The sequence below is a fragment of the Campylobacter sp. CH278 genome (assembly GCF_004378845.1).
In the GTDB taxonomy this organism is placed as follows: domain Bacteria; phylum Campylobacterota; class Campylobacteria; order Campylobacterales; family Campylobacteraceae; genus Campylobacter_D; species Campylobacter_D jejuni.
On the sequence record NZ_RYXZ01000001.1, the window covers coordinates 115343 to 230685 of the forward strand.

Consider the following 115343-nt stretch of genomic DNA (forward strand, 5'->3'; position numbering starts at 1 on the left):
ATTTCTTGCCAGTGTCTAATCCTTAAATCCTTAGCGCTTTTTAAAAGCTCCTCTTTTGAACTTTGGTTTTTAAAGTATTTTTCAATAGCAAATTTTAATTCTCTATTTGCACCTATTCTTGGATAAGAAATGATTGAATTTTTCATATTTGTTCTCCTTAAAATGTAGGGATTAAAGCACCCTGATATTTTTCTTCTATAAATTTTTTAACTTCATCGCTTTGCAAAGCCTTTACTAGGGCTTTGATTTTAGGAAGGTTTTCATTACCTTCTTTAACGGCGATGATATTGCCATATTCACTATACTTACTTTCTGTATAAAGCCCATCTTTTACAGGGTTTAAACCTACTAAAATAGCAAAATTGCTATTAATAAGAGAATAATCTACATCATCTAAACTTCTTGTAAGTTGAGCGTCTTTTAACTCTACAAATTTAAGCTTCTTAGGATTTTTAGTGATATCTAAAGGAGTGATGAGCTCATTATCCTTAACTTCTATAAGTCCTTTGCTTGCTATAATGCGTAAAGCACGGCTTTCATTTGTAGGATTATTGGGTATAGAAATGCTTTGTCCTTCCTTGGGGTTAAATTTTTTATGTTTTTTAGAATACACCGCCATAGGTTCTATATGGATGCTAGCAACTTTTACAAGATGGGTGCCTTGCCTTTGATTGAATTCTTTTAAATAGGGTTCATGCTGAAAATAATTAGCATCTAACTCACCATTTTCAACCATTACATTAGGGATTACTCCATCATTGAATTCATAAATTTTTAAATCATAACCTTGTTTTTGAAGTGCTGATTTTATAAATCTTAAAATATCTGCATGAGGTGTTATAGAAGAGCCAACTTTAAGTTCTTCATTTGCCCATGCAAAACCGGTAAAAAGAGTAGCGACGCAAAAAGCTTTAGTAAATAAAGTCATTTTTTCTCCTTTACGCAAAACTAAATTTTTCTATCAAGTCACTATGATAAATGCTTGCTACATCAGGATGAGAGCGTATCATTCTTTTAAAATAATTACTTGCAACATTTCTTAAAAGTGGATTTTTAGGATCAGTATCCACACCTTTGCTTTCTTTAGCAAGCTCTGGATTTAACTTAAAAATAGGTATATCCTTATCAAGTTGCACTCCAAGAAAATAAGCTATGCTAAAGCGTTCTTTTGGGCTTAAATTCACGCGGTGAATAGTAGCTTTTAAATAGCCATTGGTAGCTAGTTCTAAAAATTCTCCTATATTAACTACAACGCTATTTTCAAGTGGGGGTATACTAAGCCATTTACCATCTATAAAAGCTTCAAGTCCGCTTTGTTTTTCTTGAAAAACAAAAGTGATAAGCCCACCATCTTTATGTGAACCTACGCCTTGAGTGATATTTTTTGAGCTTTTTGGATAATGTATGATTTTACAATGTTCGTAAGAATTTTCTCCATAAAGTTTATCAAAAGCATTGCTAGGTAGATCAAGAGCTTGAGCAAAGGCTTTTAAAAGCTTTAAACAAGCTTTTTTGGTTTGTTTGTGCCAAGTTAAGAAAGTTTTTTTAAGTTCTGGAATTTCACTAGGCCAAAGATTAGGACCTTCTAGTCTTTGCCATAAGGGTGAGTTTAAATTCCAGTTTAAAGCATCTCTTTCTGTGCCTATATCCAGTTGTTCTCTATAATCCTTAGATCCTGCTGTGTATTCAAAACCTTCGCTAGTATAACCTCTAAATTGAGGAGAATGTACCATAGAAATAAGCTCTTTCGAACTTCTAGAAAGATTAAAAAATTCTTTGCCAAGTTTGAATAATTTCTCGTTTAAATTTTTATCTATACCAGTATTGATAAGATAAAAAAAACCTATTTTAGAAGCAATTTCTCTTAAATTTTTAAGAAAAGTGCTTTTATCTTTTTCATAAGCTTGTAAATCAAGTATAGGTAAATTCATTTTTACTCCTTAAATTAAAATTAAGGATAAGAAGATATTTTGAATTAAATTTTATTAGAGAAATTTTTGTAAGTTAAGATTTTAAATGAGTATTTTGAAAAAATAAACTTTTTTGACTTTCTTACACATTATATCTCCTTATCCACTTTTTGGACCTTTGGAAACATAATGTTAAGCCAAAGGACGCACTAGATACTACACATCTCGCACATCAGTTTCATTTTTTCTCCTTTTAAAATAATAAAATTTCAAAATCATATATAAAAATATATTAATTAAAGCTTAATCGTTTAAAAAATAAAGATTCTTTTTAAGCATTCTCGAGTTTTAATTCTTTGTTATTCATTATGCTAATACCTAGATTTAAAACCTTTTGGGCAATTTGTTTGGCTTCATCTAAAGAATGCATGGCACAAGTTCCGCATTGATAGATATTAAGTTCAGGAATTTTGCTTTGATCGCTTACGCTTAAAACATCTTTCATAGCTTCTTCCCAAGCTTTTGCAATACTTTTCTCATCAGGTGTTCCAATTAAACTCATATAAAAACCCGTGCGACAACCCATAGGTGAAATATCAATAATTTCAACTGAATTTGAATTTAAATGATCTCTCATAAATCCTGCAAATAAATGTTCTAAGGTATGAGTGCCTTTTTCGCTCATAATGTCTTTATTTGGTATGCAAAAACGCAAATCAAATACACTAATATCATCACCCTTAGGTGTTTTCATAACTTTAGCTAAACGCACAGCAGGAGCTGGCATTTTAGTATGGTCAACTTTAAAGCTGTCTAATAATGGCATTTTAACTCCTTAAATATAAATTGCCTAAGGATTATAGCATTTAAAGTTAATATTTAAAGCCTTTCTAAAAGAAAAAAAGATAAAATAAAACATTTAAAAATTCAAGGAAATTTTATGTTTGAAGTAGTTATAGGTCTTGAAGTTCATACTCAGTTAAATACAAAAACAAAAATCTTTTGCTCATGCGCAACTTCTTTTGGAGAAGCTCCAAATACTAATGTTTGTCCCACTTGTTTGGCCTTACCAGGAGCTTTGCCTGTTTTAAATGAAGAGGCTGTAAAAAAAGCTATAGCTTTTGGAAAAGCTGTCAATGCAACAATTAATAAAAAAAGTGTTTTTAATCGTAAGAATTATTTTTATCCAGATTTACCTAAGGCTTATCAAATTTCACAATTTGATATCCCTATAGTAGAAAAGGGTGAGCTTTTTATCAATGTAAATGGTGAAAATAAACGCATAGGTATTACAAGAGCACATTTGGAAGAAGATGCAGGTAAAAATATCCATGAAAGTAATTTTTCTAAAGTGGATTTAAATCGTGCAGGAACTCCTTTGCTTGAGATTGTCAGTGAGCCTGAGCTTAGAAGTAGTGATGAGGCGGTGGCTTATCTTAAAAAACTTCATTCTATTATACGCTTTTTAGACATTTCAGATGCAAATATGCAAGAAGGAAGTTTTAGATGCGATGCAAATGTTAGTATAAGACCTAAGGGCGATACAAAACTTTATACTAGAGTAGAGATTAAAAATCTTAATTCTTTTCGTTTTATCCAAAAAGCTATAGAATATGAGGTAAAAAGACAAAGTGAGGCTTGGGAAGATGGAACTTACGAACAAGAAGTAGTTCAAGAAACCAGACTTTTTGATACAACAAATTTAGTTACAAGAAGTATGCGTGGCAAAGAAGAAGCGGCAGAATATCGCTATTTTCCTGATCCTGATTTATTGCCTGTTTTATTAAAAGATGAGTTTTTGGATATTAAAATCCCTGAACTTCCTGATGAGAAGAAAGCACGCTTTATAGACGAGCTTGGTATAAAAGAAAGTGATGCTGAGGTTTTAATCAGTTCTTTAGAAATGAGTCGTTTTTTTGAAAGTCTTATTTCTCAAAATTTAAATCCTAAACTTTGTGTAAATTGGTTAAATACCGAACTTATGGGACTTTTAAAAGGAGAATTGACTATAGAAAATTCTCCTGTAGATGCTCAAAAACTTGGAGTTTTAATTAAACGCATAGAAGATGGCACTATCAGTGCAAAAGCGGCTAAAGATGTCTTAGCTTTTGTATTTGAAAATACTAGTGTGGAAATTGATGAAGCTATAGAAAAGCTAGGACTTAAGCAAGTAAGTGATGACTCAGCCATAGAAGCGGTGATTGAAAAAATTTTAAATGCAAATGCCGATAAGGTTGCAGAGTATAAAAGTGGTAAAGACAAGCTTTTTGGATTTTTTGTGGGTCAAACAATGAAAGAGGGTAAAGGAGCTTTTAATCCTGCAAAAGTGAATGAAATTTTAAAAACAAAGCTTGGTTGATGGGTATAGCGGTTATTGGTGCGGGAAAATGGGGCAGTGCTTTACATCTAGCCTTAAAAGAAAATTACAATTGTTTTATCAGTTCTTTGCATCAGCGTGATTTAGAAGATTTTGTTAGTATAAAAGAAGCTTTAGAATGTGAATATCTTGTTTTTGCTTTAAGTTCTCAAGGGATGCGTGCTTGGCTTAAAGAAAATTTCATCAACAAGGGACAAAAAATTTTAATTGCTTCAAAAGGCATAGAAGATCAAAGTTGTCAATTTTTAGATGAAATTTTCTTAGATTTTGTACCAAAAGAAAATTTTTGTGTTTTAAGTGGCCCTTCTTTTGCTGCTGAAGTGATGCAAAAACTTCCTACAGCCTTGATGATTAGCGGGATAAAACAAGAGCTTTGTAAAAAATTTGCAAGTTTTTTCCCTGATTTTATTAAAACTTATATTGATAATGATGTTCGTGGTGCTGAAATTTGTGGTGCTTATAAGAATGTTTTAGCAATTGCAAGTGGGATTAGTGATGGGTTAAAACTTGGCAATAATGCAAGAGCGGCACTGATTTCAAGAGGGCTTATAGAAATGCATCGTTTTGGTAAATTTTTTGGTGCTAAAGAAGAAACTTTTTTAGGGTTAAGTGGGGCAGGGGATTTGTTTTTAACTGCAACGAGTGTTTTATCAAGAAATTATAGAGTAGGTTTAAAACTGGCGCAAAATCAAAAATTAGATAGTATTTTAGCTGAACTTAATGAAGTAGCAGAAGGTGTAAAAACTGCTTATGCTATAGAAAAATTAGCAAAAATGAAAGGAATTTATACACCTATTGTAAATGAAGTAGTGGCAATTTTTAAGGGTAAAAGTGTGCAAGAAGCAACGCAGAATTTATTAAAGCAAAATGATTAAGGAAAGATCATGATAATTAAAAATGCAAAAATTTATGGAGATTCTTTACAAGATATAGAGATTAAAGAAGGAAAAATTACCAATATTGGTTCTAATTTACAAGGTGAAGAAATTTTAGATGCTAAAGGTATGACTTTACTTCCATCTTTTGTGGATTTGTGTGTGAGTTTAAAAAACGATAAATTTTCTTTAGCTAATTTAGAACTTTTAGAAAATGAGTGCCTAAAAGGAGGAATTTCTAGTATAGTTTTGCGTGATTGTATGGATTTTGATGAAGAAAGTTTTGCTTTATTTTTACAAAATTTAGCTCAAAGAAAGATGCAAATTTTTTCAAGCGTGCGGGTTAAGGATGCAAACGGCAAGCTTAAAAATTTAGCCACTCTTTTAAATAAAGGTGCTTGTGCTTTAGAGCTTGACAGCTCTTTAGATGCAAATACTTTAAAAGTAAGTTCACAATATGCTTTTATGAAAGACTCTCCAATTTTTGTGCGTTGTTATGATAAGGATTTTGATGATAATGGAGTGATGAATGATTGTGAAATGAGTTTTGAGCTAGGGCTTATAGGCATGAGTAAAATCGCTGAAACTAGCCAGATAGCTAAAATGAAAGAATTGGCTAAATTTTATAAAAATAAGGTCATTTTTGATCTTTTAAGTTTGAAAGATTCTTTAGTATTATTAGATGAAAAGGATTTAAAACTTGTAAGCATTCATCACCTTATCAAAGATGATAGTGCTTGTGAAGATTTTAATACCGCTGCGAAACTTATGCCACCTTTAAGAAGCAAAGAAGACGTTTTGGCTTTAAGAGAGGCTTTAAAAGAAGGAAAAATTAGCTTTTTAACTTCCTTACATAGTGCAAAATCAATTTCTTTAAAAGATTTGGCTTTTGATGAAGCGGCCTTTGGAATCCATAGCGTATGCGAATTTATAAGTCTTTGCTATACTTTTTTAATCAAAGAGGGATTTTTAAATTGGCAAGAGCTTTGTCAATTTACAAGTAAAAATCCTAGTGAATTTTTGGGTTTAAATAGTGGAGTTATAGAAGTTGGCAAAGAAGCTAATCTAGTTCTTTTTGACGAGAATGAAGAAATTTTTGCTCCAAAAAGTTCTCTTTATTTTAAGGATAAACTTTTTGGAAAAATTAAAATGCATATACTTAGAGGAAAAACATTTTAGAAAAATAAGCTTTGCTTAAATTCCTAAAGATAGTTTAAATCCTAAAAATATAAGTGCTGCCATAATACCAGCGGCTGGTAAAGTGATAATCCAAGCCAATCCTATAGGTTTCATCATAATCCAATTTGCATTTTTATTATACACTCCTATACCCAAGATAGCACCTATGAGTATATGAGTGGAGCTAACAGGAATTCCAAATTGTGTAGCTAAGAGTATAACAACGCTTGCACCAAGTTCTGCGGAAAATCCAGTAGTAGGGCGTATAGTTGCAAGTTTTGAACCTACTGTGGTAATTACTTCTTTACCTAAAAACCAAAGTCCGACAACTAAGGCTATTCCAAACATAGCCAAAGCAGCAAAAGGTACTGGCGAATTTGCATTTATAGTTCCATTCCTTAAGACATCTAAGATGGCTGCAAAAGGACCTATGGCATTGGCTATATCATTAGCTCCGTGTGAAAATGCAAAGCTAGAGGCTGTAAATATTTGAAACCACGAGAAAATTCTATCAGTAGTTTTATTAAGCTCTGTTTTTTTAACGATTTTGACTATAGCAAATGTTACAACATAACTTATAGTTCCGATAATTCCGATAATCCAAAAGTTTTGCAAAATATCTAAAGTGCTAACATTATTTAAGCCTTTAAATAAAAACATTGCTGAAATGATAGCAGCAGCAATACAAGCAATGATCGGCATATGGGTTTTTAAAATAGAGTAAATATCTATATCTTTTTCTTGTTCTTTAAATTCCTTCATTTTATTTCTGTAGAAATTATTTTCCTGTTCTTCTTCATCTAAAGCTATAGCGGAAAGTTCTTTGATTTGTTCTTCTTGGGATTTTGTTTTTAAATTTAAAAAATACTTTTCTTTGAATTTTTTTCTTTCTTTTTTGATATTTTTCAAATCATCATTTAGTTTTTCTGATGGTTTTAAAATTTTCTTATCAATATATGAATAAATAATATAGGCTACAATACCTCCTAGAAGAGGCGAAATTACCCAAGAAATAGCTATTTTTACAATTTCACTCCATTTAACCATAGAGAGTGTTTGAATTCCATCAAATTTTAAAAGCCCCATCATAATACTAGCACCTACAATCCCACCAACTATACTATGTGTGGTTGATACAGGTAAGCCTTTTTTGGTTGCAATAAAAATCCAAACTCCAGAGCTTAAAAGTGCAGCAAGCATAATGATAACAAAAAGCATAGGATCTAAAGAATTTGGAAAAACAACAATACCGCTACGTATGGTCTTAGTAACTTCTGCACCTGCAAAGATTGCTCCACTTAGCTCAAAAACAGCCGCTATAATTAAAGCTTGTTTAATGGTGACTGTTTTTGCACCAACGCTTGTTCCAAAAGAATTGGCTACGTCATTTCCACCTATATTAAATGCCATAAAAATGCCAAATACAGAAGCAAGAATAAAAAGAATCAGTTGATGTTGTGAAATATAACCAAATCCCCAAATAATAAATGCAATAGCACTGATAATAAAAATAACAAAAGCTATGAGGTTGTCTTTTTGCATTAATAACCCTCTTTTTTATTTTAATTATACACTTATTTACTTTAAATTTGCTAATTTTATTTTTAGTCTTTGTGTAATTTTTATTTATATTATTTTTTTATAATAAATACTCAAATCAAGAAATAATAAGGAATATAAGAATAATGAGGGGTATTTTTTATATAATAACATTATTTTCTTTACTCAATGCCGATGAACTTGCAAAGGCTTTAGCAAAAAATAATAATCAAAATTCTTGGGAACACTTTGATTATAAAAATATCAAAGAAGCTCCAAAAATTCAAGAAGAGAATGTGGATTTAAAAAGCACTTTTGATAGCTTACTTTCAAAAACTTTAGAAAATAATAATGGTATAGATAAAACAGATGGGAATTTGGATTTTCAAAATGAAAACGCACAGGTTAAAAATTTAAGCTCTCTTTATGAGGGAGAAAATAATTCTTTGCTTTTTCAAAAAGAACTTTTTGTAGCTCAAGATAATTATAATTATTCAGGAGGTTTGATCAATCGTTATGAAAAAGATGATTTTTTGTTTGGAGTTAATGGTTTTATTGATAAACAAAAAGAACAAAAAGATACTAAAAGCTTTGGTACGGAGTTTGGTTATAGTAAATTTATAAAGGCTTATAGTAATTATTATATACCCAATGATGCAGAAAAAAATTTACAGCTTGGGGTAAGTTTTGCAATTCCAACTTATACTGCTTTTGCTTTTGATATTAGTAAGGATAATGATAAAACTAATTATCAAGTATCTTACTCTCCTTATAGTGTATTTAGTTTAAATTTATTGCGTCGTGATTATAGTGCAAGAGAGACTGTTGATGATACTGTTGTTCAAGTTGGATTTAGTTTTAATTTTAATGAAAGTTTTTTAAAGCAATTTAGAAAAAAAGATAATACTTTAGAGGAGGTTAATCGATATGATTTCCTCCAAAGAACTCATTAGTTCATTCCAGCATTATGGAATTTTTCTGGATTGTCCATAGCGTAGCGGAATTTTTCCCAATCAATTTGTTTATCCCAGATAGCAACGATTAAGGCTGCTACTGAATTTCCACAAAGATTTCCAACCGCTCTCATTTCAGACATAAATTTATCAACACCTAAAAGAACACCTATAGCAGCTACTGGCAGAACTTGTGCTAAGGTTGCATTTGCTTCAGAAATTTCCATATTTCCTAGAGCTGCAAGCGTACTTCCAAGCACTATAAAACCTGATCCAGTTACACCTACTGCACCTTTTGAAGCTATCATTAATACTATTAAAATACTGATTTCGTGTGCTAAACTTAAATTTACATTGAAGGCTTGTGCTAGAAAGATTAAGCTCATGGCTAGATAAATATTTGTACAATCAAGATTAAAACTATATCCCGTTGGTAAAACAAGTCCGACTGTTGCTTTAGAGAGTCCTGCTTTTTCTAGTTTTCTCATTAAAGGAGCAAGTGCAGACTCGCTTGAGCTAGTTGCAAAAACGATCAATACTTCTCTTGAGATAAATCTCATAAATTTGAAGATATTTACTTTTGCAAAATAGCAAATCAAACCTAAGATTCCAAATATAAAAACAAGACATGAAATCAGCATTACTAAAAGTAAATATGCTAAGTTAATCAAAGAGCTAATTCCGTATTGAGCTATGAGTACAGCCATTGCTGAAAAGGCGGCAATAGGACTAAAATACATAATAATTTGTAAAATTTTAAAAACAAAATTTTGCACCACTTCAAAAACTCTTTGAATTGCCTGTTTATCTTCTGTTCTCATTAAAGAAATAATCAAAGCAGTAATGACAGCAATAACTAAAACTTGTATGGTTTTTCCTTCTGTAAAAGGTGTGATGATATCAGTAGGCATAGCATCTTTTAAAATATGCATAATCTCAGAGCTCGCACTTACTTCTGTGGTTTGAGAAATGTATTTTTGAACGCTTTTTGTATCAAGTTGACTTGGATCAAGATTCATTCCATGGCCTGGTTGCATAACATTTGCCATAAAAATACCTATAGCAAGTGCTAAAGTACTTACAACTTCAAAGTAAATAACCGCTTTAGCACCAATGCTACCTACTTTTTTTAAACTTTCAAGACTAATGATGCCTAAAACCAAAGTAACAAAAATAATAGGGCCTATAAGAACCTTTAAAGCACCTATAAAATAATCAACTCCTGGTTTGCTAGCAATGGCTAATTCTTTATCTATATAGCCAAGTACAATACCTGCAATAATGCCTATAATCACCCAAAATCCAAGACTTTTGATAATACGTTTATATAAAGGCGGTTTTCTTTCAGCTAAAGTTTGACTTAAAGTTTCCAAGTTTATTCACTCCTTTTGATCTTTGTAAAATATAATTTTAACAATGTGTATCGTAAATTTTAACAAAAAAACAAATCTAGAAATACTTTCTTTTATATGATATGATAATTTTTTATATAAATGTTACAAAATTTCTCATTATTTGCATATTATAAAATTTAAAATATTTTTGAAAATTTTATAATTTTGTAATTCAGTTTGCTTTTTGTTATTTATTATTGGTAATAATTCTATTTTTGATTTATTTGTTTTATTGGGATGTTTTAAATTATGAAAGAAATAGTTTTGTCTGAAAATGCTTTAATTACTTCTAAAACAGATCTTAAGGGGAATATCATTTATGCCAATAATGACTTTTTAAAATACGCAGGTTATAAAGTTGGTGAGCTTTTGTATAAACCTCATAATATAGTAAGACATGAAGATATGCCACGTACTGTATTTAAATGTCTTTGGGATTATATTCAAAAAGGAGAAGAAATTTTTGCATTTGTTAAAAATAAAGCTAAGGATGGTAGTTTTTACTGGGTTTTTGCAAATGTAAGTGCTTCATTTGATACTAATGGAGATATCATCAATTATTATTCTGTTCGTCGTGCACCCAATAGAAAATCTCTTTCTATAATTGAAGAAGTTTATAAAATTTTACTTGAAAAAGAGAAAAAATCAGGTATTAATGCTGGAGTTTCAGCTTTAATGGATATTGTAAGTTCTTATAAAATGACTTATAATGAACTTATTTTTAAGTTACAAGAAAATAATTAAATAAGATATATTTAATCTTTTTTATTGTATAATTTTCACCTAGAAATTAAAGTAATATATTGTTAAAGTATTGTTTTGATTTATGATTTCAAAAAATTTTCAATAAAAAGGGTAAATTTATGGTGAAAAATGGATTATTATTAACTATTTTTCTAAGTATTATCGGTGTTTTAGGTGTCATTTTTATTCATATTTTTGTTGGAGCGATAATTTTTGTTTTAATCGCTGTTTTAATGGTTTATTTGCTTAGACAACACAAAGATGAGCAAATAATGATAGATAAACTTTTGGTTCTTTGTAGAGAGTTAAAAGAAGGAAATTTTGACAATAGAATCATCTATGTAAAAACAAAAAGCAAAAAATTAGCCGAAATAGCAGATAATCTTAACAATACTATTGATGGGTTAGAAGCTTACTTAAGGGAAATTAATACTTCTATTTCTTGTTCTCAAAAAGGTGAATTTTATCGCAAGGCTTTGCCTGAAGGTTTAAAAGGAATTTTTGCTCATAATATCGAATTTATAAATAAAGCTTTAGCAAACATAGAAGTGACAGCAAGATCTACTTTTAAAAATGCTTTATCAAGAACTTTAATGGATTTAAGCCTTGGAAATCAAAATAAAGATATGTCTCAAATTTCTAGCTCATTAAATCAAGATATTAGCATGATGAAAAATGTATATGATACAGTGGATGCCATTTCTCATACAGCTACAGAAAATGGCTCAGAGGTGGATTCTTTGCAAAGTGCTATGGGTTCTTTAATGGATGTTGTAAATTCAAGCAAGGAAACAGTGCAAACTTTTGTGGCTAATTCCCAAAATATTACTTCAGTGGTTGAAGTAATACGCGATATAGCCGATCAAACCAATCTTCTAGCTTTAAATGCTGCTATTGAAGCTGCGCGTGCAGGAGAGCATGGTAGGGGCTTTGCGGTTGTGGCTGATGAAGTTAGAAAGTTAGCAGAAAGAACTCAAAGATCTACAAGCGAAATTTCTATTGCAATTCAGACTATGCAACAAGATTTTGTAAATATCCAAAGTGGCAGTGAGCAAGTTTTTAACATTGTTAGTGAATCTGAAGAAAGAATTAATAAATTTTCTCAAGCTTTTAAACGTCTAGAAGAAAATAGTAGTGCTCTTGGTGTTAATTTTGGATCCTTTGCAAAGAGATTGATTTTGTCTGTAGTTAAAATCGATCATATTCTTTATAAATCAAATATATATTTAAATTTAAATGGGGCTCAAAATTTTAATCTTGAAAGTGTAGATCCAATTTCTAATCTTTGCCAAGATGAGAGAGCTCAAGGTGTTATTAATGAGCTTAGTTCTGAAACTGAGTTAAATTTAGCTAAAGAATTTATAAAAGATAACGCTAAAAAAGCAATAGAAGAATCAAGTCAAGATTATATCGATCAAAAAGCTTATGATGCGATTGTAAATGATATTAAATCACTAGAGCAAAGAAGTGCTGAAATCTTAGCAAAATTAAAAATATAAATTAAGAGGGTGGGAAAATGTCAAGAGAAATTTTTTTACAAGAAGATAGTTTAATTACTTCTAAAACAGATTTAAAAGGTAAAATAGTTTATGCAAATGATGATTTTTTAAAGTATGCAGGTTATACCATGGGTGAAGTTTTAAATAAACCTCATAACATAGTAAGACATGAAGAGATGCCAAAAACTGTTTTTAAATATTTATGGGATTATATGAAAGAAGGCAAAGAAATTTTTGCTTACGTAAAAAATAAAACCAAAGATAACAATTACTACTGGGTTTTTGCAAATGTAACTCCATCAATAGATATTAATAATAATATCATAGGCTATTATTCCGTTCGTCGTATGCCAAATAAAAGCGCTATTTCTACAATAGAAAGCCTTTATAGCGATCTTTTAAGAGTAGAACAGCAACAAGGCTTAAATAAGGGTGTTGAGATGCTTAAAAATTTCTGCAAAGATGCAGATAAAACTTATAATGAGTTAATTTTCTCTCTTCAAGAAGCTAAATAAATTTTTGTTAGACTTAAAACGAGTTTGTTTTAAGTCTAAATATTATATAATCTTTCTTTTAAAAATTCACATTTTTCAAGGCAAAATATGTTTGATGTCATTGTTATAGGTGGTGGACATGCGGGTGTTGAAGCAAGTGCTGCTGCTGCTAGAATGGGTAAAAAAACCTTACTTTTAACTACATTGATTGAGCAAATAGGAGCAGCAAGTTGTAATCCAGCCATAGGAGGGCTTGCTAAAGGGCATTTGGTAAAAGAACTTGATGCCATGGGTGGTCTTATGGGTGAAATCACCGATGAAGCAGGGATACAATTTCGCATTTTAAATGAAAGTAAGGGTGTAGCCGTTCAAGCAAGTAGGGCACAAATTGATATGGATAAATACCGTATCATTGCGCGTAATAAACTTTTAAAACTTCCAAATTTAGAAATCTCTCAAGAACAAGCGAGTGTTTTAATCGTAGAAAATAATAAAGTTAAAGGCGTAAAAACAAATTTAGAAAATACATATTTTGCCAAAAAAGTGATCCTAACAACAGGAACTTTTTTAAATGGACTTATTCATGTAGGTGAAAATAAACTTCAAGCAGGAAGGGTAGGGGAGCTTGCTTCGGTAAATTTAGGAAATTATCTACAAACTTTGGGTTTGAAAATGGGGCGTTTAAAAACAGGAACTTGCCCAAGAGTGGATGCAAAAAGCATTGATTTTAGCATGCTTGAAATTCAAGATGGTGATGTAAATCCTAAAGCTTTTAGTTTTCGTTCAAAAAATTTCAATCCTACTCAACTTCCTTGTTATATCGCACGCACTAATACAACTACACATGAGATTATTAAGAATAATTTTTATCGTGCTCCACTTTTTACAGGACAGATTGAAGGTGTAGGGCCAAGGTATTGTCCTTCTATAGAAGATAAAATCAATCGTTTTAGCGACAAAGAAAGTCATCATCTTTTTATAGAACCTCAAACTATCGATGCGACGGAGTATTATATCAATGGTTTTTCTACTTCTTTACCTTATGAAGTACAAACTCAAATGCTGCGTTCTGTAAAGGGTTTTGAAAATGCTAAAATAACCCGTTTTGGTTATGCTATAGAATATGACTATATAGAGCCAACTGAACTTAAGCATACTTTAGAACTTAAAAAGATTAAAAATCTTTATTGTGCAGGACAGATTAATGGAACTACAGGTTATGAAGAGGCTGCAGCACAAGGCTTTATGGCAGGAATCAATGCAAGTTTAAGCATAGATATGAAAGAGCCTTTGATTTTAAGGCGTGATGAAGCTTATATAGGAGTTTTAATCGATGATTTAGTAGTAAAAGGCACAAAAGAACCTTATAGAATGTTTACTTCAAGAGCGGAATTTAGACTGCTTTTAAGGGAAGAAAATGCTATACTAAGACTTGGAAAATATGGCTATGATTTAGGACTTTTAAGCGAGCAAGATTTTACTTATATACAAAATATTGCAAACAATCTTCAAAAAGGACTTGAATTTTTACTTTCTAAAGAATTTACGCCTAACAACCAAAATAATGCTTTTTTAGAGAGTTTAGGAGAAGATAAAATTTCTTCTATAGTCAATCTTCAAAAAATTGTTGCAAGAGCAAGTTTTGATATAGAAAAATTAAAAAAACTTGATTCTATGTTTGAAACTATGGATCATTACTCTTTAAGAGAAATTTTAAACGAGGCAAAATATTATCATTATATCAGCATGCAAAAAGCTCAAGTAGAAAAAATGAAAAATCTTAGCGAGCTTAAAATTCCTGAAAATTTTGATTTTAAAAGTGTAAGCGGTTTAAGTAATGAGGTTGTAGAAAAGCTTAATCATCATAAACCTCCAACCATTTTTGCCGCAAGTCAAATCAGTGGAATCACTCCTGCAGCGTTAGATATTTTACAAATTTACATCAAAATGCAAAAGAAAAAAGCTTAAATGCTTGCTTTTTTCATTTTTTTATCTACTTTAGTTTTGCTTTTTTGGCGTCCATGGAATTTACCTATTTGGGTATTTTCTAGCTTGGGGGCTTTTTTTGTTTTTATTTTTCAATTGGTAGACTTTAAAGATGCTTATTTTGTTTTTTCTTTGGTTTGGGATAGTTCTTTAACTTTGGTTGGGTTGATTGTCCTTTCTTTTAGCTTGGAAGCTTTGGGATTTTTTGATTTTATTGCGAGTAAAATTTTGCATTTTTCTAGAGAGAAAAATCAAGGCAAAATTTATATTAGCACAAAAAAATTGATGTTATTTTTGTTAATTTTTGTATTTTTTCTTTCTGTATTTTTTGCTAACGATGGAGCGATTTTAATCATTACACCTATTATTATAGCTTTATTTTCAACTCTTAAAGATTGTAAAAATCATGCTTTTATTTTAAGTTCTTTTTTACTTAGTCTTTCTTTTTTATGTGATGCAAGTTCAAATGCTTTGGTTATTTCAAATTTAACCAATATCATTACAGCAAATTATTTTAAGATAGAATTTTTAGAATTTGCTAAAAATATGTTTTTGCCAAATTTTTTTGTTTTGCTTTCTGCTATAGTTATGGTTTTTGTGCTTTATGTGAGAGTTTTACCTAAAAGGCTTGAATTTAAATTAGTCAAAAAAGAGCAAATTTCATTGAAGTTGTTTTTTCTTTGCGTAGTGTTTTTATTTCTTTTTGTGATCAGTTTTTTTATAGGTGAAATTTTTAATATTAAAATAAGTTTTTTTGCTTTGCTTTGGGCGGGAATTTTTTGGCTTATTGTTTTAAAAATTCAAGGTAAAAAAAGTATTAAAATTCTTTTTGAAGCACCTTATGGAGTTTTGCTTTTTAGTTTTGGGCTTTATATGGTAGTTTTTGCTTTACATAAAATAGGTGTGAGTGAAATTTTGGTTAAAAGTTATGCTTTTTTGATGCAAGGTAAGAGTGGAATTTTTGGTGTGGCTTTGATTTCAGCTTTTGGATCTTCTGTGTTTAATAATTTGCCTATGGTTTTAATCGGAGATTTGGCATTAAAAGAATATTTTGAGAATTTTTCTTTTGATTCTTTGATGATTTATGCACATCTTTTGGGGGTAAATATAGGCCCAAAACTTACGCCAATAGGTTCTTTAGCAACTTTGCTTTGGCTTGGAGTTTTGGCTAGAAAAGGCATTAATATTTCTTTTTGGCAATATTGTAAATTTGGTTTTTTGATAACTTTACCTGTGCTTGTTTTTTCTCTTTTTGCTCTTATTGTCTAAATATCAAAACTTGTTAAACAAAGAAAAAATTTATTTTAATTTCGATAAACTTTTAACTTGGTTAAAAAATAAAATCGAAAGGACAAGTTATGGCTACATCTGAGAGTAGACGAAGCTTTATGGGTTTTGCATTTGGAAGCGTAACTGCTGTAGGTGGTGTTTTCTCGCTTGTTGCGATGAAAAAAACTTGGGACCCGCTTCCAAGTGTTAAAGCTGCAGGTTTTACTACAGTGGATTTATCAGGAATGCAAGATGGAGAGCTTAGAACTATAGAATGGCGTAAAAAGCCTATTTTTATATTAAAAAAAGATGCGAGTATGCCAAAAGATGCAAAACGCGATGTTGTGGTAGATAACGCAGCTTATACTGTGGTTATAGGACTTTGTACGCATTTAGGTTGTATACCTGCTTACCAACCAAGTGAGCAATTGTTTAAATGTGCCTGTCATGGTGGAGAATTTGATACAAGTGGAAAAAATGTTTTTGGACCTCCTCCAAAGCCTCTTGAAATTCCTCCTTTTAAAATTGATGGAACCAAACTTGTTTTAGGCGAAGAGGGTCCTGAATATAAAAAAATGATAGCGGAGGCTTAAGATGGCGCAAATTAGAAAAGCTAATGGCCTTGTAGATTGGCTTGATCAAAGACTTGCAGTGCATAAACTGCTTGATGTTTTAATGGTAAAGTATTGGATACCAAAGCAAATTAACTTTCTTTGGGCAATGGGGGTTATTTTAACCACTCTTTTTGCAGTGCTTTTTATTACAGGACTTTTACTTGTGATGTATTATAAACCAGATACTGCGCTTGCTTTTGATAGTGTGAATAAGACTATTATGCAAGAGGTGGATTATGGATGGCTTTGGCGTCACATGCATGGTGTTGCCGCTTCTGTTGTATTTTTGATTATATACATACATATGCTAACAGGAATTTATTACGGTTCTTATAAAAAAGGTCGTGAGATGATTTGGGTTAGCGGTATGCTTTTGTTTGTTGTATTTTCTGCTGAAGCTTTTAGTGGGTATATGCTTCCTTGGGGACAAATGAGTTATTGGGCAGCTCAAGTAATCACTAATCTTTTTGGAGGGATACCATTTATTGGCCCTGAGCTTGTGATTTGGATTCGTGGGGATTATGCGGTTTCTGATCCAACTTTAACAAGATTTTTTATGCTTCATGTGTGCTTGCTTCCTATAGTTATCATTGCTATTATAGCATTTCACTTCTATTCTTTAAGAATTCCTCATGTTAATAATGAAATTTCTGAAGAACTTGACTTTGATTTAGAGGCTGAAAAATACATGGCAGGTGACACAAAGGGTTCTAAAGTGATTCCTTTTTGGCCAGGATTTTTATCAAAAGATTTTATGTATATAAGCTTTTTTATGATTTTCTTCTTTTATTTGGTCTGTTTTAAATTTGAATTTGCAATGGATCCAATTAATTTTGATCCAGCTAATGCGCTTAAAACACCAGCTCATATTTATCCTGAGTGGTATTTCTTATGGAGTTATGAAGTTTTAAGAGGATTTTTCTTTGATATTGCAGGTATTAAAGCTTTTGATATAGGTTTGGCTGCATTTGGTATTGCTCAAGTGATTTTCTTCTTGCTTCCTTGGCTTGATAGAAGTGATGTTGTAAAACCAGCTCATGAAAGACCTTTATTTTTCATTTGGTTTTGGATATTGCTTATTGATTTAATTGTTTTAACAGTTTATGGAAAATTACCTCCAACAGGTGTAAATGCTTGGGTAGGATTTTACGCTTCTATAGTATTTTTGCTTTTACTTATTGTAGTTTTACCGGTTATTACTATTATGGAGAGAAAAGGAGCTAAACAATGAGAGAAATAAAAATATTTTTAGTTGTAGTAGTTTTTACTGCACTTGTATATTGGGGGGTAGAGCCTTATGCTCATTCAGTGATGAAGCCTCATGTTGCTCCTGCAAATTTTGATTTTGCTGTTGAAGATACTACTTTTGCAAAAGGTATAGTTGAAGCTAAAGAATTAGCTCTAAAAGATGCACAAGCTTCAGGAGATGCTAAAAGAATAGAGAGTGCAAACAAAGAACTTGAAAAAGCAAAAGAAGAATTAAGCAAGGTTGAAACACTTTGGGCAGATGTTGCAAAGATCGATTTTGCTAAGGGTGATGCAAAAAAAGGTAAAGAATTTTTTGAAAATAACTGTTTTGCATGTCATGGTGTAAAAGAAGATGGAATAGCAGCTAATATTACTGATTCTTCTATGGGAGTAATACCGCCTGATCTTAGTGCAGCTGGTGCTATTTTTGATGAAAAATTTTTAGCAGCTTTGATTATGCATCCTGCGCTTGCTTTAAAAGTAGATCATAAATTTGGTGATGCTTTTATTATGACAGCTTACAATAAAGATACTTCAGGAGAAAGTGAAGAAGCTACAAATGCAAATATAGCCAATGTAATTGCTTATCTTAAAGATGTGAGTGTTAAATTTGAAGCCAATGAAGATGCTACTATTAAGAAAGATGTTGAGGCAAAATATGCTAAAATGGAAAATAGTGCTCAAAAAGCGGCTTTAATGGAAAAAGATATAAAATTTGCTAAAGATAAAGCAACTTTTATTGAGGCTTGCGGACGTTGTCATGATATGAAATACGATAGCTTTTTTACTCCATCAAATCAAAATGATTTAAAAACTTATTTAGGTTCTGTTCCGCCTGATCTTTCTATGATGATAAGATCTCGTGGTGAGCAATATTTACATGATTTTATCAATAACACTCAAAAACTTCTTCCAGGAACCGCTATGCCAAGAGTAGGTTTAACAGAAGCTGCACAGGCTAAGGTTGTATCTTATATTGATCAAGTGGGTGATAGCAAAAAAGAAGAAAGAAAAACTACAGGAATTTATGTAATGATATTCTTTGTAATTTTAAGTATTTTTGCTATAGGTTGGAAGCGTTCTGTTTGGTCTAAATTACATTAATATTACATTTTTTGCCATTATTTAATGATAATGGCAAAAATCTTATTTTTTCTTCATTTTTATTAATTTTTAATATTTAAAGAGAGATACTTCAAAATATAATTATTTTAGAATTTAGGAGTATTTTATGTTAGAAAAAACTTTAATCAAATCTATTTTAAAAAAATGGGATTATGGGGATTTTAGAGTTATTTTTTGGGATAAAGAAGAATTTTTTATCGGAAACAAACCTGCTAAATTTTCTTTAGTTTTTAAAGAAAAAATTCCTTTTTTGGAGTTATTTGGTGATACAAGTTTGGTTTTTGCAAGACATTATATGCAGGCAAAACTTGACATAGAGGGCGATTATGATGAAATGGCTAGGGTATTATATTATTTTTCTAATCAGCAATTTTTTAAAACCAAAAAAGATGTATTGAGTAAAATAACTCAAAAGCAAGAAAGTAAAAATATCAAAAGTCATTATGATATAGGTAATGATTTTTATAAGCTTTGGCTTGATGATACTATGAGCTATTCTTGCGCTTATTTTAAAGAGCCTAACAATACTCTTTATGAAGCTCAAATTAATAAAATAGAACATACCCTTAAAAAACTTGATTTAAAAGAAGGAGAAAAGCTTTTAGATATAGGTTGTGGTTGGGGTTGGCTTTCTATTATGGCGGCTCAAAAGTATGGAGTTAAGGTTGTTGGAATTACTATTTCAGAGGAGCAGTGTAAAAAAGCTAAGGAAAGAGTAAAAGAACTTGATCTTGAAGATAAAATAGAAATAAGACTTCAAAATTATCAAGATTTAGAATTTGAAAATTATTTTGATAAAGTTGTTTCTGTGGGTATGTTTGAACATGTAGGTAAAGAGAATTTAGGACTTTATTTCATGAAAGTAAAACAAGTGTTAAAACCTGGAGGTTCTATGCTTTTACATTCTATTTTAGCCATGTTTGAAGGAAAAACAAATGCTTGGATAGATAAATATATTTTTCCAGGAGGATATTTACCTTCTTTAAGAGAGGTTGTAAGTGCTATGAGCGAGTGGGATTTTCATCTTCTTTTAGCAGAAAGTTTAAGAATGCACTATGCAAAAACTTTAGATTTATGGGATGAAAATTTTAACAAAGTATTAGACAAGGTAAGGGAAAAATATGATGAAGAATTTATAAGAATGTGGGATTTGTACCTTCGTTCTTGTGCCTCTGCTTTTCGTGTTGGAAGCGTGGATTTGTTTCAATTTTTAATCACAAAAGAAATCAATAATAATCTAAGCCTTACCAAGGACTACATATATAAGTAAAAACTAAACTTAAATTTGATAAAATCTTAGCTTCATTTCACACACATCAATCCTTTTTAGCTTGTGTAAATTAAGGGATGTGGAGGAATAAAGCTAAATTTATAAGGAGAAACTCATGGTTAGTATGAGAGATTTATTAGAATGCGGTGTGCATTTTGGACACCAAACAAGACGCTGGAATCCAAAGATGAAAAAATTCATTTTTGGCGAGAGAAAAGGTATTTATGTAATTGATTTACAAAAAACTTTAAGATATTTTAGATATACCTATAATATCGTTCGTGACGCTGCTGCCGAAGGAAAAACTATACTTTTTGTTGGGACAAAAAAACAAGCAGGTGGAGCGATTAAAGAATACGCTGAAAAATGCGGTATGCCTTATGTAAATCATAGATGGCTTGGCGGTATGATGACAAATTTTGGTACTATTCGCCAATCAATTAGAAAATTAGAAGTAATTGAAAAAATGGAAGAAGATGGAAGTATTAAACTTTTAACTAAAAAAGAAGCTTTAATGCTTACAAGAAAAAAAGAAAAATTATTAGCTTATTTAGGTGGAATTCGTTATATGAAAACTCAACCTGATATGATTTTTGTTATTGACACAGTAAAAGAAAAAATTGCTGTTCAAGAAGCAAATAGATTAAGAATTCCTGTTGTAGCTCCACTAGATACAAACTGCGATCCTGACTTGGTAACTTATCCTATTCCAGGAAATGATGATGCAATTCGTTCAGTGCAACTTTTCTGCCAAGAAATGGCTGAAGCGATTAATGAAGGAAAAGCTTTAAGAGAACAAGATGGCGAAGCTTTAGCAAATGAAGAAAAAGAAATCACCGATGAAGAGAAAAAAGAAGTTTTAGATGAAGCGATGAGCGAAGAAGACTTCGGTGAGGAGCAAGAATAATGGCTGAAATTACTGCTGCAATGGTGAAAGAACTCCGCGAAAGTACAGGCGCGGGGATGATGGATTGTAAAAATGCTTTGAGTGAAACTAATGGAGATTTTGATAAAGCAGTACAACTTTTAAGAGAAAAAGGTTTAGGTAAGGCTGCTAAAAAAGCAGATAGACTTGCTGCAGAAGGTTTAGTAAGTGTAAAAGTAAGTGATGATTTTACAAGTGCAACTGTAAGTGAGATTAATTCCGAAACAGATTTTGTGGCAAAAAATGATCAGTTTATCGCTTTAACAAAAGATACTACAGCTCATATTCAAAGCAATAGCTTGCAAAGTGTGGAAGAACTTCATTCAAGCACAATCAATGGTGTAAAATTTGAAGAATATTTAAAAAGTCAAATTGCAACTATAGGAGAAAACTTAGTTGTAAGAAGATTTGCAACTTTAAAAGCAGGTGTTAATGGCGTTGTAAATGGTTATATCCATACAAATGGCCGTGTTGGTGTTGTGATTGCTGCAGCTTGCGATAGCGCTGAAGTGGCTTCAAAATCAAGAGATTTGTTAAGACAAATTTGTATGCATATTGCAGCAATGAGACCAAGTTATTTAAGTTATGAAGATTTGGATATGACTTTTGTTGAAAATGAATACAAAGCTTTGGTTGCTGAACTTGAAAAAGAAAATGAAGAAAGACGCAGACTTAAAGATCCAAATAAACCTGAACATAAAATTCCTCAATTTGCAAGTCGCAAACAATTAAGCGATGCAATTTTAAAAGAAGCTGAAGAAAAAATCAAAGAAGAGCTTAAAGCTCAAGGTAAACCTGAAAAAATTTGGGACAATATTATCCCGGGTAAAATGAATAGTTTTATAGCTGATAATTCTCAACTCGATAGCAAACTTACTTTAATGGGTCAGTTTTATGTAATGGATGATAAAAAAACTGTAGAACAAGTGATCGCTGAAAAAGAAAAAGAATTTGGCGGAAAAATTAAAATTGTTGAATTTATTTGCTTTGAAGTTGGCGAAGGTTTAGAAAAGAAAACTGAAGATTTTGCGGCTGAAGTTGCTGCACAACTTTAAAAATGGTTAAAAATGGAACTCTTAAGAGCGGAAAATTTAAGCCATAGTTTTGATTATCCGCTTTTTGAGGGTTTAAATCTTACTTTAAATACCAAAGATTGCATTGCTATTCAAGGGAGTAGCGGTTGTGGTAAATCTACTCTTTTGCATATACTTTCTTCTTTATTGATTCCAAAAAAAGGTGAAGTTTTTTTTAAAGGTTCTAGTCTTTATCAGATAGATGAAAACGAAAGATTAAAAATTCGCCGTTATGATTTTGGTATTATTTTTCAGACACATTATCTTTTTAAAGGTTTTTCAGCTTTAGAAAATATCGAACTTGCTAGTGTTTTATCGGGTCAAGATTTAGATGAGAAAATTTTAAAAAGGTTAGGTATTGATACGCTTTTACATCAAAAAATAGGAAAGCTTAGCGGCGGACAACAACAGCGTGTGAGTATCGCACGTGTGCTTTGTAAAAAACCAAAGATTATTTTTGCTGATGAAGCAACTGGAAATTTGGATTTTGATAATGCTAAAAATGTTATCGAGCTTTTAATTTCCTATGTTAAAGAAAATGATGCAGCTTTATTTTTTGTAACTCACGATAGCAAGCTTGCAAGTTTTTGTGATAAAACTTATACTATAAACGCTAATGGAATTTGTTAATTATTTAGGCGATAAAAATGTTGTAACTTTTATGTTGCTTCTTGCTAGAATGAGTGGTCTTATAGTTTTTTTTCCTTTTTTTTCACATAATTCTATTCCTATGGTGATAAAAAGTACTATAGTTTTATTTTTGACTATGTATTTATATCCTTTGGCTAGATTAGAATCTTTGCATTTAGATAGTTTTTTTGTTTTACAGCTTATTAGTGAAGTGATTTTTGGAATGATAGCAGGATTAATGCTTCAAATTATTTTTGCTATTATTATGATGGCAGGTGAGCAGATTGCTTTTACTATGGGATTTACTATGGCAAGTATATTAGATCCAAGTTCTGGAACGAGCATGCCTATCACATCTCAAATTTTAAATTTACTTGCTTTGATGTTTTTTCTTGCTTTTGATGGTCATCATTTAATGCTTTTGTTTTTAAGTCATTCTTTAGGTTATATTAGCTTAGGTGGATTTTATCCGCATGAGAATTTAATGCATTATTTAAATATGGGTATGTTTAATATTTTCATCATAGGTTTTACTATGAGCTTTCCTATACTTGGAATTTCACTTTTAGCCGATGTTATTTTTGGACTTTTGATGAAAACAATGCCACAATTTAATCTTTTAGTTATTGGTTATCCTATAAAGATAGCCCTAGGTTTTGTAGTTTTGATCGCTATTTTATTAGTTATGATGCAATATTTTAAAAATTTAATTTTAGAACTTTTTACTCATATGCAAACTCTTTTTTTCTCCTAAGGAAAGGATAAATGAAATTATCGTAAAATAGCGATTATTTTTTAAGGATTAAAGTGATGAAAATTTTACTTTTAAATGAAAACCCTGTAGTTTCAAGACTTGTAAGCCTTAGTGCTAAAAAAATGTCTTATGATTTTGAAGAACTTAATGCTTATAGTGAAAATTTGGGTAATTATGATGTGATTGTTGTAGATAGCGATACTCCAGCACCTTTAAAAATTCTTAAAGAAAAATGTGATAGATTGATTTTTTTAGCTCCGCGAAACCAAAATGTAGAAGATATAGATGCGCAAATTTTACAAAAACCTTTTTTACCTACAGATTTTTTAAATTTACTGAATAATAAAGATATAAACAAACATACGCCTATTGATTTGCCAATGTTAAGCAATGATGAAAATCCTTATGCTGATATAAGCTTGGATTTAGATAATTTAAATTTAGATGATTTACCTGATGAAAATTCTTTAGATATAAATTCAGATGGAATGGAAGATTTGAGTTTTGATGATGATGCGCAAGATGATAATGCAAACGAAACTTTAGAAACTCAAAATTTAGAAGATGAAAATTTAGAACAAGAAGCAACTAAAGAACAGACTCAAGAAGACATTCAAACTGATTTAGATTTAACTTTAGAAGATGGCGAAAGCGAAAAAGAAGACTTAAGCCAAGAACATACAGCTTTGGATACTGAGCTTAGTTTAGATGAGCTAGATGATAAAAATGATGAAGATTTAGAAGATAATAAAGAATTACAAGCTAATATAAGCGACTTTGATGATCTTCCTGTGGTTGAAGAGCAAGAAAAAGAAATGGATTTTGATGATCTTCCTGAGGATGCTGAATTTTTAGGTCAGGCAAAAGATAATGAAGAATCAGAGGAAGTTTTAGAGGAGTTTGTTCCTGTTGTGGAAGAAGATGTTCAAGATGAAATGGATGATTTTACTTCAAATTTGAGTACTCAAGATCAAATCAAAGAAGAACTAGCTCAACTTGATGAGCTTGATTATGGTATTGATAGTGACAATAGTAGCAAGGTTTTAGAAGATTTTAAAGATGAACCAATTTTAGACGATAAAGAATTAGGAACAAATGAAGAGGAAGTGGTTGTGCCAAATTTAAATATAAGTGATTTTGATGCATTGAAAGAAAGTGATATACAAGAAGCTCTTGGAGAGGAAATCTTAGAAAAAAATGAAGAGCCTATAGTAAGTGATGCAACTAAAGATGATAATAGCGAAGAGATAGTTAATGAGCTTAGCCAAAGCATAGCAGGAGCGATCACTTCAAGTATTAAAGATGATACCTTAAAAGCTGCTCTTAAGGGTATGAATATGAATATAAATATAAACATTAGTTTTAAAGAGGATTGAAATTGCAAGGTTTTGTTTTGTTGATTTCAGGTCCTAGTGGTGCTGGAAAATCAACTCTTTTAAAAAAACTTTTTGATGAATTTGAAGATGAGCTTTATTTTTCTATTTCTTCAACAACTCGCAAACCAAGAGAGGGTGAAAAAAATGGAATACATTATCATTTTATATCCCATGAAGAATTTCAAAAAGGTATAGATAGTGATCATTTTTTAGAATGGGCTAGAGTGCATGAAAATTTTTATGGTACTTCTTTAAAGCACACTCAAAATGCTTTAGATAATGGAAAAATAGTTGTTTTTGATATTGATGTGCAAGGATTTAGAATAGCCAGAAAAAAAATGGCTGATAAGATTGTTTCTGTTTTTATTACTACAAAAAATAAAGATGAGTTAAAAAAAAGACTTATTAAGCGAAATGCTGATACAATAATACAACTAGAAAAAAGATTACAAAACGCTAGTGATGAAATGAAAGAGCTTAGCGAGTATGATTATCTTATCATTAACGATGAGTTAAAGCAAAGTTATGAAGCATTGCGAGCGATTTTAATCGCCCATAAATTTAGAACCAAAGGGCAGAATCTAGGACAAATTCAGAATATTTGGAATGAAGGAGAATAAAATGGGTGGTTGGTCAAGTCCAAGTCATTGGTTGATTATTTTATTGATTGTTGTATTGCTTTTTGGAGCAAAAAAAATTCCAGAACTTGCAAAGGGTTTAGGCAAAGGTATTAAAACTTTTAAAGACGAAATGAATAATGATGATGAAGTAGCAAAAAATACTCAAAAAATAGAAGAAAACAAAAACACAACTAATAATACAAATGCTGATGCAAGTATAGACGAAACAAAAAAAGCTTAAGGTTTAGTCTTTTGAAAAGTATTATTTTTAATGAAATTAAAAAGATTTTAGAGTGTGATTTTGCGCTTGAAAATCCAAAGGATAAAAATTTAGCACATTTTGCTACCCCTTTGGCTTTTTCACTGGCTAAGGAATTAAAAAAATCCCCTATGTTGATCGCTAGCGACTTAGCGAGCAAATTTCAAAATCATGATTGTTTTGAATCAGTTGAAGCTGTGAATGGGTATTTAAATTTTAGAATTTCCAAAACTTTTTTAAATGAACTTGCAAATCAGGCTCTAGCAAATCCAAATGATTTTACCAAAGGAGAAAAAAAACAAGAAAGTTTTTTGCTTGAATATGTGAGCGCAAATCCTACTGGGCCTTTACACATAGGACATGCAAGAGGCGCTGTTTTTGGAGACACCTTAACAAGACTTGCAAGACATTTGGGTTATAAATTTGATACAGAATACTATGTCAATGATGCGGGTAATCAAATTTATTTACTAGGGCTTTCTATTTTACTAAGCGTGAAAGAAAATATACTTCATGAAAATGTTGAATATCCAGAGCAATATTACAAAGGCGAGTATATAGCAGATTTAGCAAAAGAAGCTTTTGAAAAATTTGGTAAAGAATTTTTTAGCCAAGAAAATATCCCTAGTTTGGCTGATTGGGCAAAAGATAAAATGCTTGTTTTGATTAAACAAAATTTAGAACAAGCAAAGATTAAAATAGACAGCTATGTAAGCGAAAGATCATATTATGATGCTTTAAGTGCAACTTTAGAATCTTTAAAAGAACATAAAGGAATTTACGAGCAAGAAGGCAAAATTTGGCTTGCTTCTTCGCAAAAAGGCGATGAAAAAGATCGTGTAATTATCCGTGAAGATGGACGCGGGACTTATTTGGCAGCAGATATTGTTTATCATAAAGATAAAATGAGTCGTGGTTATGGAAAGTGTATTAATATCTGGGGGGCAGATCATCATGGTTATATCCCTAGAATGAAAGCTGCGATGGAGTTTTTGGGATTTGACTCTAATAATCTTGAGATTATTTTAGCACAAATGGTTTCCTTGCTTAAAGATGGAGAGCCTTATAAAATGAGTAAAAGAGCAGGAAATTTTATCTTGATGAGCGATGTAGTTGATGAGATAGGAAGTGATGCTTTACGTTATATCTTTTTGAGTAAAAAGTGTGATACTCATTTGGAATTTGATATTAGTGATTTGCAAAAAGAAGATAGCTCTAATCCTGTGTATTATATCAACTATGCACACGCTAGAATTCATCAAGTGTTTGCTAAAGCTGGTAAAAAAACCGATGATGTAATGAAGGCTGATTTGCAAAGTTTAAATCAAGATGGCGTAAATTTGCTTTTTGAAGCTTTGAATTTAAAGGCTATTTTAAACGATGCTTTTGAGGCTAGAGCTTTGCAAAAAATTCCTGATTATCTTAAAAATTTAGCTGCAAATTTTCATAAATTCTATAATGAAAATAAAGTTGTAGGCTCTGCAAATGAAAATGATTTGCTTAAATTATTTTCTTTGGTTGCTCTTAGTATTAAAACTGCATTTTCTTTAATGGGTATTGAAGCGAAAAACAAAATGGAACATTAAAACAGCATTTTGCTGTTTTAATAATTTAGCAAAAATACTGCTATTATTACGATAATGATACCTAAAATTCCTATTTTGTTTAATTTTTCTTTATATAAAATCCATCCACCAAGACAAGTTCCTATGATGCCTATAGCACCCCAAGTTGAGTAAGCTATACTTAAAGGAACATATTTTAAAGAAAAAGAAAGTAGAAAAAAAGCAAGTATAGCATTGACAATCGCAGCCAAGCCCCAAATTTTATGCTTAAAACCATCTGATTTTTTTAGTAATAAATTTGCTACGATATCTAACAATGCCGATAGAACAATGATAAAAATATACATTATTCTTTAACCTCGCCTATATTAATCATGATAATTCCAACGATAGAAAGAATAATGCCTAGAATTTGAGTTAAGGTTAAACTCTCTTTAAAAACTATAAAAGAAACTAAAAGTATAAGAATAATCCCTAAAAGTTCCCATACAGCATAGGCTATACCTACTTGAATTTTTTTAATCGCCTTGCCCATAAAAAAATAAGAAAAAGCTATAAATAAAGCCATAAATATATAGCCTAAAATTTGATTTTCCATTTTTAAAAAACTAGTACCTAAAACTTCAAATACAATAGCAGTAATCAAGAAAAACCAAGCAACAAAAAGTTCTTTTTTTGCGATATTCAAAAAGCTTCTCCCCAAAAATAAATGGTAAAATCATACCATTTAAAGCTTTAATTAGCCTTTTTAGTTTATACTTTTAAGTTTAAAAATCTTTAAAGAAAGTGAGAATTTATGGGACGAGCGTTTGAATACCGAAGAGCTTCTAAAGAGGCTAGATGGGATAAAATGAGTAAGCTTTTTCCTAAGCTTGCTAAAGCCATACAAGTAGCCGCTAAAGAAGGTGGCACCGATCCTGATATGAATCCAAAATTAAGAAGTGCTATAGCTACAGCAAAAGCAAATAATATGCCAAAAGATAATATAGATGCGGCTATTAAGCGTGCGAGCGGAAAAGATAGCGCAGATATTAAAAACATTCATTATGAAGGAAAAGCTGCACATGGAGCTTTGGTTATAGTTGAATGTATGAGCGATAACCCTACACGCACCGTGGCTAATGTAAAAGCTATTTTTAGCAAAAATGGTGGAGAAGTTTTACAAAATGGATCTTTAGGCTTTATGTTTACTAGAAAAGCGGTTTTTCATCTTGAAAAATTTGCAGGAGATTTAGAAGAATTAGAACTTGATTTGATTGATGCAGGACTTGAAGAATTAGAACAAAATGAAGAAGAGTTAGTAATTAGCGGTGATTATACTGCCTTTGGTGAGCTAAGTTCTGCTATAGAAGCTAAGGGTTTAGTTCTTAAAAAAGCAGGGCTTGAGTATATACCAAACAATCCTGTAAGCTTTAGCGAAGAACAGCTTAGCGATATAGAAAAACTTTTAGATAAGTTAGAAGACGATGATGATGTTCAAGCTGTTTATACAAATATAGATTAAGGAGAAATAATGATAAAGACAATTGACACAAGCAAAGTAAACGAATACAAATTTGCTCTTATAGAAACTGAAAAAGGCACAATGAAACTAAAACTTTTTGGCGATGAGGCTCCACAAACGGTTTGTAATTTTGCTACTTTGGCTAATGAAGGGTTTTATAAAGATTTAAATTTTCATCGTGTGATCCCAAATTTTGTCATACAAGGAGGTTGTCCGCACGGCAATGGCATAGGTGGGCCTGGATATGAAATCATTTGCGAATGTGATGATCAAGAACATAAGCATGAGCGTGGAACCTTATCTATGGCACACGCAGGACGCGATACGGGTGGCTCTCAATTTTTTATTTGTCACAGCCCTCAAGCTCATTTGGATGGGGTTCATACTGTTTTTGGGCAAATTGATCCAAAAGATGAAGAAAGTTTAGAAGTTTTAGATTCTATACGCCAAGGAGATAAAATTTTAGACATCAAAATTTGCGATAAAATTTAAAAATTTAAAATTTTAAAACTTTTTTGAAACTACAATATTTACAAAGCTAGTCATAAGTTTGACTAGCTAAAAATGATTAATGTATAATTTTTTTTTAAACTTTTTTTTCTATAATCACAATTTTAATTTACTAAATGTAACAAAATTATAAGGAGTTATGATTATGAAAACTAAGTTTTCACTTATTTTAAGTGCTTGTCTTCTTTCATCTTCACTTTTTGCTAAAAATACAGATGATGAGATAACCAAGCTTCAAAAACAGCTTGCACAAATTCAAGCTGAACTTGCAGAAATCAGAAAAGAAAGGGAAGTTCAAGCTAAGCAAAATGAAGCTGTAAAAGCTGAACTTGCCGATCTTAATGATAGAGCCAATGAAACAGAATTTCAAGCTGCTTTGAGCAAGGTTAAATTTGGACTTGAGTTTTCAACAGCGGTTTCAAATACAAACTATAAAGTTAGCGGACAAGATTATAGTGCTAACAACAAATGGATGAATGAGCTTCATTTAAATATGAATGCTGATATTAATGATAAAACCAAATTCTATGGTCGTTTATCTATGGCTAAAAACTGGTCTCAAATGGGTTGGAGTGGAAGCCCTTATGACTTAGATTCAGGAAGAAACACAAGATCAAGTGGGCCTGTACTTTATGTAGATAGAGCTTATCTTGACTACTATATCACACCTGAGTGGATTGCAACCGTAGGAAGACAGCCAGGAACCGATGGTCCAGGAAGTAATCTTAGAAACAATGCTTTAAGACAATCAACTTATCCAGCCTTAGCAATCAACGCTTTAGGTGATGCAGCAGTGATCACTTATAAGCCTGAAAGTTTGCAAGATCATAAGGTAGCTATCCGTGCAGCTTATGGTAAAACTTATCAATGGGATGAAGAAGGTAAGGTAAGAGACTGGATGAGCGATCAAAAAGATGCTGATGCAAATCTTTACTATGCTGCAGTAGAAGGAGAGCTTCCTATAGAAGGTATGGGAGATAATTTAATATTATTTAATATTGCATATTTAAGTGATTTTGCTTTACCACTTAACAATGGTCCAATTGGTTTATCTAGTAATGGTGCTACTACTATTCTTGATGATGATGGTGTGGTAAATTTAGGAGATTTAACTATAGCAAATCTTCATTTTGAAAATTATAAAGCTTTTGGAACGAATTTTAATTATTTTCTATCTTTAGGTTATTCTCACGGGAACAACAATCAATTAAGCTCTACATTAAGTGGAATTCTTCAAAAACAAGGTTATGGTAATGGTAAATTTAATGAAGAGGACGGCTATGCTGTACATGTAGGCGGACGCTATGATTTTACCAAAGCTTTAAAAGTAGGATATGAGTTCTTCTGGGGAAGTAGATACTGGTATACTATGAGCCGTCCAAGTATCAACGATCCGCTTAATATAAGAATGACAAGAGGAACAGCACATGATTTTTATGTGATTTATCAACTTGATAGATATCAATTCTTACGCTTAAGTTATACTAATATCCAAAATATTTGGGGTAATCGTGGCTTACCATTTGGTGGAGCGAAAAAAGATAAAGCAAGAGCTGATAATATCATGTTAATGTATAATGTAAAATTCTAAGGAGCAAAAGATGAGAAAAATACTTTTTGCAAGTTTATTACCTATCATTGCTTTGGCTGATTGTGCAAGTTTGATGGCAAAATACGAAGCTCCAGAGCCAGAGTCAAAAACAATGAAACAAGTTGAACGCTGGATTAATAAAAAAGTTAGCGATCCAGCTGATGCTGCTGTTTTAAAAGAGTGCATGATCGCTCGTGCAGCAGACAATCCAAATCAAGTTTCAGTTGCAGGTAAATAAAAAAAGCGGTGTAAAACCGCTTTTTACTGTTTAATCTTTTAAGCTACAATTTTTTAAAATTTTCTTCAAATAAGGCTAATATGCAAGAAATCATTTCTTTTATTGTTGAGACGGCTGGTGCTTGGGGGTATTTGGGTATTATTATCTTAATGACCTTAGAGAGTTGTTTTATACCTTTTCCAAGTGAAGTTGTTATGATACCTGCTGGATATTTGGCACATAAAGGCGAACTTGATATCACTCTTTGTATACTTAGCGGGACTTTAGGTTCTGTTTTAGGGGCTTTGATTAATTATTATATTTGTTTTTTTTGGGGTAAAAATTTTGTATTAAAATGGGGTAAGTGTTTTGGTATAAACGAAGCCAAATTTGCCAAATTTGAAGAATTTTTCAACAAACACGGGGAATTTTCAACCTTTACTTGTCGTCTTTTACCAGGAATTCGTCAGTACATCTCTATGCCTGCAGGTTTGGTAAAAATGAAACTTGTAAATTTTATACTTTTTACTGCACTTGGTAGTGCTATTTGGATGGCTATACTTGTATTTTTGGGTTATTATATAGGACAAAATGAAGAGTTGATTAAAACTTATTTAACTCAAATTTTAATCATTATAATTGTTTTTGTGATTTTAGCAAGTTTAATTTATATCAAAATCAAAAAGCCTTTTAAAAAGGCTTAAATTTTATCTTTTACGCTTTGTATGGCGTTTTTGATTTGTTGTTTTGAATTTTCTAATTTTGTTTTTTCTTTTTCATTGAATTTTAATTCAAAAACCTTTTCTATACCATCTTTTCCTATGATAGCGGGCATTGAAAAAGCTATATCATCAAAAACCACACTTACAGGATGTAAACTTTTTCTATCTTCTAGGATGGCTTTGGCTAAATTTGCACAAGAAGTTCCTATGCCAAATTCTGTCCTTCCTTTGCGTTCATAGATGAAATATCCCTCGCTAATCACGGCTTTTTCGAGTTCTTGTATGTCTAAATCTTTGCCTAATTTTTGCTTATAAAAATCTAATAAATTTTGTCCTAAAACGCTTGCATTAGAAAGTGCTGCAAACTGAGAATCTCCATGTTCACCAATCATACAAGCAAAAATATCTTTTGAATTTATGTTTAAATCTTTGGCTAACAATTTCTTAAGTCTTGAACTATCTAAATTTGTTCCACTACCAAAAACATGATTTTTAGGTAATTGGCTTAATACTTGAGTGTAGTAAGTTATGGTGTCATTTGGATTTGTTGCGACAATGTATTTGCCTTTAAAATTAGCATTTTTTAAGGTTAAGACAATGTCTTTAAGTTCGAGGGTATTGTTTTTAAGTTCTACTAAGCGACTAGGTAATTCTTTTAAGCTTTCTTTTCTAAAAGCTAAAATGATAATATCGCAAGAAGCTAAATTTTCTAAATTTGGCACATGAAAAATTTTTGTATAAGAAAAATGAATGGCTGACACATCTTCCAAATCTCTTGCATGAGCTAGAGCTAAATCTTGTTTTATATCATATAAGTAAAGTTCTGAACAAATTCCTTGAGTAACTATGCTATAAGCACTAGCAGCTCCTACATAACCTAAACCAACTATACCGATTTTTGCCATTTTTTCTCCTTATTTATTTTAAAATTTGCTATAATTATAACAAATTCAATCAAAGATTATTAAAATATGGAAAAACCTGATATACAAAGATTAACTAATTTTTTAATCGTATATACTAAAACTTTGCTAGGTGCTGGAACTTATACAGCTAGGGTGGCAAAATGCGTAGGAAGAATAGCTGAGGTTTATGGCTATGAGATAAATATCAATTTCTTTTTTCATCATATTACTTTAAATGTTGTAGATATGGATGATAACTCCATTCAAAGAACTTATGTTATACCCAATCATCATGCCCATGTTAATTTTAAACTTATTTTTGATTTAAGTGCTTTAAGCTGGGCTATATATGATCACAAATACGATCTTGAAAAAGCGAAAGTCGTTTTTGAGCAAATTTCTCAACAAAAAAAGCATTCTTATTTGCTTAATCTTTTATTTGTTTCTATGGCAAATTCAGCTTTTTGTAGACTTTTTGGTGGTGATTTTGGTGCTGGAAATTTAGTATTTTTTGCAACTTTTGTGGGATTGTTGTTAAGATATATTTTAACTAAAGCAAAGATTGATTTAAGAATTCAATACATCCTTTGTTCTTTTATCTCATCGTGGTTTGTATTTTTTGGACTGGATATGGGATATACCAATACTTCTGATGTGGCTTTGGGTTCTAGTATCTTGTATCTTATACCAGGGGTATTTTTTATAAATTCTGTGATTGATATATTAAAAGATCATATTTTAATGGGACTTAGTCGTATTATCAGCGTGGCTATTTTGATTTGTTGTATAGCGCTTGGAATTTACATGACGCTTAGTATTTCGGATTTTGGGATTTTAAGATGATTGAATTTATTTTAAGAGATATGTTTTTTGCTGCTGTGGCGGGATTTGGCTTTGCTTATGCTTGCAATCCACCTTTAAAAACCCTTATTTTATCTGCTCTTTTAGCAGCAATTGCACATGGGCTTCGTTTTACTTTGGTGGAATATTTTCATTTTCAAACTTTAGCAATCGCAACTTTTGTTGCTTCATTTTGCATAGGATGTTTAGGAATTGCTTTAGCAAAAATCATCAAAACCCCTGCTGAAATTATCGCTTTTCCTGCTCTTATTCCTATGATACCTGGAATTTATGCTTATAAAGCGATTTTGTATCTTATTTCTTTTATACGCAGTGATGATTTGAAGGCTAAGTCTGAATTTTTGGTTCAATTTTTTGATTATTTTTTTACAACTGTTTCTGTGACTTTGGCTCTAGCTATAGGAGTGAGTGTTACTTTGCTTATATTTTTTGAACAAAGTTTTATGATGACTAGACATGCAAAAAAACATTAAAACTTGTTGTAAATTTGTTTAATATTTCTTTTTATAATTTTAAATCAAAAATTTAAAAAAAGGTATTGTATGTTATGTCCAGTTTGTAATGTAGATTTGGTTATGAGTGATAGGAGTGGAGTTGAGATTGATTATTGTCCAAAGTGTCGTGGCGTTTGGCTTGATCGTGGAGAACTTGACAAAATCATAGAACGCAGTGTCCCTAATACAGCAAATTTTAACCAAGCTCCAAGACAAGAGTCAAGATATAATGACTCAGCTTATCATCAGCACAATGACTACTATAAAAAGAAAAAGAAAGAAAGTTGGCTAGGCGAGCTTTTTGACTTTTAATTTTTATAAAAATAACAAATATTTATATCCTTTTTAGCTTAATATCTTAAAATGTCAAGCAAAAAGGATATAAGATGTATAAATTTTTATCACACGAGCCTTTAGCTAACAAATCTTGTCATCATAATCACGAAGAACATTCTCATGAACATCATCATTCCCATGCTGATGCAAGGAGTATGGATAAAAAGATTTTAAAAATTTCTCTTTTAATGACTTTTTCTATGATGCTTGTGCAATTTATTTATTCAATCCTTTCAAATTCTTTGGCACTTTTAAGCGATACTTTGCATATGTTTTCTGATGTTTTTGCCTTAGCTCTTAGTTTTTTAGCCATTATAGCTGTAGAAAAATGGCAAGATCATCAAAAGACCTTTGGGTATTTTCGTCTTGAAGTTTTAGTGGCTTTTATCAATGCTCTAACCATTATTTTATCGGCTTTATTTATCATTTATGAGGCTATAGAAAAATTTATTAATCCAAAGGAAATTGACGCTAAAACCATGATAATTGTAGCTATTTTGGGCTTTTTGGTAAATGGGGTTAATGCTTTGATGATGTTTAAGGGTGCAAATTTAGAAAATGTCAATATGAAGTCCGCTTTTTTGCATATGATGAGCGATTTATTGGGTTCTTTAGCGGTTATTATAGGTGGGATTGTGGTGTATTTTAGCGGTATTGTTTATATAGATACGGTTTTAGCTATTGTATTATCAATCTTGCTTTTAAGATGGGCGATTATCTTGCTTAAACAAAGCGCTAATGTCTTGCTTGAAAGTTCTCCTGTGGATATAGAAAAAGTAAGACAAGTTTTGCTTTTAAATCCTAGTGTGGATGAGGTGGTGGATTTGCATATTACTCAAATTACCAATAAAATGCTAGTAGCTTCTATGCATTTAAAAGTGAAAGTTTGCAATCTAAAGGAATTTGAAAAACTATCTCAAGATTTATCCCATAAATTACTACATGAATTTGAAATCGGGCACATTACTATACAACCTATAAGGAGCGAAAATGAAATTTAAAGTGAAAAATGTTAATTGCATGAATTGTGTAAATTTGATCAAAAATTCTCTCGAAGATGAATTTGGAAATATAGAAGTGGATTTGGATCAAAAAATTTTAAGTTTAAATTTAGAAGAAAATCAAGTATCAAATTTTACAAAAGAATTTCAAGATTTAGGTTTTGAGATCGTAGAGCGTTTATAATGGAAGAATTGCGTATAAAAATAGGCAAAATGACTTGCGTTAATTGTTCTAATGCCATAGAAAGAGCTTGTAAAAAAATTGATGGTGTTAAAGATGCTAGTGTTTCTTATGTGAATTCTAGCGGGGTTTTTTTACTTGAAAATCAAGAAAAACGTAAAGATATCATCGCAAAAATTCAAAATTTAGGCTTTGAAATTTTAGAAGATGAGCAAAGCTTGAACGCATATAAGGCAAAAAAACACTTAGAATTAAGAAAAAATTTGCTCTTAAGTATAGTTTTGAGTGTGATTATTATGTATTTTGAAATGTTTGTTAAAAGTTCTTTTTCGCAAAATATCCAAATGGCTTTGAGTTTTTTTGGGATATTTTATTGTGGGAGAGACTTTTTTTCCCATGCTTTTTTAGGACTTAAAAGTAAAAATTTAGATATGAATACCCTTGTAGCTTTGGGGACTTTGAGTGCTTTTGTGTATTCTTTTTTGGTGTATTTGCAAATTTTTAAAGAAGAAGATTTGTATTTTAGCGGTGCAATGATGATTATTTCCTTTGTGCTTTTAGGAAAATATCTTGAAAGCAAGGCTAAATTTAAGGCACAAGATTATCAAAGAATTTTAGAAAATATAGATACAAAAAAGACAAAAATTTTGCTTGAAGATGAAAGTATTAAAGAAATTTCAAGTTCTTTTGTCAAAAGTGGCGATGTGCTTTTGGTAAAAGAAGGAGAAAGCATTATCGCAGATGGAGTAGTGCTTTTAGGGAGTGCAGAGCTTGATATGAGTTTTTTAAATGGAGAGTTTTTGCCTGTTTTAAAAAAAGAAGGCGATGAAGTTCAAGCAGGAGCAGTAGTTTTAAATGGTGCTTTAAGGATCAAAGCAAATAAAAAGGCTATGGATAGTACTTTAGAACAAATCAAAAATCTAGTTTTTGAAGCAGGAAATATCAAAAGTCCTTTGGCAAATTTAGCAGATCAAATTTCTAAATACTTTGTAGGGGGTATAATATTTTTTGCTTTTTTAGTTTTTGTTTTTTGGGCGCTAAAAGCAGATTTAAATACAGCTTTTTTACACTCTTGTGCTGTGCTTTTGATCTCTTGTCCTTGTGCTTTAGGGCTTGCAACACCTATAGCTTTGGTTGTGGCAAGTGCAAATGCGGCAAAAAATTTCATTCTTGTTAAAAATCCTGCTGCTTTAGAAAAATTAGCCTTAGTTAAGTATGCTTTTTTTGATAAAACAGGTACATTGACAAAGGAAAATTTGAGTATTTTTAAGCACAATCTTTCTAAAGATGATTTTGATAAATTATGTCAAATTGAAAGTTTAAGCTCTCATCCTATAGCTAAGGCTTTGCATAAAGATCAAATTTTTGATTTAAAGGGCGAGGGAAGAGTGATTGTGGGTTCTGGTATAAAATACAAAGAAGATAATGATATTTATCTCGTAGGCAATGCGAAGTTTTTGCACGAAAATGAAATTGACACAAAAGAAAGTGATATCTTTTTTGATTCTTTTAAAGAATATGTTAGGGTGTATTTTGCTAAGAATAAAAAGTGTTTAGGCGGTGTTTTGTTAAGCAATGCTTTAAAAGATGGGGCTAAAGAGCTTGTGTTAAATTTAAAAAAGCAAAATCTTAAAACTTTTATTTTAAGTGGTGATCATGTAAAAAATGTAGAAAAAATAGCCAAAGAATTACAAATAGACGAATTTCACGCTCAACTTAAGAGTGAAGAAAAACTACAAATCATTCAAAAATTTGAAAAAACTCTTTTTGTAGGAGATGGGATCAATGATGCGGCGGCTTTATCTGCTGCAAGCGTGAGTATGAGTTTTTCAAAAGCAAATGAACTTGCTAAAAAAACAGGAGATTTTATCTTGATAAAAGATGATTTATCAGCGATTTTTAAATGCTTTAAACTTGCTAAAAAAACACGCGGTATTATTAAGCTAAATCTTTTTTGGGCTTTTATTTATAATGTACTTTGCATTCCTATTGCGGCAGGATTTATACCTTTTATCACTTTAAGTCCTCATATAGCAGCACTTGCAATGTGTTTTAGCTCTATTACCGTGGTGCTTAATTCTTTAAGACTTAAAAGAATTTAAAAATTTAATTTTTATTAAGAATATATTATATATAATTAATATTACCAAAATATATTATTAAAGGAGTATAAATGCAACAAAAATGTTTTTGCATAAGCAAAATGATTAGATTTTCAAAAATTATTATTTTGCTTACCGTTGCATCGTTAGCAGGTATAGTGGTTTTTGGAAATGTGACAGATTACAATTCTAATTTCCAATTTGTTTCGCATGTGATGAGTATGGATACAAAGCCTGATTATTTGGGTAATGCTATAGTTTATAGGGCTATTACTTCTCCTGTGATTCATCATATAGGCTATATAGCAATTATTCTTTTTGAAACTTTTATTACCTTAACAGCTCTAAAAGGTGCTTATGATATGTTTAAAGCTAGAAATTTAGATGCCCAAAGCTTTCATAATGCTAAGATTTTTGGGATTATTTCTTTAACTTGTTGTTGTATTTTATGGTTTTTTGCCTTCCAAGTAGTTGCTGCAGAATGGTTTGGAATGTGGATGAGCAAGGTTTGGAACGGTTTAGCTGATGCTACAAGATTGGTAACTTATATGTTTTTAGCTTTGATTTTCATCTCTCTTAAAAATGATGATTAATTTTCTATACTAGGCTCTCCAAAACAATCTTTAAGAGCCTCTTTAAGATCTTCTTGTGGGTCAAATTTTTTGGCTCCTTCTTTAAGCATATTAATAGAACTTTGAATATCTATGTTTTTATTTTCATTGTTTGGTAATTCTTGAGTTAAGGATTGAAGCTTATTTTCATCAATTGTTAGTGCTTTTTGCACATTAATTTTAGCATTTTCTCCAAATTTAGCTTTAAAAAGTTCTTGTATGAGTTTAAAGCCTTTATTGAGTGTATCGCGATTTTGTCCTTGTGCATTTGAGCTTATATTTAAGGTATTGTTTTCAAAACTAATAAATTTCGTGCTTTGTTTAAAGCATTCTGCAAGATCAAAATCCCTATCATAAATACTATCAAGCAAGATTTCATAAGCATTTTTTTCTATTTTTTTCTCAAGATTAGGTATGATAGGAGAAGGTGTGATCCTAGGTGTAATATTTGTTGTATTTTCTTGTTTGATTTCTTGGATTTGTGCATCAATTTCTTTTAAATGGCTTGCTTCCATCATCATAAAAGCCATAACACAAATCGTAAAGCCATCATCATCGCAAAGCATATTTTTAGCTTTTGATAAAATACGGAAAAATCTTTCATAAATTAAAGTAGAAAATTCTGTACTTTTTGCAAAAAAACTTTCTTTTAAATAAAAAAGCATTTCATCGATCACGCTTGAGGCTTCATAGTCTTGTAATTCTTCTAAGTATGCAAAAACTTTTTCCTTGTCTTTTGTTAAGATAGCCTGATAAAAGGCTTTGATTTTTTGAGGATCTAAAAAGCCTAACATATCGGTAATCTTGCTAATGCTGATTTCATTTTGACAAAAAATAATGGCTTGGTCAAGCAAGGTTAAAGTATCTCTTAAAGATCCGTTGCCACTTCTTGCTATAAATTTTAAAGCTTCTTCTTCAAATTTAACATTTTCTTTAAGTAAAATTTCTTTAAGATGGTTTAAAATTTCACTCTGTGGAATTTGTTTAAAGCGAAAATGTTGCGTTCTTGAAAGCACAGTAGCTGGGAGTTTTAAAGGATCAGTGGTTGCAAGTATAAATTTAACATAACTTGGGGGTTCTTCTAAGGTTTTTAAAAGTGCATTTGCAGCCTGTGGGGTAAGCATATGTACTTCATCAATGATGAAAATTTTAAATCTTGCCATAGAAGGGGTGTATTTGGTTTGTTCGATTAAGGCTTGTATGTCTTCAAGCCCACGGTTGCTTGCAGCATCCATTTCTATAATGTCTATATGTTTGCCTTCAAGTGCTGCAAAACAGTGTTTGCAAGTACCACATGGAGTATCACTTGGTCCTTGTTCGCAAACTAAAGCACGAGAAAAAATTCTAGCACTTGAAGTTTTTCCACTTCCTCTAAGTCCTGAAAAAAGATAAGCATGAGCTAAGCGATTATGATTTAGGGCGTATTTTAAACTTACGCTAACTGTTTTTTGTCCTATGAGTTCATCAAAAGTTTTTGGTCTGTATTTAATCGCTAAAGCTTGAAGCATTTTTTACTCGTTCATTATAGATAAAAGTTCTACATTGTCTTTGGTTTTAAGCATTTTAGAATATAAAAATTTCAACGCCTCAACATCATCCATTTGAGAAATCGCTGAACGGATTGCCCAAATTTTTTGAAGATTTGCTACGCCTTGGAGTAATTCTTCTTTTCTTGTTCCTGATTTGATGATATTAATCGCAGGATAAATTCTTCTATCAGCGATATTTCTATCAAGAACTATTTCGCTATTTCCTGTGCCTTTAAATTCTTCAAAAATCACATCATCCATTCTTGAACCTGTGTCAATTAAAGCTGTAGCAACTATGGTTAAAGAGCCTCCATTTTCTATATTTCTAGCTGCACCAAAGAAGCGTTTTGGTTTGTGCAGAGCATTAGCATCTACCCCACCGCTTAGGACTTTTCCACTGCTTGGAGTTGCGGTGTTATAAGCACGCGCCAGTCTTGTGATGCTATCAAGTAAGATAATAACATCTTTACCTGTTTCTACCATTCTTTTGGCTTTTTCTATCACGAGTTCAGCTACACGCACGTGATTATAAGCAGGTAAATCAAAAGTAGAACTAAAAACTTCGCCTTTTACACATCTTTGCATATCGGTAACTTCTTCAGGTCTTTCATCAACTAAAAGCACGATTAAATGCATTTCAGGATGGTTTTTTGCAATGGCAGTAGCAAGTTCTTTCATAAGTTCTGTTTTACCTGTGCGTGGTGGAGCAACGATGAGTCCGCGTTGTCCTTTTCCTATAGGGGTAAAAAGATCTAAAACACGGCCTGTAAGCTTCATCGCATCGTATTCGAGTTTGATTTTTTCTGTTGGAAAAATAGGGGTTAAGTTATCAAACAAAGGTCTTTCTTTGGCTTCTTGCAAAGGCAGATAATTGATCGCTTCGATTTTTAAAAGAGCGTAGTATTTTTCTTGATCTTTTGGTTCTCTAACTTGTCCTGTAACGATGTCGCCTACACGCAGAGCAAATTTTCTAATTTGTGAATTTGAAACATAAGCGTCATTAACACTATCGCTAAGATTAGAGTCCATGCCTCTTAAAAAGCCATAACCTTCAGAAGAAATTTCTAAAATCCCTGTAAAAAGTATGAAACCGCCTTTTTTTGTTTGTGCTTTTAAAATTTCAAAAATAAGTTCTTGGCGGCGAAATTCTCTTGGATTTTCGATTTCACATTCATTAGCGATTTTAACTAGATTTTCTAAATCTAATAATTTTAATTCTTCGATTTTATAACCTTCCACTGGAACGTGGGTTCTTTGATGTTGTTTTTTTTCTTTTTCCATAAGTCCTCGTAAGATTTAGCAGAATAATTTTTGTAAAATGTGATTTTAATAAAAAAATGCACTTTTTGTCAAATTTGTTTATAATTATAAAAAATATTTTTTTAAAGAATGATTATGAAATGTGAACATTGCAAACTTGATTATAAACAAGCCCAAATGATAGAGTATAAGGGTAAATTTTTTTGTTGTAAAGGTTGTGAGAGCGTTTGGGAAATTTTGCATGAAAGTGGATTAGATGAGTTTTATGAAAAGCTTGGAAATCAAACTTTAAGCCCTGTAAATTTTCAAAATGAAATGAAAAATTATGATGAGTTTATCACTAAAACCAAAGAAGGATTTAGTGAAATTTATCTCATGATACACGGTATAGAATGTGCAGCTTGTGTGTGGCTTAATGAGAAAATTTTAACCAAACAAGAAGGAATTTTAGAACTTGATATTAATCATTTAAACCATAAAGCACGCATTGTTTTTGATGAGCAAAGTATTTCTTTGGTGCAAATTTTAAGACTTATTGAAAGCATAGGCTATAAAGCGAGTGCTTATGATGCGAGCAAGGCTTCAAAAAAAGCGGATTTACTAAAAAGGGAATTTTATTCTAAGCTTGTTGTGGCTATAGCTTGTGTGATGAATATCATGTGGATAGCAGTGGCAAAATACGCAGGATTTTTTAGCGGTATGGATAAGGACACTAAGGATATTTTAAATTTTGCTGAATTTATCCTTTGTTCTCCTGTGCTTTTTTATACGGGATCTCATTTTTATAAAAGTGCTTTTAAAACTTTAAAAATGCATAGTTTAAATATGGATGTATTGGTGATTAGCGGAGCGAGTTTGGCTTATGTTTATTCTTTATGGGCCATGTTTTTTAGGGTAGGGGAAGTGTATTTTGACTCTGTGGCGATGATAATTTGCTTTGTTTTTATAGGTAAATATCTTGAGATGTTTAGCAAAAAGCGTGCATTAGATACCATAGATGGGCTTAATGATTTTTTACAAAATGAAGTTTTAGTTTTCAATGGTAAAGAATTTGCTCCTAAAGAAGTGCAAAAGGTTTGTTTAGGGGATAGAATTTTGCTTAAAACTGGAGATAAAATTTTAATCGATGGGATTTGTAAAAGTGGTGAAATGAGCGTGGATACCTCTTCTTTAAATGGAGAAAATATCCCAAAACTCATACAAAAAGAAGATGAAATTTTTTCAGCTTGTATAGTGCTTGATGGAAGTGTGGAGTATGAAGCAACAAAGCTTTACAAAGATTCAAAACTCAGTCAAATTATCCAGCTTTTAGAACTTGCAAGTTCTAAAAAAGCAAAACTTGAAAGTTTGGTTAATAGTCTTTCGGTTTATTTTTCCAGAACGGTTTTATTGATTGCTTTTATTTGTTTTGCTTTTTGGTTTTTTTACAAGGAAGCGAGTTTTGAAATTTCTTTAGTCAATGCGATTGCGGTTTTGATTATCGCTTGTCCTTGTGCTTTGGCTTTAGCAACGCCCGTGAGCAATCTTGTAGCTTTAGGTAGAGCTTTGAAAAAACATATTTTATTTAAAAGTTCTAGCGTGATAGAAGATTTAAGTAAATGTGATTGCGTGGTATTTGATAAAACGGGTATTTTAACTAAAATAGAGCTTGAACTTAAAGAGGTTTTTTTAGATAAAGCGCTTGATTTAAATGAGCTTTATAATTTTGTAAAACTTTCTAAACATCCTATCTCTCAAAATATTGCGTCGTATTTAAAGCAAAAAGGAGCTAAGGATTTAAATTTGGATTTTAAAAAACTTTCAAGCATTCAAGCTAAAGGTTTAAGTGCTGAGTTAAACGAAGGGTTGCTTTTAGGCGGAAGTTCTAAATTTTTGCAAGAAAAGGGTATTGCAACTAAAGAATTTGATAATACACATTTTATTTTTGCCAAGGAAGGTAAAATTTTAGCTTTTTTTGAGTTTGATAGTGTTTTAAGAGAAGGTGCAAAAGAGCTTATTGCTTATCTTAAAAAAGAAAAAAAAGAATTAATAATACTTAGTGGTGATCATCAAAAAGCAGTGGAAAAAATAGCTAGAAAATTAGAAATTCAAAATTATCAAGCTTCTTGTTTGCCTGAAGATAAGATGAAAACTATAGAAAATTTAAGCAAAAATTACAAAGTTTTATTTGTAGGTGATGGGGTAAATGACGCACTAGCTTTAAAATACGCAAGTGTTTCGATGACTTTAAGAGAAGGAAGTGATCTAGCTATAGAAAGTAGTGATGTTTTACTTTTGAAAAATGACTTGCTTTCTTTAAAAAAAGCCATCAAATTATCTAAAAATACCTTTAAAATTATCAAGCAAAATCTTGCTTTTTCTTTGTTTTATAATGCTTGTACCATACCTTTGGCTTTTTTGGGTATGATAAATCCTTTATTTGCTGCTATTTCTATGTCTTTTAGTAGTATAATAGTCGTTTTAAATGCTTTAAGGATCAAAGAATGAATAGTATAATCATGATGATGATAGGAGTTTCTATCTTAGCGTTTTTTATCATTTTGGCAACTTTACTTTGGGGGATTAAAAATAAGCAATTTGATGATGATTATAAATTTACTACTTTAAATGATGATGAGAATTCTTTGCGTGATGCTATAGAATTAGAAAGGCGTAAAAAAGAAGCTTTGGATAAAAAAAGGCTTTCTTAAAAAGGAAAGCCTTTTTTAGAAATTATTTTAAAGTTTCAATATGAGCTTCGATAGCTTTAAAATCTTCTTCAGTTAAACCTTTAAGGTTAAGTTTCATGATCGCACCTTGACCATAAGCATTTCTTTTGCCTTCTGAATATTCTTTCATGTATTGAAGTCTTTCAGCAGAAGAAAGAGTTTTTAAAGCTGGAACTTTGTTTAAGTAAACTTTGTCAGCATTTGCACCATGACATACTGCACATTTTTTAAAAAGTGTAGCACCATCTGCAGCAAAAGCAGAAACGCCAAGACATGCCAAAGCAGAAACTACTAATAATTTTTTCATTTGTTTTCTCCTTAGTAAAAATTAGATTGCTAGGTATTATATATCTTTATTTTTAATAAAAATCTTAAGAAATTAAAGATAATGTTTATTTTCTTTTTAAAAAAGCTATATTATAATGTTTTTATGAAAACAAAAGCATTATTTTTAGATAGAGACGGTGTGATTAATATAGATAAAAAATATGTCTATAAAATAGAAGATTTCGAATTTTGTGATGGAATTTTTGAACTTTGTAGATATTTTTTGGCTAGAAATTATTTGCTTTTTATAGCGACAAACCAATCAGGCATTGCAAGAGGATATTATAAAGAAAGTGATTTTTTTAAGCTTTGTGATTATATGCTTAAAGAATTTGCTAAACAAGGTATAAAAATTGATAAAATTTATCATTGTCCGCATTTAGAAGGTTGTGAATGTCGCAAACCTAAAGCAGGAATGCTTTTAAAAGCAAAAGATGAGTTTAATTTAGATATGAAAAATTCTATTTTTATCGGAGATAATCTAAGCGATATGCAAGCAGGGTTAAATGCTGATATTGGCACTTTGATTTTAGTAAATGAAGAAAAAAAAGAAGGCGATTTTTTTAAGCAATGCAAAAATTTAAAAGAAATTTTGAGCTTTTTTAAAGAAAAGGACATTTAAATGAAAATAGCAATTACAGGTGGTGCAGGATTTATAGGCTCGCAACTGGCTTTAAATTTGCAAGAAAAACATGAAATTTTAATCATCGATAAAATGCGTAGTAGTGCGACTTTTGAAAATGGAAATTTACAAAGTTTTGGGCATTTTAAAAATTTACTTGAATTTGATGGAGAACTTTTTACAGGTGATATTAACGATGAAAAAGTTTTAAAAAAGATTAAAGATTTTAAGCCAGAGATTATTTTTCATCAAGCGGCAATTTCAGATACTACAGTTTTTGATCAAACCAAGGTTATACAAACTAATTTAAATACTTTTAAAGATTTTATAGAACTTAGCATAGATCTTAATGCAAAGCTTATTTATGCAAGTTCAGCTTCGGTTTATGGTGATGCAAAAAGTCCACAAACTGTAGGTAAAGATGAAGAACCAAAAAATCCTTATGCTTTTTCAAAATTGATGATGGATAAGCTAGCGAAAAAATACTACGATAAAGCTCATTTGGTAGGACTTAGATATTTTAATGTTTATGGAAAAGGCGAATTTTATAAAAACAAAACCGCTTCTATGGTTTTACAATTTGGTCATCAAATTTTAGCAGGAAAAAATCCACGCTTGTTTGAAGGAAGTGATCAAATTTATAGAGATTTTACTTATATTAAAGATGTTATTAATGCCAATTTCATTGCCCTTGATTCAAAATGTGGAGTTTATAATGTAGGCAGTGGTAAAGCAAGGACTTTTCAAGATATAGTTGATATTTTGCAAAAAGAGTTAAAGACTGATTTGCCTTGCGAATATATCCCAAATCCTTATGTAAAATCTTATCAGTTTCATACTGAAGCAAAGTTAGATCAAACTTGGGATTATTGGCCAAATTTTAGCCTTGAAGAGGGTATAAAAGATTATTTAGGCGAGATAAAAAGACTTTTTGAAAAGGAAGTAAATGCTTGAGTTTTTAAGCCAGCAAAAACCTAAAATTTTGATTATAGGGGATTTTATGGTGGATAATTACACTTGGTGTGATTGTTCGCGTATCAGCCCTGAAGCCCCTGTTTTAATAGCTAAAACTCTTAAAGAAGATAAAAGATTAGGCGGGGCTGCGAATGTTTATGCAAATTTGAAAAGTTTAGGTGCTGATGTTTTTGCACTTGGTGTTGTGGGCGATGATGAGAGTGGGAAATTTTTACAAGAAAATTTAAAAGGAGAATTTTTGATCCAAAAAGGACGCAAAACTCCTTTTAAAAATCGTATTATGGCGCATAATCAGCAGGTTTTAAGACTGGATGAAGAAGATATAAGTGAGATTTTGCTTGAAAATGAGCTTATAGCTTTGTTTGATGAAAAGATTAAAGACTTTAAGGCTGTGGTTTTAAGCGATTATGCCAAAGGTGTTTTAACCCCTAAAGTTTGTAAGGCTGTGATAGAAAAGGCTAAGGTTTTAAATATCCCTGTTTTGGTTGATCCTAAGGGGAGTGATTTTAACAAATACAGTGGTGCAACTTTACTTACACCTAATAAAAAAGAAGCTTTAGAGGCTTTGAAATTTGAAAATTTAGAGGGTGAAAATTTAGAAAAAGGCATCAAAAAATTAAAAGAAGATTTTTCTTTGCGTTATTCTATCATCACTCTTTCAGAAGCTGGAATTGCACTTTTTGATGAGGGTTTGAAAATCGCACCTGCTAAAGCCTTAGAGGTTTATGATGTAACAGGAGCGGGCGATAGTGTAATCGCAGTTTTGGCTTTTTGTTTGGCAAATGAAATTGAAATTTTTAAAGCTTGCGAACTTGCCAATGAAGCTGCAGCTGTTGTGGTAAGTAAAATAGGTAGCGTGAGTGTGAGTTTTGATGAGATTAAAAGTTTTAAGCGCGTGGATTTTGAGAAAAAAATCAAAAGCAAAGAAGAACTTTTGGTACTTTTAAAACAAAATGATAAAAAGATTGTTTTTACAAATGGTTGTTTTGATATAGTGCATTTTGGACATATAAAATACCTTGAAAAAGCTAAAAGATTGGGTGATGTTTTGATTGTAGGTTTGAACTCAGATGCGAGTGTGAAAAGACTCAAAGGCGAGAGTCGTCCTGTAAATTCAGAATTTCAAAGAGCTTGTATGTTGGCAGCTTTTTATTTTGTGGATTTTGTAGTGATTTTTGATGAAGACACGCCTTTAGAACTTATAAGCTTTTTAAAGCCTGATATTTTGGTTAAAGGAGCTGATTATAAAGATAAACTTGTTGTGGGTGCAGATATCGTTTCAAGGGTTGAATTAATTGACTTTGAAGAAGGATTTAGTACAAGTAAGATCATAGAAAAGATTAAGGATAAAAAATGATAAATTTAGTGGAAAAAGAATGGCAAGAACATCAAAAAATTGTTCAAGCAAGCGAAATTTTAAAAGGACAAATCGCTAAAGTAGGTGAGCTTTTGTGTGAGTGTCTTAAAAAAGGTGGTAAAATTTTAATTTGCGGAAACGGTGGAAGTGCGGCTGATGCTCAGCATTTTGCGGCTGAACTTAGCGGGCGTTATAAAAAAGAACGCAAGGCTTTAGCAGGCATAGCACTTACAACCGATACTTCAGCACTTAGTGCTATAGGAAATGACTATGGTTTTGAATTTGTTTTTTCAAGACAAGTAGAGGCTTTAGGAAACGAAAATGATGTTTTAATTGGCATTTCAACCAGTGGAAAAAGCCCTAATGTTTTAGAAGCCTTAAAAAAAGCAAAAGAGCTTAATATGCTTTGTCTAGGGCTTAGCGGAAAAGGTGGTGGAATGATGAATAAGCTTTGTGATCATAATCTTGTTGTGCCAAGCGATGATACAGCTAGAATTCAAGAAATGCACATTTTAATCATACACACACTTTGTCAGATCATAGATGAGAGTTTTTAAGTAAATTTTTAGCCTGTTCTATCACTTTTTCAGGCTTTAAATCTTTCATACATTTGTGGTGTTTTAAAGGGCAGGTTTTTTGCATACAAGGCATACAAGCTAGATCTAAATGCACTAATTTTGCATTTTCATTTTGCCAAGGTGAAGTTTGGGTAAATTTCGTAGGGCCAAAAATAGCCACGGTTTTTACCTTATAAACCGCACTTATGTGCATAGGACCACTGTCATTTGTGATGAAAAGATCGCAAAAAGCGATATTTTGACAAAGGGTTTTGATGGTGGTTTTATTGCAAAGATTTTTTACTTTTATGTTTTGTTCTTTTAAAATTTGATAAATTTCATTACAAAGTTCTTGTTCGGCTTTTCCTGCACCAAAGATTAAAATCTCATGACTTTGGCTGAAATTTAAAGCCACTTTAGCAAAATAACTCGCATCCCATCTTTTTGCACTTCCAAAGCTTGCACCAGGGTTGAGTCCTAGAATTTTTTTACCATTTTTTAAGATAAGAGGGTTTTGAAATTTTAGCTTAAAGGGAAGCTTTAAGTCTTTAGAATGAGCTTTTATGCTAAGTGAGTTTTCTATAAAATAAAGGTATTTTAAAACTTGATGTTCTTCTTTGTGCTTGTTTTTGTCAAAAAAATATCTTTGTTTTGTTTTGAGAATATGCAAGATAATCTTAGAAGAAAACGCAGATCTAAAAGCAAAGCTAAGATCTATTTTACCAAATTCTTTGCGTAAAGATAGGGCTTGTTTATAACGGGTTTGTTTATTTTCTATGATGATTTTAGAATTAGGAAATTCTTTAAAAAGTGCTGTAGAAACAAAAGAACCATAAAGGATAAACTGAGCATCTTTAAAATGTTCTTTTATAGTGTATAAAGCAGGTGAAGCCATTACCGCATCGCCTAACCAAGTGGGAAGATGTATAAAAATTTTCATAAATTTCCTAAACTTTGATAGAATTGTTTTTATTATTTTAACAAAATTTAGGAAAAATATGCCACAACTTTCGATCATAATCCCGCTTTTTAATTCTTGTGATTTTATCTTAAGAGCTTTGCAAAGTTGTATAAATCAGACTTTAAAAGATATTGAAATTTTGATTATCGATGATAAAAGTAAAGATAATAGTTTAAATATGGTTTTAGAATTTGCTAAAAAAGATCCAAGAATAAAAATCTTTCAAAATGAAGAAAATTTGGGCACTTTTGCAAGTAGAAATTTGGGAGTTTTGCATTCTAGTTCTGATTTTATAATGTTTTTAGATAGTGATGATTTTTTAACTCTTGATGCTTGTAAAATAGCACTTAAAGAGATGAAAAAAGGTTTTGATTTGCTTTGCTTTGATGCTTTTGTACATAGGGTAAAAACCAAGCAATTTTATCGTTTTAAACAAGATGAGTTTTTTAATCAAAAAGAATTTTTAGAATTTCTAAGCAAACAAAGGCATTTTTGCTGGTCGGTTTGGGCGAAGTGTTTTAGAAAAGATGTCATCTTAAAAAGTTTTGAAAAAATTAAAATAGATGAGTGTTTAAGTTATGGCGAAGATGTACTTTTTTGTTATGTTTATTTTATGTTTTGTGAGAAAATAGCTGTTTTTAAAACTTGCATTTATCATTATGAATTTAATCCAAATGGAAGATATGAAAACAAAAATAAAGAAATTTTATGGCAGAATTATCAAGATAAAAAGAAAAGCAATGAACTTATAAAAAAACTTTGTTTAAACTTTAAAAATAATGATTTTCATAAGAAGTTGTTTGGGGTTTTAGAGAAAGAAGAATTTGATTTACAAAGAAGGATTGATGAAGCAAGAAATTAGTAGTTTTTGGTATACACCTAGAGGTTATAAAGGTATTGGCTTAATGGAGTTTTTATCTATAAAATCTTTTATAGATAATGGTTATAAATTTATACTTTATACTTATAATTTAGATGATAAAATTTTTAATAAATTAAATGAAATTTTTGATGATTTTGAATTAAAAGATGCAAATGAAATTGTTTCTTTTAAAAATTATTTTAGAGACGATAGGGGATCTGGAGTGGCTGCTTTTTCAGATTTTTTTAGATTTAATCTACTCTATCTCAGGGGGGGGGTATGGGTAGATTTAGATATGGTGTGTTTAAGCCCTTATGATTATCATGAAAAAGAATATATTTTTTCTAAGGAAATTGATGATGATCCTAACAAAGCTAGAATTACAACTTCATTACTTAAATTTCCAAAACAAAGTGAATTCGGAAGATTGCTTATAGAAGAAGCAAAAAAGATTATAAATAATAAAAAAACTATTTCTTGGGGAGTCATAGGACCTTGGTTTTTAGCTAAATGGGTTAAAGAATGTGATTTGGAAGAATATGCCTTAGATTATAAGGATACTTGTCAAATTCCATGGAAAAATGCTAGAGATTTTATAGATAAGAAAAAAACTTTTGATGAAAATAGACCTTGTTTGCATTTGTTTTCTGAAATGTGGAGAGTTAATAGAATGAATAAAAATACTTTTTATGACAATGGAATTTATAGTAAACTTTTAAACAAGCATAAAATATTTGATTTATGTAAGAAATTGGATTATAAGCCTCATTTTTCTTTATTTTCATTATTAAAAAATTTTAAATGGAAAAATATTTAATTTAAGTTTTCAGCCTTTTTTAAATCCTCCAAACAGTCAATATCTAAACTTGAGCTTTCGTCCATTAAAAAATGCTTGGTTTTGTTTTGCAAAAAGCTAGGATTGTTTAAAAATTCTTTTATCTTTAAAATATAAATTGCACCATTGCTCATATAAGTTTTAGGCAATTTTTGCCTTGGTATAAAAGGATATTCATCATTACAAATCCCTGCTAAATCGCCACAATCATTACAAACAAAGGCTTTTAGAATTTTATTATCACATTCGCTTACGCTAATTAGGGCATTTGCATTGCTTTTTTTATAAAGATTAAAAGCCTCATCAATATGAATATTTGTTCTTAGCGGCGAAGTAGGTTGTAAAAAAACTACATCTTCATAATCTTTGTAAAATTTTAGAGCATGTAAAAGCACTTTATCGCTTGTAGTATCATCTTGTGCAAGACTAATTGGGCGTTTTAAAATATCAACATTTTGGCTTTTTGCATAATTTAAAATTTCATCACTATCACTGCTTACAACGACTTTACTAATGCTGTTAGCATTTAGTGCAGCTTTAATGGTGTAATAAATTAAAGGTTTATTGTTTAATAAAACTAAATTTTTATTTTTAATACCCTTTGAGCCACCACGAGCAGGAATTATTGCTAAGCTCATTTTATATCCTTAAAAACTTTTTGTGTGCTGAGTTTAAAAAATTCTCCGCTTAATAAATATTCAAAAAATAATTTTGAGCTATCTAAAATCTCTAACTTAGCACTAAATAAATCTTGTTTTTTATGAATGGTGTTAATAGCTTTTAGTATTTCATCACTATTTGCATTAACTTTTAGTGTATTTTCATTGCCAAGTCTTCCATTTTGTCTTGAGCCAACTAAAATTCCTGCTGTTTTTAAGTATAAGGCCTCTTTTAAAATACAACTTGAATTTCCTATTATAAAATCAGCATTTTTTAACAAAGTTATAAAATACTCAAATCTAAGCGATGAAAAAAGCTTAAATCTAGGATTGTTTTTAAGCTCTTCATAGCTTTGCAAGATTAATTCAAAGCCTAAATCATTATTTGGATAAATAACAATATAATTTTTGTTACTTTGTATCAGTGCTTTTACTAAATTATCTGCTTGATTTTTAATGCTAGTAATTTCAGTTGTAACAGGATGAAACATAAGTAAAGCATAATTTTCATAATTTATATCATAATATTTTTTTGCTTCATTAAGTGAAATTTTATTATCGTTTAAAAGTTCTAAATCAGGAGAACCTATAATAAAAATAGATTTTTCATCTTCTCCAAGTTGGATTAAACGTCTTTTTGCAAACTCATCATTTACTAAATGAATATGTGCTAGTTTTGATATAGCGTGGCGTAAGCTATCATCAATAGTTCCTGAAATCTCTCCACCTTCAATGTGTGCTACTAAGATATTATTTAATGCTCCAACAATAGCTGCTGCTAAAGGCTCGATTCTATCTCCATGCACTACGATTAAATCAGGTTTTAGCTCATTTACATATCTTGAAAATCCATCAATTGTAGTGGCTAAAGCCTTATCAGTTTGATAATATTTATCATAATTTATAAATTCATAAATATTTTTAAAGCCATTTTTATAAAGCTCTTTAACTGTATAGCCAAAATTTTTGCTTAAGTGCATTCCTGTTGCAAAGATGTAAAGCTCAAATTCGCTTGAGTTTTGCACCCTGTACATTAAAGATTTAATCTTAGAATAATCAGCCCTAGTACCTGTTATAAAAAGGATTTTTTTCACGCAAAATCCTCATAGCTTAACTGAGTATCATTTTCTATATCTCTTAATGCTTTTTTGCCTAAAATATTTTCAAATTCAGCTGCACTAATTCCACCAAGTCCAGGTCTTTTAACCCAGATATTGTCCATAGATAAAACTTCGCCTTTTTTAATATCTTTAATACTAACTACGCTTGCAAAGGCAAAATCAATTGTAACTTGTTCTTGCTTAGCTGCTTTTTTGCTTTCATTATTTCCTCTCATTATAGCCATTTGCTCACTTTGGATAATTAGCTCTTTTAAAGCCTTTGTATCCATAGAACAAACTATATCAGGGCCACTTCTATCCATGCTGTCGGTAAAATGTCTTTCAAGCACACAAGCACCAAGTGCAACCGCACCTAAACACGCAAGATTATCTGTTGTGTGGTCGCTTAAGCCTACCATACAAGAAAATTCTTTTTTTAATTCAAGCATAGCGTTTAATCTTACAAGATTATGCGGGGTTGGGTAAAGATTGGTCGTGTGCATTAAAACAAAGGGAATTTCATTGTCTAATAAGATTTTTACAGTTGGTTTTATGCTTTCAATGCTATTCATTCCTGTGCTAACTATCATAGGCTTTTTAAAGGCTGCTATGTGTTTAATAAGCGGATAATTATTACACTCGCCTGAACCAATCTTAAAAGCACTAACTCCCATATCTTCCAAGCGGTTTGCACCTGCACGAGAAAAGGGTGTGCTAAGATAAACAAGACCTAATTTTTCTGTGTATTCTTTAAGTGCTAGCTCATCTTTATAATCTAAAGCACATTTTTGCATAATCTCATAAATGCTTATTTTTGCATTACCAGGAATTACTTTTTTAGCGGCCTTACTCATCTCATCTTCAACGATGTGGGTTTGATGCTTTATAATCTTAGCACCTGCGCTAAAGGCTGCATCTACCATAATTTTAGCTAGTTCTAAACTGCCATTATGATTAATGCCTATTTCAGGCACGACTAAGGGTGCTTTTTCTTCACTTATGATTATATTTTGTATTTTTATTTCTTTCATTTATTTTCCTTTGAAATAATGCTTTATATCACTAGATAATCTTAATAGATCTTTTATCAACTTGTAATAAATATTTTCTTTAATTTTTATTTTTTTAAAATTAATATTTTTTGAAAATTTTCCATAGGCCTCACTAGAAGGTATGAGTATATCTTTAGTGCAGTTATTTTTTTCTTGTATGATAAAATTTGAATTTAAATTTGGTGCTAGCTCTATAAAATTTGCTAAAAGACTGTTAGGACATAAGCAATATAGTTTTATTTTGTAAGTTTTTTCTAGAAATTCTAAAGCTTTTATATCTGTATTTTTACTATGTCCGATATAGTGTGAGCGATGATTTTTAAAATCAGGGGCTAGTTTTAAAAGATTTTCTTGTTTGGTATCAAAAGCATAAGAGGAACCATTTTGATAAAAATCAATTCCCGAAAGATAAATTTCTTTGTATCCTAGGGCTATGGCTACTGCACACATATAGATTCCTGAGGTAATTCTTTGATTGAAATAAATTTCGTGAAATTTAAAATAAGCATTAAAATCTTTAAGTTGTTTGAAAAAATCATATCCCAAATGAGCATCAGGAAAATAATCGTAAAAAGTTTTTACAAAATTTTGATTTTCTAGATGAGCTTGGTTAAAATTAGAACACATGATTAGTTCGGTCTCATATTCTTGATTTTGGATTAAATGTTTTAAAGTGTAGTATTGTTCAAAAAAAAGACTAGGATTGTAAAATACTGCTTTGCATTTTTTACCAAGATAGTATTTATCTTCAAAATAAAATTGATTGCATCTAAATACATCAAAATCATTTGGCAGTCTTGAATAATCAATTTCTTTTAAACTTGGTCCATTTCCAGCAATAATAACTTTTTTCATGATTATTTTCCATCAAGATTTATTTTTAACGATTTTATCAAAATAGATTTTATGTTATAATTAAATTATAATAAAATAAGGAATAAATATGTCTAAAATTTCAATCATTTTGCCAACTTTTAATGTAGAGAAATATATAGCTAAAGCTTTAGAAAGTTGTATCAACCAAACTTTTAAAAATATAGAAATAATTGTAGTTGATGATTGTGGGAGTGATAAAAGTATAAATATAGCTAAAGAATATGCCAAAAAAGATGATAGAATAAAAATCATACATAATGAAGAAAATTTAAAACTTTTAAGAGCTAGATATGAAGGTGTAAAAGTAGCAAACTCTCCTTATATAATGTTTTTAGATCCTGATGATTATTTAGAACTTAATGCTTGTGAAGAGTGTATAAAAATTTTAGATGAACAAGATGAAGTTGATTTAGTGTTTTTCAATGCTATTGTTGAAAGTAATGTTATTTCATATAAAAAGTTTGACTTTAATTCTGGTTTTTATAGCAAAAAAGAGTTTGTAAAAAAAATTATTGCAAAGAAAAATTTATATTGGACTATGTGGGGGAAACTTATAAGAAAGAAATTGTATTTAGAAGCTTTTTCAAGTTTAAGACTCGAGAAAGATGTTAAAATCAATATGGCTGAAGATGTATTGTTATATTATCCAATGTTAAGTCAAGCTCAAAAAATAGCATATATGAACTGTAATTTATATCATTACGCGCCTAATAATAATTCAATTTGTAATACTAAGAATGAAGTGCTTGTTAAAAATAATATTCAAGAGTTGCAGTTGGTTTTACACTATTTAAGGCAAAATTATATTTTAAACAAGTATTGTAGCGTTCTTTATGTGCTAATTAAATATTTGCTATATATTCAAATATATAAAATAAAAAGAACAAAATTAATGGTTGCATTATTAGCTAAAATAAATATTTTAACTTTAAAAATTTTATTTAAATATAAAAAATTTTTAAAACAATGTTAGGAATATTTTTTTTAGAGTTTCTTTTGAAATCATAGAAGGTTCTATTTTATGATTAATATTTTGTAAATAGAATTTTTTAAATTCTTCAATGCTTATCCAATTATATTTATAAATATCTTGAGCTCTATGTTTTTTTAAAAAAGGAAAATGATAATTATTTAATTCAGTGTGAAATAATATCCTGTGTTTATACTTTAATTGCTCTAAAGAGTGTATATTTGAAGGAAAACTTTGTTTTGTTGCTTTTTTCCAATTGTTATTGATTCTGTCAATTAATACTTCTTTCCATTTTAAGTTATAATTATTGATAAGCAAGCAATCTCCTGGTTCTTTCAATATATTGCCATTATTATCTTTACAAAGAAAAAAATTATCATTAAAATAGTGAATATCAACCCTTGAATAACTAACTACATCATATTTGTTTTTTGGTATATAGAAGCTTTTATAAAGTTTTTTAGCATCATAGATATGATCTACATCTATTTTTATAAGCCACTCATCTTTTGGTATAAAACTTGCAACATAATTATAATAGCTATAGAGTTTATTTTCTTCTGATTTTGGGTTTTGAATTTGAATTTCATAAGGATATTTTATTGGTATAAATGAAGGATATTGTTTGCAAAATTCTAGAATTATTTCTTCACTTCCATCGGTACAATCATTATATCCTATAACACCTCTTTGGATAGCAGGTAATATGCTTTCAAGAGAAGCTTTTAAGGTAATAGCTTCATTTTTTACTCGTATAAAAGCCCAAGGATTCAAAGGAGATTTTGGATCTTTAGATTTTTCATCATAATTAAAATATCCTTGATACCCCCCCCCCTATAATAGCTTTATTAAGTTTAATTAAATCTTCATTGTTGTATTTATTAATTTGTATAAGAGTTTTTTTTGGTAGATAAGAATCGATTTTATCTCGTTGTATGTTTTTTAGTAAAAATGTTTTTTTTATTTTATGTCTAATTTTTCTAAAAGGGATGAATAAGCAAATTATTTTCACAAAGTATGATTGAAATAGCATATAAAATATTTTCTCCTATAATTATAGTGATTATACCTAAAAATTAATTAATTTTTTATATTTTTATTATTAAATATTTTTTTATTTTTTGCCAAAATTTCCAAATATCATAAGGAAGTTTTGTTTGAATAAAAGGTTTAATTAAAACTAATTGTTCCTTTAAATTTAAAGGATCTTTTTTAAATTTTTTAATCATTAAAGCTTTTTTGGCATAGCAAGGTAAAAATGTTTCTTTTATAGTAAGCGCATTTTCGCTTTTTTGATCTTTAAAAAATTCTATCAATTTTAAAGCAGTTATAACCCTGCTTGCTGCTTTTAAATAATTTTTTGCTTCCTTAGCGTTTTCCCCGAAAGTTTCATATATATCTTTAAAATACTCTGACACATTTGCTTTTGTAATCTTCTTATCATGATTTGATATACTGTTTGCTCTTAAACGACACAAATACAACTTTTGTGATAAAACATAAATTTTATTAGCACTAGCAAACAAAATTATCCCAAAGTGTATATCTTCATTGATAATAAAATTTATAAATTTAAGTTTAATTTGCTTTAAAAAATTAAAATCAATCATTCCATTCCATCCAAAAGAAATATCTCTAGATCCTACGCTTAATGCTCGATTTGCATATTCTTTTGGAGTGATTATACATTCTTTTTTAAAATCAAAAATTTCCATCCTTGTTTTTTTGTGCTTATTTTTTATATTGTCTTCATAGGTGCAATCATGGTCAAACCACAATACATCCACATTTTTCATTCTTATAACGCATTCTTCTATGCAGTTTAGTTTCCAATAATTATCACTATCTAAGAATATAATATAATCTATACTAGGGTAAGTAAAATTGGTTAAATCTTTTTCATTATTAAAAGCTTGAGAGCTTTTATATGCTTTATATATATTATAAGGATTATTACCATCCAATTGAAATTCTATTAAAGAATTTTCTTTTATATGTTGAGTTTTGTTTTTTAATTTATATTCCCCGCTAAAGTATTCTATACCTACATTTCTAGCTGAACTTAAACCCCCATTTTTCTTATCAAAAAGAGTTATTCTTTTATCTTTTAAGGTATATTCTTTTGCAATATTGAGTGAGTGTTCATCTGTACTACCATCATTTACAAGTATGATTTCTAAGTTAGTATAAGTTTGATTGATAACGCTATCTAAACATTCTCTTAAATATTTTTCCACATTATAGATTGGTATAACTACACCTATTTTCTTCATGTTTTATCTCCAAGAAATCTTTTTATTTTTGATGGTATCTAAATAAATTTGATGATTGCTTTCAAGCATTTTTTTGCCATTTTCTTTGTGATAAATATGATAAGCAATAGCTTTAAATTTTAAGCGTCTAAAAATGCCTTTATTAAATAAAAATCTAGCCACAAATTCACTATCTTCTCTACCCCAACCAATAAAATTTTCATTAAAACCATCAAGTTTATCAAAATCAGCTTTAAAAAAACTCATATTGCAACCCCCTAATACCTTTAATAAGAGTGGTTTTTTAAAAGATTTTTTCATCTTTTTTTGAAAGACTGTAAAATATTTTAGCTAAAAAAGAATTTTTAGAATTTTTAAAATCTTTTTTATTAAAAATTATGCGATAATCATCTTTGCTTAAAATTTCTTCGCTTTCTTTTTTATTTAAAATTACTCTTGAACCTTGTAAAAAAAGCTTTCTTTGTGCAAATTCTAAATGTTCTTTTATGAAATCTTTTTCCAAAATCATATCACCATCAATAACTATTATATATTCACTATCAGCGTTTTTTATAGTTTTGTTGCGACTTTTACTAAGTTTAAACCCTTCATCTTCTTGCCAAATGTGTTTTAAAGGACAAGGAAAATCTTTTTGATATTCTTCAATAAGCCTTGCTGTATCTTCTTTACTACCATCATCTGCGATTAAAACTTCATTGGGTAAAAAGGCTAGATTTTTAACACTATCAAGCACTAGTTTAAGGCGTTCTTTTTGATTATAAGTTGTTATTATTAAAGCGCAAGTTTTTGGTTTTTGTCTTTGAAGTTCATATAATTTCATGTATTTAAAAAAAGTTCCTAAGGCATTGCAAACGCTGATCGTAAAGCCTTTATAACCATATAAAAAGCCATTTTTTAAAAAATAATTTCTAAAAAAAGTCCAAAAAGCTCTTAAATTTGCTTTTAAAACACCACTTTTTTTGTGCATATTTTGTTTTGCCCAAAGACTTGAGTAGTACTGCATTTTGTCAATTAAGTGAGAGATATCCTTATAAGAATAATGCTTCAATCCATTTTTAAGATAAATTTTTTTAGCATTACTTGGTAAAACAAGGCTTTCATGTACTAAATTATCATTAAAACGAGTGAAATTTTTATTAAAAATTCTCAAAACATAATCAGGCCACCAACCACATGCCTTTATCCATTCGCCTTTATAGAGATTTTTACGGCTAAGTGCGATGATATTATCTTCTTGAAGTTCTAAATTTTTAAGCTCTTTAATACACTCATTTTCAAGCACTTCATCAGCATCAATGCTTAAAATCCAATCATTTTTTGCATAAATTAAAGCAAGATTTTTTAAAGCTCCAAAACCTATAAAAGTACTGTGATAAATGTGTAAATTAGCAAAATCTTTTTTAAATTCATTAGCTATATTTAGGGTATTATCACTGCTTTCATTGTTAAGTAAAATAATTTCATCAAAATCTTTTAAAGAATTTAAACACTCAAGCAAAGTTTGCTCAGCATTTTTTACGATGATAATAACACTTATTTGCTTTAGATTCATTTTGCATCCTTGTAAATTTCCTCATTATAACTTGCAAAGCGTCTATGGAAAAAAAAGTATTCCCAAGGTCTTTTTTTAATCATTTCTTCGCAACTTTGTGCTTGATAAAGTGTCAGTTCTTCTAAGCTTGCATTTTGAGAATCTTTTGCTTTAAAAAACTCTATGCAAAATTTACCAGCTTCTTTATAGGCATAAACAGGGATGATCAAAGCATTGCTTCTTTGTGCGATAAGGCTTGCTCCCATTTGATAATTCATTTCTTTGTTAAAAAATTTTAATCTTACGCTTTCGTTTTCTGCGCAGTCTTGATCAGTTAAAATTCCCAAAGCTCGCCCTTTTTTTAGGGCACTTAGCATTTGTCTTATACCGCCTTTTTTGTCAATAAGCTCTATGTCAAATTGGGTGCGACTTTGGCTTAAAATTTCATACATAATTTCACTTTTTAACTTTTTTCCCACTATGGAAATCGCACCATATTTAGCTGCATAAGAAAGGCTTAAAATTTCCCAGTTTCCATAGTGTGCAGTTGTGAAGATAATAGGACGCTTTAAAGCTAGAGCGTCTATAAGAAAATTTTCATTGATAAAATTTACTTTATTGAGAATTTTTTCTTTGGTGGTGTTTTGATTTTGCAAACAATCAATTCCAAATTGAGCAAAATTTTCATAAATTTTCAAAGATAGTTTATCGCGTTCTTTTTGAGTGTATTGAGGGAAGCAGATTTGCAAATTTGTATCGATGATCTTGCGATGTTTTTTGTTAAGATAAAAAGTGATTCTTGCTACAATCAAAGCTAAAAAATGCAAGATACACTCAGGCATAAAAGTAACAAAAAATTTCAAAATATAATAAAGACTAAGATATATTCTATCACTATTTTTCATTAAGTAAGCCTTTGGCAAGTTTGAAGATATCTTCTTCTTCTATACGCGTGATACAAAAATCACTTTTATCGATATGCTTGGCATTTTGGATTTTTTTACCTGCATCAATGATTTTATTGATATGAGTTTGAAAAGCATTGCGGTAGCTTGGTGTTGCACCAAAAATCGTAATAGATGCCTTATTTAAAGCAAAAGCTAAATGTGTTGGGCCGCTATCATTTCCTATGATAAGATCCATCATTTTTGTAAAAGCCATTAGTTCTTCAAGATTGAATTTTGGCGCTAATTCTATATGTGTTTCATCAATACCACTAAGATTTAAAACCTCTTTAGCAAATTCGTATTCTTTTACATTTCCCCAAGCGAGCCAAATTTTTGCTTGTTGAAATTCATTGATTAAAAGTTTGCAAAGTATAGCAAGTTTGGTTTTAGGATAGATTTTATTTTCTACACTTGAACCCACGTGTATGAGTATGTTTTTTTCGTTTTTATCGAGCTTGAGTTTATTGTTTAAGAGTTGTTTTAAATTTTCATCTACGCCAAAAATATCTTGTTTAAAGGCTAAATTTTTGACATTAAAATCAGTATTTAACATAAAGGAGGTAAGACTTAAGTATCTTACAAATACATTTTCATTGTAATCTAACTCAAGTTTTTGGTTGTAGAAATTATGAGCAAAACTTTCTTTAAGGCTGTTTTTATCAAAACCAAAATTATTTCTACTTAAAATTCGACTTACAATAGCAGATTTTATAAGCCCTTGTAGATCTATTACTGCATTATAGTTGTTTTTTCTTGCTTTAAGAAGAATTTTTAGGCTTTTTAAAATTTTTTTGTCTTTTAAGGGTAGGGCATAGAGTTTGTCTATTAAAGGATGGTTTTTAAGTATGCCTTCAAATTTTTCATCTACAAACCAATGAATTTCTATATCTTTTTTAAAATTTTTGATAAATTGCAAAACCACGGCACTTTGGATAATATCACCAAGTGCTGATAAACGAACAATTGCTATTTTCATTAAAAGCCTAATATTTTAAAATTTTTGCTATGATTTTAGCGAAATTATTTAAAAAAAGGTTAAAAATGGCAAAAAATGAAGGTTATATTTGTGTTTTTGATTGTGAGAGTGTGCCAGATGTTGAGCTTATCCGCAAAACTTTGGGTTTTGAAGGAAGTGATTTAGAGGTAAGTTTAAAAGCACTTCAGTGGCAAAAAGAACAAAGCGGGAGTGAGTTTTTGCCTTTGCCTTATCATAAAATCATCAGTATTTGTGCGGTTTTAAGTGATAATTTTGGAAAATTTATCAAAGTAAATAAAATTGATGGGCAAAATGAAAAAGAAATGATTGAGAATTTTTTCAATTTTATAGAAAATTATGAGCCAAAATTAGTCAGCTTTAATGGTAAAAATTTTGATATGCCCGTTCTTGTTTTAAGGGCTTTAAAATACAATTTAAAAGCAGCAACTTATTTAGATACTCAAAGCGATAAATGGAATAATTATAAAACAAGATTTTCAGAATTAAAACATTGCGATTTATTAGAATCCTTAGGATCTAATGGGCGTGGAATAAAGCTTGATACACTTTGCTCTATGGTGGGTTTGCCAGGAAAATATGATGTGCATGGCGATGAGGTGATGAAACTTTTTTATGAAAATGAACTTGAAAAAATTCACGAATATTGTGAAAGTGATGTTTTAAACACCTATATGCTTTTTTTAAAATATGAACTTATTAAAGCTAATGTTAGTGAAGAAGATTATGTTGATTTTCTTTCTTATATGAGAGATTTTTTGCGTGAAAAAAAATCAGATCGTTCCTATACAGAAGTTTTTGCAAAAGCTTGTGAGAGTGAAATTTCAAAAGCTCGATCTTAAGTATTTAAGAAAATATATTAAAATTTATTTTTGACATTTTTAAAAAAAGGAATGATGATGAAAATTCTTATTAGCGGTGGTGCAGGTTATATAGGTTCTCATACTTTAAGACAATTTTTAAAAACAGATCATGAAATTTGTGTTTTAGATAATCTTTCTAAGGGTTCTAAAATCGCAATAGAAGATTTGCAAAAAATAAGAACTTTTAAATTTTTTGAACAAGATTTAAGTGATTTTCAAGGTATAAAAGCATTGTTTGAGAGAGAAAAATTTGACGCTATTGTGCATTTTGCAGCGAGCATTGAAGTTTTTGAAAGTATGCAAAACCCTTTAAAATATTATATGAACAACACTGTTAATACGACAAATCTTATCGAAACTTGTTTACAAACTGGAGTAAATAAATTTATATTTTCTTCAACGGCAGCCACTTATGGCGAACCACAAACTCCCGTTGTGAGCGAAACAAGCCCTTTAGCACCTATTAATCCTTATGGGCGTAGTAAGCTTATGAGCGAAGAGGTTTTGCGTGATGCAAGTATGGCAAATCCTGAATTTAAGCATTGTATTTTAAGATATTTTAATGTTGCAGGCGCTTGTATGGATTATACTTTAGGACAACGCTATCCAAAAGCGACTTTGCTTATAAAAGTTGCAGCTGAATGTGCCGCAGGAAAACGTGATAAACTTTTCATATTTGGCGATGATTATGATACAAAAGATGGCACTTGCATAAGAGATTTTATCCATGTGGATGATATTTCAAGTGCGCATTTAGCGGCTTTGGATTATTTACAAGAGAATGAAAGCAATGTTTTTAATGTAGGTTATGGACATGGTTTTAGCGTAAAAGAAGTGATTGAAGCAATGAAAAAAGTTAGCGGAGTGGATTTTAAAGTAGAACTTGCCCCACGCCGTGCGGGTGATCCTAGTGTATTGATTTCTGATGCAAGTAAAATCAGAAATCTTACTTCTTGGCAGCCTAAATATGATGATTTAGAGCTTATTTGTAAATCTGCTTTTGATTGGGAAAAACAGTGCTAAAAAAACTTTTTTTTATTTTAAGCAAGGAAGATAAAAATTTTTTATTTTTCTTGCTTGTTTTTTCAGTATTTGTTTCTTTTATAGAAACTTTTGCGATTTCTTTGGTAATGCCTTTTATCACTTTGGCTAGTGATTTTTCTTATTTTGATCGTAATAAATATTTAATCAGCCTAAAAGAATATCTTAATATCCCTGTTTTTGAAATCATTGTTTATTTTGGAGTGGGGCTTATTGTTTTTTATGTATTTAGAGCTTTGTTAAATGCGTATTATTTTCATCTTTTGGCAAGATTTTCTAAAGGACGTTATCATGCGATCGCTTATAAGGTTTTTTCTAAATTTTTAAATATTAATTATGAAAAATTTACTCAAAAAAATCAATCTGAAATTTTAAAGTCCATTACAGGGGAAGTTTATAATCTAAGCACTATGATTTCATCATTTTTACTTTTGATGAGTGAAATTTTTGTAGTGCTTTTGCTTTATGCTTTAATGCTTTTGATTAATTATAAAATCACTTTATTTTTAAGTATTTTTATGGTGTTAAATGCCTTTATTTTAGTGAAAATTTTAAGCCCTATCATTAAAAAAGCAGGACTAAGACGCGAAGAAGCGATGAAAAATTTCTTCGAAATTTTAAATACAAATTTAAATAATTTTAAATTTATCAAGCTTAAAACTAAAGAAGATGGAGTATTAAGTCTTTTTAAAGCACAAAGTGAAGCTTTTTCTAAAGCAAATATTACCAATGAAAGCGTAGCTGCGGTGCCTAGAATTTATCTTGAAGGAATAGGTTTTTGTGTGCTTGTTTTTATCGTGGTATTTTTGGTTTTGAAAAATGAAAGTGATATTTCAGGTATTTTATCCACGATTTCTATTTTTGTTTTAGTGCTTTATCGCTTAATGCCAAGCGCAAATCGTATTATTACAAGTTATCATGATTTGCTTTATTATCATTCTTCTTTGGATATTATTTATCAAAATTTAAGACAAGAAGAAGAAAATTTGGGCGAGGAAAAATTAAGCTTTAATCAAGAGCTTAAAATTTGCAATCTTAGCTTTGGTTATGAGGGAAAAAAATATTTATTTAAAAATCTTAACTTAAACATTAAAAAAGGTGAAAAAATCGCTTTTATAGGGGAGAGTGGTTGTGGAAAAAGCACCTTAGTAGATCTTATCATAGGACTTTTAAAACCAAAAGAAGGGCAAATTTTACTTGATAAGCAAGAATTAAATGCAAGTAATGCAAAAAATTATCGCCAAAAAATAGGCTATATCCCACAAAATATCTATCTTTTTAATGACAGCATAGCTAAAAATATCACTTTTGGAGATGCGGTTGATGAAGAAAAACTTAGTAAGGTTATCAAACAAGCAAATTTAGAGCATTTTATAAAAAATTTACCTCAAGGAGTTCAGACAAAAGTAGGTGATGGGGGGAGTAATTTAAGCGGGGGGCAAAAACAACGCATAGCCATAGCAAGAGCTTTATATTTAGAGCCTGAAATTTTAGTGCTTGACGAAGCAACTTCTGCGCTTGATACTCAAAGTGAAGCAAAAATTATGGATGAAATTTATAAAATTTCCAAAGATAAAACCATGATTATTATCGCACATCGCCTTTCTACGATAACACAATGTGATAAGGTTTATCGTTTAGAACACGGTAAGCTTAAAGAGGAGAAATGATGAAAATAAGCTTTATTATCGCAACTTTAAATTCAGGAGGCGCTGAGCGTGTTTTAGTAACCTTAGCTAATGCGCTTTGCAAAGAGCATGAAGTAAGTATTATTAAATTTCATGCAGGAGAATCTTTTTATAAGCTTGAAAATGAAGTTAAAGTTACAAGTTTAGAACAATTTAGATTTGACACGCTTTATCATAAAATCGCAAGTCGTTTTAAGAAATTTTTTGCTTTAAGAAAGGCTTTGAAAGAAAGCAAAGCTGATGTTTTTATTTCTTTTTTGGATACGACTAATATTGCTTGTATTCTAGCTAATATAGGACTTAAAACTCCACTCATCATTAGCGAGCATAGTAATGAAGCGTATTTAAAACCTAAAATTTGGCGTTTTTTAAGAAGGGTAAGCTATCCTTTTTGTGATGCTTTAAGTGTGCTTGGAGGCAGTGATAAGGTGTATTATGAAAGATTTGTAAAAAGGGTTAAGCTTTTATTAAACCCTTGTCATTTTAGCGATGAAATTTCTTTTGATTCTAGTTTTGAAAAGGAAAATTTGGTCCTTTTTATAGGGCGTTTAGATCACAACAAAAACCCTGCAATGTTTTTAAAAGCTATAGCGCATTTGGATAAAAATTTGCAAGAAAATTATAAATTTGTTATAGCAGGAGATGGAGAGTTAAGGCAAGAACTTGAATACAAGGTAAAATCTTTAGGAATAAAAGTTGATTTTTTAGGGCGAGTTGAAAATGTCAAGGCTCTTTATGAAAAAGCAAAAGTGCTTTGCCTTTGTTCTTTTGTAGAGGGTTTGCCAACGGTTTTAATTGAAAGTTTGTATTTTGAGGTTTGTAGAATTTCAAGTTCTTATTATAATGGTGCTAAGGATTTAATCAAAGATAATCATGATGGGCTTTTGGTAGGTTGTGATGATGAAATAGCACTTGCTAAAAAACTTGAACTTGTTTTAAATGATGAAAATTTTAGAAAAGAACTTGTAAATAATGCCAAACAAAGGTGTAAAGACTTTGAAATTTCTCATATCAAAGAAGAATGGCTTAAGCTTATAGTCGAGGTTAAAAATGCCTAAACTTTCTGTTATAGTACCAACTTTTAATCGTCAAGTTTTGTTAGAAAAGGCTATTAAAAGCATACAAAATCAAGATTTTAAAGATTTAGAAATTATTGTAAGCGATGATAATTCTAGTGATGATACTAAAAGTGTGGTGCAAAATTTACAAAAAGATGATGATCGCATTAAGTATTTTTTAAATCAAAATTACAAACAAGGCCCAAATGGCAATAAAAACAATGGCTTAGACCAAGCAAGTGGCGAGTTTGTAACTTTTTTAGATGATGATGATGAGCTTTTATCTGGGGCTTTAAGTACCTTGATGCAAAAAGCAAGTGAGGGTTATGCTCATGTTTTTGGAAATTGTTTGATGGAAAAAGAAGGAAATTTAAGCAAGGAATTTAGCGGCAAGGGCTTGGAAAAAGATAGTGAAATTTCTAAAAAAGATTTTTTAATGGCTAAATTTAGCGGAGAGTTTTTTTCTGTTTTTAAAAAATCTCTACTTGAAAACAAGCGTTTTAATGAAGAATTTTATGGCAATGAAGCCACGCTTTGGGTAAATTTATACAAGGAAAAAAGTTTTTATATCCATAAGGCTTTTAGGATTTATAGGATTTTTAGGCAAGATAGCGTGACTTTAGGGGCGAGTAAAAATGCTCATAGGGTGTATTTGGGATATTTAGAGCTTGCTAAAATTTTAGAAAATGAACTTAGAATGAGTAAGGATAAAGATTATAAAAAAACTTGTGCGAGTTATTATAAAATGGCAGCTTATTATGCAAAACTTGCAAAAAATTATAAAGCTCTTTATAAGTGTTTGTTTAAAAGCCTGAGTATAAAAATCAACACTCCTGCTTTGATATTACTCATTTTAAGTATAATTCCAAATAATATGATTGAAAAATTATCAAAAATTCGGGTGGCTTTATGCAAAAATTAGGCATTTTTATTTATTCTTTAGGAAGTGGTGGTGCTGAAAGAGTTGTGGCGACTTTATTGCCTATTTTAAGTTTGAAATTTGAAGTGCATTTGATCTTGATGAATGATAAAATTTCTTATGAAATTCCAGAGTGTCAAATTCATTTTTTAGAATGTTCAAAACCTAGTGAAAATCCTATTTTGAAATTTTTAAAACTACCTTTTTTGGCTTTAAAATATAAAAAACTTTGCAGAAATTTAGGCATTGATACAGAATTTGTTTTTTTAAATCGACCTAATTATATAGCCTTAATGGCAAGAATGTTTGGAAACAAAACTCGCCTTGTGATCAATGAATGCACTACGCCAAGTGTGATGTATGCGAAAAATAATTTTAATTCTTTGGCAAATAAATTTTTAATTTCTTTGCTTTACCCAAAAGCTGATTTAATCTTGCCTAATTCTAAGGGAAATTTAGAAGATTTAGTGCAAAATTTTAGTATAAATCCAAAAAAATGTGAAATTTTATACAATGCCATCGATTTAGAAAATATAGAGCAAAAAGCTCTTGAAGATGTAGCTTTAAAAGATAAATTTATTTTAAGTGTAGGCAGGCTTGATAAAGGTAAAAATCATGCTTTATTAATTCGTGCTTATGCAAGATTGAAAACAGATTTAAAGCTTGTGATTTTAGGTGAAGGTGTGCTTAAAGATGAGCTTTTAGCTTTGATTAAAGAGTTAAATTTAGAAGAAAAGGTTTTGCTTTTAGGATTTGATAATAATCCTTATAAATACATGGCTAAATGCGAATTTTTTGCTTTTGCTTCTGTATTTGAAGGCTTTTCAAATGTTTTAATTGAAAGCTTAGCTTGTTCTTGTGCTGTGGTTTGCACTGATCATAAAAGTGGCGCAAGAGAGCTTTTTGGCGATGATGAATTTGGACTTTTAGTAGAAGTAGATAATGAAAACTCCATGTTTCAGGGTTTAAAGACTATGCTTGAAGACGATAAATTAAGAAAAGCGTATAAAAATAAGGCTAAAACTAGGGCTAAAGCTTTTGATAAAGTAAAAATTGCACGCGATGCTTTGAAATATTTATTAGGATAAAAGATGTTGAAAAAAGAGTATTTAAAAAACCCTTATTTAGTTTTGTTTGCGATGATTATATTAGCTTATGTTTTTAGTGTATTTTGCAGGTTTTATTGGGTTTGGTGGGCAAGTGAGTTTAATGAGTATTTTTTCAATAATCAGTTAATGATCATTTCAAATGATGGCTATGCTTTTGCTGAGGGCGCAAGAGATATGATAGCAGGTTTTCATCAGCCTAATGATTTGAGTTATTATGGATCTTCTTTATCCGCGCTTACTTATTGGCTTTATAAAATCACACCTTTTTCTTTTGAAAGTATCATTTTATATATGAGTACTTTTTTATCTTCTTTGGTGGTGATTCCTACTATTTTGCTAGCTAACGAATACAAACGTCCTTTAATGGGCTTTGTAGCTGCTCTTTTAGCAAGTATAGCAAACAGTTATTATAATCGCACTATGAGTGGGTATTATGATACGGATATGCTGGTAATTGTTTTGCCTATGTTTATTTTATTTTTTATGGTAAGAATGATTTTAAAAAAAGACTTTTTTTCATTGATTGCCTTGCCGTTATTTATAGGAATTTATCTTTGGTGGTATCCTTCAAGTTATACTTTAAATGTAGCTTTAATTGGACTTTTTTTAATTTATACACTTATTTTTCATAGAAAAGAAAAGATTTTTTATATAGCTGTGATTTTGTCTTCTCTTACTCTTTCAAATATAGCATGGTTTTATCAAAGTGCCATTATAGTAATACTTTTTGCTTTATTCGCCTTAGAGCAAAAACGCTTAAATTTTATGATTATAGGAATTTTAGGTAGTGTAACTTTGATATTTTTGATTTTAAGTGGCGGGGTTGATCCTATACTTTATCAGCTTAAATTTTATATTTTTAGAAGTGATGAAAGTGCGAATTTAACACAGGGTTTTATGTATTTTAATGTCAATCAAACCATACAAGAAGTTGAAAATGTAGATCTTAGCGAATTTATGCGAAGAATTAGTGGTAGTGAAATTGTTTTTTTGTTTTCTTTGTTTGGTTTTGCATGGCTTTTGAGAAAACATAAAAGTATGATTATGGCTTTACCTATATTGGTGCTTGGGTTTTTAGCCTTAAAAGGGGGGCTTAGATTTACCATTTATTCTGTACCTGTAATGGCTTTAGGATTTGGTTTTTTATTGAGCGAGTTTAAGGCTATATTGGTTAAAAAATATAGCCAATTAACTTCAAATGTTTGTATTGTTTTTGCAACTATTTTGACTTTAGCTCCAGTATTTATCCATATTTACAACTATAAAGCGCCAACAGTTTTTTCTCAAAATGAAGCATCATTATTAAATCAATTAAAAAATATAGCCAATAGAGAAGATTATGTGGTAACTTGGTGGGATTATGGTTATCCTGTGCGTTATTATAGTGATGTGAAAACTTTAGTAGATGGTGGAAAGCATTTAGGTAAGGATAATTTTTTCCCTTCTTTTGCTTTAAGCAAAGATGAACAAGCTGCGGCTAATATGGCAAGACTTAGTGTAGAATATACAGAAAAAAGCTTTTATGCTCCGCAAAATGATATTTTAAAAACAGACATTTTACAAGCCATGATGAAAGATTATAATCAAAGCAATGTGGATTTGTTTCTAGCTTCATTATCAAAACCTGATTTTAAAATCGATACGCCAAAAACTCGTGATATTTATCTTTATATGCCCGCTAGAATGTCTTTGATTTTTTCTACGGTGGCTAGTTTTTCTTTTGTTAATTTAGATACAGGAGTTTTGGACAAACCTTTTACCTTTAGCACAGCTTATCCACTTGATGTTAAAAATGGAGAAATTTATCTTAGCAACGGAGTGGTTTTAAGCGATGATTTTAGGAGTTTTAAAATAGGTGATAATGTGGTTTCTGTAAATAGTATCGTAGAGATTAATTCTATTAAACAAGGTGAATACAAAATCACTCCAATCGATGATAAGGCTCAGTTTTATATTTTTTATTTAAAGGATAGTGCTATTCCTTACGCACAATTTATTTTAATGGATAAAACCATGTTTAATAGTGCTTATGTGCAAATGTTTTTTTTAGGAAATTATGATAAGAATTTATTTGACTTGGTGATTAATTCTAGAGATGCTAAGGTTTTTAAACTTAAAATTTAAGGGTTGAAAATGAGAATAGGGTTTTTATCACATGCAGGAGCAAGTATTTATCATTTTAGAATGCCTATTATAAAAGCATTAAAAGATAGAAAAGATGAAGTTTTTGTTATAGTGCCGCAAGATGAATACACGCAAAAACTTAGGGATCTTGGCTTAAAAGTAATTGTTTATGAGCTTTCAAGAGCTAGTTTAAATCCTTTAGTGGTTTTAAAGAATTTTTTTTATCTTGCTAAGGTTTTGAAAAATTTAAATCTTGATCTTGTTCAAAGTGCGGCACATAAAAGCAATACTTTTGGAATTTTAGCAGCAAAATGGGCAAAAATTCCTTATCGTTTTGCTTTAGTAGAAGGCTTGGGATCTTTTTATATAGATCAAGGTTTTAAGGCAAATTTAGTGCGTTTTGTTATTAATAATCTTTATAAATTAAGTTTTAAATTTGCACACCAATTTATTTTTGTCAATGAAAGTAATGCTGAGTTTATGCGGAATTTAGGACTTAAGGAAAATAAAATTTGCGTGATAAAATCCGTAGGGATCAATTTAAAAAAATTTTTTCCTATTTATGTAGAATCGGAAAAAAAAGAGCTTTTTTGGAAAAATTTAAACATAGATAAAAAACCCATTGTGCTTATGATAGCAAGAGCTTTATGGCATAAGGGTATAAAAGAATTTTATGAAAGTGCTACTATACTACAAGACAAAGCAAATTTTGTTTTAGTTGGTGGAAGAGATGAAAATCCTTCTTGTGCGAGTTTGGAGTTTTTAAACTCTGGCGTGGTGCATTATTTGGGTGCTAGAAGTAATATAGTCGAGCTTTTGCAAAATTGTGATATTTTTGTTTTGCCAAGCTATAAAGAAGGCTTTCCTGTAAGTGTTTTGGAGGCAAAAGCTTGTGGTAAGGCTATAGTGGTGAGTGACTGCGAAGGTTGTGTAGAGGCTATTTCTAATGCTTATGATGGACTTTGGGCAAAAACAAAAAATACTAAGGATTTAAGCGAAAAAATTTCACTTTTATTAGAAGATGAAAAATTAAGATTAAATTTAGCTAAAAATGCCGCCCAAGATGCTTTACAATACGATGAAAATATTATCGCACAGCGTTATTTAAAACTTTATGATAGGGTAATTAAGAATGTATGAAAAAGTTTTTAAAAGAATTTTTGATTTTATTTTAGCTTTAGTGCTTTTAGTGCTTTTTTCTCCGGTGATTTTAATCACTGCTTTGCTTTTAAAAATCACTCAAGGAAGTGTAATTTTTACCCAAAATCGTCCTGGGTTAGATGAAAAAATTTTTAAAATTTATAAATTTAAAACCATGAGCGATGAAAGAGATGAAAAGGGTGAGTTATTAAGCGATGAATTGCGTTTGAAAGCCTTTGGAAAAATTGTTAGAAGCTTAAGTTTGGATGAGCTTTTGCAACTTTTTAATGTTTTAAAAGGGGATATGAGTTTTGTGGGGCCTAGACCTCTTTTGGTTGAGTATTTATCCCTTTATAATGAAGAGCAAAAATTGCGTCATAAAGTGCGTCCAGGTATAACAGGGTGGGCGCAGGTAAATGGTAGAAATGCTATTTCTTGGCAGAAAAAATTCGAACTTGATGTGTATTATGTGAAAAATATCTCTTTTTTGCTTGATTTAAAAATCATGTTTTTAACAGCTTTAAAGGTTTTAAAACGAAGTGGGGTAAGCAAAGAGGGCCATGTTACAACGGAGAAATTTAATGGCAAGAACTGAAAAAATTTATATTTATGGTGCTAGTGGTCATGGGCTTGTTTGTGAAGATGTGGCTAAAAATATGGGTTATAAAGAATGTATTTTTTTAGATGATTTTAAAGGAATGAAATTTGAAAGCACCTTGCCAAAATATGATATTTTTATAGCCATAGGAAACAATGAAATTCGAAAAAAGATTTATCAAAAAATTTTAGAAAATGGTTTTAAAATCGTTAATCTTATCCATAAAAGCGCACTTATAAGTTCTAGCGCAAGTGTGGAAGAAAATGCAGGAATTTTAATCATGCCTTATGTAGTAGTTAACGCTAAAGCCAAAATAGAAAAAGGTGTGATTTTGAATACTTCAAGTGTGATTGAACATGAATGCGTGATAGGGGAATTTTCTCATGTGAGTGTAGGGGCTAAATGTGCGGGTAATGTAAAAATCGGTAAAAATTGTTTTTTAGGGATTAATTCTTGTGTTTTGCCTAATTTAAGCTTAGCAGATGATAGTATTTTAGGTGGTGGAGCAACTTTGGTTAAAAGTCAAGATGAAAAAGGTGTTTTTGTGGGAGTGCCTGCAAAAAGAAAAATATGAAATGATTATAAAAAGATTTTTGTTTGATTCTTTGTAAATTTTTTTAGGTAAAATAGAGTCAATTTATAAAAATTTTGTTTTATACAAAGGATAAATCATGAGATTTTTTCTTTCTCCTCCGCATATGGGCGGCAATGAATTAAAATACATAGAAGAAGTTTTCAAAAGCAATTATATAGCACCTTTGGGTGAATTTGTAAATCGCTTTGAACAAAGTGTAAAAGATTATAGCAAAAGTGAAAATGCCTTAGCTTTAAATTCAGCTACAGCGGCTTTGCATTTAGCTTTAAGGGTGGCAGGGGTAAAACAAGATGATATTGTTTTGGCTTCTTCTTTTACTTTTATTGCTTCAGTGGCGCCTATTTGTTATCTTAAAGCAAAACCTGTATTTATAGATTGTGATGAAACTTATAATATCGATGTAGATTTGTTAAAACTTGCCATTAAAGAATGCGAAAAAAAACCAAAAGCATTGATTTTAACTCATCTTTATGGCAATGCGGCTAAAATGGATGAAATTGTTGAAATTTGCAAAGAAAATGACATTGTTTTAATTGAAGATGCTGCTGAAGCTTTAGGAAGTTTTTATAAGAATAAAGCCTTAGGAACTTTTGGAGAATTTGGAGTTTATTCTTATAATGGTAATAAAATTATCACCACTTCAGGTGGAGGTATGCTTATAGGAAAAAATAAAGAAAAGATTGAAAAAGCAAGATTTTATAGCACTCAAGCTAGGGAAAATTGTTTGCATTATGAACATTTAGATTATGGTTATAATTACCGTTTAAGCAATGTTTTAGGAGCTATTGGCGTAGCACAAATGGAGGTTTTAGAACAAAGAGTGCTTAAAAAAAGAGAAATTTATGAGTGGTATAAAGAATTTTTAGGAGAGTATTTTAGCTTTTTAGATGAATTAGAAAATTCAAGAAGTAATCGCTGGTTAAGTACAGCTTTGATTGATTTTGATAAAAATGAACTTAATGCTTGTCAAAAAGATATAAATATCAGTCAAAAAAATATCGCTTTACATCCAAAAATTTCAAAACTCATAGAAGATTTGAAAAATGAACAAATAGAAACAAGACCATTATGGAAAGCTATGCACACTCAAGAAGTATTTAAAGGAGCTAAGGCTTATCTTAATGGCAATAGTGAGTTATTTTTCCAAAAAGGAATTTGTTTGCCAAGTGGCACGGCGATGAGTAAAGATGATGTTTATGAAATTTCAAAACTGATCTTAAAGAGCATAAAGGCTTAAAATGATTTTTTATAAAAGCAAAAGATTAGCATTTTTTTTAACTTCAGATATTGTTTTAATTTTACTTAGTGTTTATCTGGCTTTTTCTTTGAGATTTAGTGGAGATATTCCGAGCATTTTTTATCATGGCATGATGGTTTCTGCTATTATTTTGCTTGTTTTAAAACTTTCATTTTTGTTTGTTTTTAGAATTTATAAAGTAGCTTGGAGATTTTTTTCTCTCAATGAAGCAAGAAAAATTTTTATCGCTTTGCTTTTAGCTGAGTTTTGTTTTTTTCTTATTTTTTATTTTTTTAGTGATTTTTTTAATCCTTTTCCAAGAAGTGCTGTTGTGATAGATTTTGTTCTTTCTTATATGTTTATAGGTACTTTAAGAATTAGCAAAAGAATGCTTGTGGATTTTAAACCTTCTAGAATGAAAGAAGAAGAAACTCCTTGTATTGTAGTAGGGGCAACTTCTAAGGCTTTACATTTGTTAAAAGGTGCAAAAGAAGGTTCTTTAGGGCTTTTTCCTGTGGGCGTAGTTGATGCGAGAAAAGAGCTTATAGGGACTTATTGTGATAAATTTGTTGTAGAAGAAAAAGAAAAAATAAAATCTTATGTAGAACAAGGGGTAAAAACTGCCATTATTGCTTTAAGACTTGAACAAGAAGAGCTTAAAAAACTTTTTGAAGAACTTGTAGCTTATGGTATTTGCGATGTAAAAATATTTTCTTTTACAAGAAACGAAGCAAGAGATATCAGTATAGAAGACTTGCTTGCTAGAAAACCAAAAGATTTAGATGATAGTGCTGTGGCGGCTTTTTTAAAAGATAAGGTAGTTTTGGTAAGTGGAGCAGGTGGAACTATAGGCAGTGAACTTTGTAAGCAATGTATTAAATTTGGTGCTAAGCATCTTATCATGGTTGATCATAGTGAGTATAATCTTTATAAGATCAATGATGATTTAAATTTATATAAAGAAAAAATTACTCCTATTTTACTGAGTATTTTAGATAAGCAAAGTTTAGATGAGGTATTAAAAACTTATAAACCCGAGCTTATTTTACATGCAGCCGCTTATAAACATGTGCCTCTTTGCGAACAAAATCCACATTCAGCAGTAATCAATAATATTTTAGGAACTAAAATTTTATGCGATAGTGCTAAAGAAAACAAAGTAGCTAAATTTGTGATGATAAGTACAGATAAAGCAGTACGACCAACAAATATTATGGGTTGCACTAAGAGAGTTTGCGAGCTTTATACTTTAAGTATGAATGATGAAAATTTTGAAGTTGCTTGTGTGCGTTTTGGTAATGTTTTAGGTTCTAGTGGTAGTGTGATACCGAAATTTAAAGCACAAATTGCCAATAATGAGCCTTTAACTTTAACGCACCCTGATATAGTGCGTTATTTTATGCTTGTGGCTGAGGCAGTGCAACTTGTTTTACAAGCTGGAGCTATCGCAAAAGGGGGAGAACTTTTTGTTTTGGATATGGGTAAGCCTGTGAAAATCATAGATTTAGCTAAAAAAATGCTTTTACTTTCTAATCGCAATGATTTAGAAATTAAAATCACAGGCTTAAGAAAAGGTGAGAAGCTTTATGAAGAGCTTTTGATTGATGAAAATGATGCTAAAACACAATATGAGAGTATTTTTGTAGCAAAGAATGAGAAGGTTGATCTTAATTGGCTTAATAAAGAGATAGAAAATTTACAAATATGTGAAGATATTTCAGAGGCTTTATTAAAGATTGTACCTGAATTTAAACACAATAAAGAAGGTGTATAATGTATATAAAAGATATACATAGATTTGAAGATAACCGCTATTGTGCTAGAGCTTATATGAGTTATATTTTAACAAGAAATCTGCCCAATAAACTTCCTGACATTCACCTTGAAACGATTAAAACAGCTTTGGATAAAATAGCCCATGAAGTTGTTGTTTTTGATGCTTTGTATATTTTAGATATTTCAGGCATGCAAATAGAAAATGCGATTTCCCTAAATAAGGCTCATGAAATAGGGCAGGGTGAGGATAGAAGTACTCGTTCTTATTTTTATAGAGCTGTAAAATTAAGACGATGTGTTTTGAGTGATCCTTATCCTTCGGTTTTAAATAATGAGCTTTGTGTGACAGCTTCTATGCCAATTTACGATGATAAAAATAACTTGCTTTTTGTTGTTTGTATTGATATCAAGCTTGAAGATATTTTAAAGATTATTCAAGCAGGAAAATTTGAATTTGTTTTTACTCAATTTAGTCGTTTGGTATATTTTTGCTTCGCACTGGTTTTATTTGTGATTACTTGTTTTTTATTTCAAAAAGGTTTTTTTAGTCTTTTTGATAATCAAGCTATAGGTATAGAACATATGTTTGAAAGTACCATCGCTATAACTTTAGCTTTAGCTATTTTTGATTTGGCAAAAACTTTGATCGAACAAGAAGTATTAGGAAGGACAAAAAAAGAAGAAGGTGGAATTCAAAAAACTATGGTGAGATTTTTGGGTTCTATTATCATTGCTTTAGCTATAGAAGCTTTGATGTTGGTATTTAAACTTGCTATTGGTGATCTTTCTCAGATGATTTATGCGATTTATCTTATCGGTGGAGTGAGCTTACTTCTTTTGGGTTTAAGTGTATATTTATTTACGGTTAAGTATAAAAATAATAATATTTGAGTAAAAATTTAAGTAAAAGATGATATAATGCTGTTTTTTAAAATTTTTTAGCTTGATTAATAAGGCTAAAAAGGGTAAAATAAAACTATAAAAACTTTGAAAGGACGAAATTGTGAAATTGTTAGTTGTTGATGACAGTTCTACTATGAGAAGGATTATTAAAAATACCCTAACAAGACTTGGACACGATGATGTTTTAGAAGCTGAGCATGGCGTTGAAGCTTGGGATTTATTAACTAAAAATGAAGATGTAAAAGTTTTAATTACAGATTGGAATATGCCAGAAATGAATGGCTTGGAGTTGGTAAAAAAAGTAAGAGCAGAGAAAAAATATGAAGATATGCCTATTATCATGGTTACAACTGAGGGCGGAAAAGCTGAAGTGATTACTGCTTTAAAAGCTGGCGTAAATAACTATATTGTAAAACCTTTTACTCCACAAGTTTTAAAGGAAAAACTTGAAGATGTTTTAGGAACAGGAAGTGGAGAAGGTGCAGCTGAGTAAAGGCTGATTTTTAAAATTCTAAATGCAAAAAAAATATTACGAATTGTTCTTTATCGTAGAAGAGCGGTATAAAAATTTATTTCTTGATTTTGCTTTTGATTTAGGTATAGAAGCCATAGAAGAGAAAGATAATGGTGTTTACATTAGATCCCATGAGAGTTTAGAAGAGCTTTCATGGGCGCTTGAAATATTTGCTCAAAAACTTACAACTACTTTCAATTTAAACCATAAAATTATTTCTAATTTAAGTCTTGTAGAGAAAGAAAACAAGGACTGGATACAAGAATATAAAAAAGGCATAAAACCTATTTTAGTGGATAATGTTTACATCCATACCACTTGGCAAGAAGAAAAAAAGAATTTTATAAATATAAAGATTAATCCAGCCTTAGCCTTTGGCTCGGGACATCACGAAAGCACATATTCTTGTGTAAAATTTTTACAAAAATTTTCTAAAAATAAATTAAGAGCTTTAGATCTTGGTTGTGGTAGTGGAATTTTGGGTATTATTATGGCAAAGTTTGGCTGTAATGTTGAAATTTGTGATACTGATGAGTTGGCTATTGATAGTTCTTTAGAAAATGCAAGATTAAATGGTGTCGATTTTCACAAGGCTTGGTGTGGATCTATAGATAAAGCAAATGGTTTATATAATCTAATTGTTGCAAATATCATTGCAGATGTGATTTTAATTTTAGAAAAAGATATTAAAAACCATTTAGAAGATAATGCTATACTTATTTTGTCAGGAATTTTAGATAAATATTCAACAAGAATTAAAGAAAAATTTCAAGATTTGGAACTCATTGATGAAATGCAAATTAATGAGTGGTGTAGTTTTGTATATAAAAATAATAAAAAAGGATAAGTAATGAATAATAATACCTCAAATAATAAGGGTAATCCGCAGGGTAATAATTTTTTTAACAAAAATCCCATTTTTATTTTTGCGATTTTTGCAATTGTAATGATAATTATTTTTAAGGGATTTTTTGATGGCAATGGTTCTTTTGGCGGGGCATTGAATGGCAATGAAGTAAATAAAAATGTCCCTTATTCTGAGTTAAAAAAGCTTATTGAAAGTGGACAAATCAATCAAGTTAGCATAGGACAAACAACAATCAAAGCGATTTCAAGCTCTCACAATACTGTTTATACAGCAAAAAAAGTTAATGATCCTGAGCTTGTGAGTTTACTAGATAGTAAAAATATCGCTTATGGTGCGTATTCTGAAACAAATTGGTTTACGGATATACTTTTTTCATGGGTTTTGCCAGTATTTATTTTCTTTGGTATTTGGATGTTTTTAGCAAGTCGTATGCAAAAAAATATGGGGAGTTCTATATTAGGGATAGGAAGTTCCAAAAAACTTGTAAATTCGGAAAAACCTAAAGTAAAATTTAGCGATGTAGCTGGCGTTGAAGAAGCTAAAGAAGAAGTAAAAGAAATTGTAGATTTTTTAAAGTATCCTGAAAGATATATTAAATTGGGAGCTAAAATTCCAAAAGGGCTTTTACTTGTTGGACCTCCAGGTACAGGAAAAACTTTGCTTGCAAAAGCAGTTGCAGGTGAAGCTGATGTGCCGTTTTTTAGTGTTTCAGGTTCATCTTTTATAGAAATGTTTGTGGGTGTAGGTGCTTCTCGTGTGAGAGATTTGTTTGAAAATGCAAAAAAAGAAGCTCCTGCTATTGTTTTTATAGATGAAATAGATGCTATTGGTAAAAGTCGTGCAGCAAGTGGCATGATGGGTGGAAACGATGAAAGAGAGCAAACTTTAAATCAGCTTTTGGCTGAAATGGATGGCTTTGGGACAGAAAGTTCCCCAGTCATTGTTTTAGCAGCAACAAATCGCCCAGAAGTTTTAGATGCAGCGCTTTTAAGACCAGGAAGGTTTGATAGACAAGTTTTAGTTGATAAACCTGATTTTAAAGGTAGGTGTGATATTTTAAAAGTGCACATGAAAGATGTCAAAATATCCCCAAAAGTTAAAGTAGAAGATATAGCACGCTTAACTGCAGGGCTTGCAGGAGCTGATCTTGCAAATATTATTAATGAAGCAGCGCTTTTAGCGGGTAGGGATTCTAAAAAATATGTAGAACAAAATGATTTAGTTGAAGCTGTCGAAAGAGCTATAGCAGGACTTGAGAAGAAATCACGTCGTATTAATGAAAAAGAAAAGAAAATTGTTACTTATCATGAATGTGGTCATGCCTTGATTGCTGAAACAACCAAAGGCGCAAAACGTGTAAGTAAGGTTTCTGTGATTCCGCGTGGTCTTGCGGCTTTAGGTTATACTTTAAATACTCCTGAGGAAAATAAATTTTTAATGCAAAAACATGAACTTATCGCTGAAGTAGATGTACTTTTGGGTGGTCGTGCAGCTGAAGAAGTGTTTATAGGTGAAATTTCAACGGGTGCAAGTAATGATTTAGAAAGAGCAACCGATATCATAAAAGCTATGATTTCTATGTATGGTATGAGTGAAATTGCAGGACTTATGGTGCTTGAAAAACAAAGAAATACTTTCTTAAGTGGTGGGCAAACTATAAAAGACTATTCTGAAAAGATGGCAGAATCTTTAGATGATTATGTAAAGAAAACCTTAGATGAACGCTATAAAGATGTTAAAGATACTTTAAATACTTATAAGGGAGCGATTGAGACTATGGTTGCAGCCCTTTATGAAGAAGAAACTATTGAAGGTAATAAAGTGCGTGAGATTATTAAAGAGTTTGAGGATCAAAATAGTCTACCAACTCGTTTACAAGAACTCGAAGAAGTTAAAACTGAAGTTAAAGTAGAAGAATGAAAGATTTTATTGCAAAAGATGGATATTTAAGTCTTATTATTTTAAGCTTGATTTTTATTTTTATGTGGATTTTTTACTCTTTTTCCATCTTGCTATTAGCATTAATTGTAATTTGTATTTTTCTTTTTAGAACACCTAAAAGAGAACTTGTTTGTAGTGATGAAAAAGCTATTTTTGCACCTATAGATGGTAGGGTTACTAAAATAGAAAATATTCATCATAAAGATTTGGGTGAATGTGTTGAAATTACTATTAAAAATGCTCTTTATGATGCTGGGAATTTTAATACACCTTTTGCAATGTCTATAATAGATATTCGTTTACGACATGGGCTTTTTTTGTGCAGTGAATTAAAATCTGCAAAAATGATGAATGAAAGAGCTTTTATTTTGGCAAAAGTTAAAGAGAATAAAACGATAGCCTTGCGAATCTATGCAGGTTCTTTTGATAGAAAATTAAAGCTCGATAATATTTCTCATGATTTAAAAGCAGGAGATAGAATGGGTTTTTTAATCAATGGCTCTATAAGTTTACTTTTACCAAAAGATACTAGAATTCATATAGGCTTAAATGATGAAATTAAAGCAGGTTCATTGTTGGGCTATTTTGCGTAAGGAAAAACAATGAATAACAGACCGCAACTAATTTATATTTTACCCAATCTTTTTACAGCTGCTTCAGCTTTTTTAGGGGTTATTTCTATTATAGCTTCAATACATGGAAATTATTATACAGCTTTGATTTATATTATTTTATCTTTGATTTGCGATGGGCTTGATGGCCGCGTTGCAAGACTTACAAATTCTACTTCAAAATTTGGAGTAGAATTTGATTCTTTAGCTGATCTAGTAGCTTTTGGAGTTGCTCCAGCGGTTCTTTTTTATATGGCTATAGGTTATGATTTTGGAAAGCTTGGATCTTTGATTACAGCTTTTTTTGTGGTTTTTGGAGCTATTCGTTTGGCGAGATTTAATGTCACCACAGGCACTTATGAACCCTCCGTTTTTATAGGTCTTCCTATACCTACTGCAGCAGTTGTGAGTGCTATATGGACTTACGCGTTTATCAGTTATGATTTTTTAAAGCCTTATGGTGTAGTTTTTTTGGTGCTTCAAGCAATTTTAGGGCTTTTAATGGTAAGTAATATACGCTATCCTAGCTTTAAAAAGCTTGATTTTAATCGTTCTAGTGTTTTAAAAGTTTTGATTATTTTAATTATAATATTTTCATTTTTATATCTTTATCCCCTTGAAAGTTTAGTAATTTTAGCAAGCTTGTATGTGCTTTATGGAATTATTCGGGTTTTATATACCATTATTGTTTCAAAATTTAAGATAAGAAATCAAGAGTAAAATTTTTCAATGACTTCGCATTCTTCTTGAGTGAAGCCAGCTTTGATTCTTGCTTGAATGTTAAGTTTTTTTCCTGCAAGAGAGAATTGTTTAAACGTTTTGCAAAGCTCGATAAAATCATACTTGCTTTGATTTGCAAATTTCCACCAAGTATCTCCTTTTTTAACGTGTTTTATTTCATCATTAAGTATAATTTCAAGATATTCCATTAAAAGATTTTTAATGGAATGATTGGAACTTTGAAGTTTTTGAACAACAAAAGGGTTGGCATCAAGCCCTTTAGCTTCTAAACCTCTATGAACTATTCCCATTCTAAAGCTTAAAGAGTCTTTTGTAGCTTCTAGAGCAGATTCTAAATTATCATGCACTGGAAAATCTCCATATTTGTAACCAAGTTCTTCAAGTGCTGAATTTAAAAGTTTGAAATGTTTAATTTCCTCATCTGCCACCTCCAGCCAATCGTAATAAAATTGCAAAGGTAGATTTTTAAAGCGATAACTCGCATCTAAAGCCAGGTTAATTGCATTAAATTCTATATGAGCAACTGAATGAATTATTTTAGCAAGCGCATGAGTTGAATTGACAAATTTAGGCCTTCTTATACGCGTAGGATGAAGCAAGGTAATTTGTTGCGATGTATTTTTTTTGAAAATGCTTTGATGTTCGTGATTAAAAATAAATTTGTGGCTTTTAAAGTCTTCATAAAAATTTTGAAAAGAGTGGAATTTTATAGTTGTATTTTTTTCATATAAAATATCTTGAAGTTCTTGAAAAAATTCTTTTTGCATTTAAAACTTTCTTGAAAATTATAAAAATTTATCATTTAAAATTGAAATTTTAATTATATAATATAAAAATTATTTTACAAGGGTAGAACATGAAAGAATTAAGTGAAGAAGAAAAAAAAGTAATTTTAAATAAAGGAACAGAAGCTCCTTTTAGTGGGAAATATAATGATTTTTATGAAAAAGGAATCTATCAATGCAAGCAATGTGGAGCTTCGCTTTATAAATCCGAAGATAAATTTAAATCAGGTTGTGGATGGCCTAGCTTTGATGATGAAATAAAAGGGGCTGTTAAAAGAATTCCTGATAAAGATGGGATTAGAACCGAGATTGTATGTGCAAACTGCAATGGGCATTTAGGTCATGTTTTTGAAGGAGAAGGATTTTCTGCTAAAAATGTAAGACATTGTGTAAATTCTATTTCTTTGGAATTTGTAAAAACTAAGGATTGATAGTGTTTTCTAGTATGGGTTCTGAGCTTTATTTGATGTTTTTTGCTGCAATTACTTTACTTGCCATATTAAATCCTTTTGGTAATTTAACTCAATTTTTGGCTATGAGTGATGGATTGCCTTTAATGCTTCGAAAAAAACTTTTTAGAACTATTCTCTATACAGCTTTTACTATAGTTTTGGTATTTTTATTATCAGGACCTTTGTTTATGAACTATATTTTTAGGGTTTCATTAGATGATTTAAGGGTTTCTGGTGGTTTGGTTCTTATTATAATGGCTATTAAAAATTTACTTTTTTCAACAAAAATTGCAACTAAGGATTTTAGTTCTTATCAGGATATGGATGATAAGGAAATTTTAAGACAGAGTTTAATACCTATGGCATTTCCTATGCTTGTTGGGCCTGGAACTTTAGCTAGTGTTATCGTTATAGCCGAAGATGGTGGGCTTGATGTTGCTCTTGGCGGAGTAATGATAGCTTTTATTTTTATGTTTATACTTTTTCATTTTGCAGCTACTATAGAAAAAATAGTTGGAAAATTGATTTTACATGTTTTTTCTCGTATAGCACAAGTATTTATTGCTGCTATGGGGTTTAAGATGATTATTGTAGGTTTAAAGGATATATTTAACTTATAAATTAATATAATTTTAAGTAAATAATACTATATAAATATGATATAATTTTAAAATAATTTATTATTAAAAAGGTGAGTTTTATGTTTGGTGCTAAGAAAAATAATACTGAAATAATTGAACAACTTGAAAAAAGTGTAATGGTTTAGGAGATATTTTAAGATCTATCGGGAATACCATGGCGGTAATTGAATTTACTACCGATGGCGTTATTTTAGAGGCAAATCAAAATTTTTTAACAACTATGAAATACTCTCTTTCAGAGATCAAGGGCAAGCATCATAGTATGTTTTGTTTGCCTGAAGTTGTTAATTCTTCAGCATATAGTGATTTTTGGAAAGATTTAAGAGATGGAAAAGCCAGAAGTGGTCTTTTTAGACGTATAGCTAAGGGAGGGATAGATGTTTATTTAGAAGCAAATTATCTTCCAATTAGTGATAATAATGGTCATGTTTATAAAATTATTAAATTTGCCAATGATATAACTCAAAGACATTATGAAATGCTTGATCTTAGAAATACTATTGCTGCTGCTAATCGTTCTATGGCTATTATTGAATTTAAACCTGATGGGACTATTATTACGGCTAATGAAAATTTTTTAAGAACTATGGATTTTAATATTGATGAGATTAAAGGAAAGCATCATAGTATGTTCTGTGATTCTAATTATAGACACTCTAAGGACTATGTTCAATTTTGGGAAGATTTAAGAGAGGGTAAATTTCAATCAGGTAAATATATAAGATACGGAAGAAATAATAAAAAAGTATACCTTGAAGCAAGTTATAATCCGGTTAAAAATGATGATGGAAAAATTTACAAGGTTATTAAATTTGCTACAGATATAAGCGAACAAGTTAAAAAAGATCAAGAAAAACTTCGTCTCATAAGCGAACTTGCAGAAAAAAATGATAATCTTACTCAAGATGGAGATCGTGTAATTGAAAACACTGTTTCAAATGTTCAGAATATTGCTGATATGATGTCTCAAAGTTCAAATCTTGTTTCCTCATTAAATCAACAATCAGATGAAATTAAATCTATTATTCAGACTATTAGTGATATTGCTGATCAGACTAATCTGCTTGCTTTAAATGCTGCTATTGAGGCAGCACGTGCTGGTGAACATGGTAGAGGTTTTGCTGTTGTTGCTGATGAAGTAAGAAATTTAGCTGAAAGAACAGGGCATTCAGTTAATGAAATTACCACTACGATTAATTCTATTCGTAATGTTACATCACAAGTGGTTGAGAGTATTAAAAGCGGTTTAGAGGATGTTAATCAGAGTGTTGAACTTGCAAAAGAAGCAAGAGAATGTATGGAGAAAATTCGTGAAAGCTCTGCTGAAGTTGCTAAAGCAATGTCATAAGCGTGATTTTCACGCTTATTTTTTAAGTCATTAAATCTTTAAAATTTTTAAAACCACTTTCTTGATTGCATTTTTCTTTTAAAATATTTAAAAATTCTTTCCTAGAAATATTATGAGCACCCATGAATTCTAAATGTTGGTTATAAACTTGACAATCTATGATAAAATCATAAGGTTTTAATAAATCACAAAGTTTAATCATGGCAACTTTAGATGCATTTTTTTTAATGCTTACCATACTTTCACCAAAGAAAACCTTGCCTAAAATTAAACCATAAATTCCACCTATAAGTTCATTATTTTCATAAAGTTCAAGGCTATGCGCATAGCCTTGGGTAAATAACTTATAATAAGTGGTAATAAATTCATCATCTATCCAGCTTTGAGAGCGTGTATCGCGACATAATGTAATTAATTTTAAAAAATCATAATCAAGTTTAATTTGATAGAGATTAATAAATTTTTTCATATTTTTTTGGATGTGAATTTGATTTGGAATTAAAACGCATCTAGGATCTGGGCACCACCAAGTTACAGGTTTACTTGTCCATGGGAATAGACCAAAAGTATAAGCTTTTACAATAAAATCAGCTTCTAAATTTTGACTTAAAAATACAGGAGCATTTTTAGGTGCATTGAGTAATTTAGAATATAAATTCAAGCTTTCCATTTTTACCAAGTTTGATTTTAGCTATACCGCCTTTTTTAAGCTTTCCGAATAAAATTTCATCACTGATTTTTTCTCCTATCTCCTCAGAAATTATGCGTTTTAAAAGCCTTACTCCAAATTCTTTATTATAGGCTTTTTTAGCTAAATAAATTTTAGCTTTATCATCCACTGATAATTTTATATTATTTAAATTTTTAGAAATTTCATCAAGTTCTTTTTCGATAATTTTAACAAGTATAACATCGTTTAAATCATTAAAATGTAAAATTTTATCAATGCGATTAATAAATTCTGGAGCAAAAAAATCTTTGATAGCACGATTACTTTTTTCTTCATTTTTACTTAAAAAACCAAGCTCATTGCTTTCTTTAAGTCCTAGATTAGATGTCATAATAATGATTGTATTTTTAAAATCTACTTTAAGACCGCTATTGTCAGTGAGTTCAGCATTGTCAAAAATCTGTAAAAAGGTATTGCTTAAATCAGGATGAGCCTTTTCTATTTCGTCAAAAAGAACAAGACTGAAAGGATTTTTGCGAATAGCATTGCTTAAAAGTCCACCCTCTTCAAAACCTATATATCCAGCTGGAGATCCTATTAGTTTACTTATAGCATGTTTTTCTGCATATTCACTCATATCAAAGCGTTCTAAATTTAAACCTAAAAATTCAGCTAAAGATTTGCAAAGTTCTGTTTTTCCAACTCCACTTGATCCGGTAAACAAAAACACTCCGCGTGGTGTATTGGAATTTTTAAATCCCGCGAAACTTTGCTTAAGTGATAAAACAAGACTATCTATAACTTCATCTTGGCCAAAAATTTTTGCTTTTAAATTTGTTTTTAAATTCATTAAAGCTTTATTTTGATCGAATTCAAACATTTTGTGATGGTGGGTCATTTTTGCTAAAACATTTTCTAAATCTTTTAAATTGACATTTTTTTTAGCTTTTGGATTTAAAGCAAAAGAAGCGCCAAGTTCATCGATCAGATCTATAGCACAATCAGGTAAAAATTTATCATTAAAAAATTTTTTACCCCAAATTACAGCATATTGAAGAATTTCATCGTTTAATTTTATATGATGAAATTCTTCATATTTGTTTTTTAATCCTTTAAGAATTTGCAAGCTTTCTTCTTGGTTTGGTTCATCTACATTTATTTTAGCAAAACGGCGACTTAGGGGTTTATTTTTATCAAAAGTATTTTTATATTCCATAAAAGTTGTTGCACCTATGCATTTTAAAGTTCCATTGCTTAGAGCTGGTTTTAAAAGATTGGAAAAATCAGTATGAGATTCTCCTGTGCTTCCAGCTCCTACTATAGTGTGAATTTCATCAATAAATAAAATAGCATTGGGTATTTTCTCAAGTTCATTTAAAATTTCTTTAATTCTTTTTTCAAAATCTCCACGGTATTTTGTTCCCGCAAGTATACTAGCCATATCAAGACTAAAAATTTTTGCATTTTGTAAGTTTTTAGGCACCTTTTTTTTTGCAATAGCCAATGCTAATCCTTCTACAATGGCCGTTTTGCCAACTCCTGCTTCTCCTACTAAAATAGGATTATTTTTCTTGCGACGTGAAAGAATTTGCATCATTCTTTCAAGTTCAAATTTTCTTCCTATTAAAGGATCAATCTTGCCATTTTGAGCTAAAAGTGTTAAATCACTTGTGTGGTTGCTTAAATTTTGTATATTTTCATGATTTTGAAGTTCTTGAATTTTGTTAAGATTTATGTTGTGTTTTTTTAAGAGATAGCTAGAATAACTTCTTGAATCGTGTATGAGCTTTTCTAAAAAATCTATAATTTTAATTTCATTATTTTTATTTTTAGATGAAAGTAAGATTTCATCTAAAACAACAGATATTGTAGGTTCTATTTCTTGTTTAATAACTTGATTGTTTTGAGAAATATAATTTTTTAATTCGGTTTCTAGAAGCTCAAGATCTCCATCTGAAAATTCTTCAAATATATCCTTAAAATCAGTGCTTAGTTTTAGTAATGCAAACAGTACATGCTCACAGGTAACAAATTCATGGTGGTTTATTAAGCTTAGATTTTTGGCATTATCAAGATATTTTTGTAAATTTTCTTGGTATTTCATTCTTCTTCTACCTTTGCTTGTAGTGGAAAATTAGCAAGTTTAGCCGCATCTATAACTTTTTTTTGTTTTGAAAGAGCTATTTCTTGAGTGTAAATGCCACAAATTCCAGAACCATTGTGATGAATTTCTAACATTGTTTGACTTGCTTTTTCAAGGTTTTGATGAAAAATATTCATCAAAATTTCTATGACAAAATCCATGGTTGTTACATCATCATTTAAGAGTATAACTTTATACATTTTTGGTTCACTAAGTTTTGTCTGCTCTAGAGTCTGGGTTTTTGGCATTATTTTCCTTTGTAGATTTTATTTAAATCTTCTTGCATGAGTTCTGTTGGAATTTTGCCAAGATAAAAATTTGTTGGAGCATTATTATTCCAGTAATCGCTTATTTTTTGATAAATTCCATTTTTTAAAACAACTTTAAAAGGAAGTTGCTCCATATTTTGATAGTCTATATCTTTTAAAATTTGAGCAATAATACGATCATTAGAACCGCCATTGCTTAGAAAATAGTAAGCACCATAATCATCCGCGAATTTTTTAACTGTTTCATCGCTAACATCTTCAAAATGTGTAAGTCCTATAATAACAAATTTGCTAGAATTATTTTTCCAAAGTTTGCTAAGATCTAAAGCTTCTTCTTTGCATGGGGTGCAAAAAGTGCCAAAAAAATCAAACATTAAAACTTTTCCTTCCTCTCCTTCTACCACAAAACCTTTATCTGTTCTTATTAAAGTTTTGCTTCCACCATTTACACTATTTAAGACTATTTTATCTCCTTTGTGATACTCTTCAAACATAAAATCATTTTGAATTTCTTCTTCTTTGGAGCAAGCATTAAGAAAAAATGCTAAACTTATTAAAAATAGGGTTAAAATTTTTTTCATTTAATTTCCTTTATTTATAATTTTTCATAGCAGCTCTAGCTTCTAAATCGGCTTGCTTTTTCTTTAAAGTTTCACGCTTGTCGTGCAAATTTTTCCCTTTAGCTAAAGCAAGAGTGGCTTTTACTTTATTTTTTGTGTTAAAATAAAGATCTAATGCAACGATAGTATATCCTTCTATACTTACTTTACCTAATAATTTATCAATTTGCTTTCTATGCATTAAAAGCTTTCTAGCACCTCTTTCTTCGTGTTTATAGAAAGAATGTGTAGTATGAAGCAATGAAATATGAGAATTAAGTAAAAAAATCTCATTTTTTATAATGCGAACAAAAGAGTCTTTAAGATTTGCTCTTCCTGCTCTTAAGGCTACAACTTCACTTCCTTTAAGGACAATTCCGGCTTCAAAGCGTTCTATGATGCTATAATCAAATAAAGCTTTTTTATTTCTCGCAATAATTTTCATCGATCAACCTTAAAAACACTACTACCGCTACCGCTTAGAAAAAAATCTTCTTGTAAGTAAGACTTCATTTTAGGATATAAAGTTGCACAAGGAGTAAATAAATCATTTAATTCTTTGTTTTTAAAGTTTTGTAACAACTCTTTTGTGCTGAGTTTTTTGTAGATTTGCGCTTGATTATTGTTTTTTTGAAAGTCAAACATTCCTCTATCAAATTCATCATAAACAGCTTTAGTTTGGCAAGATATTTGTGGAAAAGTCCATTTTAAATTAGGTATGTCATCTTCAAATTCTTTTATAATTTCACCACAGCCACTTACATTAGCAGAGTGAAAGCCACTTAAAAAAAAGGCAATATCACTTCCTAGTTGTATGCTTAAATTTATAAGTTCTTGCAGGTTTAATTTTAAATTTAGGGTTTCATTCATTAGTAGTAAAAAACTCGCACAATCGCTACTTCCACCGCCAAGTCCAGCGCATACTGGGATATTTTTTGTGAGTTTTAGGCTTTTTTTGCTAAATAATTCTTTTAATTCGTTATTATATCTTCTAGAAAGTAGCAAATAAGCCTTTTGAATAATATTATTTTCGCATTTAAAATTACTGATGATTTCAAATTCTTTTTTAGAATCTGATTCTTTATCAACAAGCTCAAGCTCATCAAAAAGATCTTTTAAAAGTATAAATCGTGATTCTAAAAGATGATATTTTTTTGAGTCAAAACCGGTAAGTTTTAAAAAAATATTTGTTTTAGCGTAAGCTTTCATTTGATTAGTTTTTTGCTTAAGTCATCAAGTTTAATATCATTCTGAACAACAGAATGCAAATTTTCATCCTTTACTTGTTGAACAAGTTCTTTTCTAAGTATCATAAGGGATTTTGGAGCTTCTATGCCTATTTTGGCATATCCTTTCCCTGTTTGAACGACTTTGATTTCTATACCTTCTCCGATAATTATACTTTCATTTTCTTTTCTTGATAATATTAACATTTTTCAACCTTATTTAGAAGATATTTTACTGTATTTTCTTTAATATTAATTATGCTAAAATATTTTTCTGTTTCAATATAATAATCTCCTTCATCATGAAATTTTAATTCTTCGACAAAAATTTTAGCACCATTTTCGAGTTTATTTAAATCCTTGATAAAATTTGGCTTTAGGTTAATGTATTTTAACACATTTAAGCTTTTCTCATTATTATAAACAAATTTGCCTTCTTTAATGCGCTCTAAAGAGCTTAAAGTCGCATTAATACCTAGTTTTCTAGCAAAAAGTTTGCAATAAGATCTTATATAAGCACCTTCACTGACTGTGATTTCGATATTTAAAAAAGGATGATTATAGCTTAAAATCTTGCAATCAAATACTTCCATTTGGCAAGGTTTTAAATTTGCTTCTATACCTTTTTTTGCAAGTTCATAGGCGCGAGTTCCATTGATTCTTTTGGCGCTAAATTGCGGCGGTGTATAGGAGATAATTCCTTGCATTTGATCAATGATTTGTTGTAAATTTGCAAGATCAAATTCTTTTATATTTTTAATTTCTTTTATATTTTGATCATCAAGACTTAAGGAGTAAACTCCAAGCCATAAAGTAGCTTTATAGGTTTTTGGAGTTTTTTTTAAAAATCGGAAAAGTTTTGTGTATTGTCCAAATGCAATGATTAAAACCCCTTTGGCGAAAGGATCAAGAGTGCCAGAATATCCTGCTTTTTTATTTTTATATTTTTTCTTTAAAGTACTTAAAAAGGCATTAGAACTCAAACCTCTTGGTTTAAAGGCTGCAAAGATCTTATTCATACTGCTTTTTCCACGAAGCTTGCCATGATTACACGCATTATACCACCAAAATTAATATTAAGCTTTTCCTCTTTTCCGCTTTTATTAACTTCAATAACCCTGCCAATGCCAAAAATTTTATGTTTAACTAGATCTCCTTTGCAAAAACTAGTTTTTTGTATATTTTGATTTTTTGATTTTTCATTGATTAATTTACTTTCTTCTAAGAAGCGACTAGGATTGATATTTGCTCTTGAACCATGATAAAAACGAGAATTTGCGACACTTATTGTGAGAAATTTCTTGGCGCGAGTGATGGCAACATAAGCAAGACGGCGTTCTTCTTCGAGATTTTCTTCGCTATTTAAAGGAAAAAATCCTTCATCAAAGCCTATTATAAAAACATAATCAAATTCCAAACCTTTGCTAGCATGAATGCTCATTAAGCAAACATATTCTTCATCTAAATTATCTTGATCACTTAATAAAGAAATTTCACTAAGTAGATCTTCTAAAGAAGCTTCGGGATCTTCTTTGAGTTTTTCTCTTAGATTAGCATAAAACTCATCAAGATTTCTGATTCTTTCATCTCCATCATCTTGCTCTGAAAAATAATCCTTAATTTTAAATAATTCTTCTATATTGTCAAAAACTTTTTTTGCATTATCGTAGCTTTTTAGAATGTGAATATTTTGTATAAAAATATTTGCTTCATTTTGTGCTTTTTTTGTTGTTAAAATTCCTACACCGCCATCGCTTTCACATAAGGCATCAAAAAGTGAAATTTGACGTTTTTTTGCATATTCTTCTAAATTTTTTAGGGCTTTTTCTCCTATGGATCTTTTAGGGCGATTAATAATACGTCTAAACGACAAATCATCGTTTGGATTTAAGATAAGTCTAAGATACGAGATTAAATCTTTTATTTCTAATCTCTCATAAAAACGCATACCGCTAAGTAGTTTATAAGAAATTTTTTCCTTCATAAATGCTTCTTCTATTGCTCTTGATAGTGCATTAACTCGAAATAAAATGGCGATCTCTTTAGCTTCTACTCCAGAATTTAGCAATTTTTTTACTTCTTGAGCGATATATAAACCTTCATCTTTTTCGTTTTCGTTTTTTAATATTTTAATATTTTCCCCAGTATCTTTAGTGCAGATTAAAGTTTTTCCAAGTCGTTGCTCATTGTGAGATATGAGATTATTTGCTGCTTGTAAAATAGTCCCTACTGAACGATAGTTTTGTTCAAGTTTTACAAGTTTAACATTTTTAAAATCATTTTGAAAATTTAAAATATTTTCAATTTTTGCTCCACGCCAACTATAAATACTTTGATCATCATCACCAACAACTGTGATATTTTCATGCATACAACATAGATTTTTTAGAATTTTATATTGCAAGGTATTAGTATCTTGATACTCATCAACTGTAATGTAATTATAAAGTAAGCTTTGTTCTTTGGCAAAATTTATATCATTTTCTAAAATGAGATTGCTTAGCAATAAAAGATCATCAAAATCTACAAAATTTTGCTTTAATAAGTATTCTTCATAAGCACGGTAATAGTTGGCAAATTTGTATTCATTTTGATATTTTTCAAAATTATGTTCTTTTAGTAAATTTAAATCTTCAAAGACATTGCTTACTCTTTTGCCTTCATTTTTGCAATAAGATATGTATTTGATAATATCATAGACATTATCTTTGTTTTTATCATGGATTAAGTCTTTAATTATTTTTTTTGTATCATCTGTATCGATAACAATAAAACTATTTTTACGCTCCAATCTTTCAAAATGGAGTTTTAAAAATAAAAGTCCAAATTTATGAAAGGTGCAAAGCAAAGGATTGTGATTGCCTTGTAGAAAATTTAATGCTCTATGACGCATAACACTAGCTGCTTTATTTGTAAAAGTAAGAGTAAGAGTGTTATGCGAGGGGATACCTACTTCACCGATAAGATAAGCAAGACGAGTGGTGATAGTTTTGGTTTTTCCACTACCTGCGCCCGCTAGGATAAGCATGGCTCCATCAATGTGGCTTACTGCTTGTTTTTGACTATCATTTAAATCTTCAAATAGATTCATTTTTTGAAAATATCTTTATTTTTTGGATTATTTAAAAATATATTTTTAGATTTTTGTAAATTTTTGCTATCTTCACGTTTATAAAGGCTAAAATTAACAAATAAAATGCTATTTTCTACTTGAATTTGCGTGATAGCTCCTAAATCAACCTTTACAAAACTATCAAAATCATCATTTCCAAAACCTGCGTGAAATTGAATGAAATCTTTATTTAGTTGTATGGATTCAAAGGTGTATCCTCCAAGAGCAAAAAGTGCATAAGGATTTTGTTTAATATCAAGCTCTTTGGGAAGCTCAGGGTTAAAATCTATGAAATTTGTATTTGCAACTATGGAAAATTCTATATTTTCTTCTATAAGGTGTGAAATAACTTCATAACAATGCTTTTGCATGGTATGGATAAAATTTTCATTTTTTAAGATTGTTTCTAACATGATTGTAACTCCATGAATTCATTGATGAGTTTTTGAATTTCTTTTATGCCTATTTCCCAAAAATTTTCATCTTCTATATCAAATCCAAACATTCCTACTAGTTCTTTTGGACTCACGCTTCCACCTAAAGAAAGCATTTTGATATAAAGTTCTTTAAAATTTTCACATTTTTTACTTTTGTAAAGTCCATAAAGAGCTAAAACTAAAAGTTGTGCATAAGCATAAGCATAGCAGTAAAAAGGAGAATGGATAAAATGAGGAATATAACTCCACCAAGAAGCATAATTTTTTGTAAGTTTTACGCTGTCTTGAAACATCTTTTGAGATTCTTCCATCCAAATTTTATTGATTTCTTCAGTGCTAAGTTCATTTTCTTGAGCATGTAAGCGTCTTTCAAAACAAGTAAAATTAATTTGTCTATAAAAAGTTGCAAAAATATCTTCGATTTTATTTGCATATAAAGATAAGAGTTCTTCTTTTTTTAATTTATCTTTAATAAAATCAAATACGAGCATTTCAGCAAAAACTGAAGCTGTTTCTGCGGTGGTTAAAGGTGTATTTTGATTTAAGTAGCTTACATTATAAGAAAGTTTTTGATGGATAGTGTGTCCTAATTCATGTGCAAGTGTAAAAAGATCGCGTCTTTTATTGGTGTAGTTTAATAAAACAAAAGGATGTGCATCAGAAGTTGCAGAATGCGAAAAAGCACCCCCTTGTTTATTTTCTTGCGGATAAACATCAATCCAGCCTTGGTCAAAAGCATTTTTTGCTATATCATAAAATTGAGGAGAAAAAGCTTGAAATGCCTCTAAAACAATATTTTTACTTGTTTTAAAATCAAAACTTGCTTCTTTTCCTATGGGTGCATATCTGTCATAGTCTTTAAGTTCATCATAGCCTAAAATTTGTTTTTTTCTTTTGTAAAATTGCGATACTAAGTTAAAATGTTTTTGCGCACTTGCTATCAAAGAATCAACGCTTTTTTGTGAAATTTGATTGCTGATATGTCTTGAAATTTCAGCATTTTCATAACCTCTTAATAAGCTTATGTTTTTTCTTTCTGTTTTTATCATATTGATAATAAAACTTAAAAGTCTGCTATTTTTTTGCAAAACTTTACTGAATTTTTTGGCAGCTTTTTTACGTATTTTTCTATCTTCATCATACATTTTGCTTAGAATTTCTTCTTCGCTAAGTTTTTTACCTTCAAAAGGGATTTTTAAAGCGCTCATGCTTTCATCAAAAAGTCTACTAAAAGCATTTGCGCCTGTATTTGAAAGATAAAGCATAATGCGTTCTTCATTTTTGCTAAGATTATAACGTTTGTTTTGCAATAAATTAGAAAGATAAAAATCATAATCTTTGCAAAAAGTTGTAAATTCTTGACTTTTTTCAGGAGCCAACTCACAAAATTCAAGCTCGAAAAAGAGTAAATTTTCTTCTATTTTTTTACACTCTTCTTCGTATTGTGCATAAAAAGAACCATTTTGAGTGTTTTTAGCAAAAAGTAAATAAGCATAAGTCATGATTTTGCCAAGAGCTTGATTTAAATTTTCATAATCTTTTAAAGCTTGCAAAAACTCATTAGCATTTAATGTATAAAGTTTATTTTCATAGTTTTTTTTGAAATTTAAACTTTGTTGGATTTGATCTTGTGTAAAATTTTTCAATGCTTCTTTATCGTGAAATAAAGCACTTAAATCCCATTCTAACATTTTTTATCCTTCATTTTCTAGTATGAGTTTTTTAAGAACAGCCATTCTAATGGCCACTCCATTTTTAACTTGTTTTAAAACTAAAGTTCTTTCATCACTCATCATTTCATCGCTTATGTCAATATTGCGATTAACAGGGCCTGGATGTAGTAAAATAAGCTTTTTATCTTTTACTAAGCTTTTTTGAATGCAAAAATCATTTGCATAGTCTTTAAGTGAAGCATAAACGGTTTTATTATGTCTTTCTGTTTGTGTTCTAAGACTCATGATGATATCTGAATTTGCTATGATATTCTCATCAAGTTTATAATGTTTTTTAAGATGGGTATTAGGCATAAAATGTGGTGGAGCTACTAGGGTAATATCAAGATTAAATCTGCTTAAAAGTTCTATATTAGACGCTGCAACGCGGGAATTTTTAATATCACCTACGATGCAAATTTTCTTACCTTCGACATCGCCTTGAAAATGATTATAAATAGTAAATAAATCTAGTAAAGCTTGGGTAGGATGGGCGTGTTTTCCATCTCCTCCATTAACAACTGGACAATGTATATGCTTTGCTAATATCAAAGGAACTCCTGAGTTTGCGTGTCTTACAACAATAGCATTAGGACTCATGGCATTTAAATTAGCAGCAGTATCATAAAGAGTTTCTCCTTTGCTAGAGCTTGATCTTGAAACATCAAGGCGTAAAACCCTAGCACCTAATCTTCTTGCAGCGCTTTCAAAAGATGAAAGGGTGCGTGTAGAGTTTTCAAAAAAAATTGTCGTGATACTTTTTCCTTCAAGAAAAGTTCTAGGTTTTTCATCTAAGAAATCACTTGCTTCTTTAAAAAGCTCCATAATTTCGACTTTATTAAAATCCTTTGTAGTGATGAGATGACGCATGTTTTTACCTTATTTGATATTGTAATTTAATTCATTTTTAGAACAAATTGCTGTAAAAAGAACATCTGTAGAACTATTTAAAGCAGTTTCAACACTATCTTGAATAACCCCTATAATAAAACCTATGGCAACTACCTTCATGGCAATATCATAGTCTATATTAAATAAAGAACAAGCCAAAGGTATAAGCAGTAAAGATCCGCCTGCAACTCCGCTAGCCCCACAAGCTGCAAAGGTAGCAATAATGCTTAATAAAAAGGCTTGTAAAAGACTGATTTCTATACCAACGGTATTGGTTGCAGTAAGACTTAAAATAGCTATAGTAACTGCCGCTCCTGCCATGTTGATAGTAGCTCCTAAAGGTATAGAAATGCCATAAAATTCTTTATCTATGCCAAGTTTGGCACAAAGTGCCATATTTACAGGAATATTTGCTGCTGAACTTCTTGTAAAAAAAGCAAAAAATGCACTATGCCTTAAGCATATAAAAATCAAAGGAAAAGGATTTTTTCTTGTATAAAAAAAGACTATTAAGGCATTGATAACAAAAGTAACAAAAAGCATAGTAGCTACAAGTAAAATTAAAAGTTTTACATAACTTAGTAAACCTTGCGCTCCTGTTTGTGCTACAGAATTAGCCACAAGTCCAAAAATTCCAAAAGGAGCAAGTTTTACTACAAATTTAACAATTTTCAAAACCCCTTCATTAATATCTATAAAAACTTGTTTTGCTTCGTTAGAACAGTGTTTTAATGCTATACCTCCAGCTATTGCCCAAGTTAAAATTCCTAAATAATTTCCACTTGAAAGAGCATTTATGGGATTATCGACAATTTTAAATAAAAGATCTTTGAAAATCTCACTCATGTGGGTTGGAGATGAGTTTGTAGCAGTTTGAACTCCATCTAAAACAAGCTTTACAGGGAAGAAAAAATTAGCAAGAACCGCACAAGCTGAAGCAAGAAAGGTGCCTACTATATATAAAATAATAATATTTTTGATCTTAGCACCACTTTGAGAAAAATCTTTAGTGCAAATTGAGGTTAAAATTAAAATAAAAACAAGCATAGGAGCGATAGCTTTTAAGGCACTTGTAAAAAGTATTCCAAGTAAATTTGCAATTTCAGATATTTCTTTAGAACTAATGCCTATAAGTATTCCTAGTGCTATACCTATGCAAATTTGAACTATGAGGTTGCCTTTAGCGTAGCTTTGAATGATTTTAGAAAACATAAAAACCTTTTAAATATTTTTTATATCAGAAGTTGATTTTAACTAACTTTTGCTTAATTTTAGAGAATTTTTAATTTATCAAGCTTTGATAAGTTTATTTAGATACAATTGTGGTTCATTTTAAATGAAAGGACTTTTATGTATCTATTCACTTCAGAAGTCGTAAGTGCAGGTCATCCAGACAAGTGCGCTGATATAATCGCTGATACAATAGTGGATATACTCTTGAAAAATGACAAAAATTCAAGGGTGGCGAGTGAGGTTTTTGTCGCAGGAAATAAGGTTGTGATAGGAGGCGAAGTTAAGTCAAATCACAAGCTTAGTAAAGCTGATTACGATAATTTAGTTAAAGATGTTTTAAAAAACATTGGTTATGATGGAGCAGGGTATTTTAGCAAAGAACAATGCTTACATCCTGATGAAGTCGAAGTTATGGTGTTTTTAAATGAACAAAGCCCTGATATTAACCAAGGTGTTGATCAAGAAGATGGTGAAACAGGAGCAGGTGATCAAGGTATTATGTTTGGTTTTGCAAGTTGTGAAGCCGAGGAATATATGCCAGCAGCTATTAGTTATGCAAGAATCCTATGTGATAGAGTTTATGCTTATGCAAAATCTCATCCACATGAACTTGGAGTGGATATTAAAACTCAAGTAACTATAGATTATGGCACTAAGGCGAATTTTGAAAATTGCAAACCGCAAAGTATTCATACTATAGTAGTTTCTGCACCTTGTGTTGAAAGTATGAAAATAGAAGATTTAAGATCTTTGGTGATGAAACTTATTTTGGATAGTAATTTACCAAAAGAACTTTTTGATCCTAATAAAACTAGAATTTTAATCAATCCAACCGGTAAATATGTCAATCACTCTTCTTTGCATGATAGTGGTTTAACAGGAAGAAAACTTATAGTAGATAGTTTTGGAGGTTATTCTCCAATAGGCGGTGGTGCACAATCGAGTAAAGATTATACAAAAGTTGATAGAAGTGGGCTTTATGCAGGCAGATGGCTAGCTAAAAATATAGTTGCAGCAGGACTTGCTAAAAAATGCATCGTTCAACTTAGTTATGCTATAGGTGTTGCAAAACCTACTTCGGTAAGCGTGGATTGCATGGGCACAAATACTAGCGTAAATGATGATGTTTTAAGTGATTTTGTTATGCAAAATTTCTCTTTAACGCCAAATTGGATCCGTGATAAATTTCATCTAGATAAACCAAGTAAAGAAACTTTTCTTTATGCGGATGTGGCAGCTCGTGGGCAAGTAGGGCAAAAGGATTATCCTTGGGAAAAACTTGATGCTCTAGAGCAGTTTAAAAAGCTACTTTAAAAAATTAACAATATTATACAAGCTTAAAAAAGCTTGTATAATTATAAAGAATTAATGAGGTTATATTAATTTTTGACTTAGAGGGATATTTTTCAATATCCCCCATAAATATAAAAGTTAGGAAGGAAGCTAAATTAATTTAGCTTTTGGGGTAAAAACCCCTCTAAGTCAAAATATTGTTTGACAGAATTATAATATAAAATAACTTAAATTACTTTAAAATTAAAATTTTAATATTATTTTTTATCATTAAATATTTCTTTGGATAAATTTTTCCAATCTTTACTTAAAAGCTTTTTAGGGAGTATAACTATATTCTCTTTGCCATTTGTAGCATGATAAACACTAACCCCATATTTACTTGCATAAAATTTCATTAAGAGTTGCTGGAGTTTGTATTCGCTACTATTATTAAACCAAGCATTGTTGCTTAGGGCTATAATAATTTGTGAATTTTGATAGTTTTGTTCTTTGGTAGCTTCATAACAAATTGCATTTGTGATAATTTGATTATCTAATTTATATTTGCTTTGTATAGGACCTTTGGAAAATTCTTCAATATTTTTAAGAAAATATTTTTTTGTTAAGTCTTTAAAAAATGGAATTTCTTCACCAAAGGGAACTAAAAAATGCTTATTTAAAATATAGACATTGCCTTTTTTAAAGATATAAGTGCTATTGTAAGTATGTTCTTTTTCAACATGAAATGCTCCTGTAATAATGGTGATTTTATAAGATAATTCTTTAAGTATAAGCTCGTATTTGGTATTTTTTAAATCAAAAGCAAAAGCGGTTTCAGGCAAGATTACAAGTTCTTTTTTTTCATTTATAGCTTGAAGTATATCTTGAATTAAGATATCAGAATTTGATTTTAAATTTTCTTGTAAAAATTTTTGATCTTGAGAGATATTAGTATTGATGAGTTTGTAGTTTAAATTAAGAGTTTGAGCTTGTTTTTCATTATATTGAAATCCACTAAAGAATAAAATAAGAACAATCGCTATTTTATAATATCTTGATATATAACCCTCATAGATGAAATATGCTATTAAAAATATGCAAATAATGCCACGATAACTTGGGTCAAAAAAACCATAAACTGTAAAAATTCCCCAATTAAGCCAATCAAATCCTAAAGGATGGATAAAACTTATGCAAAAAATTCCACAAAGCCTTAAAAAATCAAATTTTAATAAATAACATAATCTAAAAAGTAGTCCATAAATAAAACCAATGATAATTGGTATAATTGGCACTAAATAGTTTAGATTAAAATAAATTGAAGATAAACCAATCCACCAAAACCAAAGAATCCCTACAAAAAAACCTATCCAAAAATATTGTTTAGAATTTTTACTTTTTAGAAGTAAAACTAACCCCCAAATAGCTAAAAATGGGCTAATAGTTTGTGTAAAAATATTTTCAAAAAATGATAGATAAATAGAATTTGAAAGTAAAATTGCAATAAAAAAGACTTTTATTATTTTAAAAATGATAGAATTAGTGTTTAATTTTTTTGGAATAAAGGAAAAATATGGCAGAAAATTCAATTTTAACTTCATTGTTACCTCTTGTAGTGTTATTTGCAATTTTTTATTTCTTGGTGATCAGACCGCAACAAAAACAAGCAAAAGCACATAAACAAATGCTTGAGTCTTTGCAAAAAGGAGATAAAATCATCACTAATGGCGGACTTATTTGTGAAGTCGTAAAACCAGAGGAGGATTTTATCAAAGTTAAGCTTAATGAAGACAATGTTACTGCAAAAATTTCAAGAGAATTTATAGCAAAGAAAATTGATGCGTAATTCTAAAATCAATTATCGCTTGATTATTTTTATAGCGGTATTTATTTTTGGAGTGGCTTTTTCACTCCCTTCTTTTTTGCAGTCAGAACGTGGTGCGAAGATTAATTTAGGGCTTGATTTGCAAGGCGGGCTTTATATGCTCTTAGGTGTAGATAATGAAGAAGCTGTAAAATCTAAAATAAAATCAATTGCATCTTCATTGAGTTATTCTTTTAATAAAGAAAATATTTTAAATGATGGCTTAAATACCCATGATGATATTTTAGAATTTACTTTGCTTGATAATGCAGATATTGCAAAAGTTGAAAATTTGCTTAAAGAAATAAAAGGAATTAATATACAAAGTGAAAATATGCACTATAAAATTTCTTTTACCTCAGAAGAAGTAAAAAATATAGAAAATTTTGCACTTTTGCAAGCAGTTGAAACCATAAGAAATAGGCTTGATCAATTTGGTTTAGCAGAGCCAACAGTTGCTAAACAAGGTGATGATAAGATTTTGGTTGAACTTGCAGGGATTAAAACCAAAGAAGATGAACTAAGAGCAAAAGAGCGCATCACAAAAGCAGCACATTTGCAACTTATGGAAGTTGATGATTCTAAAATGGGTCAAGCTTCTACAATGAGTGATGCTGAGGCTGCGAGTTATGGACTGATTTTAGTGTCTGATTCTAGAAATCCAAATTTAAAATATACCTTAAAAAGCATACCTATTTTAGATGGATCTATGCTTACTGATGCTAGAGTAGGGATTAGTGATAAGAGTAATTATCCTGTGATTAATTTTACTTTAAATGCCGAGGGTTCTAAAAAATTTGCTGATTATACAGGAGCAAATGTTGGAAAGCGTCTTGCTATTGTACTTGATAATAAAGTGTATTCTGCTCCATCTATCAATGAACGCATAGGCGGAGGTAGTGGGCAAATCAGTGGAGCTTTTACCCAAGAAGAAGCGCGTGATGTGGCGGTAGCTTTAAGAAGTGGAGCTTTGCTTGCGCCTGTAAAATTACTTGAACAAAGAAGTATAGGACCATCTTTAGGTGCTGATAGTATTAAAATGAGTATGATAGCATTAATCGGTGCATCGGTTTTTATTGTAATATTTATGATGATGTATTACGGTGTGGCAGGAATTTTTGCAAATATTGCAATGTTGGTTAATGTTTTGGTAGTAGTGGCTGTTATGGCTATGTTTGGAGCAACTTTAACTTTACCAGGGATGGCAGGACTTGTTTTAACTGTGGGTATGGCGGTAGATGCAAATGTGATTATCAATGAGCGCATACGAGAACTCTTGCGAGATGGAGTAAATATAAGAGCTAGTATAGAACAAGGTTATAAAAATGCTATGAGTGCGATTATAGATTCAAATATCACTTCTTTAGTTACTTCGGTAGCACTTTATGCCTATGGAACAGGAGCAGTTAAAGGTTTTGCTGTGACTTTGGGAATTGGTATTGTCGTTTCTATGATTACAGCTATTTTAGGAACTCACGGAATGTTTGATTATTTTATGCAACGCATAGAAAAAAGTAATAATACAAGATTTTGGTTTGGTTACAGGAGAAGATAATGCAGTTTTTTAGCGAAAAGAAAATTTATGATTTTATGAGAATGCGTTTTGCTACTATTTCTCTTTCTTTTATTTTGTTTTTTGGTTCTATTTATTTGCTTTGGAATAGGGGTTTGCAATATGGTATTGATTTTAGCGGAGGAACTTTAGTTCAGCTTAAATATGAAAATGCAGCTCCTATAACACAAATCCGAGAAATTTTAGAAAAACAAGGAACTTTTCAAAATTTATCTGTAACTGAATTTGGAAGCAATGAAGAAGTAACCATACGCTTTTTAGGAAGCAACGATAATGTAAGCAATGATATAGGCGAGCATATAAGCACTCTTTTAAAGGATACGGGAAAATTTGAAGTGCGTCGTGCTGATGTGGTAGGTCCAAAAGTAGGTGATGAACTTAGAAATAAAGGACTTATGGCTATAGCTGTATCTTTGATAGCAATTTTAATTTACATAGCGTTGCGTTTTGAGTGGCGTTTTGCTCTTGCGGCTATAATCAGTGAAATTCATGATGTTGTGATTACTTTAGGGGCAATTTCTTTATTTAAAATTGATGTTAATTTAGATACTTTGGCTGCTGTTTTAACTGTGCTTGGGTACTCTTTGAATGATACAATTATTATTTTTGATAGAATCAGAGAAGGCATTAAAACCAGTAAAAAAACCGAACTTGCACCTATTATCAATGAAAGTGTTTCAGCAACTTTATCAAGAACGGTTTTAACTTCAGGGTTAACTTTAGCAACCGTTGTGATACTTTATTTCTTTGGCGGGGAAATGATACAAGGATTTTCTTTGGCTTTAATTGTAGGTATTATAGCGGGAACTTTAAGTTCTATTTTTGTTGCAAGTCCGACATTATTATGGTTTAAATTTAGTGTGCTTGAGTTTAGAAATAAAGAAATTGAAAAAGCAAAAAGAAAACAAGATAAAGAACGCAATCGTGCAATGTATGAAAAAGGAACAGTGTAAGGAGAATTTATGGCTTATGAAGCAAGTTTAATAGAAAAAAAATGGCAAAAAATTTGGGATGAAAATGAATATTTTGAGCCAAAAGATGATTTAAATTTGCCTAAAAAATATATTTTATCGATGTTTCCTTATCCTAGCGGACGCATTCACATGGGGCATGTAAGAAATTATACTATAGGTGATGCTTTAGCAAGATATTATCGCAAGATAGGATTTAATGTTTTACATCCTATAGGTTTTGATAGCTTTGGTATGCCTGCTGAAAACGCAGCTATTAAACATAAAATTCATCCTAAGTCATGGACTTATGAAAATATAGCTTATATGAAAAAAGAACTTTTTTCTTTAGGTTTTTCTTTTTCTAAAAAAAGAATGCTTGCTACTTCAGATCCACTTTATACAAAATTTGAGCAAGAATTTTTTATTAAGATGTTTGAAAAAGGTTTGATTTACACTAAAGAAGCAAATGTGAATTGGTGTGAGCAAGATCAAACGGTTTTGGCTAATGAGCAAGTTGAAGACGGAAAATGTTGGCGTTGTGGTCATGAAGTGGTGCAGAAAAAAATGCCAGGTTATTATGTAAAAATCACTGCTTATGCTGAGGAACTTTTAAAAGATTTAGAAGAATTAAAAGATAAATGGCCTAATCAAGTTTTAACTATGCAAGAAAATTGGATTGGTAAAAGCGAAGGTTTGGAATTTTCTTTAAATTTAGACGAAGAAAGCAAGCAAAAAACTAAAGAAAGTTCTTTAGAAGTTTTTACTACAAGAGCAGATACAATTTATGGAGTTTCGTATATCGCTTTAGCTCCAGAACATAAAATTGTTCAAAATTTGCTTTCGCAAAATTTATTAAATCAAGATGTATTAAATAAAATCAAAGCTATTCAAAATCAAAGCCCAAGAGAAAGACAAAGTTCTGAAAAAGAAGGTTATTTTTTAGGAATTTATGCCATTCATCCTTTAAGCGGAGAAAAAATTCCTTTATGGGTGGCTAATTTTGTCTTGGCTGATTATGGTAGTGGAGCGGTTATGGCTGTTCCAGCTCATGATGAAAGAGATTTTGAATTTGCAACAAAATATAATCTTGCCATCAAACAAGTTATTCAAACTCAAGAAAATTTACCTTATACGCAAAAATCAGGAAAATTAATCCATAGTCAAGAATTTGATAATCTTGATTGTAATGAGGCAAGATTAAAAATTATTTCTCAGTTTGAAGCTAAAAATATAGGAAAAAGGGTTGTAAATTTTAAAATTCGTGATTGGGGTGTTTCGCGTCAAAGATATTGGGGTGCGCCTATTCCTATGATTAAATGTCAAAGCTGTGGTATAGTACCTCAAAAACTAGAAAATTTACCTATTACTCTGCCTGAAGATGTGCAAATTACAGGAGAGGGCAATCCACTTGATAAACATCCAACTTGGAAAAATTGTATTTGTCCCAAATGTGGCAAAGAGGCTCAAAAAGAAAGCGATACTTTAGATACTTTTTTTGAAAGTTCTTGGTATTTTGCACGTTTTGCAAGTGATGAGAAAACTTGGCAGGAAAAAGCTTTAGATGAAAAAAGTGTGAAGTATTGGATGAGTGTGGATCAATATATAGGTGGTATTGAACATGCAATCTTGCATTTACTTTATGCGAGATTTTTCCAAAAAGCTTTAAGAGACTTGGGTTATTTAACGCAAAATGAACCTTTTGATAGACTTTTAACTCAGGGTATGGTGTTAAAAGATGGTGCTAAAATGTCAAAATCAAAAGGCAATGTTGTAGATCCTGATGAGATTATAGAAAAATACGGTGCTGATACCGCAAGACTTTTTATACTTTTTGCTGCGCCTCCGGCTAAAGAGCTTGAATGGAATGATGATGCTGTTGAAGGGGCTTATAGATTTATTTGCAAACTTTATGATAGGGCGCAAAATGTTAAAAAAGGTGAGCTTGTAGAATTAAAACAAGAAAATTTAAACAAAGAAGAAAAATATGCAAGATTAAAGGTATATGAAGCTTTGAAAAAATCTTTTGAAGTTTATCATCAAAGTTTTGCTTTTAATACTTTAATTGCAGCTTGCATGGAAGCTTTAAATGCTTTAGCGCTTTGTAAAAATGAAGCTTTGGAGCAAGAGGCTTTTTATATTATTTTAAATATTTTAGAGCCTATTATTCCTCATGTTTGTTTTGAGCTTAGCGAGGAGCTTTTTAAATGTAAAAATTTCAAAAAATTAGAACTTAAAGAAGAGGTTTTTGTAAAAGATACTTTAAATTTAGCTGTAAGTATTAATGGTAAAAAAAGGGCTGAATTTGAAATTTCAAGTAGTGCGAGCAAAGAAGAAATTTTAGCTTTTGCAAAAGAAAATACTGCTAAATGGCTTGAAGGTAAGAGTATAGTTAAAGAAATTTATGTGGAAGGAAAGCTAGTTAATCTAGTGATTAAATGAAAAAGATTTTAATTTTTTGTATAGGTTTATTTTTAGGTGCTTGTGGATATGTTCCTACATCAAAAATCGCTAATAATATTTTCGATGAGAAGGTTTATGTTAATGTTGAATTAAGTCAACAAGACCCAAAAAATAGTATCTATGTTGCCGATACTTTAAAAGAAATGGTAATTTCAAAATTAGGGCGTAAACTTGCTTTAAAACACGAGGCAGATGATGTAATTAATGTTAAAATGAATAATTTAGAATTTATTCCTTTAGCTTATGATAAAAATGGCTATGTTATTAGTTATAAAGCTAAATTAAATTTAGATTTTAATGTTGTCTTTAAAGATGGTTCAAGTCAGGCTTTTAGTACAAGTGGAAGTTATAATTTTGAAATTTCTCCAAATAGTATTATTAGTGATTCTGCAAGGTATGAGGCTATTCGAGCAGCTTCAAGCGAGGCATTTGATGAGTTTATTTCCGTAATTGCTATTAAAGGGCAAAAACGTGATTCCAAATACTAATGAAATAGCAAAGCAAACTTTAATTGCATTAAAAGAAAGAAAACTAAAACCAACTCCTGAAAATTATACGGAAATTTTTGAAGAATTATCTTTAAAATATGGTATCACAAGCTCAAATAAAGCTAAACTTGACAAATACAAAACCTTGCTTTTACCGATTTATCAACAAGAATTAAATTCTAAAACTATAAGAAGTTTAGAAGAACTAATTAGTTTTTTAATTTCTGTTTTAAATAGACAAAGCGGAAAACAATTTAGTGAATTTTTTGATTTTTTATATACTATATCTAAAACTTTGCAAATAAGTAAGGATAAAAAGATAAGAGATTTGGCTAAGGTGACTTCGATTAGAATTTCTAAAACTATGGATAGTGAAAGTATTTACTTGCTTACTAAAAAATGGAAAGAGCTTGAAAGAAATTACGATGAAAATGACTTAGAAGAACAAGCTCGTAAATATGGCATTAGTAAATATGATGATTATGATAGCGTGATTAAAAAACTCTTAGTTAAACTTGAAGAGCGTAGTTATGAGCACTTTAGTGAATTATTATGCTTGGGTTTAAATCCTTCATTGGTGGAAGATTTAAAAATTCAAGGTTTTATACAAAATTTAACACAAAAGCCTTTTGTAATAGGCGAAGAAAATTTTAAAAACGAACTAATGGAATTTATAAATCATCGTATAATGGTTGATAATATGTATGTCCAAAAAAATTTAAATTTTTTTAATGATAATCTAAAAAAAATCTATGAATTGCTTGTCTTGCTTAATAAATCGAATGAAAAAAATATGGATTTTATCAATACTTTAAAACCAGATGAAAATGGGGAAGTAAAACTTAGTTTTGAGGATTTGAAACTAAAATTTAAACAACTTGGAGAAAAAATTACATCTTTAAATAATCAAATTGAATTCACGCAAAGCTTGGAGGAGAGAGAGGCTTGGAGTGTTCTTAAAGAGCTTGATAAAATGGATGAAAATTTTAATAAGTATAAAGTTAATTATTCTTTAGCTTTATTTTCTATAGTAAATTACCGTTTCATTATGGAAAAATATGGTATGGGAAGTTTGAATGAAATTTTTGTTCGATTTAAAAAAATTTTAAAAGATTCTTGTAGCGAATTTGATGAACTGTGGATGATAGATGAAAAGAGTTATTTGATTGTTTCGCCAGGAAAAAGTAAAGAAGAAATCATTCAACTTGTAAATACAAATCTTAAAACTATAGAAAATTTTAGATTTATTTATAAGCAAGATATCATAACACCTAAAATTCATGTGGCTTATCTTGATAAACAAAGTAAGCCAAATATTAATATTTTGGATGAGTTGATACAGCAGATTTCAACAGTTGATGAACAAATATAATGAAAGTTGAGAATTTTTTAGCTCAAAAAAGTATAAATTACGATAAAATTGATCGTTTTTTGATGTTTAGAATGTATGAAAAATATAAGAAATATTTCAAAAATATTTCTATAATCCAAGTTATAGGCACAAATGGCAAAGGTAGCACGGGTAGATATTTAACCCAACTTTTAGAAAATTTAAATTATAAAATAGGGCATTATACTAGTCCGCATATTTTCAGTTTTAATGAAAGATTTTATCTTGATGGTAAGATTGCAAATGATAAAGAATTAGAACAAGCTCATGAAAATCTTGAAGAAATTTTTAAACAAGACTTGCAAAAATTAAGTTATTTTGAATACGCTACTTTTTTAGCTATGATTTTATTTCAAAAATGCGATTTCATTGTTTTAGAAGCAGGAGTGGGTGGAGAATATGATGCTACTTCTGTTTTTGAAAGAAGAATGAATATTTTTACAAGAATTGGATTTGACCATATTCAAATTTTGGGCAATTCTTTAGAAGATATTGCAAGAACCAAGCTTAAAGTTATGGCGCCTATAGCACTTATAAGTGATGAGCAAGAGCAAAATGTTTTAAATTTAGCAAAAAAAATTGCTTTTTTAAAAAAAGCTAATTTGCAAGTTTCTTCCCTAAATCCTTTTTTGAAAGAAATTTTTGAGATTTATTGTAAAAAGTTTGTTTTACCTTGTTTTTTAAAGCATAATTTAAAGCTTGCATTAAAGGCTTGTGAAATTTTAACTTCGCAAGAAAAAACCTTAGAAGCTTTAAAAAAGTTGCAAGAGTTAAATTTACAAGGAAGATGTCAAGAAATTTCTCCAAATTTTTTTGTTGATGTGGGTCATAATCCCATGGCTGCTAAGGCTATGCTTGATAAATTTCAAGGAGAAAAAATAAATCTTATTTATAATGCTTATTTGGATAAAGATATTTTTCAAATTTTAAATACATTAAAGCCTATTATTGATACAATACAAATATATAAATATAAAAGTGCAGAACGAAAGCTGGCTGATGATGAAATTTATAGTATTGCATCAAAGCTAGGCATACAATGCAAAGAATTTGTAAAATTGGAAGAAAATAAAAAAAATCTAGTTTTTGGTTCTTTTATACTGGTAGAAAATTTTTTAAAGGAGTGGTGTGGTAAAAAATAAATTCACTATTACCATTACAGATATTAACGGTTCAAGACATTTTTATTTAAATCAAATAATCAAAAAAATAGTTTTTTATACTATTGCTTTTATTGTTTTATTTTTAGTTTTTAGTGGTTTTTATATCAAATATCTTGATAGTAAACTTAGTGATATCAGTGAAAAGCGTGAGGAGCTTTTGAAAAAAAGCAAAGAATTGGAATTATCTAATTCGCAAATGCAAAAAAGCATAGAAGAAAAAACTCAGCAGTATGCAGCTATAGAAGATAAAATAGCTTCTTTTGAAGAGGCTTTGGGCTTAGAAGCAGAAAATAATCTTACAATTAGTGCAAGACTTGATAATCTTCAGCTTACCAATGAGCAGCAACTTGGAATTTTGGGGCAAATTCCTAATGGATGGCCTATTGAAAATAAAGGCATTACAGGAAATTTTGGCTGGAGAGAGCATCCGCTTTTAAAAAGAAGGGAATTTCATCCTGGTATTGATTTAAGAGCGGAAATTGGTACTCCTATTTATGCGCCAGCTAGTGGAGTAGTGGAATTTTCAGGTTATAGTGATAATGGCTATGGCTATAATGTAATTTTATTGCATAATTTTGGTTTTAAAACAGTATTTGCTCATATGATGCGCAAAGAAGTGGTTAAAGCAGGTCAATTTGTTAATAAAGGACAGTTGATAGGTTATAGTGGCAATACAGGTCTTTCTACTGGGCCGCATTTGCACTATGAGGTAAGGTTTATTAATAAAACTTTAGAACCTTTGTATTTTTTAAATTTGCAAAGAAAAAATATGAATGATTTTTTTAATCAAGAAAGGAGAGTTCCATGGCAATCTTTAATAAAGGCGGTATCAGCCCAGCATCCAGCTCTAGCTCAGAAACAACGGTAATTTCTTCAGGTGCGAGAATTGAGGGTAAATTTTATTTTGCTTCTATGCTTCATGTTGATGGAGAGTTAAGTGGTATTATTCATTCTGAAAGCATTGTGGTTATCGGAAAAAATGGAAATTTAAAAGGTGAATTACAAGCAGATAAAATTGTAGTAAATGGGTATTTTGAAGGGCAACTTGAGGCCAATAGTTTAGAAATTTTAGCGGGTGGAGTTGTTAATGGCGATATTTCAACGCAAAAAATTTCTATAGAAAATGGCGGTCGCTTTAATGGAACTAGTAAAATTAAAGAAGATACTATCAAACTTATTGAAAATAACAACGAAGAATAATGCAAGCTTCATTTTATGAATACCTACAAAATCCAAAAATTTGTGAACTTTTGCTTTGTAAAGATGAAAAACAAGCAGATTTACTTGCTCAAGTTTCACGATTTAAGGGTTTAAAAACCTTTGTTTTACCTGATTTTAGAGCGCAGTTTGGAGATGATTTAAGGGCTTTTTCCAAAGAACTTTTTGATCTTTGCAAGATTTTAAATGCTTATCATAAAGAAGAAGAAAAAAAAATCCTTATTTCTCCTTTAAATACTGTTTTAAAAAAACTTCCTTCAAAAAAACATTTGCAAAATTATCATATCGATAAAAAACAAAATTTTGATTTGAAATGTTTTGAAGATGAAATTTCAAGATTGGGATACGAATTTGTAGATATAGTTCAGGATAAAGGTGAAATTTCAATTCGTGCGGATATTATTGATATTTTTTGTATCAATGAAGAAAATCCTATTAGAATTTTACTTTTTGGCGAAGAGATTGAAAGTATAAGATATTTTGATTTGCAAAGTCAAAAGTCTATTCCTAACGAACTAGAACATTTTGAAATTTGTCCTTTTTTAAAATATTTTGACAAAGAAAATTATGGAATTTTTAAGGACAAATTAGAAGATTTTCAAAGCGATACTTTAATACATGATATCAATTCTTTAGGGTTTTGGTGTATTGATGATTTTTTTGATTATTTAGAACTTGATTTTTTAGCTTGTGAAAAGTTTGATATTAACGAATATGAAAAAGATATAAGTTTTGTGAATGCAAAAATTTTACCTCAAGCTAAAAAATTTAAAGAATTACAAAGTTCTTACAATAAAGATTTTTTTGAATTTCATAAAAATAAAAAAATCACACTTTTAGCTAAAAACGAAGCTTTATTTAAAGCTTTAGAGCTTGAAGATACTCAAAATATCCATTTTGTAAAAAGTGATTTAAGGCTTAATCTTATTAGTCCCGAAGAGCTAATCATTTCTTTAAATCAAAAAGAAAAACAAAAAACAAGAAAAAAAGCTAGTTTGATTATAGATGAGCTTAAAAATGGGGATTATATAGTACACGAAGATTATGGGGTAGGTAAATTTTTAGGTCTTGAGATGATAGTGATAAGCGGAGCAAAAAAAGAGTTTGTTGCTATAGAGTATCAAAATTCTGATAAGCTTTTATTACCAGTGGAAAATCTTTATTTAATTGATAAATATTTGGGCGTGAGTGGATCTATTCCAAGTTTAGACAAACTAGGTAAAACAAGCTTTATTAAACTTAAAGAAAAATTAAAAACTAAACTTTTAGCCTTAGCTTCTGAAATTGTTATTATGGCAGCTAAAAGATCTTTAGTGCAAGCAAAAAAAATCACAGTGGATTTAAGTAGACAAGCTGATTTTATAACTAGTGCGGGTTTTATTTATACAAGCGATCAAGAGAAAGCTTGTCATGAAATTTTGCAAGATTTTCAAAGTGGAAAAGTTATGGATAGGCTTTTAAGCGGTGATGTGGGTTTTGGAAAAACAGAAGTCGCTATGAATGCTATTTATCCAGTAGTTAAAAGTGGATTTTGTGCATTTTTATTTGCGCCTACAACTTTGCTTTCTCATCAGCATTATAAAACCTTAAAAAAGCGTTTTGATCCTTTTGATATAAAGGTTTTTAAACTGGATCGCTTTACTAGTAGTGCAGAAAAAAAACAAGTTTTACAAAATTTAAAAGAAAATAAAGCTTGTGTAGTTGTAGGAACTCATGCGCTTTTAAGTGTAGAATGTGAAAATTTAGCTCTTGTTATTATTGATGAAGAGCATAAATTTGGAGTGAAGCAAAAAGAAAAGCTTAAAGAAATCACTCAAAATTCACATATTTTATCCATGTCAGCAACCCCTATACCAAGAAGCTTAAATCAAGCTTTAAGTTCTATAAAATCTTATAGTGTTTTGCAAACTCCACCAGAAGATAGAATGGATGTAAGAACTTTTGTCAAAGAAAATGATGACGCACTTTTAAAAGAAGCTATAGCAAGAGAGTTAAGACGTGGTGGGCAAATTTTTTATATTCATAATCATATTGCAAGTATAGAGCAGTGTAAAAAACATTTATTAGAACTTTTTTCTACTTTGCGTATTTTGATTTTACATTCTAAAATCGATGCCAAGGTGCAAGAAGAAGAAATGTTGAAATTTGAAAACAAAGAATATGATTTGCTTTTAAGTACCTCTATCGTAGAAAGTGGGATTGATTTACCTAATGCAAATACTATCATAGTAGAAAAAAGCGATCGTTTTGGTATGGCTGATTTGCATCAATTGCGTGGGCGTGTAGGAAGAAGTGATAAGCAAGGTTATTGTTATTTTTTAATCGAAGATAAAAATGCTATCACAAAAGATGCTTTAAAGCGTCTAGTTTCTTTAGAAAGTAATTCTTTTTTAGGTGCAGGTTCTGTTTTGGCTTATCATGATCTTGAAATTCGTGGCGGTGGAAATTTATTAGGCGTAGATCAAAGTGGACATATCGAGCAAATTGGATATAGTTTATATCTTAAAATGTTAGAAGATGAACTTAATGCTTTAAGTAAAAATGAAGTGGATCAAAAAGAAAATAAACTTGATTTAAAACTCAATGTTAATGCCTTTTTAAACAGCGAACTTATCAGCGAAGATCGCCTAAGATTAGAACTTTATAGAAGACTTAGCAAGTGTGAGCAAGTTCATGAGGTTTATGAGATCGAAGGTGAAATTGAAGATCGCTTTGGAAAACTTGATGTTTATACTAAGCAATTTTTATCTTTGATTATCATTAAAATTTTAGCTTTAAATAAATTTAAAAGTATTAGCAATTATGAGCAAAATATTCAATTTACTGCTTTAAATGATGAAAAAGAACTCATCAAGGCAAAAAGCAAAGACGATGATGATATTTTAGAGGCAATTTTGACGCATTTAAGAAAGGCTTAAAATGGATTGGAATAAAACTTATGCAGCAATTTATAGAGCAAGAAAAGACTATTTAAAGCCTATTTTTGAAATCGATCCTATCACTTTAAAAGATTTAGTAGGTATGGAAAGTCAAAAAAAAGCACTTTATGAAAATACTTTAAATTTCATTCAAGATAAGGGAGCAAATCACGCACTTTTATGGGGATCTAAGGGCACTGGAAAATCAAGTTTAATTAAAGCTATATTTAACGAATTTAAAGAACAGGGCTTAAGACTTGTCGAATTAAATAAAGAAGATTTATTTGCCTTAGTAGATATCATCGATGAAATCAGATTAGAAAATTTTAAATTCATACTTTTTTGTGATGATTTTTCTTTTGAGAAAGGAGATGATAGTTATAAATTTTTAAAACCTTTGCTTGAGGGAAGCATAGAAAAAGCCCCAAATAATGTAATTATTTATGCGAGTTCAAATCGTAGGCATTTATTAAGTGAAAGTATTGCTGATAATCTTGATACGCAAATTGCACATACAGAACTTCATTTAAGCGATGCTGCTGAAGAAAGATTAAGTTTGAGTGATAGATTTGGTTTGTGGTTAAGTTTTTATCAGGGAAATTTAGAAGAGTATTTAAAGATGATAGATTTTTATTTTAAAGATTATTCTTGTGATAAAGAGCTTTTACACGCTAAAGCTAAAGAATTTGCTACTCTAAGAGCAAGCAGAAGTGGTCGTACTGCAAAGCAATTTTATTTGGCTTTTAAGGAGAATTTTAAATGACTGGAGTGCAAATTTTTACCAAGCTTTTAAATTTGGATTTAAATTATTATGATTTTGATTGGCTTGAAAATCAAGGATTGAGTGAATTTGAGCTTTTAATTTCTGTGATTTTAACTCAAAATACAAATTGGAAAAATGTCTTAAAAGCTTTAGAAAATTTAAAAAAAGAAAATATTACAAGTTTAGAACAAATCAATACTTTATCCAATTTAGAACTTGCAACTTTAATCAAGCCTAGCGGATTTTATAACACCAAAGCCAAGCGTTTAAAAGGCTTAGTAGAAAGTATCATAAACACTTATGAAAATTTAGAAAATTTTAAAACAAATGTAAGCAGAGAATGGCTTTTAAATATCAAAGGTTTGGGTTTTGAAAGTGTTGATGGGATATTAAATTATCTTTGCAAAAGAGAGATTTTGGTTGTAGATAGTTATAGTTTGCGTTTGGCTTTTCACTTAGGCTATGAGTTTGAAAATTATGAAGAATTAAGAGAATTTTTTCAAAGTGGTATAGAGAGTGAGCAAGAAAATTTGTGTAAAATTTTAGGAAAAAAATGCGAACTTTATGAACTTTATCAAATTTTTCATGCTTTGATTGTAGCTTTTGCAAAACAGAGTTTTAAAGGACAAAAATTAAGCCCTAAGGGTGAAGAATGGATCAAAATTTTAAAGGAAGAATTATGAAAGCAAAAGGAAGCGAACTTATACCTGTTTTAACTATAGCAGGGAGTGATTGTAGTGGTGGAGCAGGGATACAAGCCGATCTTAAAACCTTTAGTGCGCACAATCTTTTTGGTATGAGTGTGGTTTTAAGTGTGGTAGCTGAAAATACCGCAAGGGTGATTTCTGTACACGATATACCTACTCAAATCGTGGATGTACAAATGCTTGCCGTATTTGAAGATATAGTGCCAAAGGCAACTAAAATCGGAATGATAGGTTCTTGTGAATTAATGAGCTGTGTAGCTAAAAATTTAAGCGAGTTTAAACCTCAAAATATAGTGATCGATCCTGTAATGTTTGCTAAAAATGGTTATGCTTTAATGCCGCAAGAAAATTGTGATTTTTTCAAACAAACCATAGTAAAATTTGCAGACATTCTTACGCCTAATATTCCTGAAGCAGAGTTTTTATGCGGTTTTAAGATCGCTAATGAAGAGCAGATGATAAAAGCAGCTAAGCATTTATGCAGCTTGGGGGCTAAGGCAGTTTTACTTAAAGGCGGACATAGTGAAGAAAATGCCAATGATGTGCTTTATGATGGAAAAGAAATTTATATTTTAAAAGGCGAACGCATAGAAACTAAAAATACTCACGGTACAGGTTGTACGCTTTCTTCGGCTATTGCTAGTAATTTAGCTAAAGGCAAGGATTTATTTTATGCTGTTAGTGAAGCTAAAGAATATGTAAGAAATGCGATTTATTATTCACTCAATCTTGGAAAAGGTTGTGGTCCTACAAATCATTTTTTCAAGTTTTTAGATGAAAAATAAATTAGATCTTAGCCTTTATTTAGTTGCTTCTCAGGGAAATAAAAGCGAGGAGTGTTTTTTAAATACTTTAGAAAATGCTATAAAAGGCGGAGTAAGTATCATACAACTTCGTGAAAAAGAGCTTAATGCAAGAGAATTTTATAAACTAGGCTTAAAGGTGCAAAAACTTTGCAAGGCTTATAAAATACCTTTTTTGATTAACGATAGAGTGGACATAGCTTTAGCCTTAGATGCTGATGGGGTGCATTTAGGACAGGAAGATTTAGAAGTAAAACTAGCTAGAAAGCTTTTAGGAGATGAAAAAATCATAGGCTTAAGCCTTAAAAAACTAGAACAACTTGAGTTCATACAAGGAGCAAATTATTTAGGTTGTGGAGCTATCAAGGCAACGCCTACTAAAGAAAGTTCGCTTTTAAGCCTTGAGCTTTTAAGTCAAATTTGTGATAAAAGCCCTATAGGGGTTGTAGCCATAGGCGGGATTGACAAAGAAGCACTTGTTGAGTTAAAGGGTATAAATTTAAGCGGTGTGGCTGTGGTTAGGGCCATCATGGATGCTAAAGATGCTTTTTTGGCAGTTAAAGAGCTAAAGCGTAAAATCTATGAAAATTTACCTCTTAAGTGAAACTCCTTTTGAAGGGGTGGAAAATCTTATTTTAAATGAGATTGTTTTTTATGATTTTAGTGTGGATTTGAGTTTGTATGATGCTTTAATCTGCACTTCAAAAAATGCTTTAAAAGCTTTACAACATGCAAAAATCACTTTAAATTTCAAACTCAATTTATACGTTGTGGGACAAAGTACAGCTCAATACGCTAAAAATTTAGGTTTTAAAAAGATTAAAATTCCATCAAAGGCTTATGGAAAAGATCTTTTTCTTGAATTTAAAGAGGAATTAAAAGCGCAAAAATGTTTGTATTTAAGGGCTAAAAATATTGTTTCAACTTTAAATTTGGATCTTAAAAATGCAGGTGTGGATTTAGATGAAGTGATTGTTTATGAAAATGTTTTTAAAAAAGGTGATAAAAAACTTACTCATCCTGCTATTTTTATATTTACCTCTCCTTTAAGTGTAGAAAATTTTTTAAAATTTTATAGCTTAAAAGAAGAAGATAAGGTTGTAGTTATAGGACAAAGCACAGCAAAGAAGCTTTTAAATTTTAAAAATCTTTATATATGTGAAAATCAAAGTCTTTTAGAGTGTGTTAAGCTTGCTAAGACTTTGGTTTAATTTTTTAAATTCCAAAAATTTTCTTTGGGATAAATGATAATGCTTTTTGTGAGTAAAATTTCATCATTGACATTTTTATCACGATTTAAGGCAATGCTAATGTGGGCTATAATAACACCATCTTTGCTTAAATTTGCATCGGGATTGAAGTTGGAAAATTTAAAATTAACACATTGTACAATAGGATAAAAGTATTTTATTTTAA

Annotated in this window: 114 protein-coding genes and 3 pseudogenes (2 of these 117 running past the window's edge); 79 read left to right on the top strand and 38 right to left on the bottom strand. The window is 30.2% G+C overall.

Going from position 1 to position 115343, the window contains the following annotated elements; translation table 11 throughout:
* The 4 genes from metE to luxS all read right to left on the bottom strand — a co-directional run.
* Window positions 1-146: the 5' end (the start) of a 5-methyltetrahydropteroyltriglutamate--homocysteine S-methyltransferase gene (metE, locus tag ELQ04_RS00590; protein WP_002937850.1), read on the bottom strand. Its footprint begins 2119 nt before the window's first position; the window shows 146 of its 2265 coding nt (coding positions 1-146); the start codon lies at window positions 144-146; its stop codon lies beyond the left edge, outside the window.
* A gap of 11 nt (window positions 147-157) precedes the next feature.
* Window positions 158-928 (bottom strand): MetQ/NlpA family ABC transporter substrate-binding protein, encoded by a 771-nt coding sequence (locus tag ELQ04_RS00595; protein ID WP_002937852.1) that lies wholly within the window; start codon window positions 926-928, stop codon window positions 158-160.
* A 10-nt stretch (window positions 929-938) separates the two neighbouring features.
* Window positions 939-1931, bottom strand: coding sequence for an isopenicillin N synthase family oxygenase (locus ELQ04_RS00600; protein ID WP_002853499.1), 993 nt, complete (start codon window positions 1929-1931; stop codon window positions 939-941).
* A gap of 310 nt (window positions 1932-2241) precedes the next feature.
* Complete coding sequence (gene luxS / locus ELQ04_RS00605; RefSeq protein WP_002870821.1) at window positions 2242-2736, bottom strand: S-ribosylhomocysteine lyase; 495 nt, start codon at window positions 2734-2736, stop codon at window positions 2242-2244.
* 114 nt (window positions 2737-2850) lie between these two features.
* On the opposite strand from luxS, the gene gatB reads away from it, so the two are divergent.
* Genes gatB through ELQ04_RS00620 form a run of 3 tightly spaced genes read left to right on the top strand, consistent with a single transcriptional unit; the run spans window position 2851 to window position 6341 of the window.
* Window positions 2851-4269 (top strand): Asp-tRNA(Asn)/Glu-tRNA(Gln) amidotransferase subunit GatB, encoded by a 1419-nt coding sequence (gene gatB, locus ELQ04_RS00610; protein ID WP_002937856.1) that lies wholly within the window; start codon window positions 2851-2853, stop codon window positions 4267-4269.
* Window positions 4266-5162: an NAD(P)H-dependent glycerol-3-phosphate dehydrogenase gene (locus ELQ04_RS00615; RefSeq protein WP_079264671.1), complete on the top strand. Its 897-nt coding sequence runs from the start codon at window positions 4266-4268 to the stop codon at window positions 5160-5162. The genes gatB and ELQ04_RS00615 overlap by 4 nt, the downstream gene beginning before the upstream one ends.
* Before the next feature lie 9 nt (window positions 5163-5171).
* Entirely contained in the window at window positions 5172-6341 is a 1170-nt protein-coding gene (locus tag ELQ04_RS00620; RefSeq protein ID WP_002937859.1) for a metal-dependent hydrolase, read from the top strand.
* A 15-nt stretch (window positions 6342-6356) separates the two neighbouring features.
* Here ELQ04_RS00620 and ELQ04_RS00625 read toward each other — a convergent pair whose 3' ends face one another.
* Window positions 6357-7883 carry an inorganic phosphate transporter gene (locus ELQ04_RS00625; RefSeq protein WP_134224413.1) on the bottom strand — a complete coding sequence of 509 codons (1527 nt, stop codon included), beginning with the start codon at window positions 7881-7883 and terminating at the stop codon, window positions 6357-6359.
* Between the two features lie 143 nt (window positions 7884-8026).
* Here ELQ04_RS00625 and ELQ04_RS00630 point away from each other — a divergent pair, with 143 nt between their 5' ends.
* Window positions 8027-8833: an inverse autotransporter beta-barrel domain-containing protein gene (locus ELQ04_RS00630; protein WP_002937864.1), complete on the top strand. Its 807-nt coding sequence runs from the start codon at window positions 8027-8029 to the stop codon at window positions 8831-8833.
* Here the strand turns inward: ELQ04_RS00630 and ELQ04_RS00635 are convergent.
* On the bottom strand, window positions 8830-10206 hold the full coding sequence (locus ELQ04_RS00635; protein WP_134224414.1) for a cation:dicarboxylase symporter family transporter: 1377 nt from the start codon (window positions 10204-10206) through the stop codon (window positions 8830-8832). The two genes, ELQ04_RS00630 and ELQ04_RS00635, sit on opposite strands and share 4 nt — an antisense overlap.
* Window positions 10207-10476: 270 nt before the next feature.
* Between ELQ04_RS00635 and cetC the strand changes: the two genes are divergently transcribed.
* The 17 genes from cetC (at window position 10477) to argS (ending at window position 27699) form a co-directional block, all read left to right on the top strand.
* Window positions 10477-10971, top strand: a complete 495-nt coding sequence (gene cetC, locus ELQ04_RS00640; protein WP_002854044.1) for an energy taxis response protein CetC — start codon at window positions 10477-10479, stop codon at window positions 10969-10971.
* 119 nt (window positions 10972-11090) lie between these two features.
* Window positions 11091-12470 carry a bipartate energy taxis response protein CetA gene (cetA, locus tag ELQ04_RS00645; RefSeq protein WP_002853772.1) on the top strand — a complete coding sequence of 460 codons (1380 nt, stop codon included), beginning with the start codon at window positions 11091-11093 and terminating at the stop codon, window positions 12468-12470.
* Window positions 12471-12487: 17 nt separating this feature from the next.
* A complete protein-coding gene (cetB, locus tag ELQ04_RS00650; protein WP_002866200.1) occupies window positions 12488-12985 on the top strand; it encodes a bipartate energy taxis response protein CetB in 498 nt (165 codons plus the stop codon).
* An 87-nt stretch (window positions 12986-13072) separates the two neighbouring features.
* On the top strand, window positions 13073-14932 hold the full coding sequence (gene mnmG / locus ELQ04_RS00655; protein ID WP_134224415.1) for a tRNA uridine-5-carboxymethylaminomethyl(34) synthesis enzyme MnmG: 1860 nt from the start codon (window positions 13073-13075) through the stop codon (window positions 14930-14932).
* On the top strand, window positions 14933-16219 hold the full coding sequence (locus ELQ04_RS00660; RefSeq protein WP_044778025.1) for an arsenic transporter: 1287 nt from the start codon (window positions 14933-14935) through the stop codon (window positions 16217-16219).
* A gap of 89 nt (window positions 16220-16308) precedes the next feature.
* Window positions 16309-16812 carry a ubiquinol-cytochrome c reductase iron-sulfur subunit gene (locus ELQ04_RS00665; RefSeq protein WP_044778023.1) on the top strand — a complete coding sequence of 168 codons (504 nt, stop codon included), beginning with the start codon at window positions 16309-16311 and terminating at the stop codon, window positions 16810-16812.
* A gap of 1 nt (window position 16813) precedes the next feature.
* Window positions 16814-18064: a cytochrome bc complex cytochrome b subunit gene (locus ELQ04_RS00670; RefSeq protein WP_002866196.1), complete on the top strand. Its 1251-nt coding sequence runs from the start codon at window positions 16814-16816 to the stop codon at window positions 18062-18064.
* Window positions 18061-19185 carry a cytochrome c1 gene (locus tag ELQ04_RS00675; RefSeq protein WP_002852693.1) on the top strand — a complete coding sequence of 375 codons (1125 nt, stop codon included), beginning with the start codon at window positions 18061-18063 and terminating at the stop codon, window positions 19183-19185. Before ELQ04_RS00670 ends, ELQ04_RS00675 begins: the two co-directional genes overlap by 4 nt.
* 127 nt (window positions 19186-19312) lie before the next feature.
* On the top strand, window positions 19313-20476 hold the full coding sequence (locus ELQ04_RS00680; protein WP_002937268.1) for a cyclopropane-fatty-acyl-phospholipid synthase family protein: 1164 nt from the start codon (window positions 19313-19315) through the stop codon (window positions 20474-20476).
* A gap of 115 nt (window positions 20477-20591) precedes the next feature.
* Entirely contained in the window at window positions 20592-21383 is a 792-nt protein-coding gene (rpsB, locus tag ELQ04_RS00685; protein WP_002853455.1) for a 30S ribosomal protein S2, read from the top strand.
* A complete protein-coding gene (tsf, locus tag ELQ04_RS00690) occupies window positions 21383-22456 on the top strand; it encodes a translation elongation factor Ts (RefSeq protein WP_002937270.1) in 1074 nt (357 codons plus the stop codon). The genes rpsB and tsf overlap by 1 nt, the downstream gene beginning before the upstream one ends.
* A gap of 12 nt (window positions 22457-22468) precedes the next feature.
* On the top strand, window positions 22469-23104 hold the full coding sequence (locus ELQ04_RS00695) for an ABC transporter ATP-binding protein (protein ID WP_002852807.1): 636 nt from the start codon (window positions 22469-22471) through the stop codon (window positions 23102-23104).
* The gene (gene fliR, locus ELQ04_RS00700) at window positions 23091-23858 is read left to right on the top strand and encodes a flagellar biosynthetic protein FliR (RefSeq protein WP_002855878.1); all 768 of its coding nucleotides are present in this window, start codon (window positions 23091-23093) and stop codon (window positions 23856-23858) included. The genes ELQ04_RS00695 and fliR overlap by 14 nt, the downstream gene beginning before the upstream one ends.
* 56 nt (window positions 23859-23914) lie before the next feature.
* A complete protein-coding gene (locus ELQ04_RS00705; protein ID WP_002937273.1) occupies window positions 23915-25234 on the top strand; it encodes a hypothetical protein in 1320 nt (439 codons plus the stop codon).
* Window positions 25231-25854, top strand: a complete 624-nt coding sequence (gene gmk, locus ELQ04_RS00710) for a guanylate kinase (protein WP_079264660.1) — start codon at window positions 25231-25233, stop codon at window positions 25852-25854. The genes ELQ04_RS00705 and gmk overlap by 4 nt, the downstream gene beginning before the upstream one ends.
* 1 nt (window position 25855) lies before the next feature.
* Entirely contained in the window at window positions 25856-26095 is a 240-nt protein-coding gene (locus ELQ04_RS00715) for a twin-arginine translocase TatA/TatE family subunit (RefSeq protein ID WP_002852866.1), read from the top strand.
* Window positions 26096-26106: 11 nt separating this feature from the next.
* On the top strand, window positions 26107-27699 hold the full coding sequence (gene argS, locus ELQ04_RS00720) for an arginine--tRNA ligase (RefSeq protein ID WP_002937275.1): 1593 nt from the start codon (window positions 26107-26109) through the stop codon (window positions 27697-27699).
* Between the two features lie 17 nt (window positions 27700-27716).
* On the opposite strand, the gene ELQ04_RS00725 is transcribed toward argS, so the two are convergent.
* Together ELQ04_RS00725 and ELQ04_RS00730 are read right to left on the bottom strand one after the other, a co-directional pair.
* Window positions 27717-28025, bottom strand: a complete 309-nt coding sequence (locus tag ELQ04_RS00725; RefSeq protein WP_002780599.1) for a multidrug efflux SMR transporter — start codon at window positions 28023-28025, stop codon at window positions 27717-27719.
* Window positions 28025-28366, bottom strand: a complete 342-nt coding sequence (locus ELQ04_RS00730) for a multidrug efflux SMR transporter (protein ID WP_057100441.1) — start codon at window positions 28364-28366, stop codon at window positions 28025-28027. Before ELQ04_RS00730 ends, ELQ04_RS00725 begins: the two co-directional genes overlap by 1 nt.
* A 108-nt stretch (window positions 28367-28474) precedes the next feature.
* On the opposite strand from ELQ04_RS00730, the gene ELQ04_RS00735 reads away from it, so the two are divergent.
* The 5 genes from ELQ04_RS00735 (at window position 28475) to ELQ04_RS00755 (ending at window position 32204) form a co-directional block, all read left to right on the top strand.
* Complete coding sequence (locus ELQ04_RS00735; protein ID WP_002780603.1) at window positions 28475-29182, top strand: YebC/PmpR family DNA-binding transcriptional regulator; 708 nt, start codon at window positions 28475-28477, stop codon at window positions 29180-29182.
* Between the two features lie 9 nt (window positions 29183-29191).
* A complete protein-coding gene (locus ELQ04_RS00740) occupies window positions 29192-29674 on the top strand; it encodes a peptidylprolyl isomerase (protein ID WP_002869004.1) in 483 nt (160 codons plus the stop codon).
* Between the two features lie 163 nt (window positions 29675-29837).
* Entirely contained in the window at window positions 29838-31283 is a 1446-nt protein-coding gene (locus ELQ04_RS00745; RefSeq protein WP_134224416.1) for a DUF3373 family protein, read from the top strand.
* A gap of 10 nt (window positions 31284-31293) precedes the next feature.
* Window positions 31294-31521 (top strand): hypothetical protein, encoded by a 228-nt coding sequence (locus tag ELQ04_RS00750; RefSeq protein ID WP_002822505.1) that lies wholly within the window; start codon window positions 31294-31296, stop codon window positions 31519-31521.
* 80 nt (window positions 31522-31601) lie between these two features.
* Window positions 31602-32204 carry a DedA family protein gene (locus ELQ04_RS00755; protein ID WP_134224417.1) on the top strand — a complete coding sequence of 201 codons (603 nt, stop codon included), beginning with the start codon at window positions 31602-31604 and terminating at the stop codon, window positions 32202-32204.
* Here the strand turns inward: ELQ04_RS00755 and ELQ04_RS00760 are convergent.
* Complete coding sequence (locus tag ELQ04_RS00760) at window positions 32201-33127, bottom strand: L-lactate dehydrogenase (protein WP_044778015.1); 927 nt, start codon at window positions 33125-33127, stop codon at window positions 32201-32203. The genes ELQ04_RS00755 and ELQ04_RS00760 overlap by 4 nt on opposite strands.
* A gap of 66 nt (window positions 33128-33193) precedes the next feature.
* Here ELQ04_RS00760 and ELQ04_RS00765 point away from each other — a divergent pair, with 66 nt between their 5' ends.
* The 7 genes from ELQ04_RS00765 (at window position 33194) to ELQ04_RS00795 (ending at window position 38695) form a co-directional block, all read left to right on the top strand.
* A complete protein-coding gene (locus tag ELQ04_RS00765; RefSeq protein WP_002853925.1) occupies window positions 33194-33970 on the top strand; it encodes a threonine/serine exporter ThrE family protein in 777 nt (258 codons plus the stop codon).
* Window positions 33967-34461, top strand: coding sequence for a threonine/serine exporter family protein (locus ELQ04_RS00770; protein WP_002853757.1), 495 nt, complete (start codon window positions 33967-33969; stop codon window positions 34459-34461). The genes ELQ04_RS00765 and ELQ04_RS00770 overlap by 4 nt, the downstream gene beginning before the upstream one ends.
* Window positions 34462-34530: 69 nt before the next feature.
* On the top strand, window positions 34531-34794 hold the full coding sequence (locus ELQ04_RS00775) for a zf-TFIIB domain-containing protein (protein WP_002831611.1): 264 nt from the start codon (window positions 34531-34533) through the stop codon (window positions 34792-34794).
* A 74-nt stretch (window positions 34795-34868) separates the two neighbouring features.
* A complete protein-coding gene (czcD, locus tag ELQ04_RS00780) occupies window positions 34869-35819 on the top strand; it encodes a CDF family cation-efflux transporter CzcD (protein WP_044306116.1) in 951 nt (316 codons plus the stop codon).
* Window positions 35809-36003 carry a cation transporter gene (locus ELQ04_RS00785; protein ID WP_002882808.1) on the top strand — a complete coding sequence of 65 codons (195 nt, stop codon included), beginning with the start codon at window positions 35809-35811 and terminating at the stop codon, window positions 36001-36003. Before czcD ends, ELQ04_RS00785 begins: the two co-directional genes overlap by 11 nt.
* On the top strand, window positions 36003-38102 hold the full coding sequence (copA, locus tag ELQ04_RS00790) for a copper-translocating P-type ATPase CopA (RefSeq protein WP_002937285.1): 2100 nt from the start codon (window positions 36003-36005) through the stop codon (window positions 38100-38102). The genes ELQ04_RS00785 and copA overlap by 1 nt, the downstream gene beginning before the upstream one ends.
* Before the next feature lie 71 nt (window positions 38103-38173).
* Complete coding sequence (locus ELQ04_RS00795; RefSeq protein ID WP_002884471.1) at window positions 38174-38695, top strand: DUF2165 family protein; 522 nt, start codon at window positions 38174-38176, stop codon at window positions 38693-38695.
* On the opposite strand, the gene ELQ04_RS00800 is transcribed toward ELQ04_RS00795, so the two are convergent.
* Both ELQ04_RS00800 and rho read right to left on the bottom strand, forming a co-directional pair.
* On the bottom strand, window positions 38692-40221 hold the full coding sequence (locus tag ELQ04_RS00800) for a DNA polymerase III subunit gamma/tau (RefSeq protein ID WP_044778013.1): 1530 nt from the start codon (window positions 40219-40221) through the stop codon (window positions 38692-38694). The two genes, ELQ04_RS00795 and ELQ04_RS00800, sit on opposite strands and share 4 nt — an antisense overlap.
* Window positions 40222-40224: 3 nt before the next feature.
* Window positions 40225-41523 carry a transcription termination factor Rho gene (gene rho / locus ELQ04_RS00805; protein ID WP_002853705.1) on the bottom strand — a complete coding sequence of 433 codons (1299 nt, stop codon included), beginning with the start codon at window positions 41521-41523 and terminating at the stop codon, window positions 40225-40227.
* Between the two features lie 108 nt (window positions 41524-41631).
* Here rho and ELQ04_RS00810 point away from each other — a divergent pair, with 108 nt between their 5' ends.
* Window positions 41632-43989, top strand: a complete 2358-nt coding sequence (locus ELQ04_RS00810) for a heavy metal translocating P-type ATPase (protein ID WP_079264661.1) — start codon at window positions 41632-41634, stop codon at window positions 43987-43989.
* Entirely contained in the window at window positions 43986-44192 is a 207-nt protein-coding gene (gene ccoS, locus ELQ04_RS00815) for a cbb3-type cytochrome oxidase assembly protein CcoS (protein ID WP_002937295.1), read from the top strand. The genes ELQ04_RS00810 and ccoS overlap by 4 nt, the downstream gene beginning before the upstream one ends.
* A gap of 22 nt (window positions 44193-44214) precedes the next feature.
* Here the strand turns inward: ccoS and ELQ04_RS00820 are convergent, their stop codons facing one another.
* Window positions 44215-44517, bottom strand: a complete 303-nt coding sequence (locus ELQ04_RS00820) for a cytochrome c (protein WP_002852762.1) — start codon at window positions 44515-44517, stop codon at window positions 44215-44217.
* Window positions 44518-44598: 81 nt separating this feature from the next.
* Here ELQ04_RS00820 and gmhB point away from each other — a divergent pair, with 81 nt between their 5' ends.
* From gmhB to gmhA, 4 genes are read left to right on the top strand one after another with little or no spacing between them, the layout of a single operon-like run.
* Complete coding sequence (gene gmhB / locus ELQ04_RS00825) at window positions 44599-45159, top strand: D-glycero-alpha-D-manno-heptose-1,7-bisphosphate 7-phosphatase (protein ID WP_002937300.1); 561 nt, start codon at window positions 44599-44601, stop codon at window positions 45157-45159.
* A complete protein-coding gene (gene rfaD, locus ELQ04_RS00830; RefSeq protein WP_002937302.1) occupies window positions 45160-46113 on the top strand; it encodes an ADP-glyceromanno-heptose 6-epimerase in 954 nt (317 codons plus the stop codon).
* Window positions 46106-47491, top strand: a complete 1386-nt coding sequence (rfaE1, locus tag ELQ04_RS00835; RefSeq protein WP_002937305.1) for a D-glycero-beta-D-manno-heptose-7-phosphate kinase — start codon at window positions 46106-46108, stop codon at window positions 47489-47491. Before rfaD ends, rfaE1 begins: the two co-directional genes overlap by 8 nt.
* Window positions 47488-48048, top strand: coding sequence for a D-sedoheptulose 7-phosphate isomerase (gmhA, locus tag ELQ04_RS00840; RefSeq protein WP_002881439.1), 561 nt, complete (start codon window positions 47488-47490; stop codon window positions 48046-48048). Before rfaE1 ends, gmhA begins: the two co-directional genes overlap by 4 nt.
* Here gmhA and waaF read toward each other — a convergent pair.
* Window positions 48029-48988 (bottom strand): lipopolysaccharide heptosyltransferase II, encoded by a 960-nt coding sequence (gene waaF, locus ELQ04_RS00845; RefSeq protein WP_002937307.1) that lies wholly within the window; start codon window positions 48986-48988, stop codon window positions 48029-48031. The genes gmhA and waaF overlap by 20 nt on opposite strands.
* Window positions 48989-49046: 58 nt before the next feature.
* Between waaF and ELQ04_RS00850 the strand changes: the two genes are divergently transcribed.
* Window positions 49047-49871, top strand: a complete 825-nt coding sequence (locus ELQ04_RS00850) for a glycosyltransferase family 2 protein (RefSeq protein ID WP_044778011.1) — start codon at window positions 49047-49049, stop codon at window positions 49869-49871.
* The gene (locus ELQ04_RS00855; RefSeq protein ID WP_002937315.1) at window positions 49855-50688 is read left to right on the top strand and encodes a glycosyltransferase; all 834 of its coding nucleotides are present in this window, start codon (window positions 49855-49857) and stop codon (window positions 50686-50688) included. Before ELQ04_RS00850 ends, ELQ04_RS00855 begins: the two co-directional genes overlap by 17 nt.
* Here ELQ04_RS00855 and ELQ04_RS00860 read toward each other — a convergent pair.
* From ELQ04_RS00860 to ELQ04_RS00875, 4 genes are read right to left on the bottom strand one after another with little or no spacing between them, the layout of a single operon-like run.
* Entirely contained in the window at window positions 50685-51344 is a 660-nt protein-coding gene (locus tag ELQ04_RS00860; protein WP_002937317.1) for an acylneuraminate cytidylyltransferase family protein, read from the bottom strand. The genes ELQ04_RS00855 and ELQ04_RS00860 overlap by 4 nt on opposite strands.
* On the bottom strand, window positions 51341-52459 hold the full coding sequence (neuC, locus tag ELQ04_RS00865) for a UDP-N-acetylglucosamine 2-epimerase (RefSeq protein WP_002937320.1): 1119 nt from the start codon (window positions 52457-52459) through the stop codon (window positions 51341-51343). The genes ELQ04_RS00860 and neuC overlap by 4 nt, the downstream gene beginning before the upstream one ends.
* Window positions 52456-53496 (bottom strand): N-acetylneuraminate synthase, encoded by a 1041-nt coding sequence (gene neuB / locus ELQ04_RS00870; protein ID WP_002937322.1) that lies wholly within the window; start codon window positions 53494-53496, stop codon window positions 52456-52458. The genes neuC and neuB overlap by 4 nt, the downstream gene beginning before the upstream one ends.
* Window positions 53497-54372 carry an alpha-2,3-sialyltransferase gene (locus ELQ04_RS00875; RefSeq protein ID WP_134224418.1) on the bottom strand — a complete coding sequence of 292 codons (876 nt, stop codon included), beginning with the start codon at window positions 54370-54372 and terminating at the stop codon, window positions 53497-53499.
* An 88-nt stretch (window positions 54373-54460) separates the two neighbouring features.
* On the opposite strand from ELQ04_RS00875, the gene ELQ04_RS00880 reads away from it, so the two are divergent.
* Window positions 54461-55366, top strand: a complete 906-nt coding sequence (locus ELQ04_RS00880; protein WP_044778009.1) for a glycosyltransferase family 2 protein — start codon at window positions 54461-54463, stop codon at window positions 55364-55366.
* Here ELQ04_RS00880 and ELQ04_RS00885 read toward each other — a convergent pair.
* From ELQ04_RS00885 to waaC, 5 genes and pseudogenes are all read right to left on the bottom strand, one after another.
* Window positions 55352-56396 (bottom strand): annotated as a pseudogene (locus ELQ04_RS00885) (beta-1,4-N-acetylgalactosaminyltransferase). The gene ELQ04_RS00880 and the pseudogene ELQ04_RS00885 sit on opposite strands and share 15 nt — an antisense overlap.
* A 55-nt stretch (window positions 56397-56451) precedes the next feature.
* Window positions 56452-57636 carry a glycosyltransferase family 2 protein gene (locus tag ELQ04_RS00890; protein WP_002937329.1) on the bottom strand — a complete coding sequence of 395 codons (1185 nt, stop codon included), beginning with the start codon at window positions 57634-57636 and terminating at the stop codon, window positions 56452-56454.
* 3 nt (window positions 57637-57639) lie between these two features.
* Window positions 57640-59188 (bottom strand): annotated as a pseudogene (locus ELQ04_RS00900) (glycosyltransferase).
* Window positions 59185-60072, bottom strand: coding sequence for a lipid A biosynthesis lauroyl acyltransferase HtrB (gene htrB, locus ELQ04_RS00905; protein ID WP_134224419.1), 888 nt, complete (start codon window positions 60070-60072; stop codon window positions 59185-59187). The pseudogene ELQ04_RS00900 and the gene htrB overlap by 4 nt, the downstream one beginning before the upstream one ends.
* Entirely contained in the window at window positions 60062-61090 is a 1029-nt protein-coding gene (gene waaC / locus ELQ04_RS00910; RefSeq protein ID WP_002937342.1) for a lipopolysaccharide heptosyltransferase I, read from the bottom strand. The genes htrB and waaC overlap by 11 nt, the downstream gene beginning before the upstream one ends.
* 65 nt (window positions 61091-61155) lie before the next feature.
* On the opposite strand from waaC, the gene ELQ04_RS00915 reads away from it, so the two are divergent.
* The 18 genes from ELQ04_RS00915 (at window position 61156) to pssA (ending at window position 80813) form a co-directional block, all read left to right on the top strand.
* Window positions 61156-61950, top strand: a complete 795-nt coding sequence (locus ELQ04_RS00915) for a 3'-5' exonuclease (RefSeq protein ID WP_002937345.1) — start codon at window positions 61156-61158, stop codon at window positions 61948-61950.
* 57 nt (window positions 61951-62007) lie between these two features.
* Entirely contained in the window at window positions 62008-62994 is a 987-nt protein-coding gene (gene galE, locus ELQ04_RS00920; RefSeq protein WP_002937347.1) for a UDP-glucose 4-epimerase GalE, read from the top strand.
* A complete protein-coding gene (gene pglK / locus ELQ04_RS00925) occupies window positions 62988-64682 on the top strand; it encodes an ABC-type lipopolysaccharide transporter PglK (RefSeq protein ID WP_002937349.1) in 1695 nt (564 codons plus the stop codon). The genes galE and pglK overlap by 7 nt, the downstream gene beginning before the upstream one ends.
* Window positions 64679-65758, top strand: a complete 1080-nt coding sequence (gene pglH / locus ELQ04_RS00930; RefSeq protein ID WP_079396628.1) for a GalNAc-alpha-(1->4)-GalNAc-alpha-(1->3)-diNAcBac-PP-undecaprenol alpha-1,4-N-acetyl-D-galactosaminyltransferase — start codon at window positions 64679-64681, stop codon at window positions 65756-65758. The genes pglK and pglH overlap by 4 nt, the downstream gene beginning before the upstream one ends.
* The gene (gene pglI / locus ELQ04_RS00935) at window positions 65751-66680 is read left to right on the top strand and encodes a GalNAc(5)-diNAcBac-PP-undecaprenol beta-1,3-glucosyltransferase (protein ID WP_002856262.1); all 930 of its coding nucleotides are present in this window, start codon (window positions 65751-65753) and stop codon (window positions 66678-66680) included. The genes pglH and pglI overlap by 8 nt, the downstream gene beginning before the upstream one ends.
* Entirely contained in the window at window positions 66668-67765 is a 1098-nt protein-coding gene (gene pglJ, locus ELQ04_RS00940) for an N-acetylgalactosamine-N,N'-diacetylbacillosaminyl-diphospho-undecaprenol 4-alpha-N-acetylgalactosaminyltransferase (RefSeq protein WP_002866140.1), read from the top strand. The genes pglI and pglJ overlap by 13 nt, the downstream gene beginning before the upstream one ends.
* Before the next feature lie 3 nt (window positions 67766-67768).
* Window positions 67769-69910 carry an undecaprenyl-diphosphooligosaccharide--protein glycotransferase gene (gene pglB / locus ELQ04_RS00945; protein ID WP_002937364.1) on the top strand — a complete coding sequence of 714 codons (2142 nt, stop codon included), beginning with the start codon at window positions 67769-67771 and terminating at the stop codon, window positions 69908-69910.
* 9 nt (window positions 69911-69919) lie between these two features.
* Window positions 69920-71050, top strand: a complete 1131-nt coding sequence (gene pglA, locus ELQ04_RS00950) for a N,N'-diacetylbacillosaminyl-diphospho-undecaprenol alpha-1,3-N-acetylgalactosaminyltransferase (protein WP_002937367.1) — start codon at window positions 69920-69922, stop codon at window positions 71048-71050.
* Window positions 71043-71645, top strand: coding sequence for an undecaprenyl phosphate N,N'-diacetylbacillosamine 1-phosphate transferase (pglC, locus tag ELQ04_RS00955; RefSeq protein ID WP_002853498.1), 603 nt, complete (start codon window positions 71043-71045; stop codon window positions 71643-71645). The genes pglA and pglC overlap by 8 nt, the downstream gene beginning before the upstream one ends.
* A complete protein-coding gene (pglD, locus tag ELQ04_RS00960; RefSeq protein ID WP_002937370.1) occupies window positions 71632-72222 on the top strand; it encodes a UDP-N-acetylbacillosamine N-acetyltransferase in 591 nt (196 codons plus the stop codon). Before pglC ends, pglD begins: the two co-directional genes overlap by 14 nt.
* Before the next feature lie 97 nt (window positions 72223-72319).
* On the top strand, window positions 72320-73480 hold the full coding sequence (gene pglE / locus ELQ04_RS00965) for a UDP-N-acetylbacillosamine transaminase (protein WP_004316669.1): 1161 nt from the start codon (window positions 72320-72322) through the stop codon (window positions 73478-73480).
* A gap of 1 nt (window position 73481) precedes the next feature.
* Window positions 73482-75254 (top strand): UDP-N-acetylglucosamine 4,6-dehydratase (configuration-retaining), encoded by a 1773-nt coding sequence (pglF, locus tag ELQ04_RS00970; protein WP_004316670.1) that lies wholly within the window; start codon window positions 73482-73484, stop codon window positions 75252-75254.
* Complete coding sequence (locus ELQ04_RS00975; RefSeq protein ID WP_004316674.1) at window positions 75254-76147, top strand: PDC sensor domain-containing protein; 894 nt, start codon at window positions 75254-75256, stop codon at window positions 76145-76147. The genes pglF and ELQ04_RS00975 overlap by 1 nt, the downstream gene beginning before the upstream one ends.
* Window positions 76148-76259: 112 nt before the next feature.
* On the top strand, window positions 76260-76652 hold the full coding sequence (locus tag ELQ04_RS00980; RefSeq protein ID WP_002866134.1) for a chemotaxis response regulator CheY: 393 nt from the start codon (window positions 76260-76262) through the stop codon (window positions 76650-76652).
* A gap of 22 nt (window positions 76653-76674) precedes the next feature.
* Window positions 76675-77520, top strand: coding sequence for a 50S ribosomal protein L11 methyltransferase (locus ELQ04_RS00985; RefSeq protein ID WP_002880715.1), 846 nt, complete (start codon window positions 76675-76677; stop codon window positions 77518-77520).
* A 3-nt stretch (window positions 77521-77523) separates the two neighbouring features.
* Entirely contained in the window at window positions 77524-79461 is a 1938-nt protein-coding gene (ftsH, locus tag ELQ04_RS00990; RefSeq protein WP_044778002.1) for an ATP-dependent zinc metalloprotease FtsH, read from the top strand.
* On the top strand, window positions 79458-80075 hold the full coding sequence (locus ELQ04_RS00995; RefSeq protein WP_002868953.1) for a phosphatidylserine decarboxylase: 618 nt from the start codon (window positions 79458-79460) through the stop codon (window positions 80073-80075). The genes ftsH and ELQ04_RS00995 overlap by 4 nt, the downstream gene beginning before the upstream one ends.
* 9 nt (window positions 80076-80084) lie before the next feature.
* Window positions 80085-80813 (top strand): CDP-diacylglycerol--serine O-phosphatidyltransferase, encoded by a 729-nt coding sequence (pssA, locus tag ELQ04_RS01000; protein ID WP_002859122.1) that lies wholly within the window; start codon window positions 80085-80087, stop codon window positions 80811-80813.
* Here the strand turns inward: pssA and ELQ04_RS01005 are convergent.
* The gene (locus ELQ04_RS01005) at window positions 80804-81601 is read right to left on the bottom strand and encodes a ferritin-like domain-containing protein (protein WP_044778000.1); all 798 of its coding nucleotides are present in this window, start codon (window positions 81599-81601) and stop codon (window positions 80804-80806) included. The genes pssA and ELQ04_RS01005 overlap by 10 nt on opposite strands.
* An 89-nt stretch (window positions 81602-81690) precedes the next feature.
* Here ELQ04_RS01005 and ELQ04_RS01010 point away from each other — a divergent pair, with 89 nt between their 5' ends.
* From ELQ04_RS01010 to cetZ, 3 genes and pseudogenes are all read left to right on the top strand, one after another.
* Window positions 81691-82050, top strand: coding sequence for a methionine-R-sulfoxide reductase (locus tag ELQ04_RS01010; protein ID WP_004316680.1), 360 nt, complete (start codon window positions 81691-81693; stop codon window positions 82048-82050).
* Between the two features lie 14 nt (window positions 82051-82064).
* Window positions 82065-82691, top strand: coding sequence for a MarC family protein (locus ELQ04_RS01015; RefSeq protein WP_002866128.1), 627 nt, complete (start codon window positions 82065-82067; stop codon window positions 82689-82691).
* A gap of 80 nt (window positions 82692-82771) precedes the next feature.
* A pseudogene (cetZ, locus tag ELQ04_RS01020) lies at window positions 82772-84060 on the top strand (energy taxis response protein CetZ).
* A gap of 22 nt (window positions 84061-84082) precedes the next feature.
* Here the strand turns inward: cetZ and aat are convergent.
* Genes aat through sstT form a run of 13 tightly spaced genes read right to left on the bottom strand, consistent with a single transcriptional unit; the run spans window position 84083 to window position 96331 of the window.
* Window positions 84083-84730, bottom strand: coding sequence for a leucyl/phenylalanyl-tRNA--protein transferase (aat, locus tag ELQ04_RS01025; protein WP_004316682.1), 648 nt, complete (start codon window positions 84728-84730; stop codon window positions 84083-84085).
* A complete protein-coding gene (locus ELQ04_RS01030) occupies window positions 84705-86834 on the bottom strand; it encodes an AAA family ATPase (RefSeq protein ID WP_044778062.1) in 2130 nt (709 codons plus the stop codon). Before ELQ04_RS01030 ends, aat begins: the two co-directional genes overlap by 26 nt.
* Window positions 86831-87121 carry an ATP-dependent Clp protease adaptor ClpS gene (locus tag ELQ04_RS01035; RefSeq protein WP_002856038.1) on the bottom strand — a complete coding sequence of 97 codons (291 nt, stop codon included), beginning with the start codon at window positions 87119-87121 and terminating at the stop codon, window positions 86831-86833. Before ELQ04_RS01035 ends, ELQ04_RS01030 begins: the two co-directional genes overlap by 4 nt.
* Complete coding sequence (locus ELQ04_RS01040; RefSeq protein WP_002880662.1) at window positions 87121-87723, bottom strand: TlpA disulfide reductase family protein; 603 nt, start codon at window positions 87721-87723, stop codon at window positions 87121-87123. The genes ELQ04_RS01035 and ELQ04_RS01040 overlap by 1 nt, the downstream gene beginning before the upstream one ends.
* 10 nt (window positions 87724-87733) lie before the next feature.
* Window positions 87734-88186: an SsrA-binding protein SmpB gene (gene smpB, locus ELQ04_RS01045; protein WP_002852861.1), complete on the bottom strand. Its 453-nt coding sequence runs from the start codon at window positions 88184-88186 to the stop codon at window positions 87734-87736.
* Window positions 88183-88950, bottom strand: a complete 768-nt coding sequence (locus ELQ04_RS01050; protein WP_002936736.1) for a 4-(cytidine 5'-diphospho)-2-C-methyl-D-erythritol kinase — start codon at window positions 88948-88950, stop codon at window positions 88183-88185. The genes smpB and ELQ04_RS01050 overlap by 4 nt, the downstream gene beginning before the upstream one ends.
* Complete coding sequence (gene csrA, locus ELQ04_RS01055) at window positions 88947-89174, bottom strand: carbon storage regulator CsrA (protein ID WP_002852854.1); 228 nt, start codon at window positions 89172-89174, stop codon at window positions 88947-88949. Before csrA ends, ELQ04_RS01050 begins: the two co-directional genes overlap by 4 nt.
* The gene (gene truB, locus ELQ04_RS01060) at window positions 89168-89986 is read right to left on the bottom strand and encodes a tRNA pseudouridine(55) synthase TruB (RefSeq protein WP_002936734.1); all 819 of its coding nucleotides are present in this window, start codon (window positions 89984-89986) and stop codon (window positions 89168-89170) included. The genes csrA and truB overlap by 7 nt, the downstream gene beginning before the upstream one ends.
* Window positions 89983-92058, bottom strand: coding sequence for a 3'-5' exonuclease (locus tag ELQ04_RS01065; protein ID WP_002936733.1), 2076 nt, complete (start codon window positions 92056-92058; stop codon window positions 89983-89985). Before ELQ04_RS01065 ends, truB begins: the two co-directional genes overlap by 4 nt.
* On the bottom strand, window positions 92055-92492 hold the full coding sequence (locus tag ELQ04_RS01070) for a hypothetical protein (RefSeq protein WP_002852822.1): 438 nt from the start codon (window positions 92490-92492) through the stop codon (window positions 92055-92057). The genes ELQ04_RS01065 and ELQ04_RS01070 overlap by 4 nt, the downstream gene beginning before the upstream one ends.
* Window positions 92486-94207 carry a M3 family oligoendopeptidase gene (locus ELQ04_RS01075; protein ID WP_002936732.1) on the bottom strand — a complete coding sequence of 574 codons (1722 nt, stop codon included), beginning with the start codon at window positions 94205-94207 and terminating at the stop codon, window positions 92486-92488. Before ELQ04_RS01075 ends, ELQ04_RS01070 begins: the two co-directional genes overlap by 7 nt.
* 3 nt (window positions 94208-94210) lie before the next feature.
* A complete protein-coding gene (locus tag ELQ04_RS01080) occupies window positions 94211-95098 on the bottom strand; it encodes an aspartate carbamoyltransferase catalytic subunit (RefSeq protein WP_002936731.1) in 888 nt (295 codons plus the stop codon).
* A gap of 9 nt (window positions 95099-95107) precedes the next feature.
* Window positions 95108-96331, bottom strand: a complete 1224-nt coding sequence (gene sstT, locus ELQ04_RS01085; protein ID WP_002936730.1) for a serine/threonine transporter SstT — start codon at window positions 96329-96331, stop codon at window positions 95108-95110.
* Window positions 96332-96469: 138 nt separating this feature from the next.
* On the opposite strand from sstT, the gene metK reads away from it, so the two are divergent.
* Window positions 96470-97666, top strand: coding sequence for a methionine adenosyltransferase (metK, locus tag ELQ04_RS01090; protein WP_002936729.1), 1197 nt, complete (start codon window positions 96470-96472; stop codon window positions 97664-97666).
* Window positions 97667-97902: 236 nt separating this feature from the next.
* Here the strand turns inward: metK and ELQ04_RS01095 are convergent, their stop codons facing one another.
* Window positions 97903-99228, bottom strand: coding sequence for an apolipoprotein N-acyltransferase (locus ELQ04_RS01095; RefSeq protein WP_002877769.1), 1326 nt, complete (start codon window positions 99226-99228; stop codon window positions 97903-97905).
* On the opposite strand from ELQ04_RS01095, the gene yajC reads away from it, so the two are divergent.
* Genes yajC through ELQ04_RS01170 form a run of 15 tightly spaced genes read left to right on the top strand, consistent with a single transcriptional unit; the run spans window position 99201 to window position 115138 of the window.
* Window positions 99201-99473: a preprotein translocase subunit YajC gene (gene yajC / locus ELQ04_RS01100; RefSeq protein WP_002786346.1), complete on the top strand. Its 273-nt coding sequence runs from the start codon at window positions 99201-99203 to the stop codon at window positions 99471-99473. The two genes, ELQ04_RS01095 and yajC, sit on opposite strands and share 28 nt — an antisense overlap.
* A complete protein-coding gene (secD, locus tag ELQ04_RS01105; protein WP_002866115.1) occupies window positions 99466-101046 on the top strand; it encodes a protein translocase subunit SecD in 1581 nt (526 codons plus the stop codon). The genes yajC and secD overlap by 8 nt, the downstream gene beginning before the upstream one ends.
* A complete protein-coding gene (secF, locus tag ELQ04_RS01110; protein ID WP_044778065.1) occupies window positions 101046-102017 on the top strand; it encodes a protein translocase subunit SecF in 972 nt (323 codons plus the stop codon). Before secD ends, secF begins: the two co-directional genes overlap by 1 nt.
* A gap of 9 nt (window positions 102018-102026) precedes the next feature.
* Window positions 102027-104456: a leucine--tRNA ligase gene (gene leuS, locus ELQ04_RS01115; RefSeq protein ID WP_002892217.1), complete on the top strand. Its 2430-nt coding sequence runs from the start codon at window positions 102027-102029 to the stop codon at window positions 104454-104456.
* Complete coding sequence (lptE, locus tag ELQ04_RS01120) at window positions 104453-104965, top strand: LPS assembly lipoprotein LptE (RefSeq protein WP_002860199.1); 513 nt, start codon at window positions 104453-104455, stop codon at window positions 104963-104965. The genes leuS and lptE overlap by 4 nt, the downstream gene beginning before the upstream one ends.
* Window positions 104949-106337, top strand: a complete 1389-nt coding sequence (locus tag ELQ04_RS01125; RefSeq protein ID WP_002936721.1) for a hypothetical protein — start codon at window positions 104949-104951, stop codon at window positions 106335-106337. Before lptE ends, ELQ04_RS01125 begins: the two co-directional genes overlap by 17 nt.
* The gene (locus ELQ04_RS01130; RefSeq protein ID WP_002936718.1) at window positions 106337-107497 is read left to right on the top strand and encodes a folylpolyglutamate synthase/dihydrofolate synthase family protein; all 1161 of its coding nucleotides are present in this window, start codon (window positions 106337-106339) and stop codon (window positions 107495-107497) included. Before ELQ04_RS01125 ends, ELQ04_RS01130 begins: the two co-directional genes overlap by 1 nt.
* Window positions 107484-108386 carry a M23 family metallopeptidase gene (locus tag ELQ04_RS01135; protein WP_002936717.1) on the top strand — a complete coding sequence of 301 codons (903 nt, stop codon included), beginning with the start codon at window positions 107484-107486 and terminating at the stop codon, window positions 108384-108386. Before ELQ04_RS01130 ends, ELQ04_RS01135 begins: the two co-directional genes overlap by 14 nt.
* Window positions 108323-108718 carry a polymer-forming cytoskeletal protein gene (locus ELQ04_RS01140; protein WP_002936716.1) on the top strand — a complete coding sequence of 132 codons (396 nt, stop codon included), beginning with the start codon at window positions 108323-108325 and terminating at the stop codon, window positions 108716-108718. The genes ELQ04_RS01135 and ELQ04_RS01140 overlap by 64 nt, the downstream gene beginning before the upstream one ends.
* Window positions 108718-111654: a DEAD/DEAH box helicase gene (locus ELQ04_RS01145; RefSeq protein WP_134224420.1), complete on the top strand. Its 2937-nt coding sequence runs from the start codon at window positions 108718-108720 to the stop codon at window positions 111652-111654. Before ELQ04_RS01140 ends, ELQ04_RS01145 begins: the two co-directional genes overlap by 1 nt.
* Before the next feature lies 1 nt (window position 111655).
* Window positions 111656-112417: an ATP-binding protein gene (locus tag ELQ04_RS01150; RefSeq protein WP_002894311.1), complete on the top strand. Its 762-nt coding sequence runs from the start codon at window positions 111656-111658 to the stop codon at window positions 112415-112417.
* A complete protein-coding gene (locus ELQ04_RS01155; RefSeq protein ID WP_002894310.1) occupies window positions 112414-113100 on the top strand; it encodes an endonuclease III domain-containing protein in 687 nt (228 codons plus the stop codon). Before ELQ04_RS01150 ends, ELQ04_RS01155 begins: the two co-directional genes overlap by 4 nt.
* A complete protein-coding gene (gene thiD / locus ELQ04_RS01160) occupies window positions 113097-113909 on the top strand; it encodes a bifunctional hydroxymethylpyrimidine kinase/phosphomethylpyrimidine kinase (RefSeq protein ID WP_002936712.1) in 813 nt (270 codons plus the stop codon). Before ELQ04_RS01155 ends, thiD begins: the two co-directional genes overlap by 4 nt.
* Entirely contained in the window at window positions 113899-114531 is a 633-nt protein-coding gene (gene thiE, locus ELQ04_RS01165) for a thiamine phosphate synthase (protein WP_002936702.1), read from the top strand. The genes thiD and thiE overlap by 11 nt, the downstream gene beginning before the upstream one ends.
* Entirely contained in the window at window positions 114509-115138 is a 630-nt protein-coding gene (locus ELQ04_RS01170) for a uroporphyrinogen-III synthase (protein ID WP_002936697.1), read from the top strand. The genes thiE and ELQ04_RS01170 overlap by 23 nt, the downstream gene beginning before the upstream one ends.
* On the opposite strand, the gene ELQ04_RS01175 is transcribed toward ELQ04_RS01170, so the two are convergent.
* Window positions 115135-115343, bottom strand: partial view of a hypothetical protein gene (locus ELQ04_RS01175; RefSeq protein ID WP_044778066.1) — the end only. It continues 244 nt past the right edge of the window; 209 of the gene's 453 nt are visible here — the last part of the coding sequence; the start codon falls outside the window, past its right edge; the stop codon is at window positions 115135-115137. The two genes, ELQ04_RS01170 and ELQ04_RS01175, sit on opposite strands and share 4 nt — an antisense overlap.

Excerpts from the sequence above, each read along its gene's own strand:
- ELQ04_RS00595 (WP_002937852.1), bottom strand. The coding sequence starts at position 928 with ATGACTTTATTTACTAAAGCTTTTTGCGTCGCTACTCTTTTTACCGGT.
- ELQ04_RS00600 (WP_002853499.1), bottom strand. The coding sequence starts at position 1,931 with ATGAATTTACCTATACTTGATTTACAAGCTTATGAAAAAGATAAAAGC.
- luxS (WP_002870821.1), bottom strand. The coding sequence starts at position 2,736 with ATGCCATTATTAGACAGCTTTAAAGTTGACCATACTAAAATGCCAGCT.
- gatB (WP_002937856.1), top strand. The coding sequence starts at position 2,851 with ATGTTTGAAGTAGTTATAGGTCTTGAAGTTCATACTCAGTTAAATACA.
- ELQ04_RS00620 (WP_002937859.1), top strand. The coding sequence starts at position 5,172 with ATGATAATTAAAAATGCAAAAATTTATGGAGATTCTTTACAAGATATA.
- ELQ04_RS00625 (WP_134224413.1), bottom strand. The coding sequence starts at position 7,883 with ATGCAAAAAGACAACCTCATAGCTTTTGTTATTTTTATTATCAGTGCT.
- ELQ04_RS00630 (WP_002937864.1), top strand. The coding sequence starts at position 8,027 with ATGAGGGGTATTTTTTATATAATAACATTATTTTCTTTACTCAATGCC.
- cetC (WP_002854044.1), top strand. The coding sequence starts at position 10,477 with ATGAAAGAAATAGTTTTGTCTGAAAATGCTTTAATTACTTCTAAAACA.
- cetA (WP_002853772.1), top strand. The coding sequence starts at position 11,091 with ATGGTGAAAAATGGATTATTATTAACTATTTTTCTAAGTATTATCGGT.
- cetB (WP_002866200.1), top strand. The coding sequence starts at position 12,488 with ATGTCAAGAGAAATTTTTTTACAAGAAGATAGTTTAATTACTTCTAAA.
- mnmG (WP_134224415.1), top strand. The coding sequence starts at position 13,073 with ATGTTTGATGTCATTGTTATAGGTGGTGGACATGCGGGTGTTGAAGCA.
- ELQ04_RS00660 (WP_044778025.1), top strand. The coding sequence starts at position 14,933 with ATGCTTGCTTTTTTCATTTTTTTATCTACTTTAGTTTTGCTTTTTTGG.
- ELQ04_RS00665 (WP_044778023.1), top strand. The coding sequence starts at position 16,309 with ATGGCTACATCTGAGAGTAGACGAAGCTTTATGGGTTTTGCATTTGGA.
- ELQ04_RS00670 (WP_002866196.1), top strand. The coding sequence starts at position 16,814 with ATGGCGCAAATTAGAAAAGCTAATGGCCTTGTAGATTGGCTTGATCAA.
- ELQ04_RS00675 (WP_002852693.1), top strand. The coding sequence starts at position 18,061 with ATGAGAGAAATAAAAATATTTTTAGTTGTAGTAGTTTTTACTGCACTT.
- ELQ04_RS00680 (WP_002937268.1), top strand. The coding sequence starts at position 19,313 with ATGTTAGAAAAAACTTTAATCAAATCTATTTTAAAAAAATGGGATTAT.
- rpsB (WP_002853455.1), top strand. The coding sequence starts at position 20,592 with ATGGTTAGTATGAGAGATTTATTAGAATGCGGTGTGCATTTTGGACAC.
- tsf (WP_002937270.1), top strand. The coding sequence starts at position 21,383 with ATGGCTGAAATTACTGCTGCAATGGTGAAAGAACTCCGCGAAAGTACA.
- ELQ04_RS00695 (WP_002852807.1), top strand. The coding sequence starts at position 22,469 with ATGGAACTCTTAAGAGCGGAAAATTTAAGCCATAGTTTTGATTATCCG.
- fliR (WP_002855878.1), top strand. The coding sequence starts at position 23,091 with ATGGAATTTGTTAATTATTTAGGCGATAAAAATGTTGTAACTTTTATG.
- ELQ04_RS00705 (WP_002937273.1), top strand. The coding sequence starts at position 23,915 with ATGAAAATTTTACTTTTAAATGAAAACCCTGTAGTTTCAAGACTTGTA.
- ELQ04_RS00715 (WP_002852866.1), top strand. The coding sequence starts at position 25,856 with ATGGGTGGTTGGTCAAGTCCAAGTCATTGGTTGATTATTTTATTGATT.
- ELQ04_RS00725 (WP_002780599.1), bottom strand. The coding sequence starts at position 28,025 with ATGTATATTTTTATCATTGTTCTATCGGCATTGTTAGATATCGTAGCA.
- ELQ04_RS00735 (WP_002780603.1), top strand. The coding sequence starts at position 28,475 with ATGGGACGAGCGTTTGAATACCGAAGAGCTTCTAAAGAGGCTAGATGG.
- ELQ04_RS00740 (WP_002869004.1), top strand. The coding sequence starts at position 29,192 with ATGATAAAGACAATTGACACAAGCAAAGTAAACGAATACAAATTTGCT.
- ELQ04_RS00745 (WP_134224416.1), top strand. The coding sequence starts at position 29,838 with ATGAAAACTAAGTTTTCACTTATTTTAAGTGCTTGTCTTCTTTCATCT.
- ELQ04_RS00750 (WP_002822505.1), top strand. The coding sequence starts at position 31,294 with ATGAGAAAAATACTTTTTGCAAGTTTATTACCTATCATTGCTTTGGCT.
- ELQ04_RS00755 (WP_134224417.1), top strand. The coding sequence starts at position 31,602 with ATGCAAGAAATCATTTCTTTTATTGTTGAGACGGCTGGTGCTTGGGGG.
- ELQ04_RS00760 (WP_044778015.1), bottom strand. The coding sequence starts at position 33,127 with ATGGCAAAAATCGGTATAGTTGGTTTAGGTTATGTAGGAGCTGCTAGT.
- ELQ04_RS00765 (WP_002853925.1), top strand. The coding sequence starts at position 33,194 with ATGGAAAAACCTGATATACAAAGATTAACTAATTTTTTAATCGTATAT.
- ELQ04_RS00770 (WP_002853757.1), top strand. The coding sequence starts at position 33,967 with ATGATTGAATTTATTTTAAGAGATATGTTTTTTGCTGCTGTGGCGGGA.
- ELQ04_RS00775 (WP_002831611.1), top strand. The coding sequence starts at position 34,531 with ATGTTATGTCCAGTTTGTAATGTAGATTTGGTTATGAGTGATAGGAGT.
- czcD (WP_044306116.1), top strand. The coding sequence starts at position 34,869 with ATGTATAAATTTTTATCACACGAGCCTTTAGCTAACAAATCTTGTCAT.
- ELQ04_RS00785 (WP_002882808.1), top strand. The coding sequence starts at position 35,809 with ATGAAATTTAAAGTGAAAAATGTTAATTGCATGAATTGTGTAAATTTG.
- copA (WP_002937285.1), top strand. The coding sequence starts at position 36,003 with ATGGAAGAATTGCGTATAAAAATAGGCAAAATGACTTGCGTTAATTGT.
- ELQ04_RS00795 (WP_002884471.1), top strand. The coding sequence starts at position 38,174 with ATGCAACAAAAATGTTTTTGCATAAGCAAAATGATTAGATTTTCAAAA.
- ELQ04_RS00800 (WP_044778013.1), bottom strand. The coding sequence starts at position 40,221 with ATGCTTCAAGCTTTAGCGATTAAATACAGACCAAAAACTTTTGATGAA.
- rho (WP_002853705.1), bottom strand. The coding sequence starts at position 41,523 with ATGGAAAAAGAAAAAAAACAACATCAAAGAACCCACGTTCCAGTGGAA.
- ELQ04_RS00810 (WP_079264661.1), top strand. The coding sequence starts at position 41,632 with ATGATTATGAAATGTGAACATTGCAAACTTGATTATAAACAAGCCCAA.
- ccoS (WP_002937295.1), top strand. The coding sequence starts at position 43,986 with ATGAATAGTATAATCATGATGATGATAGGAGTTTCTATCTTAGCGTTT.
- ELQ04_RS00820 (WP_002852762.1), bottom strand. The coding sequence starts at position 44,517 with ATGAAAAAATTATTAGTAGTTTCTGCTTTGGCATGTCTTGGCGTTTCT.
- gmhB (WP_002937300.1), top strand. The coding sequence starts at position 44,599 with ATGTTTATTTTCTTTTTAAAAAAGCTATATTATAATGTTTTTATGAAA.
- rfaD (WP_002937302.1), top strand. The coding sequence starts at position 45,160 with ATGAAAATAGCAATTACAGGTGGTGCAGGATTTATAGGCTCGCAACTG.
- rfaE1 (WP_002937305.1), top strand. The coding sequence starts at position 46,106 with ATGCTTGAGTTTTTAAGCCAGCAAAAACCTAAAATTTTGATTATAGGG.
- gmhA (WP_002881439.1), top strand. The coding sequence starts at position 47,488 with ATGATAAATTTAGTGGAAAAAGAATGGCAAGAACATCAAAAAATTGTT.
- waaF (WP_002937307.1), bottom strand. The coding sequence starts at position 48,988 with ATGAAAATTTTTATACATCTTCCCACTTGGTTAGGCGATGCGGTAATG.
- ELQ04_RS00850 (WP_044778011.1), top strand. The coding sequence starts at position 49,047 with ATGCCACAACTTTCGATCATAATCCCGCTTTTTAATTCTTGTGATTTT.
- ELQ04_RS00855 (WP_002937315.1), top strand. The coding sequence starts at position 49,855 with ATGAAGCAAGAAATTAGTAGTTTTTGGTATACACCTAGAGGTTATAAA.
- ELQ04_RS00860 (WP_002937317.1), bottom strand. The coding sequence starts at position 51,344 with ATGAGCTTAGCAATAATTCCTGCTCGTGGTGGCTCAAAGGGTATTAAA.
- neuB (WP_002937322.1), bottom strand. The coding sequence starts at position 53,496 with ATGAAAGAAATAAAAATACAAAATATAATCATAAGTGAAGAAAAAGCA.
- ELQ04_RS00875 (WP_134224418.1), bottom strand. The coding sequence starts at position 54,372 with ATGAAAAAAGTTATTATTGCTGGAAATGGACCAAGTTTAAAAGAAATT.
- ELQ04_RS00880 (WP_044778009.1), top strand. The coding sequence starts at position 54,461 with ATGTCTAAAATTTCAATCATTTTGCCAACTTTTAATGTAGAGAAATAT.
- ELQ04_RS00890 (WP_002937329.1), bottom strand. The coding sequence starts at position 57,636 with ATGAAGAAAATAGGTGTAGTTATACCAATCTATAATGTGGAAAAATAT.
- htrB (WP_134224419.1), bottom strand. The coding sequence starts at position 60,072 with ATGAAAAATAGTGATAGAATATATCTTAGTCTTTATTATATTTTGAAA.
- waaC (WP_002937342.1), bottom strand. The coding sequence starts at position 61,090 with ATGAAAATAGCAATTGTTCGTTTATCAGCACTTGGTGATATTATCCAA.
- ELQ04_RS00915 (WP_002937345.1), top strand. The coding sequence starts at position 61,156 with ATGGCAAAAAATGAAGGTTATATTTGTGTTTTTGATTGTGAGAGTGTG.
- galE (WP_002937347.1), top strand. The coding sequence starts at position 62,008 with ATGAAAATTCTTATTAGCGGTGGTGCAGGTTATATAGGTTCTCATACT.
- pglH (WP_079396628.1), top strand. The coding sequence starts at position 64,679 with ATGATGAAAATAAGCTTTATTATCGCAACTTTAAATTCAGGAGGCGCT.
- pglI (WP_002856262.1), top strand. The coding sequence starts at position 65,751 with ATGCCTAAACTTTCTGTTATAGTACCAACTTTTAATCGTCAAGTTTTG.
- pglJ (WP_002866140.1), top strand. The coding sequence starts at position 66,668 with ATGCAAAAATTAGGCATTTTTATTTATTCTTTAGGAAGTGGTGGTGCT.
- pglB (WP_002937364.1), top strand. The coding sequence starts at position 67,769 with ATGTTGAAAAAAGAGTATTTAAAAAACCCTTATTTAGTTTTGTTTGCG.
- pglA (WP_002937367.1), top strand. The coding sequence starts at position 69,920 with ATGAGAATAGGGTTTTTATCACATGCAGGAGCAAGTATTTATCATTTT.
- pglC (WP_002853498.1), top strand. The coding sequence starts at position 71,043 with ATGTATGAAAAAGTTTTTAAAAGAATTTTTGATTTTATTTTAGCTTTA.
- pglD (WP_002937370.1), top strand. The coding sequence starts at position 71,632 with ATGGCAAGAACTGAAAAAATTTATATTTATGGTGCTAGTGGTCATGGG.
- pglE (WP_004316669.1), top strand. The coding sequence starts at position 72,320 with ATGAGATTTTTTCTTTCTCCTCCGCATATGGGCGGCAATGAATTAAAA.
- pglF (WP_004316670.1), top strand. The coding sequence starts at position 73,482 with ATGATTTTTTATAAAAGCAAAAGATTAGCATTTTTTTTAACTTCAGAT.
- ELQ04_RS00975 (WP_004316674.1), top strand. The coding sequence starts at position 75,254 with ATGTATATAAAAGATATACATAGATTTGAAGATAACCGCTATTGTGCT.
- ELQ04_RS00985 (WP_002880715.1), top strand. The coding sequence starts at position 76,675 with ATGCAAAAAAAATATTACGAATTGTTCTTTATCGTAGAAGAGCGGTAT.
- ftsH (WP_044778002.1), top strand. The coding sequence starts at position 77,524 with ATGAATAATAATACCTCAAATAATAAGGGTAATCCGCAGGGTAATAAT.
- ELQ04_RS00995 (WP_002868953.1), top strand. The coding sequence starts at position 79,458 with ATGAAAGATTTTATTGCAAAAGATGGATATTTAAGTCTTATTATTTTA.
- pssA (WP_002859122.1), top strand. The coding sequence starts at position 80,085 with ATGAATAACAGACCGCAACTAATTTATATTTTACCCAATCTTTTTACA.
- ELQ04_RS01005 (WP_044778000.1), bottom strand. The coding sequence starts at position 81,601 with ATGCAAAAAGAATTTTTTCAAGAACTTCAAGATATTTTATATGAAAAA.
- ELQ04_RS01010 (WP_004316680.1), top strand. The coding sequence starts at position 81,691 with ATGAAAGAATTAAGTGAAGAAGAAAAAAAAGTAATTTTAAATAAAGGA.
- ELQ04_RS01015 (WP_002866128.1), top strand. The coding sequence starts at position 82,065 with ATGGGTTCTGAGCTTTATTTGATGTTTTTTGCTGCAATTACTTTACTT.
- aat (WP_004316682.1), bottom strand. The coding sequence starts at position 84,730 with ATGGAAAGCTTGAATTTATATTCTAAATTACTCAATGCACCTAAAAAT.
- ELQ04_RS01030 (WP_044778062.1), bottom strand. The coding sequence starts at position 86,834 with ATGAAATACCAAGAAAATTTACAAAAATATCTTGATAATGCCAAAAAT.
- ELQ04_RS01035 (WP_002856038.1), bottom strand. The coding sequence starts at position 87,121 with ATGCCAAAAACCCAGACTCTAGAGCAGACAAAACTTAGTGAACCAAAA.
- ELQ04_RS01040 (WP_002880662.1), bottom strand. The coding sequence starts at position 87,723 with ATGAAAAAAATTTTAACCCTATTTTTAATAAGTTTAGCATTTTTTCTT.
- smpB (WP_002852861.1), bottom strand. The coding sequence starts at position 88,186 with ATGAAAATTATTGCGAGAAATAAAAAAGCTTTATTTGATTATAGCATC.
- ELQ04_RS01050 (WP_002936736.1), bottom strand. The coding sequence starts at position 88,950 with ATGAAAGCTTACGCTAAAACAAATATTTTTTTAAAACTTACCGGTTTT.
- csrA (WP_002852854.1), bottom strand. The coding sequence starts at position 89,174 with ATGTTAATATTATCAAGAAAAGAAAATGAAAGTATAATTATCGGAGAA.
- truB (WP_002936734.1), bottom strand. The coding sequence starts at position 89,986 with ATGAATAAGATCTTTGCAGCCTTTAAACCAAGAGGTTTGAGTTCTAAT.
- ELQ04_RS01065 (WP_002936733.1), bottom strand. The coding sequence starts at position 92,058 with ATGAATCTATTTGAAGATTTAAATGATAGTCAAAAACAAGCAGTAAGC.
- ELQ04_RS01070 (WP_002852822.1), bottom strand. The coding sequence starts at position 92,492 with ATGTTAGAAACAATCTTAAAAAATGAAAATTTTATCCATACCATGCAA.
- ELQ04_RS01075 (WP_002936732.1), bottom strand. The coding sequence starts at position 94,207 with ATGTTAGAATGGGATTTAAGTGCTTTATTTCACGATAAAGAAGCATTG.
- ELQ04_RS01080 (WP_002936731.1), bottom strand. The coding sequence starts at position 95,098 with ATGCGTCATCTCATCACTACAAAGGATTTTAATAAAGTCGAAATTATG.
- sstT (WP_002936730.1), bottom strand. The coding sequence starts at position 96,331 with ATGTTTTCTAAAATCATTCAAAGCTACGCTAAAGGCAACCTCATAGTT.
- metK (WP_002936729.1), top strand. The coding sequence starts at position 96,470 with ATGTATCTATTCACTTCAGAAGTCGTAAGTGCAGGTCATCCAGACAAG.
- yajC (WP_002786346.1), top strand. The coding sequence starts at position 99,201 with ATGGCAGAAAATTCAATTTTAACTTCATTGTTACCTCTTGTAGTGTTA.
- ELQ04_RS01095 (WP_002877769.1), bottom strand. The coding sequence starts at position 99,228 with ATGAAGTTAAAATTGAATTTTCTGCCATATTTTTCCTTTATTCCAAAA.
- secD (WP_002866115.1), top strand. The coding sequence starts at position 99,466 with ATGCGTAATTCTAAAATCAATTATCGCTTGATTATTTTTATAGCGGTA.
- secF (WP_044778065.1), top strand. The coding sequence starts at position 101,046 with ATGCAGTTTTTTAGCGAAAAGAAAATTTATGATTTTATGAGAATGCGT.
- leuS (WP_002892217.1), top strand. The coding sequence starts at position 102,027 with ATGGCTTATGAAGCAAGTTTAATAGAAAAAAAATGGCAAAAAATTTGG.
- lptE (WP_002860199.1), top strand. The coding sequence starts at position 104,453 with ATGAAAAAGATTTTAATTTTTTGTATAGGTTTATTTTTAGGTGCTTGT.
- ELQ04_RS01130 (WP_002936718.1), top strand. The coding sequence starts at position 106,337 with ATGAAAGTTGAGAATTTTTTAGCTCAAAAAAGTATAAATTACGATAAA.
- ELQ04_RS01140 (WP_002936716.1), top strand. The coding sequence starts at position 108,323 with ATGGCAATCTTTAATAAAGGCGGTATCAGCCCAGCATCCAGCTCTAGC.
- ELQ04_RS01145 (WP_134224420.1), top strand. The coding sequence starts at position 108,718 with ATGCAAGCTTCATTTTATGAATACCTACAAAATCCAAAAATTTGTGAA.
- ELQ04_RS01150 (WP_002894311.1), top strand. The coding sequence starts at position 111,656 with ATGGATTGGAATAAAACTTATGCAGCAATTTATAGAGCAAGAAAAGAC.
- ELQ04_RS01155 (WP_002894310.1), top strand. The coding sequence starts at position 112,414 with ATGACTGGAGTGCAAATTTTTACCAAGCTTTTAAATTTGGATTTAAAT.
- thiD (WP_002936712.1), top strand. The coding sequence starts at position 113,097 with ATGAAAGCAAAAGGAAGCGAACTTATACCTGTTTTAACTATAGCAGGG.
- thiE (WP_002936702.1), top strand. The coding sequence starts at position 113,899 with ATGAAAAATAAATTAGATCTTAGCCTTTATTTAGTTGCTTCTCAGGGA.
- ELQ04_RS01170 (WP_002936697.1), top strand. The coding sequence starts at position 114,509 with ATGAAAATTTACCTCTTAAGTGAAACTCCTTTTGAAGGGGTGGAAAAT.